The organism is Halomonas shengliensis (assembly GCF_900104135.1).
In the GTDB taxonomy this organism is placed as follows: Bacteria; Pseudomonadota; Gammaproteobacteria; order Pseudomonadales; family Halomonadaceae; genus Halomonas; species Halomonas shengliensis.
The window spans coordinates 54200-165666 of record NZ_FNIV01000008.1 but is presented as its reverse complement, the minus strand read 5'-3'; the positions used below and the strand labels follow the sequence as shown (position 1 = coordinate 165666).

The window sequence follows — 111467 nt, the reverse complement described above, 5'->3', positions numbered from 1 at the left end:
CGCAGTGTTGCCGGGCTAGGTATAATGCCGATTTCCTCAGATCTCAACGTGCCTGAGAAGGCCTGACGTACCTACGCGACCGAGCTGGTCGCACGCTTGGGAAGCTTCTGCTCTACCATTGAGCTACACCCGCGAGTCGATTCGATAGTAAAACCAGCCCCTTAGCGATGCAAGCCCGGGGACACCCTTTTGCCTGGCGGAAAAGAAAAATTTGCCGACGCCGCGAACTTTCTCGTCTCACGCTGTCTGATCCTGTACCGCCAGTCGCGATAGCAGTCGCTAACACTGTTGCCCGCTGGCAGTTTCGATCGCATCTTGGCCGTCTCCTTCGAGGCGGCCTTCTTTTTGGGTGACTGTCGCGTCGGGGCCGGACGCGCCGACGCCCCGCGGCGGCGGGGCGTCGTGACGGCCTGCTGTGGCGAGACGATGGGCTATGACGAGAGAGCCTGGTGTGACAGCCTGCTCAGCGATGCCGCATGCGCAGGATGGCGTTGAGCACGTCGCGGCGGGTGACGATGCCCACCAGGCGGTTCTGCTCAACCACCGGGTAGACCTTGGGCTTGTTGCCGAGCATCTCCTGGGCCAGGTCGGTGATGCTCTTGGTGGGGGACACCGAGAGCACCTCATGGCGCATCAGGTCGCTGACCAGCGGTGGCTCGTCGTTGAGGTAGGCGCTCTCCAGCACCTTGCCCATCACGTCCTGCTCGGAGATGAAGCCGATCAGGTGGTCGTGGTCGTCGACCACCGGCACCCCGGGCAGGCGGTGCAGCGAGAGGCCTTCGGCCAGGGTCGACACCGAGGTCTTGCCGGTGACCCGATAGCAGTCGCGGGACATGATCTCGCGCACGATGGTGGGGGCCTTGTTGGGCATGGCGGATCTCCTTGTGCCGGTTTGCCCTCAGCATAGTCGACCCGGCGGCGCTGTCCGCTACTGGTGGTGGCGGCGCTTCAACGCTTGTCACCTCGACGGCGGGGAACCCGCGACGGTCCACCCGTTTCCAACTCAGGATCACCCATCTATTCACTGCGGGAGACGGACCATGGATGCACGCGAGTATCTCGCCCGACAGGGGCTTGACGGGGAGCGCGACCGCGAGCGGCCCAACACCCTGGAGGAGAAGGCCTGGTCCCGGGCCCGGGAGGCGGGTGACCATCGCCCACGGGCCGGCACGCCCTTCGACTGGGAGGAGTGGGAGCGCTACCACGATGACCTGGCCGAGGGGGCCGAGGCGATCACCCAGAAGATCGACCGCGAGGCCCACCGTCGCGCCCTGGACCATGAGGCGCGCGCCGCCGGCGATGACGCCGTGGGGGTCTTCACGCCGCCCGCGCAGCCCACCGGCGGCGACCGGGCCGCCGCCGCTCCCGCCCAGCCGCCCCGCGAGGCACCGCCGGCCCTGCGCCACGCGCTGCTGGCCCTGGCGGTGCTGTTGCCGCCGCTGGCCCTGGCGTTGGCCGGGGAGCCGCCGAGGCGGGTGGCGCTGGGCCTGGCGCTGACCCTGCTGGGCTGGATTCCCGGGGCGATCTACGCCTGGCGGCGGGTCCAGGGGCACCTCGCGCACGGTGCGCTTGGCAGCGGCGGGGACGGGCGGTAGGATTGGTCAACCTGATTTGATAACTGAGGTTTACCAATGGGCTTGCTGGTCGGCGTCACCGTTCTCTGGGCCTTCTCCTTCTCGCTGATCGGCGTCTACCTGGCGGGCCAGGTGGACAGCTACTTCGCGGTGCTGATGCGGGTGGCGCTGGCCGCCCTGGTGTTTCTGCCCTTCCTGCGCCCGGCACGCCTGCGGGGCCGCCAGCGGCTGGTACTGATGGGGCTCGGGGCCGTGCAGCTGGGGGTGATGTATCTCTTCTTCTATCAGTCCTTCCTGCTGCTCTCGGTACCCGAGGTGCTGCTCTTCACCATCTTCACGCCGCTCTACATCACCCTGCTGGATGACGTCCTGTTCGGTCGCTTCACCCCCTTCTACCTGGTCACGGCGGCGCTGGCGGTGCTGGGGGCCTGGGTGATCCGCTACGACGGCGTGGACAGCGGCTTCTGGCTGGGCTTCATGGTGGTGCAGGGCGCCAACCTCTGCTTCGCCCTGGGGCAGGTGGGCTATCGGCGGCTCTCCGCCGAACTGCCCGCCTCGCTGCCGCGCTACAGCGTCTTCGCCTGGTTCTACCTCGGCGCCCTGGCGGTGGCGCTGCCGGCCTTCGCGCTGCTCGGCGACGCGGCGGCGCTGCCCACCAGCGAGATGCAGTGGGGCGTGCTGCTGTGGCTGGGGCTGGTCGCCTCGGGGCTCGGCTACTTCCTGTGGAATCTCGGGGCGGTGCGGGTCGACGCCGGGGCGCTGGCGATCATGAACAACGCCCTGATCCCGGCCGGCCTGGTGGTCAACCTGGTGATCTGGAATCGCGACGCCGACCTCGGCCGCCTGGCGCTGGGGGGCGCCATCATCCTCGCCGCCCTGCTGCTCAACGAGTGGTGGGTGCGACGCCGGCGCCTCGCCACCATGGCCTGAGGCCGTTTGCCCGGGGCCTTCGCACTCGCCATAATGTCCCGCTGCGATGCGAGAGGCCCCGGCATGCCATCCCCACAGACACCCCCCGAGGGGCGCGCGGCGTCCTTCCGCAACATCGGCCTGATCGGCCGCCTGGGCAGCGCCAAGGTGGTCGAGACCTTGAAGCGGCTGCTGCGCTTCCTCGAGACGCGCGGCCTGCACGTGATCATCGAGGACCGCACCGCCACGGTGCTGCTCGACCATGGCCACCCCGAGGCGAGCCGCCGCATGCTCGGCGAGCTGTGCGACCTGGTGATCGTGGTGGGAGGCGACGGCAGCCTGCTGGGGGCCGCACGGACCCTGTGCCACAGCGGCACCTTGGTGCTGGGGGTCAACCGCGGTCGGCTGGGGTTCCTCACCGATATCTCTCCCGATGAGCTGGAGGCGCGGGTCGGCGAGGTGCTCGACGGCCACTACGAGGTGGAGGAGCGCTTCCTGCTGGACGCCGAGCTCTACCGTGACGACACCCCCATGGGCGGCGGCGATGCCCTGAACGAGGTGGTGCTGCACCCCGGCAAGGCGGTGCGCATGATCGAGTTCGAGCTGTTCCTCGATGGCCAGTTCGTCTATAGCCAGCGCAGCGATGGCCTGATCGTCGCCACCCCCACCGGCTCCACCGCCTACTCGCTCTCCGGGGGCGGCCCCATCATGCACCCGCGGCTGGATGTGCTGACTCTGGTGCCGATGTTCCCGCACACCCTGTCGAGCCGCCCCATCGTGGTGGATGCCGCCAGCGAGATCCGCATCCATATCGGCGAGACCAACCAGACCTACCCGCACATCAGCTGCGACGGCCAGACCCGGGCGGTGGCCAAGCCCGACGACGTCCTGGTGATCCGCCGCAAGCCCCAGACGGTGCACCTGGTACACCCGGTGGGCCACAACTTCTACGAGGTCCTGCGCAGCAAGCTGGGCTGGAGCCACCGCCTGGGAGACTGATGTGAACCACCGGGCGAGGCTCGAAGGCTACGACCTGATCGGCGACGTGCACGGCTGCGGCGCCACCCTGGCGGCGCTACTGGAGAAGCTGGGCTACCACCAGCGCGGCGGCGTCTACCGCCACCCGCGGCGCCGGGTGATCTTCCTCGGCGACCTGGTGGATCGCGGGCCGCGCATCCGCCTGGCGGTGCAGATCGCCCGGCGGATGGTCGAGGAGGGCGAGGCGCATATCGTCATGGGTAACCATGAGTACAACGCCCTGACCTACTGCCACCGTGCCCCCGCCGGCCTGGGGCGCGACTGGCTGCGGGCGCATACCCCGCGCAACAACCGCCTGATCCGCGAGACCCTCGACCAATACCGCGACCACCCCCAGGAGTGGGACGAGGCGCTGGCATGGTTCATGGAGATCCCGCTCTGCCTGGAGCGTGACGGCCTGCGGGTGGTGCACGCCTGCTGGGACCAGCCGCTGATCGACGAGCTCCGCAAGCGTCGCCCCGATGGCTGCCTGGACGAGGCCTTCCTGGTGGAGTCCACGGCGCCCGGCACCTCGGCGTTCCGCATCCTCGACCGCCTGACCCGTGGCACCCAGATCCCCCTGCCGCTGGGGGTGGAGATCCACTCCGGCGACGGCTTCACCCGGCGCAGCTTCCGCGCCCACTTCTGGGCGCGTCACCCCGAGACCTGGGGCGATGTGGTGTTCCAGCCCGACAACCTGCCGGGCGACCTGGAGCAGCGCCCGCTGACCGAGAAGCAGCGGGCGCGCCTCAGCCACTATGGTGCCGAGGAGCCCCCGCTGTTCATCGGCCACTACTGGTGCGAGGGGGTCCCGGCGCTGCCCGCCCCCAACATCGCCTGCCTGGACTACAGCGCGGTGAAGTTCGGGCGCCTGGTGGCCTATCGCTGGAGCGGCGAGCGTCGCCTGGATGCCGACCGCTTCGTGTGGCTGCGGGTGCCGCGCGAGGAGCGGGTGAGGCCTCAGCCCTGGGAGATCGATCTCGATTGATACAAACCGTTACAAAATTATCGGGCCGGGGGCTGAACTCCCGGTGCCGTCCGCCATCTGAGTAGGTGTTCCCTTGAATGATCCCTTGCTCTTGTCCGGCGGCCCCCTCCGCCGGATTTTTTCTGTGTGTCCGTCATCGCGCCTGACGCGGCGGCGACGCGAGGTGATGCCATGTACCGCGTGATGCTGCTGCCCGCCGATGCCGACACCCGCGAGCTGCGCCGTGCCCTGTGGGCGGCGCGCATCGGCCATCGCATCACCGAGGAGGCCGAGGGGCAGATGCTCTGGCTGGCGGACCCCAACCAGCAGGAGGCGCTGCGGGAGGTGGTGGGGCGCTGGCAGCGCGGCGAGCCGCTGCCCGACGCCCCTGCGTCGCGCTCCACCCGCCATGGCGGCGACCTGGCGCCGGTGCTGCGCCAGGCGCCCCTCACCGCCGCCACCCTGGGGCTGTGCCTGGCGGTGTTCGCCGCCATGGCGATCCTTGGCGACCTGGTGATCGCGCTGCTGGCGATCGTGCCGCTGGGCATCAGCCCCGAGGGTGGGCTGGCGGTGGGCACCCTGGCCGAGGCGCTGGCGGCGGGCCAGGTGTGGCGGCTGCTGTCGCCGGCCTTCCTGCACTTCGGCTGGATGCACCTGATCTTCAACATGCTGTGGCTGTGGTACTTCGGTCGCCAGGTGGAGGCATTGCAGGGCAGCGGGCGGATGCTGCTGCTGGTCGTCGCCGCCGGTATCGGTGGCAACCTGGCCCAGTACGCCGCCGGCACCGCACTGTTCGGCGGCATGTCCGGTGTCGACTTCGCCCTGCTGGGCTACGTCTGGCTGATGTCACGGCGCCTGCCCGGCAGCGGCTTCTTCGTGCCCCAGATGCTGGTGGTATTCATGCTCGGCTGGATGGTCTTCACCATGACCGACATGGCCGGCGCGGTGGGCTTCGGCAACGTGGCCAACGAGGCCCACCTGGGCGGGCTGGTCGTGGGCCTGGCCCTAGGCTGGTACTATTCCGCGCGCGCCCGCCGGCGGCGCTGACGCCTCGACCCCGTGGAGAGATTGACGATGAGTGATATGACCTTCGAGCGCATGATCCAGCAGATGACCCCGGCCATCTACCAGAGCCTCAAGCAGGCGGTCTCCCTGCGCAAGTGGCCCGACGGGCGGATGCTGACCCGCGAGCAGACCGAGCTCTGCCTCGAGGCGGTGATGCGCTATGAGGTGGAGAACCAGGTGCCCGAGAGCGAGCGGGTCGGCTACCTGGAGCGGCGCACCTGTGGTGGCGCCAGCAGCGGGGCGAACGTCGACCCCGCCCTGGCGGGCCTGGCCAGGGATGCCGGCCGTGACTGAGTCCATCGCCGCCGCCGCCGAGGTAACGGGCTGCCTGACCAAGATGGCGATTGCCCCGGGACAGGGCGGTGAGCCCGCCCGCTATACCCTGCGCGCCGGCGCGTCGCGCCTCGACCTCAACGAACGACTCGGCAAGCCGCTCTCCCTTGCCTGGGGCGGGGCCATCGCCTGTGCCCACTGTGGCCGGGCGACCCGGAAGAGCTTCGCCCAGGGCTACTGCTACCCCTGCTTCAAGACGCTGGCCCAGTGCGACACCTGCATCATGAAGCCGGAGACCTGCCACTTCTTCGCGGGCACCTGCCGCGAACCCGAGTGGGCCGAGCGCCACTGCTTCCAGCCGCATGTCGTCTACCTGGCCAATGCCTCGGGCCTCAAGGTAGGGATCACCCGGGCGACCCAGGTACCGACCCGCTGGCTCGACCAGGGCGCGGTGCAGGCGTTGCCGATCTTCGCCGTGGACACCCGCCAGCAGTCGGGCTTCGTGGAGACGCTCTTCAAGGAGGCGGTCTCGGATCGCACCAACTGGCGCGCCATGCTCAAGGGCGAGGCCGCCGAGCTCGACCTGCCCGCCGAGCGTGATCGCCTGCTGGCGCGTCTGGAGGGAGGGATCGCCCGCCTGCAGGAGCGCTTCGGCGCTGACGCCATCCGTCCCCTCGACGAGGCCCCGGTGCGCCTGTCCTATCCGGTGCTCGAGTACCCCACCAAGGTGGTCTCCCATAACCTCGACAAGACCCCCGAGGTCGGCGGCACCCTGCTGGGCCTCAAGGGCCAGTACCTGATCCTCGACACGGGGGTGGTCAACCTGCGCAAGTACACCGGCTACGAGGTCAGGGTCGTCGCCTGAGGCCTCGGCTATGCTGTCGGCTGAGTCCCTGGGGTCCGTGGACAGCAACCGTGCACAGGGCCCCCGGACAGGATCCATCGACAGGAGACGCCCGATGAGCGAGACCATGCGCGCCATGCGCCTGCACGCCCCCGGCCAGCAGCTGCGACTGGAGATCCTGCCGCGCCCCGAGCCAGCCCGCGGCGAGGTGCAGCTCAGGGTCTTGGCCTGCGGGGTGTGCCGCACCGACCTGCACGTGGTGGACGGCGAGCTGCCCGACCCGCGCCTGCCGCTGGTGCCCGGCCACGAGGTGGTCGGCGAGGTCACCGCCCTGGGCGAGGGGGTGAGCGGCCTGGCGCTCGGCCAGCGCGTGGGCGTGCCCTGGCTGGGCTGGACCTGCGGCGAGTGCGCCCCCTGCCGCCGCGGCGAGGAGAACCTCTGCGAGCGCGCCGCCTTCACCGGCTACACCCGCGACGGCGGCTATGCCGAGTATTGCGTGGCCGATGCCCGTTACTGCTTCCCCGTCCACGGCGGCGACCCCCAGGCCAGCGCGCCGCTGCTCTGCGCCGGGCTGATCGGCTACCGCACCTGGCGCCTGGCGGGCGGAGAGGCGCCCAGGCGTATCGGCCTCTACGGCTTCGGCGCCGCCGCCCATATCCTGATCCAGCTGGCGCTGTCCCGCGGCCAGCGGGTCTTCGCCTTCACCCGCCCGGGAGACCAGGCCGCCCAGGCCTTCGCCCGCCGGCTGGGCGCCGAGTGGGCCGGCGGCAGCGACCAGGCGCCCCCGGAGCCCCTGGACGCCGCCCTGCTGTTCGCCCCGGTGGGCGACCTGGTGCCCGCCGCCCTCTCCCGGGTGCGCCCCGGCGGAGTGGTGGTCTCCGGGGGCATCCACATGTCCGACATCCCGAGCTTCCCCTATCGCCTGCTGTGGGAGGAGCGCTCGGTCAAGTCGGTGGCCAACCTCACCCGCCAGGATGGCGAGGAGTTCCTGGCCCTGGCTCCCGAGGTGCCGATCCGCACCGAGACTCGCGCCTACCCCCTTCAGGAAGCCAACCGGGCCCTCGACGACCTGCGCGAGGGGCGCCTCTCCGGGGCGGCGGTGCTGATTCCCTGAGCGCTTCCCCGTTCCCTGACCCTGAGCGCGACCAGGCCCCTCGCAAGGGGCCTGGTCGCGTCGGTGGGTGGGTGGCGTGTCAGCCGGAGTCGGCGACGGTGGGGTAGGGGTTGTCCGGCATCAGGGTGCGGGGCAGCGCCGGGCGCCGGGTGTCCTCCTTGGGGCCATAGTACTCGGCCAGGTAGTCCAGGATGGTCGCCTCGGTCTCCTCCTGGAACTCCCAGAGCCCCTGGGTCTCCTGCATCCAGCGGATCAGGTACTCCCAGTGGTTGCGGGTCCCGCTGTTCTGGGTCACCAGGCTGGCCGAGTGGCAGGCGGTGCAGTTGCTGCGCACCGTCTCCCACCCCTCGGCCATCACCAGGCCGGTCTCCGGGTCGCTCTCCGGCGCCTCCTGCGCCATCCCCGCCAGCGGCAGGGTCATCAGGGCCAGCCCCAGGGAGGCCGTGGCGAGCGTCTGTAACGGCGTCATGGGAACCTCCTAGGCCACCTGGACCGCGATGCGGTGACAGGCGTTGTTGAGGTAGCCCTTGGGGTTCCAGCCCGGGACGACCATGGGCTGGGAGCGCCCCTCCTCGTCGGTGGCCTTGGCCCATACCTCGTAGTAGCCGGGCTCGGGGAACTCCACGGCGGTGGTCCAGCGCTGCCAGGCCAGGCGGTTGGGGGCTTCCTTCAACTCGGCCTTCTGCCAGGTGGCGCCGAAGTCGATGGAGACATGCACCTCCTTCACCGACAGGTCGCCGGCCCAGGCGTGGCCGCGCACCGTCATCGTCTCGCCCAGGGCGTGGTCGATCCCGGACTTCGGGAAGGTAACCAGCGACTTCACCGGCATCGACTGGATGGTGACGAAGTCCTCCTCGGGCACCACGCTGCCCGGGGCGACCGGGTGCTTGGGCACGCTGTAGGAGGGGGCGCCCATCTTGGTGCCGTCGTGCTTCTGGTTGCGGATCACGATGCGCTTGAGCCACTTGCCGGAGACCGAGCCCGGCCAGCCGCTGCATACCACCCGCAGGGGGTAGCCGTTGAGGTAGGGGATGTCCTCGCCGTTCATCGCCCAGGCGATCAGCGACTCGTCCTCCAGCGCCTTCTCCATGGGCACGCCGCGCGAGATCGCCTCCTTGTTGGGGTCGCCGCTGGCGTGACGGTCGGCGCCGTAGTAGCCGATATAGACGGCGTCCTCCTTGATCCCGCAGGCCTCCAGCACGTCGCGCAGGCGCACCCCGGTGAAGGTGGGGCAGGCCACCGCGCCGGTGGTCCACTGGTTGCCGCTGGCCGAGGGCACGTACTCGCTGCGCCCGTTGCCGCCGCACTCCACCTGCAGCTGAAGGGTGTGGTGCTCGAAGCGCTCCTTGAGGTCGGCGATGGTGAAGGTCTGGGGATTCGCGCAGGACTCGCCGGCGATCTCCAGCTCCCAGGTGTCGGCGTCGATGCTCTCCACCTCGGGCGGTATGCCGTTGTTGCGCACGAACATGTGCTTCGCCGGGGTGATGTCATCGTCCAGCAGGTGAGCGGGGGTCTCGGCGTTGATGGGCCGATCGTTGAGGACGGTCAGCCCCTCCTTGCCCTCGAGGGTGAAGGGCTCCTCGCTCTGGGCGAGGGCCGCCGGGATCAGGCCACCGGGCATCCGGTCGGCGAAGGGGATGGAGCCACCCACCGCGGCGGCCATGGCCAGCAGGCTGGAGCGCTTGAGGAAGCCGCGGCGGGTCACCGGGTCGACCTCGCGGTCCCACAGCAGGCGATCCGCTGCCTCGGGATCCTCGGCGTAGAGCTCGTGGATGCCGCGGGTCCGGGTGTCGGGAGGGAGTTTCGTCATGGCACTGCTCCTGGCGGGCAGGCACCGGCTTCCCTGGCACCGAGCCGTTGTTGTGATTGTGTGGCCGGAGTCGTCCGTCACTCGCGTCTTACGTTATTCCAGCGTAGCAGGGTGTCGGCGATTTGCCGCATGCGCGACGCGGCGCTGGGGGCGTGCCGCGAACGGCAGGGCGAGGGCGTGGCGGGGTGCCCGCTCAGCCGGAGCGGGGCAGGATGCGACGGTAGCGGTCGAGGCGTTCGTCGAGCCAGGTGCCGCCGAGACGTGGCGGCGGCTGGGTGCCGGGGACGCGCAGGGTGAGCAGGAACCAGCCGCTGGCGCCGGAGGTCTCGGGCAGGGCGGCGGCGAGGCCGGCCGGCAGGCGCTGCGGGCGCCGCCAGGCGAGCTCGAGGGCATCGCGCTCCAGCAGGTACTGGAAGCGGGCGGCGTCGCGCAGCACGGCGATGGCGCCTTCCGCAACGCCTCGGGAGAGGCTCTCCAGGGTGCGGTAGGCCGGCGCCCCGGCGGCGCGGCAGGCGTGGCTGCCGGCCACGTGGCAGCGCTCGCGGGCTTCCGGATCCTCGGGCCAGCGGCCGCCGGCCAGTCGCCCGGCGGTGGCCGGGTAGGCGAGGGCGATGGCCAGCGCCGGGGTGCCGTCGGCGAGGCGTGCCGCCTCGTCGACCACCGCGCCGTGGCGCAGCTGGTCGCGCAGCCAGCGGTAGTCGCTGGCCTGCTGCACTCGGCCACGGGCCTCGTCGGCGGTGTCGCGGGCGCCCTGGAGGGAGCGCAGCAGGGAGAGAGTTCTAAGTATCACGCTATGGCCTCGCGGTGGACGCCGCTATCTTCCGGGCTGGGCGGTGGTCTGGCAAGAGTCTCGTTCCCAAGTGAGAGGCGCCGGGGACAGGCCGAAGGGGAGGTCCTATGCCATGGATGGCATTGGTAGCGCCCAGGGATGGGTTCACAGCGCCTCCCCGACGGTCCGGCGCTCCGGGGCCTGTCGCCGGATTAGCCTCGAGTGACGTGACTGGATTCGCCGGGCCCAACGAGCACCGCCCGGCACATGGCCGGGCGGTGAGGTCGGGTGAGGTCGCCGGGATCAGGCGGTGGCGGGCTGACCCACCAGCTCCTTGAGGGACTCCTCGACGATGGCCAGTCCCTCTTCCAGCACCTCGTCCTCGATGGTGACGGGCATCAGGAAGCGGATGGTGTTGCCGTAGAGGCCGCAGGAGAGCAGGATCAGTCCCTTCTCGCGGGCGCGCTTGCACAGCGCCGCCGCCAGGTCGGCATCCGGGGTGTGCTTGGCCTTGTCGGAGACGATGTCCACCGCGGCCATGGCACCCATGTGGCGGCCGTTGTCGACACAGTCGAACTGCTGCTGCCATTTCTCGAAGCGCTTGCCGAGCTTCTCGCCCAGCGCCTGGCTCTTCTCGAGGATGGCTTCCTCCTTGAAGACGTCCAGCACCGCCAGCACCGCGGCGCAGGAGACCGGGCTGCCGGTGTAGGTGCCGCCCAGGGAGTTGGGGCCGGAGGCGTCCATGTGCACGTCGGTGCCCACCACGGCGGAGATCGGCATGCCGTCGGCCATGCTCTTGGCCATGGTGATGATGTCGGGCTCGACGCCGCTGTGCTCGATGGCGAACATCTTGCCGGTGCGGCCGAAGCCGGACTGCACCTCGTCGATGATCATCAGCATGCCGTGCTCGTCGCAGATCTCGCGGATCGCCTTGAGGAAGCTGGCCGGCGCCGGGTAGAAGCCGCCCTCGCCGAGCACCGGCTCGAGCACAATGGCCGCGGTGTCGCGTGGGTTGGCGTCGGTCTTGAGCGCCATCTTCAGGCCGCGGATCGCCTCATCCTCGCTGACCCCGTGGTAGGGCACCGGGTAGGGAGCACGGAAGACGTTGCCGGGCATGGAGCCGAAGTCGGCGGCATAGGGGGCGACCTTGCCGTTCATGGCCATGGTCATGAAGGTGCGGCCGTGGTAGCCGCCGTCGAAGCAGATCACGTTGTTCTTGCCGGTGGCGGCGCGGGCGATCTTGACCGCGTTCTCCAGCGCCTCGGCACCGGAGTTGGCCAGCATCACCTTGGCGTGGCCACGCACCGGGGTGACCTGGCTGAGCTGCTCGGCCACCTTCACGTAGCCCTCGTAGGGCATCACGGTCTGGCAGGTGTGCATCACGCGGTCGAGCTGCGCCTTGACCGCCTCGACCACCTTGGGATGGCGGTGGCCGATGTTGAGCACGCCGATGCCGCCGGCGAAGTCGATGATGCGGTTGCCGTCGGCGTCCCAGATCAGGGCGTTCTCGGCACGGTCGGCGAACTGGGTCGCCGGGCTGGCGGCGCCGTTGGCGACATAGCGCTTCTTGAGGTCGTTGAGTTCAGCGTTGGTCATGTTGCCTCCTGGGTGGTTGGGTGGCGGTCGCTCACAGGCCGCCGACACACACGTATTTTAGTTCAGTGAATTCATCCAGGCCGTGGTGGGAACCCTCGCGCCCGAGGCCTGACTCCTTGACGCCGCCGAAGGGGGCCAGTTCGGTGGAGAGGATCCCTTCGTTCACCGCCACCATGCCATACTCCAGCCCCTCCATCACATGCCAGATGCGGCGGTAGTCGCGGGCATAGAAGTAGGCGGCGAGACCGAACTCGGTGGCGTTGGCCATGGCGATGGCCTGCTCCTCGGTCTCGAAGCGGAACACCGGTGCCAGCGGGCCGAAGGTCTCCTCGCGGGCGACCCGCATCTCCTCGCTGACATCGGCGATCACCGTGGGTTCGAAGAAGGTGCCACCCAGGGCGTGGGCCTTGCCGCCGGTGACCAGGCGGCCGCCCTTGGCCAGAGCGTCGGCGATGTGCGCCTCGACCTTCTCCACCGCGGCGGCATTGATCAGCGGGCCCTGGACCACCCCCTCCTCGAGGCCGCTGCCCACCCGCAGCTCGGCGACCCGGGCGGCCAGCTTCTCGACGAAGGCATCGTAGATGCCGGCCTGCACCAGCAGGCGGTTGGTGCACACGCAGGTCTGCCCGGAGTTGCGGTACTTGGAGGCGATCGCGCCCTCCACGGCGGCATCCAGGTCGGCATCGTCGAAGACGATGAAGGGGGCGTTGCCGCCCAGCTCCATGGAGGCCTTCTTGACGGTGCCGGCGCACTGGGCCAGCAGCCGCTTGCCCACCGGGGTGGAGCCGGTGAAGGAGATCTTGCGCACCCGCGGGTCGCTGGTCAGCACCTCGCCGACCTCGGCCGGGCGGCTGGCGGTGACCACGTTGATCACACCGGCGGGGAAGCCGGCCAGCTCGGCCAGGCGCGCTACCGCCAGGGCGGTCAGCGGCGTGGCTTCGGCGGGCTTGATCACCACCGGGCAGCCGGCGGCCAGCGCCGGGGCGCACTTGCGGGTGATCATCGCCAGCGGGAAGTTCCAGGGGGTGATGGCCGCCACCACCCCGATCGGCTCGCGGAACACCAGGATGCGCTTGTCGACCCCGTGGCTGGGCAGGGTCTCGCCGGCCATGCGCTTGGCCTCCTCGGCGTAGAACTCCACGAAGGAGGCGCCGTAGGCCACCTCGCCGCGGGCCTCGGCGAGCGGCTTGCCCTGTTCGAGGGTCATCAGCCGGGCGAGATCTTCCTGGTGGGCCATGAGGGTGTCGTACCAGGCGCGCAGCAGGGTGGCGCGCTCCTTGGCGGTGCGTTTCTTCCATGCCGGCCAGGCGGCCTCGGCGGCGGCCACGGCATCGCGGGTGGCCGCGGCGTCGAGGTCGGGCACCTCGGCCAGCACCTCGCCGCTGGCGGGGTCGGTGACGGCGAAGCGCGTCTCGCCGTCGCGCCATTCGCCGGCGATGAAGGCCTTGGGGATCAGGATATCGGGCAGCTCGGCCATGGGGTCCTCCGGGGATTTTATTGGCATATTTGACGCAGTGTGCATTATTTAAAACGACTCGCCAAGCCTCTCCGATGCCCGTCAAGGCGAGCCAGGAAAGGTGGCCCTGCCCATCGGCGCGAGCGCCGCTTTCGGCTACACTATGGCGCCGAAAAACCGCCGCCTGCCGCGGCTTCCTGCGACGCGAACGCGAGGTGCGCCTTGATCGATCCCCTCAACGCCTGGTGGGCCCAGCAGCTGGTACTCTGCGACTGGGCCTTCGACCCCGACCCGCTCGGCGTGGAGCCGCAGGAGGCCCGCGACCGCCTCGTGGCCCTGGCGGTACCCGATCGTGGGGAGCTGGGCTGGCGGCTGCTGGAGGCTCTGGGCGAGGGTGGCGCGGGGGCCGACCCGGCCCGCCTGCTGGGGGCGCTGGAGCTGACCGCCCTGGCCGGCGCCGCCGGCTGGCTGACCCTGGAACAGGCGCGCGCCTGGGGGCACTGGCTGGCCGGCGAGATCGCCGCCCACCACCGCGACCTGGACGCCTGGCTGGAGTCGCTGCGCCATGCCCGCAGCGCCGAGGGCTGGGTCCATGGCGACGACGGCTTCCTGGAGGCCTGCCAGGCGCTCTCGGTGCTGGAGCACGAGGGCGATGGCGTCACCTGGGAGCGCCTGGGGGAGTGGCTGGCGGTGCATGACCGCCCCGAGCCGCCGTGGCCCGAGGCTGGCGGCGCCCGGGCCTGGCGGTTGCGGGCCGGCTTCGCTCCGGTGCTGGCGCTGCCTGCGGGTGAGCAGGACTGGGCAGGCCTTCGCGAGTGGCTCGATGAGTCCTGGCAGGTGCGCGACCGCGACGACCTGCTGCGGACCCTGCTGTGGCTTGCCGCCCAGGGCGATCGCCAGGGCTGGGACCTCGATGCTACCCGCCTGCTGGGCCTGGACCACGACGCCGCCGTCGCCTGGTGCGAGGGGCTGGAGGGGGACGAGCGCCGCTATGGCCGCACCCTGCTGGCCTTCCTGGCGCAGGGCGAGCCGCTGGAGTGGGCGGCCTGGGACTGGTTGCGCCTGGTCGACCTGGCCTGGGCCGGCGCCTGCCTGGGCTGGCTCGCGGCCGAGGAGGCCGAGGCCTTCGCCCTGCACGCCGCCGACCTGGTGCAGCACCGCTACAGCGACTGGTCGGCGCTGGCCCGGGCCTACCAGCGGGGCCGCAGCCTCTTCGAGGGGCGCAACCGGCTGGCGGCCTTCGAGGCCGACTGGCGCCTGCTGCTGCAGTCCCCGGTGAGCCCCTGGCGCACGCCGCTGCAGGGGCTGGTGGAGGAGACCGAGCTGGCGCCGGCCCGCGAGGCCATCCGCGCCTGGCGCGCCGACCCGCGCCACTGGGTGCTGGCGCTGGCCAGCGTCCGGGAACCGGAACTCGCCGCGCGCCAGGGGCCGGCGGTAACGGTGGAGCCGGCGCGCCGCGAGGACGCCCGGCGCTACCTCGAGGAGACCCTGGAGCTGCACGCCGACGAGGGCGTGGAAGCGCTGGTGCGCTACTGGCTGCCGGCCCAGGCCCACCACCTCAACCAGCTCGCCGCCGACGCCGCCCACGGCGCGCTGCCCCCCGTCGAGACCCCCTTCGGCGCCCCCGAGCCGGCGGCGCTGGCGGTGCGTGACGGCCTGCGACAGGCCAGCCGTCACGCGGCCACCATCCACATGGCCGAGAAGTACGCCTTCTACCTGCAGATGGCGCTGGACAGCGAGGCCTTCGATCCCGGGAAACTCGCTGCGCTGGCGGAGGCGCTGCGCGGCTCGCTGTGCCGCTTCTATCCCGATGCCCGCCGCCTGCTGGAGGCGTGGTCGCGCTGGGATGCGCTGCTGCCGGAGGAGGGGCAGCCGCCGCTGACCCGCGAGATCGCCTGGCACCTGGAGGACCCGGGCAGCCTGTTCCACTGGCTCGACTGGCGCCAGGACGAGTGGCGAGAGCCCGGGCCACGGCCGCGCCTCTCCCAGTTCACCGCGCTGGCGCTGGTGGGGCCGCTCAACAGCCCGCCCTGGAGCCTGCCGCACCGCGAGAGCGAGCGCGAGGCGGTGGCGATCCGCGAGTGGATCGACGGCCACTACGGCCTGCACTCCGCCGAGGAGCTGGCCGAGTTCCTGGAGTACCTGCTGGAGGCGGGCGACCGCCAGGAGTACCAGATCAACTACGCCCCCTACACGCTGAACACCGCGCGCCTCGCCTCGGAGATCGCCACCCTGGAGAGCGGCGAGTGCAGCGACGAGGAGCGCACCCACCTGCTGCGCCTGCAGCGGGTGCGCGACAACGAGGATGGCTGCAACGACAACGACCTCACCGCCTGGGACCTGGCCCAGGCGGTGGACCTGGCCATCGCCGCCCGCCAGCTGGGGTGGCTGGAGAGCGCCGCCTTCGCGCGGGTGCTGGAGCGTGCCCACGCCCTCGCCGCTCGCCACTACTCGGGCTGGGAGGCCTATGCCCGCGGGCTCTACGCCGGCTTCTCCTTCTTCATGGGGGAGACCCCGGAGCGCGAGAGCTTCCTGGCCGGCCTGCGCCAGGCGCTGGTGGCCTGGCTCTCCGCCGCCCCGCCCCTGGCGGGGCCCTGGGCGAGCCTGGAGTTCCCGGGCGCGCGCCCGCGCCACTGGGCGCCGCTGCATATCGATACCCTGCCGGGGGATGCCCGGCTGCTGCACTGACGCCGGCCTTCTAGGGCTATCGAAGTTAGCCATGCCGCAATAGCGAAAGGCGCCGGGGCCAGGCCGAAGAGGGGGTCCTATGCCAGGGGTGAGGAGCATGGCTCCGAACGGGCTGGCCATGGATGGCCAGCACCGGCCCTGCAAGCGGAGCAGGACGCGAGAGCGAAGCAGGGCATCGGTAGCGCCCAGGGATGGGTTCACAGCGCCCCATCGACGGTCCGGCGCTCCGGGGCCTGTCGCCGGTAGAGCCTTGAGCGTTACTTCCATCTGCGATAGTACTGGCCGATCCTCCCGCGGGCTCGTCAGGCCCGCGGGGCTGGTTTATAGTCGTCGCAGCGAAGATGTGGCTCCACCTGTCGGGAGCCTGGGATCACAGCGAGCCGCCGACAGGCCGTTCTGGCAGTGTTACCGGTGCCCCCGGCGCCACTGCCACAGCGATGCTCCCCGCCCCGGAAAAGCGATGCCGGCGGGCGCGGCTCAGGGAAGAGGTCGCTTGAATGGTGGTCACCGACGCGAGTCGTGCCCTGCTGGTTGTCGTGTCGCTTCTGGTGCTGGCCGGCTGTGCTTCCACGCCTCGGGAGCAGGCCTCCCGGGATGCCGATGCCCCCTACTTCGCCCGGCAGCTCCCCGGCCTGCCCGGCGGCTGGGATCCCATGATGTCCCCGGTGGACAACCCCATCCTCGAGGCACGCCGCCTCGACAATCCCCCGCCGGCGCTGGTCAGGCAGGCCCTGCTGGCCCAGCACGAGCGCTGGGCCGGCACTCCCTACCGCCTGGGAGGAAGCGGCTTCGGCGGGGTCGACTGCTCGGCGCTGGTGCAGAACGTCTTCGCCGAGACCTTCCGCGTCACGCTGCCGCGCACCACCGGCGAGCAGGTGCGCCAGGGACGGGTCGTGGAGCGGGACGAGCTCGCTCCCGGCGACCTGGTGTTCTTTCGCCCGCCCGGGATCTACGACCATGTCGGCATCTACCTCGGCGAGGGGCGCTTCCTGCACGCCTCCTCGTCGCGCGGGGTGATGATCTCCGAGCTCGACAACCACTACTGGCGCCGCCACTTCTGGCAGGCCAGGCGCACCCTGGAGCCGACCCGCCTGGCCCAGCGGCTGCTTGCCAGCGGCGATGCCTGACCTCGCCACCCGTCCCGACCGGCCACCTCGAGGGCTGCGATGATCCGCATGCGCACCACCGCCTGGTGGCGAGCCACCCTGGCGCTGAGCCTGGGCTCGTTGCTGGTGTTCCTCAACCTCTACGCCCCCCAGCCGCTGCTGCCGGACCTGCGTGAAACCTATGGCGTCTCCACCCTGGTGGTGGGCCTGGTGATGTCGGTGGCGACCCTGGCGCTGGCGGCCTCGCTGCTGGTGTTCGGGCCGCTCTCCGATGCCATCGGGCGCGGCGGCATCATGCGCCTGACCCTGCTCGCCGCCGGTGTGCTCTCGCTGGCCCTGGCCCTGGCGCCCAACTTCGAGATCCTGCTGGTGCTGCGCACGCTGCAGGGCTTCGTGCTGGGCGGCCTGCCGGCGGTGGCCATCGCCTGGATGGGCGACGAGTTCGAGCCCGATGCCATGTTGGCCGCCGTGGGCCTGTATATCGGCGCCAACACCCTGGGGGGGATCAGCGGGCGCGTGGTGGGGGGCGGCATGGCCGAGATCGGTGGCAGCGCGGCGAGCTTCCTGGCGGTGGGGGCCATCACCCTGGTGGGAGTGGCGGTGTTCTGGCGGTTGTTGCCGCCGTCGCGGGGCTTCACCCCACGGCGCTTCGAGCTCGCCGGGGCCCTGGGCGACCTGGCGGCGCATCTGCGCACCCCGGCGCTGCTGGCCGCCTACCTGCTCGGCGGGCTCAACTTCCTGATCTTCATCAACCAGTACAGCTACCTTACCTTCCGCCTGGCCGAGCCCCCCTTCGAGCTGGGTGCCACCCTGCTGGGGCTGATCTTCCTCACCTACCTGGGCGGCACCCTGGGCTCGTCGCTCTCCGGACGCCTGGTGCGCCACCTTTCCCAACCGGCCTGCATGGTCATGGGGATCCTGATCCTGATGGCCGGCACCCTGGTGACCCTGTCCGACCGCCTGCCGGTGATCCTGGCCGGGCTCACCATCAACGCCTTCGGCTTCTTCGTCGCCCACTCCATGGCCTCGAGCTGGGTGGGGCGCAACGCCCGCCGGGCCCGGGGCAGCGCCTCGGCGCTCTACCTGGTGTTCTACTATACCGGGGCGAGCCTCGGGGTGTTCTGGCTGGAGCCCTTCTGGGGACTGGGCGGCTGGCCCGGCGTCGCCCTCGGTTCCTGGCTGGTGCTGGGGGTGACCCTGGGCATCGCCGTCTGGCTGTGGCGGCGACGCCCGGACCGGCAGGGCGCCTGATCAGCCCAGGCCGCCGGCCTCGTCGCCCCAGACCTCCTCCAGGCGCTCCTCGCGGCCGCAGGCGGACTTGTAAAAGCGGTAGCGAAGCGGGTTTTCCTGATAGTAGTCCTGATGGTACGCCTCGGCGGGGTAGAAGGCCTCGAAGTCGGTGATCTGGGTGGCGATCTCGCGTTCGAAGCGCTCCTCGAGCTCGGCGCGGCTGGCCTCGGCCAGCTCGCGCTCCTCCGCGTTCATGGGGAAGATGGCACTGCGGTAGGAGTCGCCCACGTCGCAGAACTGGCGATCCTCCGCGAAGGGGTCGATATTGCGCCAGAACACATGCAGCAGTTGCCGGTAATCGACCACCGTCGGGTCGTACTCCACGGCCACCACCTCGGCGTGGCCGGTATCGCCGCCGGTCACCTGCTCGTAGGTGGGGGCCTCGGTGTCGCCGCCGCTGTAGCCGGAGGTGGTGGCGATGACGCCCTCGACCGGGTCGAAGGCCTCCTCGACGCACCAGAAGCAGCCCCCGGCGAAGACGGCGGTGGCGGTGTGGTCATCCGCCGGGGCGGCCAGCGGGACCAGGGCGAGCAGCGCGGCCAGGGGGAGGCGGCGCGGCGAGATCACCTGTGACATGAGCGTTCCTTGTGATGGGGGCTGTCAGATAATTTGAGAGTGTCACCATCCTATGGTTCCGTACAACCTCTGTATGATAATCACCTGCCGGTAAGGTGGTGCCGTCGGTGACGCCAGAGGGACACCGCCACCGTCCATCACCCAGGAGCCCGATGTGACCCGATCCCGCCTCTTGCTGCTCGGCCTGGTCGCCGCGCTGATCGCCCTCTACTACCTCAGCGGCGCCGACGAGGCGCTGAGCCTGGCCAACCTCCAGGCCGAGCAGGCGCGTTTCCAGGCCTGGTTCGGCGAGCGCCCGCTGGCGGTAGGCGGGGGCTTCTTCCTGGCCTATGTGGCGATGGCTGGGCTCTCCCTTCCCGGGGCGACCCTGATGACGGTGCTCAGCGGAGCGCTGTTCGGTTTCGGCTGGGGCCTGGCGATCGTCTCCTTCGCCAGCGCCCAGGGGGCGACCCTGGCGGCGCTGATCGCCCGCACACTGCTGCGTGGGACCCTGGAGCGGCGCTTCGCCGCCCAGCTCGAGCGCATCAACGCCGGCATCCGCCGCGAGGGCGCCTTCTACCTCTTCACCCTGCGCCTGATCCCGCTGTTTCCCTTCTTCGTCATCAACCTGGTGATGGGGCTGACCCGCATGCGGCTGACGACCTTCTACTGGGTCAGCCAGCTGGGCATGCTGCCCGGCACGGCGGTGTTCGTGAACGCCGGCCGGGAGCTTGGCCATCTCGAGTCGCTCGCCGGCATCCTGTCGCCCGGCCTGATCGCCTCCTTCGCGCTGATCGGCCTCTTCCCCTGGCTGGCGCGGGGGCTGGTGGCCCTGGCCCGACGCCGGCGCCTGGCGCGTCGCTATGGGCGGCCGACACGCTTCGACCACGACATCGTGGTGATCGGTGGCGGCTCGGCGGGGCTGGTGGCCAGCTATATCGCCGCGGCGGTCAAGGCCAGGGTGGCGCTGGTGGAGCGCGAGCGCCTGGGCGGCGACTGCCTCAACACCGGCTGCGTGCCTTCCAAGGCGCTGATCCGCGCCGGCCGGGCGGCCCAGGAGGTGCGCCGGGCGGGGGGCTACGGCATCGAGGCCGGCGAGCCGCGGGTGGACTTCGCCGCGGTGATGGACCATGTGCGTCGCGCCATCGACGAGATCGCGCCCCACGACAGCCGCGAGCGCTATGAGGGGCTGGGGGTCGAGGTCCATGCCGGGGAGGCCATCCTCGAGGATCCCTGGCGGGTGCGCATCACCGGGCCAGACGGGGAGCGGCGGCTGACCACCCGGCATGTGATCATCGCCAGCGGCGCCTCGCCGGCGGTGCCGCCGCTGCCCGGCCTGGAGGCGGTCGAGGTGCTCACCTCCGACACCCTGTGGAGGCTCGAGACCCTGCCCGAGCGCCTGCTGGTGCTGGGCGGCGGCCCCATCGGCTGTGAGCTGGGGCAGGCGTTCGCGCGGCTGGGAAGCCGGGTGGCGCTGGTGGAGATGGGGGCACAGCTGCTGCCCCGGGAGGATGCCGAGATCGCCGACCAGGTGGCCCGGCGGCTGGCGACGGAGGGGGTGGCGCTGCACCTGGGCACCCGGGCGCTGCGGGTGGTGGGCGACGAGGCCGGTGGTCATGCCCTGGAGGTCGAGCACCACGACGGCGCCGGAGAGGCGCGGCGCGAGCGCCTGCCCTTCAGCCACCTGCTGGTGGCGGTGGGGCGGCGCGCCAACGTCGCGGGGATGGGCCTCGAGGCACTGGGCGTGGAGACCCGGGATGACGGTACCCTGGCGGTGAACGAGAGCCTGCAGAGCGTGCTGCCCAACGTCTGGGCCTGCGGCGACGTGGCGGGGCCCTACCAGCTGACCCACGCCGCGGCCCACCAGGCGTGGCATGCCACCGTGAATGCGTTGTTCGGGGAACTGAAGCGCTTCCGGGTCAGCTACCGGGCGCTACCGGCGGTGACCTTCACCGACCCCGAGGTGGCCCGAGTGGGGCTCAACGAGCGGGAGGCCCGCGAACGGGGTGTGGCCTATGAGGTGACGCGCTATCCGCTGGCGGAGCTGGACCGCGCCATCGCCGAGGGGACCGCGGAGGGCGTCGTCAAGGTGCTGACGGTACCCGGGCGTGACCGCATCCTCGGTGCCACCATCGTCGGCGAGGGGGCAGGGGAGATGCTCGCCGAGTTCACCCTGGCGATGACCCACGGCATCGGGCTCAACAAGCTGCTCGGCACCGTGCATCCCTATCCCACACGCAGCGAGGCGGTGAAGGCGGCGGCGGGGGCCTGGAAGAACGCCCACAAGCCGGAGCGCCTGCTGGGCTGGCTCGAGCGCTACTTTGCGTGGCGCCGGAGTGGGGCCTGGCGCCGGGGTGACGCTCGCCGGGAACGCTGATCCCGGCTTGCGTTACCCCACGACGCGAAGGGGGCAGCCTGGCGGCTGCCCCCTCGGGTGTCCTGGATCGGCAGGCGAGCGATCAGTGCTCGTGGCCGCCCTCGCCGTGGACGTGGCCGTGCTCGACCTCTTCCTCGCTGGCCTCGCGGACCGAGGCGATCTCGACGTCGAAGTTCAGGGTCTGGCCGGCCAGGGGATGGTTGCCGTCGACGGTGACGGTGTCACCCTCGACCTTGGTCACGGTGACCATCAGCGGGCCGCCCTGGGTCTGGGCCTGGAACTGCATGCCGGGCTCGATGCTCTCGACGCCCTGGAAGGCGTCACGGGGCACTTCCTGCACCAGCTGGTCCTGCTTCTCGCCATAGCCCTCGGCCGGGGTCACGGTGGCGTTGAGCTTGTCGCCGGCGGCGCGGCCCTCAAGCTCCTTCTCGAGGCCCGGAATGATGTTGCCGGCGCCGTGGAGATAGGTCAGCGGCTCGCGGCCTTCCGAGCTGTCCAGCACTTCACCTGCATCGTTGGTCAGGGTGTAGTGGAACGCGACAACGGAATTCTGCGCAATCTGCATTGATGAACCTTTCGGTGAGTGCATGTCAGGCGCATGGTAACGTGCCGACCGTCGCGCTGTCAGGGGCGATGGGGCATTTTCAGGATGGCCCGTATGATCCTGAGTGGCGTTCACCCGGGGCGGCGACCTTCGGATGGTTGCGTCGCCCGGGTGCCGGGGATAACCTACCGCCACCCGATTCTTCCCCGATTCCCCCACTCGATATCTGGAGATTCCCATGGCCCAAGTCGTGATCTGGCTGATCGCCTTCGCCGCGATCCTCGCCCTCGCCCTCAAGCGCTGGCCCTCGCTGAGCGCCAGCCTGGACTGCCTGCTGCCCCGTGCCATGAAGACCGACGGCGACAACGCCGTGGTCTGGAGCCTGGCGCTGGCGGTGCTCGGGGCCACCACCATCGTGCGTCCGGTGGACGTGCTGCTCACCGCCATCGTGCTGGGCGTGCTGGCACTGGTCGCCGTCAAGCTCGGTGGCTGGGCGATGGACAAGGTGGACCTGCACTGACGCCACCCGTCAGCCGAGAAGGACGAAAGGCCCGCGGAGCGATCCGCGGGCCTTTCTCGTATGGTGACGTGCCTGGGGCAGGCTCGGGAGGCCGAGCCGTGCCCCTCAGCCTTTATCTCAGTAAGGGGCGACGGTGACGTTGCTGCCGCTGCCGATCAGGCGCACGCGCTGACCCACCTGGAAGGCCTGGTCGGCCTTCTGCACCACCACGATGTTGATGCCGTCGTCGCGGCGGATCTCCATCTCCCAGGCATCGACACGGTTGGCGGACTCCTCGATCTTGCTGCCCGCCACGCTGCCGGCGATGACACCGGCGGCGGTGGCCAGGGTACGGCCCGAGCCGCCGCCCACCTGGTTGCCCAGCAGGCCGCCGATCACCGCGCCGCCACCGGTGCCGATGATGCCGCCGGCGCGGCTGTCGGCCTGGACCTGCACCCGCCGCAGGGCCTGGATGGTACCGAAGCGCACCGTCTGCTCGGCGCCCACCTGGTTGCTGCTGTAGACGTTGCCGCCCATGGGGGCGGTGTTGGCGCAGCCGGCCAGGGTCAGGGCGCCGACGGCGACCACGGGAAGAAGACGTTTCATGGCAATCATGGCATGACCTCCAGGGGCATTCGTGACGAGCCGCGGCTCGGGACATCCTGTCGAATTAGTGAACACTGTTCAGTAACCCGGATTCTAGCCGGCCAGGCGCGACCTGGCCAGCCTTGCTGGGTTCCTAGCGTCATTCTAGACCGGCGAAGTGTCAAGCAAAGTGCATCCTTGGCACCAGGCACAGGAAAGGGGAGGCCGTGGCCTCCCCCGATGCGTCCGGTCGGGCATCGCGGGCGATGCCGTCCCTGCTTTCGCCGAGCCTCGGGCTCAGAACTGGTTCATGGTGTTGTCCTTGCCACCGGCCTTGAGCGCCGCCTCGCCGTGGAAGAACTCCTTGTGGTCATCGCCGATGTTGGAGCCGGCCATGTCCTGGTGCTTGACCGTGGCGATGCCCTCGCGGATCTCGCGGCGCTGCACGCCCTCCACGTAGGCCAGCATGCCCTCGTCGCCGAAGTAGCCCTTGGCCAGGGTGTCGGTGGAGAGGGCCGCGGTGTGGTAGGTGGGCAGGGTGATCAGGTGATGAAAGATACCCGCATCGCGAGAGGCGTCGCGCTGGAAGTTGCGGGTCCACTCGTCGGCCAGCCTGGCCAGCTCGGTGCCATCGTACTCCGGGCTCATCAGCTGGGCACGGTCGTAGGCGGAGACGTCCTTGCCCTCCTGCTGCCAGGCATCGAACACCTGCTGGCGGAAGTTCAGCGTCCAGTTGAAGGAGGGGCTGTTGTTGTAGACCAGCTTGGCGTCCGGCACCGCCTCGCGGATGCGGTTCACCATGCCGGCGATCTGGCCGACGTGGGGCTTCTCGGTCTCGATCCAGATCAGGTCGGCGCCGTTCTGGAGGCTGGTGATGCAGTCCAGCACCACGCGGTCCTCGCCGGTGCCCGGCTTGAACTGGTAGAGGCCGGAGGCCAGGCGCTTGACCTTGACCAGCTGGCCGTTCTGCTTGATGACCACGTCGCCGTTGTTGATGTCCTCGGCCTTCTCGATCACATCGCCATCGAGGAAGCTGTTGTACTGGTCGCCCAGGTCGCCCGGCTCTTGGGTGACGGCGATCTTCTGGGTGAGGCCGGCGCCCAGCGAGTCGGTGCGAGCGACGATGACGCCGTCGTCGACACCCAGTTCCAGGAACGCATAGCGCACGGCATTGATCTTGGCCAGGAAGTCCTCGTGGGGCACGGTGACCTTGCCGTCCTGGTGGCCGCACTGCTTCTCGTCGGAGACCTGGTTCTCGATCTGGATGCAGCAGGCGCCCGCCTCGATCATCTGCTTGGCCAGCAGGTAGGTCGCCTCGGCGTTGCCGAAGCCGGCGTCGATGTCGGCGATGATCGGCACGATGTGGGTCTCATGGTTGTCGATCTGCTGCTCCAGCTCGGCCGCCTTGGCGCCGTCACCGGCGGCCCTGGCCTCCTCGAGGGCGCGGAAGAGGTGGTTGAGCTCCCAGGCGTCGGCCTGGCGCAGGAAGGTGTAGAGCTCCTCGATCAGCCCGGAGACCGCGGTCTTCTCGTGCATGGACTGGTCGGGAAGGGGGCCGAACTCGGAGCGCAGGGCGGCAACCATCCAGCCGGAGAGGTAGAGGTAGCGGCGCTGGGTGGTGCCGAAGTGCTTCTTGATGGAGATCATCTTCTGCTGGCCGATGAAGCCGTGCCAGCAGCCCAGCGACTGGGTGTACTGCGAGGCGTCGGCGTCGTAGGCCGCCATGTCCTCGCGCATGATCTTCGCGGTGTAGCGGGCGATGTCCAGTCCGGTCCTGAAGCGGTTCTGGGCACGCATGCGGGCGGCGTTCTCGGGACTGATGTCCGCCCACTTGCCACGCATGGCTTCACGAAGCTGCGACAGTGCCTTGATATCTTCCTGGTATGACATGGGGCCATCCTCTCTCGGTGTGGGACGCTTGCCGGCGCCGTTGATGCTGCACCTGCGAAGTGAAGTCAGGTTCGTCGATCCATGGCGGCCTGTCTCTGCTGCCTTGGTCGTAGCCTGGCGAATTTGAAACGAACGTATGAGATCGGTGCAGGGAGCCCGGTACGACCGCTTCCGCGTTCGCCTTGACTGGCACTATGGCCCACGCCTACGCGGGGCAACAATCGCCCCTTAGGGGAAGAGAGGGTTGTAGCTTGACTACAGGAGGGCCCCGGGATGGGCCATCCTGTAGTGGTTTTTCGTTTGAATGCGGGGGAGAGGGCTCACTCGCCGGTCAGCGAGAGGCGCATATTGCGATGCGGTATGCCGGCGTCGAGGAACTCGGGGCCATGCGCCGCGAAGCCGAGGCGCTCGTAGAAGGGCAGGGCGTGGGTCTGGGAGGCGAGCGCCACGCCGGGGTGGCCGTGGCGGCGGGCAGCCTCGATGGCGGCGCGCATCAGCGCCGCCCCGATACCGTGGCCACGGGCCTCGACGAGCACCGCGACCCGGCCGATATGGGCATCCGGCAGCAGGCGGGCGGTGCCCACCGGACGGCCCGCCAGCAAGGCGAGGAAGTGGTGGCAGTCGCCGTCGCGACCGTCCCACTCCTCCTCCCGGGAGACCCCCTGCTCCTCGATGAAGACCACCCGACGGATCTCGGTGGCTTCGGCTCCCAGCGCCTCCCAGCTCCCCTCGCGAATCTCTAGATTAGCTATTGGCATCTTTCAGCTCTCCTCATGCTCGAGGCTCGGGGCTGATCCGGTGGCAGGCCGTCGAGAAGGCGCTGTGAATACATCCCTGTACGCTACCGACGCCATCCATGGCGTAGGACCTCCTCTCTGGCCTGCCCCCGGCGCCCCTTGCACCTGGGGCTGGCTACTCGTCGAACTCATCCGTCCAGGCCAGGCTACCGGCGTCGAGCAGCGCGGCGAGCAGCACCTCGGCCCCCTCGTGGGCGAGCAGCTCGGCATCCAGCGCCGCCTCTGAAGCGATCAGCCGCGCCAGGGGCTGGGCGCACTCGGCGCCATCGCCGTCGGCGAAGAGGGTGGCGCGCCCCTCGCCCAGGGCGTGCCAGGCGAAGCGCGAGCCCGGGGGGCGCACCAGCTCCTCGCCCTGCTGTAGGGCGGCGACAAGGTCCGCCGGGTCGGTGGGCGTCTCGTTGGCCACCAGCTGGTCGGCGTACTTGGGCTGGGTCATCACCCGCCCAAACCACTGGGCGAGGCGGGCGGGGTCGTCCAGGGTGTCGAGGATCAGGCGGCGCATGCGCTCGACGGCGGCGTCATCGAGCTCGCCGGGATCGGCGGGCGGGGCCATGCCGGCGTCGGCGTAGCGCAGCGAGTCGGGCAGCTTGTCGCCGAGGAAGTCGGCGAAGGAGACGATCGCCTCGTCCGCCGAGGGCGCGCGGAAGCCCACCGAGAGGGTCAGGCAGTCGTCGGACTGGCTGACGCCGTGGTGGGCCCAGCCCGGGGGCAGGTAGAGCATGTCGCCCGGTTCCAGCACCCAGTCGTCGCCGGCCTCCACCTCGAAGCGCTCGAGGATGCGCAGGTCGATGCCGGGGATGATCGCGGCATCATCCGCGACCCGGCCGCCCAGCTGCCAGCGGCGCCGGCCGCTGCCCTGGAGCAGGAAGACGTCGTACTGGTCGACATGGGGCCCGACGCTGCCTCCCGGCGGGGCGTAGCTGACCATGACGTCGTCGAGCCGCCAGCGGGGCAGGAAGGCGAAGCGCTCGAGCAGCTCGGCCACCTCCGGCACATAGTGGTCGACGGCCTGCACCAGCAGGGTCCAGTCGCGGTCGGGCAGGGCGGCGAAGGTGGCCTCGTCGAAGGGGCCGTGGCGCACCTGCCAGGGACCATCCGCGCCGCGCTCCTCCACCAGGCGTGCCTCGATGCCCTCCTCACAGGCGAGCCCGGCGAGCTCGTCGGGGGAGAGCGGGCATTCGAAGTCGGCGAAGGCGCCGCGGATCAGCAGCGGCCGGCGCTGCCAGACATCGCCCAGGAACTCGGCCGGGGTCAGGCCGCCGAGCATGGCCAGCTGGGTGTCGGGGCTCATAGGCTCCTCGCCTGCGCTTCGGCGTTGCCGATATAGGTCGCGGGGCTCAGCGCCTTGAGTTCGGCCTTGACCTCATCGGGCAGCGCCAGGGTGTCGATAAAGGCGGCGAAGCCGGCCTGGTCGATGCGCTTGCCGCGGGTCAGCTCCTTGAGCTTCTCGTAGGGCTTCTCGATGCCGTAGCGGCGCATCACCGTCTGGATCGGCTCGGCCAGTACCTCCCAGCTGGCGTCGAGATCCTCGGCGATGCGCTCGGGGTTGGCCTCGAGCTTGCCGATGCCCTTGAGCGCGGCCTCGTAGGCGATCAGGCCGTAGGCCAGGCCCACGCCCAGGTTCCTGAGCACCGTGGAGTCGGTGAGGTCACGCTGCCAGCGCGAGATCGGCAGCTTCTGGGCCAGGTGGCCGAGCACCGCGTTGGCGAGCCCCAGGTTGCCCTCGGAGTTCTCGAAGTCGATGGGGTTGACCTTGTGGGGCATGGTGGAGGAGCCGATCTCGCCCTCCACGGTCTTCTGCTTGAAGTAGCCCAGCGAGATGTAGCCCCAGACGTCGCGGTCGAAGTCGATCAGCACGGTGTTGAAGCGGCACACGGCGTCGAACAGCTCGGCGATGTAGTCGTGGGGCTCGATCTGGGTGGTGTAGGGGTTGAAGGTCAGCCCCAGCCCCTCGACGAAGGTGCGGGCGTTGGCCTGCCAGTCGACCTCCGGGTAGGTGGCGAGGTGCGCGTTGTAGTTGCCCACCGCACCGTTGATCTTGCCGAGTATCTCCACCCCCTCGATCAGCGTGAGCTGGCGGCGCAGGCGATAGGCGACGTTGGCCATCTCCTTGCCCAGGGTGGTGGGGCTGGCGGTCTGGCCGTGGGTGCGCGAGAGCATCGGCAGCGCGGCGTGCTCATGGGCCAGGCGGGCGACCTGGTCGGCCACTTCGTGCATCACCGGCAGCAGGGCCTTGAGGCCATCGGTGAGCATCACGCCGTGGGAGAGGTTGTTGATGTCCTCGCTGGTACAGGCGAAGTGCACGAACTCGGTGATGGCATGCAGCTCCGGGACCTCGGCGATGCGCTCCTTGAGGAAGTACTCCACCGCCTTGACGTCGTGGTTGGTGGTGCGCTCGATGGTCTTGATGCGCTCGGCGTCTGCCACCGAGAAGTCGCGGATCAGCCCCTCGAGGAAGGCGGTGGCCTCGGCGGAGAGCGGCGGCACCTCGGTGACGCCGGGCAGCTCGGCCAGGCGCTCGAGCCAGCGGATCTCGACGATGACCCGGGCGCGGATCAGGCCGAACTCGCTGAAGTGCTCGCGCAGGCGTTCGGCCTTGGCGCCGTAGCGGCCGTCGACGGGGGAGAGGGCGGTAAGGGCGGACAGGGGCAGGGCGTGCATGGGCGTGTTCCGGTTCGTGAGGACGTGGGGCATCGTGGGGGAGCGGCTCAACCGAGTCGGTCCAGGGTCTTCTTCAGGGCGCCGCGCTGGGCGATCAGCTTCCAGCGCCGGCCGCCCTGCTGGTGCCACAGCAGGGCGAAGCGAATGCCGGCCAGCAGGCAGGCGCGCACCCGCTCGGGCATCATGCGACTCTGCAGCAGCGAGGGGTCGCCCTGCACCACGATGCGGGTCTTGAAGGTGGAGAGTGTCTCCTGGTAGGCCTCGCCGAGGCTGGCGATGACGTTCTCGTGGGTCTCGCCGAAGTGCTCGGCCTGGCCCTGGATGCGGGTCAGCTTCTCGCCCAGGGCGTCCATCATCGCGGTGTGGCGGCGCAGCTTGTTCATCAGCAGCAGCAGGGTGAAGCCGTAGCGCAGCACCACCGGGTTGGCCTGCTTGCGGCCGATGACGCTCTCCAGCACCTCCAGGCCGCGCCGCAGGTTGTTGGGGTGGCCGCCGTAGATCGCCTCGAAGCTCTCGGGGTTGGTATCCAGGGTGGCGCGGATCAGGGTGTCCCAGGCGCGCTGGTCGACCTGGCCGGTACGAGCCAGCTCGTCGACCAGGCTGGCGGCCTGGAAGACGCCGGCAAGGGCCAGGGCCTGGCGGGTGACGGGATCGTCGGGAACGCGGTGGATCGGCGTGGAGGCGGTCATGCGGCGACCTCCGCGGCGTTCCAGGTCTCGCGGATGACCCCGCCGCCCAGGCAGATCTCGCCGTCGTAGAGCACCAGCGACTGCCCGGGGGTGACGGCGCGCTGGGGCTCCATGAAGCGCACCTCCACGCCACCGTCCGGCCGGGTGCGGAAGGTGCAGGGGACATCGGCCTGGCGGTAGCGGGTCTTGGCGGTGAGGCGGCCCGCGGCCATCGGCGCCTCGCCGGCGACCCACTCCATGGCCTCGGTGGCCAGGCTGTCGGTGTAGAGCAGCGGGTGGTGCTTGCCCTGCACGGCGACGAGCACGTTGCGTTCGAGGTCCTTGGCAGCCACGTACCAGGGCGCCTCGGGATGGTCGGGCAGCCCGCCGATGCCGAGCCCCTGGCGCTGGCCCAGGGTGTAGTACATCAGGCCCATGTGCTCGCCGATCACCTCACCCTCGGGGGTCTCGATCACCCCGGGCTGGGCGGGCAGGTACTGCCGCAGGAAGTCGCGGAAGCGCCGCTCGCCGATGAAGCAGATGCCGGTGGAGTCCTTCTTCCTGGCGGTCACCAGGTCATGGCGCTCGGCGATGGCGCGCACCTCGGGCTTCTCAAGCTCACCCACCGGGAAGAGGGTGCGGGCGATGGCGGCCTCGGGCACGGCGTGCAGGAAGTAGCTCTGGTCCTTGTTGGCGTCGAGGCCCTTGAGCAGCCGCGGGCGGCCGCCGCGGATCCCCTGGCGAACATAGTGGCCGGTGGCGATCTTCTCGGCGCCGAGCATCTCGGCGTACTCCAGGAACACCTTGAACTTGATCTCGCGGTTGCAGAGGATGTCCGGGTTCGGTGTGCGCCCGGCCTGGTACTCGGCGAGGAAGTGCTCGAAGACGTTGTCCCAGTACTCGGCGGCGAAGTTGGCGGTGTGCAGCCGGATGCCGAGCTTCTCGCACACGGCCTCGGCGTCGGCCAGATCGGCCTTGGCGGTGCAGTACTCGGTGCCGTCGTCCTCGTCCCAGTTCTTCATGAACAGGCCCTCGACGTCGTAGCCCTGCTCGAGCAGCAGCAGGGCGGAGACGGAGGAGTCGACGCCGCCGGACATGCCGACGATCACCTTGCCTGGGGTGGCGGTCATGGGCGCCCTCGGAATCGGTGTGACATAAATGGGGCGGGATTATACATGATACGAGCACCAGGCGCCGAGCGGTCAGCCACAAGGAGCAGGGCGGTCGCAGGTGGAAACACCGATCAAGGCTTTCCCGGCGACAGGCCTGCGAGGGGGCGCTGTGAATACGTCCCTGTACGCTACCGATGCCATCCCTGGCATAGGCCCCCCTCTTCGACCTGTCCCCGGCGCCTTTCGCTATCCCCGCATGGTTGACTGCTATAGCCCTGCCGGCTCGTGATCCGGTGCTCGTGCGCGAGGCGCGGCTAGCGTTCGTGAATCACGTCCATGGGATAGAAGCGTCCGGCCAGGGCGTCGCGGATGCGGCGCAGCACCAGGGGGCTTCTCAGCCGCCCATCGCGCTCCAGTGCCTCGATCTGCTCCAGGGTCAGCCAGTGCACGGCATGGATCGCCGGGTCCAGGGCGTTGCCCATATGGGCCAGGGCCATGCCGAGGAAGGCGTGGCTATGGAAGGTCTTGCCGTCCGGGGCCTGGTAGACGTAGATGCCCAGGTAGTCGCTGATGCCGACCCGCCAGGCGGTCTCCTCCTCTACCTCGCGCAGCACGGCGTCGCGGATCCGCTCACCGGGCTCCAGGTGGCCGGCGGGCTGGTTGAACAGCGTCTGCGGGCCGCCGCGCTCCTCCTCCACCATCAGGAAGGCACCGGCGCGCTCCACCACGCAGGCCACGGTGACATAGGGGTGCCAGCGGCTCATCGCCTGCCGCCTTTTCCTCTTGCCGGATGCCGAGCGCTCTTCGCTCGGGGCTGGCGCGGGGCGTGCAGCGTCTCGCGGCGCCACTCGCCAGGGGCCAGGCCGTCGAGCCGCCAGGGGCCGATGGCCACCCGCACCAGGCGCAGGGTGGGGTGGCCCACCCGAGCGGTCATGCGCCGCACCTGGCGGTTGCGCCCCTCGGTGATGGTCAGCTCCAGCCAGGTGGTGACCGGGTGGCGCCGGGGATCCACCGGCGGGTCGCGCTCGGGCAGGTCACTCTGGGCCAGGCGGCGCACCTTCGCCGGCCGGGTCATGCCGTCCTTGAGGGCGACGCCGTCGCGCAACGCCTGCAGGGCGGCCTCATCGGGGTCGCCCTCCACCTGCACCCGGTAGGTCTTGGGCTGCTTGTGGCGCGGGTGGCTGATGCGGTGGATCAGCTCGCCGTCGTCGCTGAGCAGCAGCAGACCCTCGGAGTCGTGGTCCAGACGGCCGGCGGGGTAGATGCCGGGCACGTCGATCACGTCGGCCAGGGTGGCGCGGCGTTCGCCGTCCTCGCTCCGCGGGTCGGTGAACTGGGAGAGCATGCGGTAGGGCTTGTGCAGCAGGTAGAGGTTCATCGCGGGCATCCCTTCATGTCGAGCACTATGCCATGCCCGGTGCCATAACGCAGCGGCTCCCGTCTGCCTGGCGGCGGACGGGAGCCGGTAAGGCCGCCCGGAGGCGGCGGTCGCCGAGGCGACGGATCAGGCGTTGGCGACCAGTGCCAGGGCCTCGTTGAGGGTCTTGCTGGGACGCATCACCGAGCGGGCGAGCGTCGGGTCGGCATGGTAGTAGCCCTTGAGGTCCACCGGCTGGCCCTGCACGCCGTTGAGCTCCTCCATGATGGTCGCCTCCTTGGCAACGAGGGTCTCGGCCAGGCGGGCGAAGCGCTCCTTGAGGCCGGCGTCCTTGTCCTGGGCGGCCAGCGCCTCGGCCCAGTAGAGGGCCAGGTAGAAGTGGCTGCCGCGGTTGTCGATCTCGCCCACCTTGCGCGACGGCGACTTGTTCTCCTCGAGGAAGCGGCCGGTGGCCTTGTCCAGTGCGTCGGCCATCAGCGCGGCGCGCTCGTTGTCGAAGGCCTTGGCGAGGTGCTCCAGGGAGGCACCCAGGGCCAGGAACTCGCCCAGGCTGTCCCAGCGCAGGTGGTTCTCCTCGAGCAGCTGCTGGACGTGCTTGGGCGCGGAGCCGCCGGCGCCGGTCTCGAACAGGCCGCCACCCTCCATCAGGGGCACGATGGAGAGCATCTTGGCGCTGGTGCCCAGCTCCAGGATCGGGAAGAGGTCGGTGAGGTAGTCACGCAGGATGTTGCCGGTCACCGAGATGGTGTCGAGGCCGCGCACCACGCGCTCCAGGGTGTAGCGCATGGCGCGCACCTGGGACATGATCTGGATGTCGAGCCCCTCGGTGTCGTGCTCCGCGAGGTAGGTGCGGACCTTCTTGATCAGCTCGTTCTCGTGGGGACGATAGGGGTCGAGCCAGAACACCGCCGGCATGCCGGAGTCGCGGCAGCGGTTCACGGCGAGCTTGACCCAGTCGCGGATCGGCGCGTCCTTGACCTGGCACATGCGCCAGATGTCGCCCTCCTCGACGTTCTGGGTGAGCAGCACCTCGCCGGTGTCCAGGTCGGTGATGTTGGCCACCCCGGCCTCCGGCACCTCGAAGGTCTTGTCGTGGGAGCCGTACTCCTCGGCCTTCTGGGCCATCAGGCCGACGTTGGGCACGGTGCCCATGGTGGCCGGGTCGAAGGCGCCGTGCCACTTGCAGAAGTTGATCATCTCCTGGTAGATGCGGGCGAAGGTGGACTCCGGCATCACCGCCTTGACGTCCTTCATGCGACCATCGGCGCCGTACATCTTGCCGCCGGCGCGGATCATGGCGGGCATCGAGGCGTCGACGATCACGTCGCTGGGCGAGTGGAAGTTGGTGATGCCGCGTGCCGAGTCGACCATCGCCAGCTCCGGGCGCTCGTCGTGGCAGGCGTGCAGGTCGCGGACGATCTCGTCACGCTGGGCCTCGGGCAGGGTGTCCAGCTTCTCGTAGAGGTTGGCCATGCCGTTGTTGACGTCGACGCCCAGCTCGTCGAACAGCGCGCCGTGCTTCTCGAAGGCCTCCTTGTAGAACATCCGCACGCAGTGGCCGAAAACGATGGGGTGCGAGACCTTCATCATGGTGGCCTTGACGTGCAGCGAGAACATCACGCCGGTCTTGCGGGCATCCTCGATCTCGCGCTCGTAGAACGCGAGCAGCGCCTTCTTGCTCATGAACATGCTGTCGATGACCTCGCCATCCTGCAGCTCGACGCGGGGCTTGAGCACCCGGGTCTCACCACTGGCGGTGATCAGCTCCATCTTCACGTTGCGGGCGCGATCCAGGGTCATCGACTTCTCGCCGTGATAGAAGTCGCCGCCGTGCATGTGCGAGACATGGGTGCGTGAGGCCTGGCTCCACTCGCCCATGTGGTGCGGGTACTTGCGGGCGTACTCCTTGACCGCCTTGGGGGCGCGACGGTCGGAGTTACCCTCGCGCAGCACCGGGTTGACGGCGCTGCCCTTGGTCCGGTCGTAGCGCGCCTTGATGTCACGCTCCTCGTCGTTTGCCGGCTCGTCCGGGTAGTCCGGCAGCGGGTAGCCCTGGCCCTGCAGCTCCTTGATCGCCGCACGCAGCTGCGGCATGGAGGCGCTGATGTTGGGCAGCTTGATGATGTTGGCCTCCGGCGTCTTGGCCAGGTCGCCCAGCTCGGCCAGGTGGTCCTCGACGCGTCTGTCGTCGCCCAGGTAGTCGGGGAACTGGCAGAGGATCCGCGCCGCCAGGGAGATGTCGCGAGTCTCCACCTCGATGCCGGCGGCATCGGTGAAGGCGTCGATGATCGGCAGCAGCGAGTGGGTCGCCAGCGCAGGCGCTTCGTCGGTGAACGTGTAGATAATCTTCGGCGTTTTGGACATGGTAGCGTTGATCTCTCTGGTCACAGCGGAGGCGTGGGGACCGCGTCACGTCGCTGGCTCCCCGGCTGGCGGGTGATCCTAGCAGGATTGTCGACAAATGTCCCGGCCTCCTTACTCCCCTCGGGAGGGCGGTGCTATACTCCCGGCTCCATTGAACAGACCAGCACGGGAGTTCGCCATGGGGTATCAGAAGATCGTCGTTCCCGAGAGTGGCCAGAAGATCACCGCCAACGCCGACAACACCCTGAACGTGCCGAACCAGCCGATCATCCCGTATATCGAGGGTGATGGCATCGGTGTCGACGTCACCCCGGCGATGATGATCGCCATCGACGCCGCCGTGGAGAAGGCCTACAACGGCGAGCGCAGGATCCACTGGATGGAGGTCTACGCCGGCGAGAAGGCCACCCAGGTCTACGACGCCGACACCTGGCTGCCGGAGGAGACCCTGGAGGCCGTCAAGGAGTACATCGTCTCCATCAAGGGACCGCTGACCACCCCGGTGGGTGGTGGCATCCGCTCGCTGAACGTCGCCCTGCGCCAGAAGCTCGACCTCTACGTCTGCCAGCGTCCGGTGCGCTGGTTCGAGGGGGTGCCGAGCCCGGTGAAGAAGCCTGCCGACGTCGACATGGTGATCTTCCGCGAGAACTCCGAGGACATCTACGCCGGCATCGAGTGGAAGGCCGGCACGCCGGAGGCCGACAAGGTCATCAGGTTCCTGCGCGAGGAGATGGGGGTTACCAACATCCGCTTCCCGGAGAACTGCGGCATCGGCGTCAAGCCTGTCTCCGTGGAGGGCACCAAGCGCCTGGTGCGCCAGGCCCTGCAGTACACCATCGACAACGACCGCGAGTCGCTGACCCTGGTGCACAAGGGCAACATCATGAAGTTCACCGAGGGCGCCTTCAAGGACTGGGGCTATGAGCTTGCCCGCGAGGAGTTCGGCGCCGAGCCACTCGACGGCGGCCCCTGGATGACCATGAAGAACCCGAAGAGCGGCAAGCAGATCGTCATCAAGGACGTGATCGCCGACGCCATGCTGCAGCAGATCCTGCTGCGCCCGGCCGAGTACGACGTGATCGCCACCCTGAACCTCAACGGCGACTACCTCTCCGATGCCCTGGCGGCCGAGGTGGGCGGCATCGGCATCGCGCCGGGCGCCAATATCTCCGACACCACCGCCATGTTCGAGGCGACCCACGGCACGGCGCCCAAGTACGCCGGCCAGGACAAGGTCAACCCCGGCTCGCTGATCCTCTCCGCCGAGATGATGCTGCGCCATATGGGCTGGGTCGAGGCGGCCGACCTGGTGCTCAAGGGCATGGAGAAGGCGATCTCCAGGGGCGAGGTCACCTATGACTTCGAGCGCCTGATGGACAATGCCACCCTGCTCAAGTGCTCCGAGTTCGGCCAGGCCGTCGCCGATAACATGTAACGACGTGCCCCCGATCGCCGGCCCCCGTCCGCCGAACCGGCGGGCGGGGGTCGTTGCGTTGAGGCGGGCGCTGAACCCTGCCGGCCCGAAGGCGTCCAATCCTGCTGGATGGACCCGGGATGCCGGCACAGTCGAGACCCCTATTTCCTATGTTCGAGCATGAGTTCGCAGGCGCGGTACGCGGCGGGATGACCCGCCCGCCCGGCACCGAGGAGGACGACGGCCTGGCGGTGCAGACCGCCGAGCCGGAGCTGGCGACGCCACCGATGTACAAGGTGGTGTTGCACAACGATGACTTCACCCCCATGGAGTTCGTGGTGGAGGTGCTGCAGACCTTCTTCCACATGGACAGCGAGACCGCGGTGCAGGTGATGCTGACGGTGCACACGCAGGGCAAGGCCATCTGCGGCATCTTCACCCGTGACATCGCGGAAACCAAAAGCCATCAGGTCAATCAATACGCTAGAGAGTGTCAGCACCCGCTGCTCTCCGACATCGAGGCGGCGGACTGACTCCCCGGACATGGTCGCGACGGGCCGCGCCGGGCTGCCGTTGGCTGGCGAGCTTGCAACGGCGGCGTTTGTGCCCGATGTTGATGATGCCGGACCCGAAAAGATCCGACGCAACGCCCTGGGCGGCAAGAAGGGGACTGCCATGCTGAGCAAAGAACTTGAACTGACCCTGAACACGGCCTTCACCGTGGCGCGCTCCAAGCGTCACGAGTTCATGACCGTGGAGCACCTGCTGCTGGCGCTGCTCGACAACGCCTCCGCGGCGGACGTGCTGCGCGCCTGCGGGGCCAACCTCGACAAGCTGCGGTCCGACCTGCAGGACTTCATCAACTCCACCACGCCGCTGATCCCCGAGGATCAGGCCGACCGCGAGACCCAGCCGACCCTGGGCTTCCAGCGCGTGCTGCAGCGCGCGGTCTTCCACGTGCAGTCCTCCGGCAAGAGCGAGGTGACCGGCGCCAACGTGCTGGTGGCGATCTTCTCCGAGCAGGAGAGCCAGGCGGTCTACTTCCTCAAGCAGCAGAACGTGGCGCGGGTGGACGCCGTCAACTACATCGCCCATGGCATCTCCAAGGTCGCCGGGCATGACCAGGCGCCGTCCTCCGCGGCGAGCGACTCCGAGGAGGCCGAGGAGGGCGGCGAGACGGCCTCCAACCCGCTGACCGGCTACGCCACCAACCTCAACGAGCAGGCCCGCATGGGCAAGATCGACCCGCTGATCGGTCGTGAGCACGAGCTCGAGCGGGTGGTGCAGATCCTGGCCCGGCGGCGCAAGAACAACCCGCTGCTGGTGGGCGAGGCCGGCGTCGGCAAGACCGCCATCGCCGAGGGCCTGGCCAAGCGCATCGTCGAGGAGGACGTGCCCGAGGTGATCGGCGACGCCGTGGTCTACTCCCTGGACATGGGCGCGCTGCTGGCCGGCACCAAGTACCGTGGCGACTTCGAGAAGCGCCTCAAGGCGCTGCTTGCCGAGCTGCGCAAGCAGCAGAACGCCATCCTCTTCATCGACGAGATCCACACCGTGATCGGTGCCGGGGCTGCCTCCGGCGGGGTGATGGACGCCTCCAACCTGCTCAAGCCGCTGCTCTCCTCGGGCGAGCTGCGCTGCATCGGCTCCACCACCTTCCAGGAGTATCGCGGCATCTTCGAGAAGGATCGTGCCCTGGCACGCCGCTTCCAGAAGGTCGACGTGCCGGCACCCTCGGTGGATGACACCATCCGCATCCTCAAGGGGTTGCGTTCGCGCTTCGAGGAGCATCACCAGCTCAAGTACACCGACGGCGCCCTGGAGAGCGCGGCGCGGCTGGCGGATCGCTACATCAACGACCGTCACCTCCCCGACAAGGCGATCGACGTGATCGACGAGGCCGGCGCCCACCAGCGCCTGCTGCCGCCGGAGGTGCGCGTCGACACCATCGACACCGACCAGGTCGAGGCGGTGGTAGCCTCCATCGCGCGCATCCCGCCGAAGAGCGTCTCCAGCTCCGACCGCAAGCTTCTGGAGAACCTCGATCGCGACCTCAAGATGCTGGTGTTCGGCCAGGACGAGGCGATCGACAGCCTCTCGGCGGCGATCAAGCTCTCCCGGGCCGGGCTCAAGTCGCCGGACAAGCCGGTGGGCAGCTTCCTGTTCGCCGGCCCCACCGGGGTGGGCAAGACCGAGGTGGCCCGCCAGCTCTCCCATATCATGGGCATCGAGCTGGTGCGCTTCGACATGTCCGAGTACATGGAGCGCCATACGGTCTCGCGGCTGATCGGCGCCCCCCCGGGTTATGTGGGCTATGACCAGGGTGGCCTGCTCACCGAGGCGATCACCAAGCACCCGCACTGCGTGCTGCTGCTGGACGAGATCGAGAAGGCGCACCCCGAGGTCTTCAACCTGCTGCTGCAGGTGATGGACCACGGCCGGCTCACCGATAACAACGGCCGCGAGGCGGACTTCCGCCACGTGATCTTGATCATGACCTCCAACGCCGGGGTCGAGCAGGCCACGCGGCGCTCCATCGGCTTCCAGACCCAGGACCACTCCACGGACGCCATGGAGGTGATCCGCAAGACCTTCTCGCCGGAGTTCCGCAACCGCCTGGACGGCATCATCCAGTTCCATGCGCTGCCCGGTTCGGTGGTGCGCAGCGTGGTGGACAAGTTCCTGGTGGAGCTGCAGGCTCAGCTCGACGAGAAGCGCGTGCAGCTCGATGTCGACGAGGCGGCGCGGGCCTGGCTGGCGGAGAAGGGCTACGATCCGGACATGGGGGCTCGCCCCATGGCACGCCTGATCCAGGAGAAGCTCAAGAAGCCGCTGGCGGAGATGATCCTGTTCGGCGAGCTCTCCGAGCATGGCGGCGTGGTCCACGTCAGCGTGGAGGCGGGCGAGCTGCACCTCGCCACCGAGTCGGAGATGGCCGACGCGCCCTGACGGCGGCGGGCCCGTGCCCGCCATTCACCCACGACACAGCGCCCTGTCGAGAGACGGGGCGTTGTCGTGTCGGGGCAGGCGTCGCGGAGGGGAGGGCTCGACCGCGGGGATCAGCGGGAGCGGTAGACGATGCGGCCCTTGGTCAGGTCGTAGGGAGTCAGCTCGACCTTGACCTTGTCGCCGGTGAGGATGCGGATGTAGTTCTTGCGCATCTTGCCGGAGATATGCGCGGTGACCACGTGGCCGTTCTCGAGCTCGACGCGGAAGGTGGTGTTGGGAAGGGTGTCGACGACGACGCCTTCCATCTCGATATGGTCTTCACGTGCCATATAGGCGTTTCCTCGCTGTGGGTGAGACGTACAAGAATAGCGCGATATTGTGCCGCATGCCGACCGGCAAGGCAAAGAAAGGGCCAGGGCTATCGCAGATGGAAGTACCGCTCAAGGCTTTCCCGGCGACAGGCCCCGGAGCGCCGGACCGTCGATGGGGCGCTGTGAATACCTCCCTGTACGCTACCGATGCCCTGCGGCGCTCTCGTTTCCTGCTCCGCTTGCAGGGCCGGTGCTGGCCATCCCTGGCCAGCCCGTTCAGAGCCATGCTCCTCACCCCTGGCATAGGACCCCCTCTACGACCTGTCCCCGGCGCCTTTCGCTATCGCCTTTTGGGTAGATGGTATAGGCCTGCGGCGAGGGCCAGGCGATTGCCTCAGGTGGGAATCAGTCGCCGCCAGTGGCGCCCCTCCAGCCGTTCCAGCGGCTGGAAGGCCTGCTTGTAGGCCATCTTGCGGCATTCGCGGATCCAGTAGCCCAGGTAGACGTGGGGCAGGCCGCGTCGCCGGGCCAACTCCACCAGGGTGAGCACCGCGAAGGTGCCCAGCGAGCGGCGCTCCCAGGCGGGGTCCGGGTCGAAGAAGGTGTAGATCGCCGAGAGGCCGTGCTCGAGCTGGTCGAAGGCCGAGACCGCCACCAGCTGTCCTGCCTGGCGCAGCTCCAGTAGCCGCGCATAGGGCTGGTCGAGGGTCAGGAAGGTGCGGTACTGCTCGTGGCTCGGCGGGTACATGTCGCCGTCGGCATGGCGGGTGCGGATGTAGCGCGCATAGAGGGCGTAGTGCTCGGGGTCGAAGATCGCCGGGCGCAGGTGCCGGGTCAGGTCGGCGTTACGCCTGGCCAGGCGCCGCTGGGTGCGGCTGGGGGTGAACTCCGCCACCGGGATGCGCACCGAGATGCAGGCGCTGCAGCCCTCGCAGTGGGGCCGATAGAGGTGGCGCCCGCTGCGCCGGAAGCCGAGCAGCGCCAGGGCATCGTAGACGCCCTGGCCGGGTGACTCCTGAGGATCGAGGAAGAGCGTGGTGGCCTCGCGCCCGGGGAGGTAGCTGCAGGCGTGGGGCACGGTGAGGAAGAAGCGCAGGTCCCGGGTCGGCTGGCGGGGGGTGTTGCTGCTCACGGTGGCTCTCTCCCTGGCTCAGGGCGTTCGGTCATTGGGGCTGGCGGATCCTCGAGGGATGCGAAGGACCAGCAGGCCGGCAGGAAGCGATCCGTCGACGTGGCGTTCTCGTCGGGGCGGCCCAGCCACTCTTCAAGATAGCCGATGAAGGCCTCCCGGGCGATGTCCCGGGCGCCCAGGCTGGCCAGGTGAGCGGTATGCATCTGGCAGTCGATCAGCCGGCCACCGCCGCTCGCCATGGCTCGGGCCAGCCGCACCAGCGCCACCTTGGAGGCGTCCGGCTCCCGCGAGAACATCGACTCGCCGAAGAACACCGGCCCCAGGGCCACGCCGTAGAGCCCGCCCACCAGGCGCTCGCCGCGCCACACCTCCACCGAGTGGGCGGCGCCCAGGGCGTGCAGGTGGCCGTAGGCCTGGCGCATCGCCTCGGTGATCCAGGTGCCGGGCTGGCCATCGCGTGGCCCGGCGCAGGCTGCCACCACGGCATCGAAGGCGCGATCGGCGGTGACGCGAAAGCCGGCGTTGCGCAGTCGCTTGGCCAGGCTGCGGCGCACCCGCAGCTCCTCCGGGCGCAGCACCATGCGCGGGTCGGGGCTCCACCACAGGATCGGCTGGTCGTCGCCGTACCAGGGGAAGATGCCACGGCGGTAGGCGGCCAGCAGCCACTCGGGGGTGAGGGCGCCACCGGCGGCGAGCAGGCCATCGGGGTCGCCAAGGGCCTCCTCCACGGGCGGGAAGTGCACGGGGAAGGGGGGCAGCCAGGGCAGCATGGCAGGGCATCCTTGCGACGATGGCTCCAGTGTGCCGGCGGCGAGGGCGGCGCTCAAGCGCTGGCCACTGTGATGCGGCGGCCGCGCTCGGTATGATTGGCGCCACGCATTCGCAAGGCGCCAGGCGTGGCGCAAGGGGGATGACCAGTTGAGTGTCGATAAGCAGACCGCGTCGCGTCGTTCGCGCGCGACCAGCGCCACGGAATCGGCGAAACGCTTCGGAGTGAAGCTGCAGGGAGCGGCGCGCGAGGGGGTGGCGATCGTGCTGCTGGCGGCCTGCGTCTTCCTGCTGCTGGCGCTGTTCAGCTACACCGGCAGCGATCCCGGCTGGTCGCGCAGCGGCCCCGAGACTCAGGTGGCCAACTGGATGGGCCCGGTGGGGGCCTGGCTCGCCGACGTGCTCTACTCGCTGTTCGGCGTCAGCGCCCTGTGGTGGCCCGGCATGCTGGGCTTCGCCGCCTGGCGGCTGCTGCGTTCCCGGCAGGTGAGCCTGACCTGGGACGCCACCCTGCTGGCGGTCCGCGGCGGCGGCCTGATCCTGCTGCTGCTGGGCACCACCACCCTGGGGGCGCTGCACTTCTACCGGCCCGAGGGCCCCTTGCCCTACTCCACCGGCGGCATCCTCGGCGAGGGCCTGGTGGGGGCCCTGCTGCCCATGGTGGGCGTGGGCGGCACCGGGCTGCTGGCCTCGGCGGCCCTGCTGTGCGGCGTGCCGCTGTTCACCGGCATCTCCTGGCTGAGCGTGATGGACGAGCTGGGGCGCGGCGCGATCCGGCTGTGGGGCGGGGTCGCCCGGCGCTTCGCCTTCACCCGCGAGTCGCCGCCGTCACCCGAGGAGGCCTCGGCCAGCGACGGCCGCGACGAGGCCCCGTCGCGGCCCGCCTGGTGGCGGCGCCTGGTGCCGGGACGGCCCGCCGCCTCCCGCGAGCCCGAGGCGGTCGGCGAGGGCCGCCGCGAGCCGGGCTTCGGCGACGATGGCGACACCGCCATCCCCTGGGAGGTGCCCGAGCGCACCCCCTCGGCCAAGCAGCCGGGTGCGGCCTACGCCGAGCATGCCGCGGCCGCGCGGCGTGAGCCCGGCCCCGCCGAGGCCGCTTCCGCCACCCCCCGTGCCGCGGGTGAGCCCTCCCGCGGTACCGCCGGGGCGACGGGCGCCTCGCCGGATGCCCCCGCGACGCCAGGCGCGGTGACCCCGCGGCGCGCGCCCGAGAGCGTGCCGGAGCCGGTGCTGCCCGATGACGACGACCCCGTGCCACCCCGCGATGCCCCCGTGCTGAGCGCGCGTGACGACGAGACGGCCGATACTCACCGCCTGACGGAGCGGGCCGCGCCCTCGCGTCCGGCGCCGAGCCCGGCGCCATCCCCCTCCCGGGAGGCGACGCGCCGCGAGCCGGCCCTGACCGAGAACCAGTGGGTCGACGGCGACGGCACCGATGACGACGAACCGCGCCTGAGCTGGGACGAGCCGGCGGTGGCCGAGGAGGCGGAGGAGGCGGAAGCGCCCGAACCGGTCCGGCCGCCGACGTCTCGCGAGACGGCATCGGCGGGCCTGCCCCCCGCGGCGCTTCAGCCGCCGGAACCCGAGCAGGCCCCGGGTGACGAGGAGGATGACGCCACCCCGCGCCTGGCCGGTGCCGACCAGGCGCGAGAGGCCGCCGAGGAGGAGGGCATGCGGCTGTGGACCGTGGAGCACCTCCAGAACCAGCGCCCGGTGCTGGATGAGCTGCCCGAGCCCGACGGTACCCTGCCCAGCCTGCGCCTGCTGACGCCGCCCTCGCCCCAGAAGCAGAACTTCTCCGGCGAGCAGCTGGCCGAGATGGCGGAGCTGCTGGAGGTGCGCCTGCGCGAGTATGGCGTCAAGGCGGAGGTCGTGGAGACATGGCCGGGGCCGGTGATCACCCGCTTCGAGATCAAGCCCGCCGCCGGCGTGAAGGTCTCCAAGATCAGCAACCTGGCCAAGGACCTGGCGCGCTCGTTGATGGTCAAGAGCGTGCGGGTGGTGGAGGTGATCCCGGGACGGCCTACGGTGGGCATCGAGATCCCCAACCCCCACCGGGCGATGATCCGCCTACGCGAGGTGATCGACTCCGACCGCTACCAGCAGGCCGATTCCGCCCTGACCCTGGCGCTGGGCCAGGACATCGGCGGCGGCCCGGTGGTGGCCAACCTCGGCAAGATGCCCCACCTGCTGGTGGCGGGTACCACCGGCTCGGGCAAGTCGGTGGGGGTCAACGCCATGCTGATCTCCATGCTGCTCAAGGCGACCCCCGAGGAGCTCAGGCTGATCATGGTCGACCCCAAGATGCTGGAGCTCTCGGTTTACGACGGCATCCCGCACCTGCTGGCGCCGGTGGTCACCGACATGAAGGAGGCCGCCAACGCCCTGCGCTGGTGCGTGGCCGAGATGGAGCGCCGCTACAAGCTGATGGCGGCCATGGGGGTGCGCAACATCGCCGGCTTCAACGCCAAGCTCGACGAGGCCGAGCAGGCTGGCGCCCAGGTGGCCGACCCGCTGTGGGAGCCGCAGCCCTGGGAGATGCACCAGACCCCGCCGGTGCTGGAGAAGCTGCCCTACATCGTGGTGGTGATCGACGAGTTCGCCGACATGTTCATGATCGTCGGCAAGAAGGTGGAGGAGCTGATCGCCCGCCTGGCCCAGAAGGCGCGGGCCGCCGGCATCCACCTGATACTCGCCACCCAGCGCCCCTCGGTGGACGTGGTCACCGGCCTGATCAAGGCCAACGTGCCCACCCGCATGGCCTTCCAGGTCTCCTCGCGGGTCGACTCGCGCACCATCCTCGACCAGGGCGGCGCCGAGAACCTGCTGGGCCACGGCGACATGCTCTACCTGCCGGCGGGCTCCGGCATGCCCACCCGGGTGCATGGCGCCTTCGTCGATGACGACGAGGTGCACCGCGTGGTGGAGGACTGGAAGCGCCGCGGCGAGCCGGAGTACATCGAGGAGATCCTCTCCGGCGGCGTCTCCGCCGAGGCGCTGACCGGCCTGGAGGGCGAGGGCGGCGGCGATGACGACGCCGAGCAGGACGCCCTCTACGACGAGGCGGTGGCCTATGTCACCGAGTCGCGCCGCGCCTCCATCTCGGCGGTGCAGCGCCGCTTCAAGATCGGCTACAACCGTGCCGCGCGCCTGGTGGAGGCGATGGAGATGGCCGGCGTGGTCTCCACCATGGGCACCAACGGCGCCCGCGAGGTGCTCGCGCCGCCGCCGGTGGGCGAGTGATCGACGCTGTCGCCTTGCGGCGACGGCTGGCCCGCGACCTTGCAACCACCGTGAACCCGCCGGCCGCTCCGCAACCCGCCGGCGGCGCCGCGGTCCGAGGGTCAGGACGACCGACCCCTTCAGGGAGACAGAGATGACAGTGAAGACGACCCTTGCCGCCCTCGCCCTGGGCCTCGCCATGCCGCTCTCGGCGCTGGCCAGCGAAGGCGCCGAGCGCCTGACCCGGCTGCTGGAGCCGCTCGAGACCTACCAGGCCGACTTCGAGCAGCAGATCCTCGATGCCGGCGGCGACCGCCTGCAGGAGGCGCGGGGCACCATGTGGCTGTCGCGGCCCGGCAAGTTCCGCTGGGAGGTGGACGCCCCCTATCGGCAGCTGGTGGTCTCCGACGGCGAGGAGGTCACCCTCTACGACCCGGACCTGGAGCAGGCCACCGTGCAGGCGCTGGACCAGCGGGTGACCCACACCCCGGCGCTGCTGCTCTCCGGCAGCGCCGACGAGCTGGTGGCGAGCTTCGAGGTCCGCCGCAGCCAGCAGGGCAGCGCCGAGCGCTTTACCCTGCAGCCGAAGGACGCCGATACGCTCTTCGAGACGCTGACCATGACCTTCCGCGGCGAGCAACTACGGGGCCTGGAGATGCTGGACAGCACCGGCCAGCGCACCGCCATCGCCTTCAGCGAGGTCGAGATGAACGCCGCGATCGACGACGCGCGCTTCACCCTCGAGGTGCCGGAGGGCACCGATGTGATCCGCGACACGTACTGAGGCCTGCGGCCAGCTGCAAGGCACAAGGAGCAAGCTTCAAGGGAACCCCTTGGCTTGCTCCTTTTGTTTGGGATGAGGCTGGCTTGCCTCTTGCCCTTTGGCGCTATGCGCCGCCCTCGTCCGCCTCGGCGTCGAGCTGCGCCCGCCAGGCCATCAGCTGGGCGTAGCGCTTCTCCTGGCCGAGCTCGGTGGGGCGGTAGAAGCGCTCGCGGGGCACTGCCTCCGGCCAGCAGTCGTGGGCGCTGCCGGCGGGGTAGCCGTGGGGCTCGTGGTGGGCGTAGCGGTAGCCCTCGCCATGGCCCAGGCTCTCCATCAGCCTGGTCGGGGCGTTGCGCAGGTAGGTGGGCACCTCCAGGCGGGGCTGGGCGGCCACGCACGCCTTGGCGCGCTTCCAGGCCTGGTCGATGGCGTTGCTCTTGGGCGCCACCGCCAGGTGGATGGCGGCATGGGCGATGGCACGCTGCCCCTCGTAGTCCCCCAGGCGGAGGTAGGCGTCCCAGGCCGCCATCGCCAGCGGCAGGGCCCGCGGGTCGGCGTTGCCTACGTCCTCCGAGGCGATGGCGGTCAGCCGCCGGATGACGTCCAGCGGGTCCCCGCCGCCCTGCAGGAAGCGGGCGATGTAGAGCAGGGCGGCGTCGGGGCGCGAGGAGCGTACCGACTTGTGGATCGCGGAGAGCAGATCGTAGTAGTGGTCGCCCTGCTTGTCGAAGGCGCTGGCCTGGTGGCCCAGCACCGCCTCCAGCGCCGGGCGCGGCAGCCGCTCGCCACCCTCGGCGTCGGGCTCGGCGAAGTCGCAGGCGCTCTCCAAGAGCCCCAGGGCGCGGCGCGCGTCGCCGGCGGCGGCCCGGGCCAGGATCGCCAGGACCTCGTCCTCCACTCGTATCCCGCGCCGGCCGAGCCCGTGCTCCACATCCTGCAGGGCGCGCTCCAGCACCGCCACCAGCTCCGCCTCGGAGAGCGCGGTGAGTACGTGCACCCTGGCCCGGGAGAGCAGCGCCGAGTTGACCTCGAAGGAGGGGTTCTCGGTGGTGGCGCCGATCAGCGTCAGCAGGCCCGACTCCACGTGGGGGAGCAGGGCATCCTGCTGGCTCTTGTTGAGGCGATGGATCTCGTCGAGGAACAGCAGGGTCGAGCGGCCCTGGGCCTGCAGGGCGCGGGCACGCTCCACGGCGGCGCGGATCTCCTTGACGCCGGCCATCACCGCCGAGAGGTGTTCGAGGTGGGCACCCGACTCGGCGGCCAGGATCTCGGCCAGGGTGGTCTTGCCGGTGCCCGGCGGCCCCCACAGGATCATGGAGCGTACCGCGCCCCCCTCGACCATGCGGCGCAGCGGCTTGCCGGGCCCCACCAGGGCCTGCTGGCCGACGTAGTCGTGGAGGCGTCGCGGGCGCATGCGCCAGGCCAGGGGCGCATCCTCGTCGCGGTCGCGGGAGAAGAGGTCCATGGAGCGACTCCTTGCGTTGATCCGGAAGCGGCAGGCGGGCGGCCGGGGTGCTAGAGTGGGGGAGCGGCGCATGGCCGAGCCGGCCGTGCGCTGAACCCTGTCCATGATGGCGCATCCAATGGAGAGTGCCTTCTCCCATGTACCATACAGGAGGGCCCGACATGCCCATGCTGACCCAGCTGCGTCAGGATCATGCCAATATGGCGCGCATGTTGCACGTCCTGCAGCTCAAGCAGAAGACCCTGGCGACCGGCGAGCGACCCAACTTCCAGCTGATGCGTGAGGTGGTCGACTACATCCTCGACTACATGGACGGCTTCACCCACCCGCTGGAGCGGCTGTTCAGCGAACAGCTCGAGAAGGTGGAAGGGGGGCGCGAGGTCACCGAGCAACTGGCCGAGGATTACCGCAAGCTCAAGTCCCGCCTCGCCCGGCTCTCCAACGACCTCGACATGATCCTGATGGACGCCGTGGTGCCCATGGATCGCTTCTCCGACGACCTCAAGGCCTACCTCGACGCCCATCTTGGCTACCTGCGCGACGAGCGCGAGAAGCTCTTCCCGATGATCCGCGAGCATTTCGACGACAAGGCCCTGGAGCGCCTGGCCGAGGCGCTGCCGGACGATGCCGCCGCCAGGCTCGAACGGCTCCAGCAGGCCTATCCCGAGCTCTATGCCGAGCTGAAGGAGGCGCCGGTCCCGGTCTGATGCCCGGGCTGCCAGCCTCCCCGCGGCTGGGGTAGAATGCGCCCCATGCCGAGTCCCACGCCACCCCGTCCTTCCCCGTCATCCGCCGCCCGCCAGCCGTGGCGCGGCGCTGCCGTCGCGACGCGCCGTTGCCACGGCGGCGTGGAGGTGGCGCGATGACCCTGGGGCCGGTGCTGGTGTTCGACTCCGGGGTGGGCGGTCTCTCGGTGGTGGCCGCGCTGCGCGGGCGCCTGCCCGGCGCCGCCCTCGCCTATGTCTGCGACAACGCCATGCTGCCCTACGGCCTGCGCGAGGATGCCTGGCTGGTGCGGCGCATCCTGGCGGTGTGCGAGGCGGCGGTGGCCGCCAGCGGCTGCGTGGCGCTGGTGGTGGCCTGCAACACCGCCAGCACCCTGGCCCTGGATGCCCTGCGCGAGCGGCTGCGCATCCCGGTGGTGGGCACGGTGCCTGCCATCAAGCCGGCCGCGGCGCATAGCCGTAGCCGTCATATCGGCCTGCTGGCCACCAGCGCCACGGTGTCGCGCCCCTATACCCAGCACCTGATCGAGACCTACGCCGCCGACTGCGTGGTACGGCGGGTGGCCGCCGATGCGCTGGTGCGCGAGGCCGAGCGCCGCCTCGCCGGGGAGCCGTCCGATCCCGGCGTGATCGAGGCCGCCCTGGCGCCGCTCTGGGAGGATCCCGAGCTGGACACCGTGGTGCTCGGCTGCACCCATTTCCCGCTGCTGCGTGACGCCCTGGCCGCGGCGGCGCCGCGGGCGGTGGCCTGGGTCGACTCCAGCGACGCCATCGCCCGGCGCACCGCCCAGGTGGCCGCCGGGGTCACCCTCGCCGCGGGGCCCGGACCGAGCCTTGCCACCGCCCCGGACCCGGCGCTGGCCGCCGCCCTGGCACGCTTCGGCTTCGCCGCTCCGCGTCCGCTCGTCATCGATTGAGCCCGGCGTCATCCCCGACTTTCCCTCTCGATTCATCCATACCCGATTCCCCAGGAGGCTCCTTGGCCATTCCCGTCGTCGACCCCGCCCGCTATGACCAGCAGCTCGAGGCCAAGGCCGAGCGCATCCGCCGCGACTTCGCCCGCTTCGACGTGCCAGAGCTCGAGGTCTATCCCTCGCCTCCCAGCCACTACCGCCAGCGCTGCGAGTTCCGCGTCTGGCACGAGGGTGACGACCTCTTCTATGCGATGTTCGAGGTGGACCCCGAGGACCCCGGGCGCAAGGAGGTGGTCCGCCTGGATGACTACCCCGTCGCCAGTCGGCGGATCAATGCGCTGATGCCGGCGCTGCTCGATGCCATCCGCGACGTGCCGGTGCTGCGCCGCCGACTCTTCCAGGTGGAGTTCCTCACCACCCTCTCCGACGAGGCGCTGATTACCCTGATCTACCACCGCCCGCTGGACGACGCCTGGGAGGCGGCGGCGCGCGAGCTTCAGGCGACGCTGGGGGCGATGATCATCGGCCGCGCCCGCAAGCAGCGGCGGGTGCTAGAGCGCGACCACGTCTGGGAGCGCCTCGAGGTGGAGGGGCGTGAGCTCGTCTACCAGCAGGTGGAGAACAGCTTCACCCAGCCCAACGCCGAGATCTGTCGTTCGATGCTGGCCTGGGCCCGGGACGTGACCCGGGGCAGCCAGGCGGGTGACCTGGTGGAGCTCTACTGCGGCAACGGCAACTTCACCGTGGCCCTGGCGGAGAACTTCCGCCGCGTGCTGGCCACCGAGATCTCGCGCACCTCGGTGGCAAGCGCCCGGGAGAACCTGGCCGCCAACGGCATCGACAACGCCACCGTGGGGCGCATGTCCGCCGAGGAGTTCGCCGCCGCCCTCAAGGGGGAGAAGGGGGGGCGCCGGGTCGCCGAGTGGCGCCTCGACGACTACGACTTCACCACCGTGCTGGTGGACCCGCCGCGGGCCGGTCTCGATGACGCCAGCTGCCGCCAGCTCAGCGACTACTCGCGCATCGTCTATATTTCATGCAACCCGGAGACATTGGCGAGCAACCTGGAGCGCCTGACCGAGACCCACCGGGTCGCGCGCCTGGCCCTGTTCGACCAGTTTCCCTGGACCCACCACTGCGAGTGCGGGGTGCTGCTGGAGCGGCGCGACTAGCCGCCCGACCTCGGCGGCGATGCGCACCCGGCATGCTCCATGAGCAAGAGGTCAAGGGGCTGGGGCGGGCTTCGGGAGTCGCGTAAGCTGGCGGCAGGGCGGCGCACTGCGCCGCCGTGTCGAACCCTTCCGGTCGCAGGAGCGACCGTCGGACACCGAGGTGATGGATGCAGCACGTTGCGAATGACGAGGCCAGACAGGACCTGCTCAAGCAGCTTCACGAGCGGCTCGGCACCAGGCTGGACGCCGCCAAGGCCGAGGCCGTGGGCACCTTCGCGGACTACTTCTACGCCGCGGTGCCGCTGGATGACCTGGAGAACCGGCGGCTCGACGACGTCTACGGCGCCACCCTCTCGGTGTGGCACTTCCTGCAGCAGTTCGACCCCGCCGAGCCCAAGGTGCGGGTCTTCAACCCCGATTTCGAGGAGCATGGCTGGCAGTCGGCGCATACCTTCGTGGCGGTGCTCCACGAGGACATGCCCTTCCTGGTCGACTCGGTGCGCATCGAGCTCAACCGACGTGGCCTCACCGTCCATGCCATCCACAACGCGGTGCTGGCCACGGAGCGCGGGCGTGACCATCGCCTGGCGCGGGTGGCCTCGCCCAAGGCGGCCGACGCCCCGGCACAGCGGGAGTCGCTAATCGTCATCGAGATCGACCGCCACTCCGACGCCGAGGTGCTGCAGGAGATGCAGCAGAGCCTCGAGGAGGTGCTGGTCGACGTGCGCACCGCGGTGGCCGACTTCGATCCCATGCGCGCCAAGGTGGAGGAGGCCCTGGCCGAGCTGCGGGCCGGCTGCCCGCCCCAGAGCGACCCCGACGACCATGCCGAGGCGATCACCTTCCTGGAGTGGATGCTCCACGACAACTTCACCTTCCTGGGCTACGACGCCTACGCGGTGACGACCCACAAGGACGGCAAGGAGAGCCTCGACAAGGTCAAGGACAGCGAGCTCGGGGTCTTCCGCCTCGACCAGCCGCGCTATCGCGAGCGCATCCGTACCGAGCAGGGGCTCGAGGATGGCCACTACGTGCTGGTGCCGGAGCTCCTGACCTTCTCCAAGAGTGCCCACCATGCCCGGGTGCACCGGCCGACCTATCCCGACTACATCTCCATCGACCGCTACGATGCCAAGGGCAACCTGGTCGGGGAGCACCGCTTCCTGGGGCTCTTCACCGCCACCGTCTACAACGAGTCGCCGCGCAATGTGCCGATCCTGCGCCGCAAGCTCAAGACGGTGATGGACATCGCCGGCTTCAACCCCAAGGGGCACAACGGCAAGCACCTGCTGCATATCCTCGAGGTCTATCCGCGTGACGATCTCTTCCAGATCGACACCCATGAGCTCGCCGAGACGGCGCTGGGCATCCTCAGCATCCGCGAGCGCCGCCGCGTGCGCCTCTTCGTGCGCGAGGACCGCCCCGGCCGCTTCTACTCCTGCCTGGCCTTCGTGCCCCGCGACGTCTTCTCCACCGAGCTGCGGCTGCGCATTCAGGACATGCTCTGCGAGGAGCTCGACGCCACCTTCGGCGACTTCAATACCTACCTCTCCGAGTCGGTGCTGGCGCGCATCCAGTTCATCCTGCGCTTCAAGGGCGAGCAGCCCGCCGAGTACGACCTGCGCCGCCTCGAGGCCAAGCTCGCCAAGCTGGCGCGCAACTGGCGCGACGACCTCCATAGCGCCTGTATCGACGGCTTCGGTGAGGAGCAGGCCAACCACCTGATGGCTCGCTTCCGCGACGCCTTCCCCGCCAGCTACCGCGACGACTTCAGCGCCCGCACCGCGGTCTACGACCTGCACCACATCGGTGAGCTGGATGACGGCGCGCCGCTGTCGCTGTCGCTCTACCGGCTGGTGGAGGAGGAGGGCAGCGGGGTCAACCTCAAGCTGTTCCACCGCGATGCACCGATCCCGCTCTCCGACGTGCTGCCGATGATGGAGAACCTGGGGCTGCGCGTGATCGGCGAGCGTCCCTACGAGATCGGCGCCCGCGACGCCAGCTACTGGATCCATGACTTCGACCTGGAGCACCACACCAGCACCGAGGTCAACCTGCAGGAGATGCGCGAGCCCTTCATCGAGGCCTTCCAGCGCATCTGGGCCGGGGAGGCGGACAACGACGCCTTCAACCGGCTGATCATCGGCGCCAACCTCGACTGGCGCGAGGTGGCGATGCTGCGCGCCTACGCCCGCTACCTCAAGCAGATCCGCTTCGGCGTCTCCCAGGACTACATGGCCAACACCCTGGCCAGCTACCCGGAGATCACTCGCGAGCTGGTCACCCTGTTCGAGCTGCGCTTCGACCCCGCCGACCGCCCCGGCGAGGGCGAGGAGGCGGCCTGTGTGGAGCGTATCCAGCGCCTGCTGGATGACGTCGCCAGCCTCAACGACGACCAGCTCCTGCGCCGCTACATGGAGCTGATCCGTGCCACCCTGCGCACCAACTACTACCAGCGGCGCGCCGACGGCGGGGTCAAGGACTACATCGCCGTCAAGCTGGAACCCTCCAAGGTCACCGGCATGCCCAAGCCGCGTCCGGCCTTCGAGATCTTCGTCTGCTCGCCGCGGGTCGAGGGGGTCCACCTGCGCGGCGGCAAGGTCGCCCGCGGCGGCCTGCGCTGGTCCGATCGCCACGAGGACTTCCGCACCGAGGTGCTGGGCCTGGTCAAGGCGCAGCAGGTCAAGAACTCGGTGATCGTGCCGGTGGGCGCCAAGGGCGGCTTCGTCTGCAAGCGCCTGCCCGAGGGCGATCGCGAGGCCTTCCAGCGCGAGGGGATCGAGTGCTACAAGACCTTCATCCGCGCCCTGCTCGACGTCACCGACAACCTCAAGGGGGGTGAGGTGGTGCCGCCGCGCGAGGTGGTACGCCACGACGAGGATGACGCCTACCTGGTGGTGGCCGCCGACAAGGGCACCGCCACCTTCTCCGACATCGCCAACGAGATCTCCGCCGAGTACGGCCACTGGCTGGGCGACGCCTTCGCCTCCGGCGGGGCCAACGGCTACGACCACAAGAAGATGGGCATCACCGCCAAGGGCGCCTGGGAGTCGGTCAAGCGTCATTTCCGCAACCTGGGGGTGAACACCCAGCAGGACGAGTTCACCGTGGTGGGCATCGGCGACATGGGCGGTGACGTCTTCGGCAACGGCATGCTGCTCTCCGAGCGCATCCGCCTGGTGGGTGCCTTCAACCACCTGCATATCTTCGTCGACCCCGAACCCGACGCCGCCGCGACCTTCGCCGAGCGCCAGCGCCTCTTCGATACCCCGCGCACCACCTGGGAAGACTTCGATGCCGCGCTGATCTCCAAGGGTGGCGGGGTGTTCAGGCGCAGCGCCAAGTCGATTCCGATCTCGGCCCAGATGAAGCAGCGCTTCGGCATCAAGGCGGACAGGCTCTCACCCAACGAGCTGATCCAGGCCATGCTGCGCGCCGAGGTGGACCTGATCTGGAACGGCGGCATCGGCACCTACGTCAAGGGCAGCGAGGAGACCGATGCCCAGGTGGGCGACAAGGCCAACGACGCCCTGCGCATCGACGGCCGCGAGCTCAACTGCCGCGTGGTGGGCGAGGGCGGCAACCTCGGCCTCACCCAGCGCGGGCGCATGGAGGCCGCCGCCCGTGGCGTGCGGGTCAACACCGACTTCATCGACAACGCCGGCGGCGTCAACTGCTCCGACCATGAGGTCAACATCAAGATCCTGATCGACGAGGTGGTGGCCCGCGGCGACATGACCGAGAAGCAGCGCAACCGGCTGCTCGCCGACATGACCGGTGAGGTGAGCGAGCTGGTGCTGCGCGACAACTACCGCCAGACCCAGGCGCTGGACCTGGCCGAGCTCCAGTCCCGCGAGGGGGTCGGCCCCTTCCGGCGCTTCATCAGCGAGCTGGAGGCCGCCGGACAGCTCGACCGCGGACTGGAGTTCCTGCCCGACGACGAGGTGCTCCAGGAGCGGGCCGCCAACCAGCAGGGCATGCTGCTGCCCGAGCTTTCGGTGCTGATCTCCTATGCCAAGAGCGTGCTCAAGGGCGACCTGATCGCCTCCGACGTGCCCGACGACCCGGTCATCGTGCGCCACGTCGAGCGCATCTTCCCGGGGGTGCTGGTGGAGCGCTATCGCGACGAGATGTACGAGCACCGCCTCAAGCGCGAGATCGTCGCCACCCAGGTGGCCAGCGATCTGGTCGATCACATGGGCATCGTCTTCGTGCGCCGGTTGATCGACTCCACCGGCGCCGGCCGGGCCGAGATCGCCAGGGCCTACGTCATCGCCCGGGAGGTGTTCCGCCTGGGCGAGAGCTGGGAGCAGATCGAGGCGCTCGACAACCGGGTGCCGAGCGCCGTGCAGTACGCCATGATGCTCGACCTGATGCGCCTAATCCGCCGCGCCACGCGCTGGTTCCTGCGCGGTCGCGCCGGCGGCGATACCGCCCAGTGCATCGACTACTTCGCGCCGCGCCTGGCGACGCTGCAGGAGAGCATCGGCGAGCGCTTGAGTGGCGAGGAGCGCGAGGCCTGGGAGGCCCGTCGCGACGAGCTGGTCGAGGCCGGGGTGCCCGAGGCGCTGGCCGCCAGCGTGGCGGCCACCGGCAGCCTCTACGCCGGGCTAGGCATCATCCAGGCGGCGCGCCAGACCGAGGTGGCCCCTGAGCGGGTGGCCGAGGTCTTCTACGAGGTGGGCCACCGCCTCGAGCTGCCGTGGATGATCCGCCAGATCACCGAGCTCAAGGTGCGCGACAGCTGGCAGGCCCAGGCGCGGGAGACCTTCCGCGACGACATCGACCGCCAGCAGCTGGCGCTGACCGTCAGCGTACTGCAGATGGCGGAGGGGCCCGAGGCGCCTGCCGAGCGGGTCGCCGCCTGGCTCGAGCGTCACGACGCCATGCACGCGCGCTGGTGCCGCTTGCTCGAGCAGGTGGGCAGCGGTGGCCAGGGGGGCTTCCCGCTGTTCGCCGTGGCGGTCCGCGAGCTGGTAGACCTCGCCGAGAGCAGCCGCGACCTGTGAGCTGCGACCCTCTCCCGGAAACGACGAACCCCGCCATAAGGCGGGGTTCGTCGTTGCGGGGAAGGGCAATCAGAGCAGGAAGAGGGTCGCCAGCCCCAGGAAGGCCATGAAGCCCACCACGTCGGTGACGGTGGTGAGGATCACCGACCCCGACAGCGCTGGGTCGATGCCCAGGCGCTTGAGCACCAGCGGCACGGCGATGCCGGCCAGCCCCGCCGCCAGCATGTTGATCACCAGTGCGGCGGCGATGATCGCGCCGATCGCCACGCTCTTGAACCACAGCAGCGCCAGCACCGCCACCACCAGCGCCCAGAGCACGCCGTTGAGGATGGCGATGCCGACCTCCTTGCGCAGCAGCCAGCTGCTGTTGGTGCTGCTGATCTGGCCCAGCGCCAGGCCGCGGATCGCCAGGGTCAGGGTCTGGCTGCCGGCGATGCCCCCCATGCTGGCGACGATGGGCATCAGCACCGCCAGGGCGACGATCTGGTCCAGGGCGTCTTCGAAGCGGCCGATCACCCAGGCGGCGAGGAAGGCGGTGAGCAGGTTGATGCCAAGCCACACGGCGCGCCGTCGGGCGCTGGGCAGCACCGGGGCGAACAGGTCCTCCTCCTCGTCGAGGCCGGCCATGTTCATCAGCGCCTGCTCGGAGTCCTCGCGGATCACGTCGACGATGTCGTCGATCATGATGCGCCCCAGCAGCAGGCCCGACTCGTCCACCACGGGCGCGGAGACCAGGTCGTGGGTCTGGAAGAGGGTGGCGACGTCGCGGGACTTCATGTCCACGCGGATGCTGTCCACCTCGTGGTCCATCAGGTCGGCCACCGCCATCTCCGGGGGGTGGCTGATCAGTCGCGCCATCGGCAGGGTGCCCTGGAAGAGGCCGTCACGATCCACCACCATCAGCAGGTGGGTGTTGTCGGGGATCGACTCCTTCCAGCGCAGGAAGCGGCACACCGTCTCCAGGCTGACGTCGCTGCGCACCGCGATGGTGTCGGTGCGCATCAGGCGCCCGGCGCTGTCCTCCTCGAAGGAGAGGGTCTCCTCGAGGCGTTCGCGCTGCAGGGCGTCCATGGAGCGCAGCATGTCCTCGGCGACCTGCTGGGGCAGGTCCTCGAAGATCTCCGCCAGGTCGGCGGTGTCCATGCCGGTGGCGGCGGCCACGATCTCCTCGTGGTCCATGTCGTCGAGCAGGGTGCTGCGCACCTCGTCGTGGACGTGCAGCAGTACCTCGCCGTCGACCTCGCCCGGCACGCGTTGCCACAGCCGGATGCGCGCCATCGGCGGCAGCGACTCCAGCAGCAGCGCGATCTCGGCGGGTTCCAGGTCGGCCAGCACCGCATCCACGGCGTCGAGCCGGTCGTCGCCCAGCGCGCGGTGGATGCGCGAGAGGCGGTCCTCGAGGGTTTCGGTGGTATCGGCCATGCGGTTCTCCCTGGCGGTGTGACGGTGCCGCGGCACCCTCCGTCGTCTCTTCCCCTAGTAGATCACAAAACCCCCCGGAGCTGTCCTGCGCCGGCGTCGTTTCGCGGCCGCCGCGCTGCTATACTCACGCCCGCCCTCGCTCGGCACCCTCGCCCCCTCCCGCCCATCGCCAGGAGATGCCATGTATTCCCTCGCCCGCTCGCTGCTCTTCCGCCTGGATCCCGAGACCGCCCACGACGTGTCGCTCAGGGGGCTCGACCTGGCCGGGCGGCTGGGACTGGCGGCGCGACTCGGCGGTGGTCGTGTCGCGGATCCGGTGGAGCTGATGGGGCTGAGCTTCCCCAACCGGGTGGGGCTGGCCGCGGGGCTCGACAAGAACGCCGACCACCTGGATGCCCTGGGCGCCCTGGGCTTCGGCTTCGTCGAGGTGGGCACCGTGACCCCCCGGCCCCAGCCCGGCAACCCCCGCCCGCGGCTGTTCCGTCTGCCCGAGGCCGGCGCCATCATCAACCGCATGGGCTTCAACAACGCCGGGGTCGACCACCTGGTGGCCCGGGTGCGTGCCAGCCGCTACGATGGCGTGATCGGCATCAACATCGGCAAGAACCTGACCACGCCGGTTGAGCGCGCGGTGGACGACTACCTGGCGTGCCTGGAGAAGGTGCATGCCCACGCCCACTACGTCACCGTCAACATCTCCTCGCCCAACACCCCGGGGCTGCGCAACCTGCAGTTCGGTGAGCACCTCGACGGCCTGCTCTCGGCGCTGCGTGAGGCGGGCACGCGCCTGGACCGCGAAAGCGGCCGGCGGGTGCCGCTGGCGGTGAAGATCGCCCCCGACATGGACGCCGAGGAGGTGGGGCTGGTGGCCAGGTGCCTGGCCGACAACGCCATCGATGGGGTGATCGCCACCAACACCACCGTGTCCCGGGAGGGGGTGGCGGGCCTGGCCCACGCCGAGGAGGCGGGGGGGCTCTCCGGGCGGCCGGTGTTCGAGGCCTCCAACGCCGTCATCCGCGAGCTGCGCCGCCAGCTGCCCGAGATGCCGATCATCGGCGTGGGCGGCATCGACAGCGGCGAGGCGGCGCTGGCCAAGCGCCAGGCCGGGGCGGACCTGGTGCAGCTCTACTCGGGCTTCATCTACCGCGGGCCCGAGCTGGTGGGGGAGTGCGCCCGGGCCCTGCGCGACGGGGCCTGACGCGGATCGCTCGGTGGCGATGCCCGGACGCAAAAAGCCCGCGACGCTGCGCGGGCTCGGGGGAAGCGTGAACCGCTTGCGGGATCACACCACCATGGGGTTCTTGTGGATGCCGGAGACACCGGTCATGCCGGCCCAATGATCCCCACGACCTTCACGCCAACCGCTCATCCAGTATTCGCGAAGATTGACGTCCTGACTCGGACAGTCATCGCGGGAGCGACCTGAGACACCTGCCTTGTAGCCATGGATATAGGCACGCTGGAAGCGATCACGTTTCTGTCGTTTCATTGGACTACCTCTTGAAAAGGTATCTGACTGGCCAGGCCTGCGACATCAGGCCGAGCCGTAACGTACCACGGGCCGGGTGAGGGGCCCGCTGACAGGAACGCATGCGTGTTTCCAGTAGCTACTGACCTATTGATAGCCCATCCTGATCCGGGTTGTCGACCATCGATTTGTAACAGCGCGTTCAAGCGCCTGTCATGGCGCACATTCATCCTATTGCCGCCGCGGTACCCGACATGACTTCGACCCAAGCCCCTTCCCCCCTCGACCTCCTGGTGACCTGCCCACGCGGCCTCGAGGAGCTGCTGGCCGAGGAGCTGGAGGCCCTCGGCGCCACCCCCGGCAAGCGCACCGTGGGGGCGGTGAGCGCCGCCGGCGATGTCGCCACCGCCTACCGCCTCTGCCTCTGGTCACGCCTGGCCAACCGGGTGATCCTCTGTCTCGCCCGGGAGGAGGGCGTCGCCACCCCCGAGGCGTTGCGCCTCGCCGCAGCGGCGCTGCCCTGGGAGCAGCACCTGGCCGAGGGCCGCACCCTGGCGGTGGACTTCCATGGTCGCAGCGACGAGATCCGCCATACCCGCTTCGGCGCCCAGACGGTCAAGGACGGCGTGGTAGAGCGGCTGCAGGCCCGCGGGCAGGCGCGCCCTTCGGTGGACATCAAGGCCCCCGACCTGCGCCTCTACGCCCACCTGCACCGCGGACGCCTCGTCCTGGGCATCGACCTCGCCGGGGAGAGCCTGCACCGTCGCGGCTACCGGCGCGACGTCGGCCACGCCCCGCTCAAGGAGAACCTCGCCGCGGCGCTGCTGGTGCGCTCGGGCTGGCCGGCGCTGGCGCGCCAGGGGGCACCGCTGGTGGATCCGCTGTGCGGCGCCGGCACCCTGCTGATCGAGGCCGCCATGATGGCCGCCGACATCGCCCCGGGCCTTGCACGGGAGCGCTTCGGCTTCCACGGCTGGGCCGGTCATGACGAGGCCGCCTGGCGCGAGCTCAGGCGCGAGGCCGAGGCGCGGGCCGGCATCGGCCGCCGGCGCTGCCGCTCGCGCCTGTTCGGCTTCGACCAGAGCCCGGCGGCCCTCGCCGCGGCCAAGGCCAACGCCATGCGCGCCGGCATCCCGGCGCTGATCACGCTGCGGGGGGCGGGCCTGGCCGAGCTCGAGCGCCCCGCGGGGCTCGAGGAGGCGCCGGCGGGGCTGGTGATCACCAACCCGCCCTACGGCGAGCGCCTGGGCGAGCTGCCGGAGCTGGTCACGCTCTACGCGCGACTGGGCGAACGGGTACGCGCCGCCTTCCCCGGCTGGGCCCTGGCGGTGTTCACCGCCAACCCGGACCTGGGGCATCGCATCGGCCTGCGTGCCCATAAGCAGTATGCGCTGCGCAACGGCCCCCTTGAGGCGAAGCTGTTGCTGATGGCGGTGCCCGAGGGCGGTGATGACGCCGAGGTTGCTCCCGTCCCGACGCGCTCCGAGGGAGCGCAGATGTTCGCCAACCGCCTGGAGAAGAACCGCAAGCGGCTGAGGAAGTGGCTCAAGAAGAGCGGCGAGCCCTGCTACCGGCTCTACGATGCCGACATGCCGGAGTACGCGGTGGCGGTGGACGTCTATGGCGACCGGGTGCACGTCCAGGAGTATGCGGCGCCGAAGTCCGTGGACGCCGCCCAGGCCCAGAAGCGGCTTCACGAGGCGCTGGCGGTGATCCCCGAGGTGCTCGAGGTGGATTCCGCCCGGGTGGTGGTCAAGCGTCGCCAGCGCCAGAGCGGGCGCGACCAGTACCAGAAGCAGGCCGCCACCGGCGAGCGCTTCGAGGTCCGCGAAGGGCCGGCCAGGCTGTGGGTCAACCTGCGCGACTACCTGGATACCGGGCTGTTTCTCGACCACCGGCCGGTGCGCAGGATGCTGGGCGAGATGGCCGCGGGCAGGCGTTTCCTCAACCTCTTCTGCTACACCGGGGCGGCCACCGTGCAGGCGGCCCTGGGCGGGGCCAGCGAGAGCGTCAGCGTCGACCTCTCCAATACCTACCTGCAGTGGGCCCGGGACAACTTCGCCCTGAACCGCCTCGACCCCGGCCGGCACCGGGTGGTACGCGACGACTGCCTGCGCTGGCTGCAGGGCGCGCGCGCCGAGTTCGACCTGATCTTCATGGACCCGCCGACCTTCTCCAACTCCAAGAAGATGGCGGACACCCTCGATATCCAGCGCGACCACGGCCGCCTGGTGCGCCTGGCCATGGCCCGCCTTGCCCCGGGCGGCACCCTGGTGTTCTCCAACAACCAGCGCCGCTTCACCCTGGACGGCGACCTGGCGGAGCACTACGCGGTGGAGGAGATCTCGGCGCGGACCTTCGACCCGGACTTCTCTCGGAATCCCGACCTGCACCATGTCTTCCTGATCCGCCATCGGGAATCCCGGAGAGGGGGCGGCGCATGATCCGGCTTACCCTCTACACCACCCTGGGCTGCCACCTCTGCACCCAGCTGGAGGCGTTGCTGGCACGGCTCTGTCACGAGCCGCCGATCCTCGAGCGGGTCGAGATCAGCGAGGATGAGCGGCTGATGGCGCGCTACGGGGTGCGCATCCCGGTGCTTGTCGATGGCGAGGGTGACGAACTCGATCGCGGCTTCGAGCCCGAACGGCTGGCTGCCTGGCTGAAGCCCCGGGGCTGGCTGGATGAAGCGGCCTGGTCGTCACTCGCGCGCGAGCTTTCCGGCGAGGACGAGCCGCGCGAGGTGCGGCCGGCGACGATGCGCGGCGGCAGGCGCTATCTGGGATAGTCCGGCGTCGCCGGGCACAAGGAATCAAGGTGCAAGGCGCCAGGGGTAGCCCGAGGCGTTATGCCTCTGGGCCGCTGGCCCGCTTAGGGCCCCAGCAGCGAGAGCTGGCTGACCGCCTCGCGCCCCTCCGGGGTGTGATCCTCTTCCTCCAGCACCTTGCGAAAGCCCCGTGAGGCCTGGATGGTGGCCTCGTCCGCCAGCCACATCAGCGCCTGGTCGCGATCGTCGGCCAGCTGGTGGCGCAGGCCGCCGAACTGGGTGCCGATCTGGCCCCAGGCACGACTGAAGATCCAGTCGCCGAACATGTCCTGGTGGATGTGCACCAGCACATAGTCATGGTCGGTTTCCCAGCGAATGATCATCGAAGCTCCCGCGCTGCTGCGTGCCGGCCTGGGCGGCGAAGTGGTAAGGTGGTGGCCTATTGTAATGGCTTGCCGGAGGCGGACAACGTGCCATGAAGATCCTCGTCGACGCCAACGTGCCTGCTGCCGACGCCTGCCTCGCCCCGCTGGGCGAGGTGGTGCGCCGCCCGGGGCGCCAGATCGCCCCCGCCGACCTGCGTGACGTCGATGCCCTGGTGGTGCGCTCCATCACCCGGGTTGATGCCGCGCTGCTGGCCGAGGCGCGGCGGCTACGCTTCGTGGGCACCTGCACCATCGGCACCGACCATGTGGACAGCGCGCTGCTGGCCGAGCGAGGCATCGCCTTCGCCAGTGCCCCGGGCTGCAACGCCGAGGCGGTGGTCGACTACGTGCTGGTGAGCCTCTCGACCCTCGCCGAGCGCCAGGGCTGGCGGCTGGCGGAGCGCCGGGTGGGCGTGGTAGGCGCCGGCAACGTGGGCGGGCGCCTGCTCGCGCGCCTCTCGGCCATGGGCATCGACTCGCTGGCCTGTGACTCGCCGCGGGTCGAGGCCGGCGACGTCCCGCCCGAGCAGGCCGCCCGCTTCGTCTCCCTCGATGCCCTGATCGAGGCCTGCGACGTGCTCTGCCTGCACACCCCGCTGGTAGGGGAGGGCCCCCATGCCACCCGCCACCTGCTGGATGCCCAGCGCATCGCCTCCCTGGCGCCGGGGACGGTGCTGCTCAACGCCGGGCGGGGCGACTGCGTGGCGGGCGATGCGCTGCGTGCGCGCCTGGCGGGGCAGGCCGATATCGCCGCGGTGCTCGACGTCTGGGAGCAGGAGCCTGCCATCGACGCCGCCCTGCGCGACCTCGCCGAGATCGCCACCCCCCATGTCGCCGGCTACAGCCTGGACGGCAAGCTGCGTGGCACCCATCAGGTCACCCGCGCACTCTGCCAGGCCCTCGGCCTGCCGTGCCGGGTGACCCTCGACGACCTGTTGCCGGCGCCGCCTCTCGCCGGCCTGGTGCTGGGGCCGGGGCTCGGCCCCGAGGAGGCCCTGCGCCTGGCCATGCGCGCCGTCTACGACCCGCGTCGCGATCATGACGCCCTGCGCCGCGAGCATCGCGCCCGGGGCATGGCCGCCGGCTTCGACGCCTGCCGCGCCGACTACCCGCTGCGTCGGGAGTTCGCCACCCTCGAGGTGGCGCTGCCGGCGGGGGAGCGGGAGACGGCGCGGTGGCTCGCGGGGTCGGGGGTCCGGGTCACCACCGCCTAGCCTGACGGGAGGAGTGGAAACGCAAGCGGGCCCGCCGATCGGCGGGCCCGCTGCGTGTCGGTGACGCGTCAGTGTCACTCGCGGTAGGCGGCTTCCTTCAGCGCCCGGATGCGATCGTCCAGCGGGGGGTGGCTGGCGAACAGCTTCTCCATCAGCGAGCGGGTCTGGCCCTTGGTGATGGCCATGGCGCGCAGGGTGTCCGGCATCTGGTCGGGCAGCTCGGTCTCGGCCTTGAGCCGCGCCAGGGCGTTGATCATGGCCCCGGAGCCGGCGAGCTTGGCGCCGGAGGCGTCGGCGCGGTATTCGCGGAAGCGCGAGAACCAGGCGACGATGGCCGAGGCGACGATGCCGAAGACGATCTCGGCGACGATCACCACCGCGAAGTAGCCCATGAAGCCGAGCCCGGCGCCGTCGTCGCTGCGCGCGCGCAGGAACTGGTCCACCAGGTGCGCCACCACCCGGGCGAAGAACATCACGAAGGTGTTCACCACCCCCTGGATCAGCGCCAGGGTGACCATGTCGCCGTTGGCGACGTGGCCGATCTCGTGGGCCAGTACCGCGCGCACCTCCTCGGGGCGCATGCGGTTGAGCAGCCCGGCGGAGACCGCCACCAGGGCGTCGTCCTTGTTCCAGCCGGTGGCGAAGGCGTTGGACTGCTGGGCGGGGAAGATGCCCACCTCCGGGGTCTTGATGCCGGCGTCCCGGGCCAGCTCGGCCACGGTGTCCACCAGCCACTTCTCGGTGGCATTCGACGGGGTCTCGATCACCACGGTGCCGGTGCCGCGCTTGGCCATCCACTTGGAGAGGAACAGCGAGACCATCGAGCCGGCCATGCCGAAGATGAAGCAGAAGATCAGCAGGCTCTGGAAGTTGATCCCCTGGTCGCTGAGATAACTCTCCACGCCCAGCAGGCGCAGGGTGATGCTCGCCACCAGCAGTACCGCCAGGTTGGTGGCCAGGAAGAGCAGGATTCGCATCATGTCGGTGGGTCTCCATCGATCATCGGAAGGGGCGCCGCCCTCAGGGGCGGCATGCACAAGCTGTTGCTTAGATACGGCCGGGCGGCGAGGGTTTCAAGCGCCGCTACTGGCGGTAGCGGGACAGGAAGCGGGCGAAACGGTCCAGGGCGTCGCCGAGCTGATCGGCCCAGGGCAGGGTGACGATGCGCACATGGTCGGGCTCCGGCCAGTTGAAGGCGGTGCCCTGGACCAGCAGGATCTTCTCCTGCAGCAGCAGGTCGAGCACCATGCGCTGGTCGTCCTGGATGTTGAACACCTTGGGGTCCAGGCGCGGGAAGGCGTAGAGCGCCCCCTTCGGCTTGACGCAGCTGACGCCGGGGATGGCGTTGAGCTTCTCGAAGGTGATGTCGCGCTGGGCCAGCAGGCGCCCGCCCGGCAGGATCAGGTCGTTGATCGACTGGTAGCCGCCGAGCGCCGTCTGGATGGCGTGCTGGGCCGGCACGTTGGCGCACAGGCGCATCGAGGCGAGCATGGTCAGCCCCTGGATGAAGTCGGCGGCGCGCTGCTTGGCGATACTGCCGGAGAGGGTCAGCCAGCCGGAGCGGAAGCCGGCGCAGCGGTAGCTCTTGGAGAGGCCGTTCAAGGTCACCACCAGCTGGTCGTCGCCGGCCAGGGCGCCGGTGGCCACGTGCTCGACCTCGTCGTAGAGGATCTTGTCGTAGATCTCGTCGGAGAACACCACCAGGTCATGCTGGCGGGCGATCTCCAGCAGCTCGCGCAGCACCGCCGGCGGGTAGACGGCGCCGGTGGGGTTGTTGGGGTTGATGATCACGATGGCCCGGGTATGGGCGGTGACCTTGGCGCGGATGTCGTCCAGGTCCGGCGCCCAGTCGGCCTGCTCGTCGCAGCGGTAGTGGACGGCATGGCCGCCGGCGAGGTTGGCGGCGGCGGTCCACAGCGGGTAGTCCGGCGCCGGGATCAGCACCTCGTCGCCGTCGTTGAGCAGCGCCTGGAGGGCCATCATGATCAGCTCGGAGACGCCGTTGCCGATGTAGATGTCCTCGATGCCGACGCCGGGGATCTCCTTGCGCTGGCACTCCTGCATGATCGCCTTGCGCGCCGAGTAGAGCCCCTTGGAGTCGCAGTAGCCCTGGGCGGTGGGCAGGTTGCGCATCACGTCCTGGAGGATCTCCTCGGGGGCCTCGAAGCCGAACGGCGCGGGGTTGCCGATGTTCAGCTTGAGGGTGCGCTGGCCCTCCTCCTCGAGGCGCTTGGCATGGTCGAGGACCGGGCCGCGGATGTCATAGCAGACGTTGTGCAGTTTGTGCGATTTCCGGATCGGGGGGGTGTCCATGTCGGTCGGTGTCCAGTGTCCAGGGTGGTTCACCAAGGCTTTCATGCGATCGGGGCTGATCCGGCGACAGGTCTGCGAGGAGGCGCTGTGAACCCTTCCCTGGGCGCTACCGATGCCATCCCTGGCATAGGACCTCCTCTTCGTCCTGTCCCCGGCGCCCCACAACCCAGGTGAGCAGTGTTGGGAAGATTATGCGGTGTGGCCGGCGTCGGCGTCACCCTCGCCGGAGGGCGGCGCCTCCACGGGCTCGGGCGGGATATCGGCCGGGGTCTCCAGGGTCAGGCGGCCGAGCTTGCCATCGCGCAGCTCGTGCAACAGCACCTCGGCGCCGCGGTGCAGGTCCACCTCGCCGCCGGGGCGCAGGCCGCCGCGCCGGCTGGCGATCTCGGCCAGGATCGCATGGCCGTCGAAGCCGGCTACGGCCAGCAGATCGACCCGGGCCGGGCCGTCGGCCTCGACCCGCTCGGCCTCGGGGTTGGGGGTGTAGGCCGGCAGCGCCTTGAGCCGGTAGCGGGCGGTGAGCGCCGCCGGATAGCGGCGCGCCAGCTCGGCGGCGGCCACCACCGCCACGTCGACGTAGTCGATGGCGGTGTCGCGGATGGCGCCGCTGGCGGCCAGGCGATAGGCGCTGGCCTGGTCCTCGATCTTGGGCCACAGCACCCCGGGGGTATCGATCAGCGCCACGCGGTTGCCGATGCGCACCTTCTGCTGGCGCTTGGTCACCGCCGGCTCGTTGCCGGTCCTGGCGATCGCCTTGCCGGCCAGGCCGTTGATCAGGGTCGACTTGCCGACGTTGGGGATGCCCATCACCATCACCCGCACGTCGCGGTCGGCGCGGACCTGACCGGCCAGCTCGTGGCATAGCTTGGGGATGCGCTTGAGCTCCCTGGCCTGGGTGGTGGTCACGGCCAGCGCGCGCATGTCGGGTTGGGCGTCGAAGTGGGCGACCCACTCCCGGGTGCGCTCGGGGTCGGCGAGGTCGGCGCGGGAGAGGATCTTGAGCACCGGCTTGTGGCGGGTCAGCTCGGCGAGCATGGGGTTGGCGCTGGAGTAGGGGAGGCGGGCATCGAGGACCTCGATCACCACGTCGATCTCCGGCAGCGCCTCGGTGATCTGGCGCCGCGCCTTGTGCATGTGTCCCGGGTACCAGCCGAGCATGGGCGGCCTCTCTTGGTCTGCCTTGGAAAACGGCCGCCCATCTTAGCAGATGCACGGCCTCAGCAGAGTGGCCGGGCAGGCGATTGCCATGGCAATCAAGGACAGCTCTCATCGCTCGGGGCTGATCTGGGGGCAAGCCTCTGAGGAGGCGCTGTGAACCCCTCCCTGGGCGCTACCGACGCCATCCCTGGCGTAGGACCTCCTCGTCGGCTTGCCCCCAGCGCCCGTCATTCTGGGTAACTGCGATAGCCCTGAGGATATCTCGAGGATTACTCCCCGGCGTGGAAGTCCAGCGCCACCGAGTTGATGCAGTAGCGCTGGCCGGTGGTCTCCGGCGGGCCGTCGGGGAAGACGTGGCCCAGGTGGGCCCGGCAGCGGGCACAGGTCACCTCGGTGCGGCGCATGCCGTGGGAGGTGTCCGGATGCTCCTCGATGCAGGTCGGCGTCATGGGGCGGTCGAAGCTGGGCCAGCCGCAGCCGGCCTCGAACTTGTGCTCGTTCTCGAACAGCGGGGCGTTGCAGCAGACGCAGTGGTAGATGCCGTGCTCCTCGCTGACCCGCCAGTCGCCGCTGAAGGGGGGCTCGGTGCCCTGCTCGCGGGTGACGCGGTACTGCTCGGGCGTCAGCTGCTCACGCCATTCGGCATCGCTCTTCTCGATCTTCCAGGGCATGACGGCTCTCCTCGTCGTCGGGGGATGAGGTCATTGTGGCACGCCAGAGGCTCGGCGGGGGAGACCCCGGTGCTCGGCGGTCACGCCGCCTCGACGCAGGCGCCCCCGGCGGAGTGCCGGGGGCGCATGGGGCAGGGCGATGGTGAGAGGCAAGCTCACACGTTGAAGCGGAAGTGGATGACGTCGCCGTCCTGGACCACGTACTCCTTGCCCTCCAGGCGCCACTTGCCGGCGTCCTTGGCGCCCTGCTCGCCGCCTAGGGTGACGAAGTCATCGAAGGCGATCACCTCGGCGCGGATGAAGCCCTTCTGGAAGTCGGTGTGGATCACCCCGGCGGCCTCGGGGGCGGTGGCGCCCACCTTCACCGTCCAGGCGCGCACCTCCTTCACCCCGGCGGTGAAGTAGGTCTGCAGGCCGAGCAGGGCGTAGCCGGCGCGGATCACGCGGTCGAGCCCCGGCTCCTCCATGCCCATCTCGTCGAGGAACATGGCGCGCTCCTCGTCATCGAGCTCGGCGATCTCGGCCTCGATCTGGTTGCACACCGGCACCACCACGGCGTCCTCCTCGGCGGCGATCTCCCTGACCACCTCGAGGTAGGGGTTGTCGTCGAAGCCGTCCTCGTTGACGTTGGCGATGTACATGGTGGGCTTGAGCGTCAGGAAGCCGAAGCTCTTGAGCTGCCTCTTCTCGTCGTCATCGAGGCCGAAGCTCCTCAGCGGCTGACCCTCGGCGAGGTGGGGCTGGATGCGGTCGAGGATCGCCTTGGTGGCGATGGCCTCCTTGTCGCCCCCCTTGACCACGCGCACCAGGCGCTGGATCGCGCGCTCGACGGTGTCGAGGTCGGCCAGGGCCAGCTCCAGGTTGATGGTCTCGATGTCGGCGCGCGGATCGACCTGGTTGGCCACGTGGATGACGTTGTCGTTGTCGAAGCAGCGCACCACGTGGGCGATGGCCTGGGTCTCGCGGATATTGGCCAGGAACTGGTTGCCGAGCCCCTCGCCCTTGGAGGCGCCCGCCACCAGGCCGGCGATGTCGACGAACTCCATGGTGGTGGGAACCACCTTCTCCGGCTTGACGATCTCGGCCAGCTTGTCGAGGCGCGGGTCGGGCATCGGCACGATGCCGACATTGGGCTCGATGGTGCAGAAGGGGAAGTTCTCGGCGTCGATGCCGGACTTGGTCAGGGCATTGAAGAGGGTCGACTTGCCGACGTTGGGCAGGCCGACGATACCGCAGTTGAAACCCATGGGAGCGTCCTGGAAAGCGTGTTCGCGAGTGGAAAGTGGCGGTCATTCTACCCGACAAGCGGGCAAGCTATAAGCGGCAGGCTTTTCCGCCTCAGGCGGAGAAGCCGTGCAGCCGGTTCATGGCCTTGGCCCACTGGCCGTCGAGGGCGTCGGGCAGGGTGGCCAGGCACTCGTCGATGGCGGCCTCGATGGCGGCGTGCTCGGCCTTGCCGGGGCGCCCCAGCACGTAGTTCGTCACCTGACGCGAGTCACCTGGATGGCCGATGCCGATGCGCAGGCGATGGAAGCCGCGCTCGTTGCCCAGGGCGCTGACGATGTCGCGCAGGCCGTTATGGCCGCCGTGGCCGCCGCCGCTCTTGTAGCGGGCGGTGCCGGGGGCGATATCCAGCTCGTCGTGGGCGACCAGCAGCTCGTCCGCGGCGATCTTGTAGAACTGGCACAGCGCGGCCACGGCGCCGCCGCTGCGGTTCATGAAGGTGGTGGGGTTGAGCAGGTGCAGGTCATGGCCCTCGAACTGCACCCGCGCATGGAGCCCCAGGAACTTGCGGTCGGCGCGCAGCGCGGCGCCGGCGCGGCGGGCCACCGCCTCCACCAGCCAGGCGCCGGCGTTGTGGCGGGTGGCCTCGTAGTCGGCGCCGGGGTTGCCCAGCCCGATGATCGCTCTGACCTGAGCCATGCGTCTTGCCTCCAAAAAAAATCAAGCGCCGGGGCGCTTGATCGACAGGGGGAGGGCCGCGCCAGGCGCGGCCCCAGAGCGGGTGAGGATCACTCCTCGCCCTGCTCGCCCTCTTCCTCGCCCTCGGCGGCCTCGCCTTCGTCTTCCTCGGCGCGCACCTTGGGCTTGGTGATGCTCAGCACCGCCTGGTCATGGTCCTCGCCGTGGGTCAGCTCGACCAGAGTCACGCCGGCCGGCAGGGTCAGGTCGGAGAGGTGCAGGGTGCTGCCCAGCTCGACGGCGGTGATGTCCACCTCGAGGTAGTCGGGCAGGTCCTTGGGCAGGCAGCTGATCTGGACCTCGTTGGCCAGCACGTGCAGCTCGCCGCCCTCGTCCTTGATGCCCTTGCACTTCTCCTCGCCCACCACGTGCAGCGGCACGTTGAGGGTGATCTCGTGGGTGGCATCCACGCGCAGGAAGTCGGCGTGGGTGACCAGCGGCTTGTAGGGGTGACGCTGCAGGTCACGCACCACCACCTGCTCGCTCTTGCCGTCGATCACCAGGTTGATGACCGAGGAGAAGAAGGACTCCTGCTCGATCGCCTTGTAGAAGGCGGACTTCTCGACGGCGACCGGCTGCGGCTCGCGCTCACCGCCGTAGACGATGGCGGGAACCTGCTCGTTCGCACGACGCAGGCGGCGGCTCGCACCTTTCCCCAGGTCGTTGCGAACGCTGGCGTTAAGGGTAAAGTCAGACATGGAATTGCCTCTCGTTTGAAGTAGGGAAACGCCAGGGTCCGCGACCAGAGCCCTGACGCTTCCGGGTGCCCCGAAGGGCGCTTTCCGGCGCCTGTTGCCGAGGTTGCCCTCAGTGGAACATGGCGCTGACGGATTCCTCGTTGCTCACCCGACGGATCGCCTCGGCGATCAGCCCGGCCACGCTGAGCTGGCGGATCTTGCCGCTGCGGCGTGCGGTGTCGGAGAGCGGGATGGTGTCGGTGACCACCACCTCGTCCAGCACCGAGCCGGTGATGTTGTCCACCGCCGGGCCGGAGAGGATGGGGTGGGTGGCGTAGGCCACCACGCGATGGGCGCCGTGGTCCTTAAGCGCCTCGCCGGCCTTGCACAGGGTGCCGGCGGTATCGATCATGTCGTCGACCACCACGCAGTTGCGGCCCTCGATCTCGCCGATGATGTGCATCACCTGGGCCTGGTTGGCCGAGGGGCGGCGCTTGTCGATGATGGCGAGGTCGGCGTTGAGCTGCTTGGCGATGGCCCGGGCGCGGACCACGCCGCCCACGTCGGGGGAGACCACCACCAGGTTCTCGTAGTTCTGGCGCTCGATGTCGTCGAGCAGGATCGGCGAGCCGTAGACGTTGTCCACCGGCACGTCGAAGAAGCCCTGGATCTGGTCGGCGTGCAGGTCCATGGTCATCACCCGGTCGACGCCGGCCTTGACCATCATGTCGGCGACAATCTTGGCCGAGATCGGCACCCGGGCGGAGCGCACGCGACGGTCCTGACGGGCGTAGCCGAAGTAGGGCACCACCGCGGTGATCCGTGACGCAGAGGCCCGGCGCAGGGCGTCTATCATCAGGATCAGCTCCATCAGGTTGTCGTTGGTCGGCGCACAGGTGGACTGCAGCACGAAGACGTCCTTGCCGCGCACGTTCTCGTTGATCTCGACCGCGATCTCGCCGTCGCTGAACTGGCCGACCGTGGCGTTGCCCTGGTGGGTGTCCAGACTCTCGGCGATCTTACGGGCGAGTTCGGGATTGGCGTTCCCGGCGAAAACCATCAAATTTGACACGCGCAGCCACCTATGCAGTGTTGGGTCATCTGGGGCCGGATCGGGGAGGATCAGCGATCCAGAACGTCATGAAGAGGAGAGCGGTTCAGGCCACGCGCCTTGAAGGCCTTCCAGCGCCCGCCGATCTCGGCGAGCAGCCGATCGGCCTGCTCCTCCGTCGCCAGACGGGCGAAGACGCAGGCACCGGTGCCGGTGAGCATGGTCGGCGCGCGCTCGGAGAGCCAGTCCAGCGCCGCGGCCACCGGCGGGTAGAGCGCCCGTACCGTGGCCTCGCAGTCGTTGCGCCAGCTGGACGCCCCCCCCTGCAGTGCGCGCGCCATGGTAATCGGGGGGGTGTGACGTGTCAATTCGGGGGCCCGGAACACCGCCGGGGTGGCGACCTCGATGCCGGGGTGCACCACCACGAACCAGGGGGTGTCGAGGGTCACCGGGGTGAGCCGTTCGCCGATCCCCTCGGCCCAGGCGGCGTGGCCATGCACGAAGACCGGCACGTCGGCCCCCAGGGCGAGGCCCAGCGCGGCCAGTCGCTCCAGCGTCAGCCCCAGCCTCCAGAGGGCATCGAGGCCGAGCAGGGTGGTGGCGGCATCGGAGCTGCCACCGCCCAGGCCGCCGCCCATGGGCAGGCGCTTCTCCAGGTGGATGTCGGCGCCCAGTGGGCAGCCACTCTCGGCCTGGAGGCGGCGCGCGGCGCGCACGATCAGGTTCTCCTCGGGCGCCACCCCGGCGATCCCCGGGGTCAGGCGGATCTTGCCGTCGTCGCGGGGTGCCAGGTGCAAGGTGTCGCCGTGGTCGAGGAACTGGAACAGCGTCTGCAGCTCGTGGTAGCCGTCGGCGCGCCGCCCGGTGATATGCAGCATGCGGTTGAGCTTGGCCGGCGCCGGCAGGGTCAGGCGCGAGGCGGGCAGGGCGTCACTCATCGTCGCCGGGACGCCACTCGTTGACGACCAGGGTGACGCGCAGCTCGCCGTAGGTCATCACCAGCCGACGCGGCAGCCACAGCCCCTCGCCGCGGGTCCAGTCGCGGTAGGCGATCTCCCAGCCATCCTGCTCGAGGCGCGCGGGGAAGCCCAGTGCGTCCCTCTCCAGGCGGTGGGCGCTTGTCTCGCCGGGCAGGCCGCGCACCCAGCGGGAGAGGGCGCCCAGCGGCAGCGACCAGCCCAGCTGTGCCTCCATCAGCGCCTCGGGGGTCTCGGCCTCGAAGCGTCCCTCGGCGTTGGTCAGCGAGAAGCGCCCCTCGCGCCCCTCCAGGGTGGTGCGCCCGCCGCCGAAGGGACCGCTGATCAGCAGGCGGTAGTAGTGGGGGTACTGGCTCCAGTCGAGGGTGGCGCTGGTGGAGTCCTCCGGGGTGCGCAGCCCGACCTTGCCGGCCAGCTGCCAGGTCTCCAAGGCCTCGACGCGCTCGACCTGGGCCTGCCATTGGCCGGCGGCGCGCTGCCCTTCAGGCAGCGGCGCCTGGCGGGCACAGCCGGCGGCCAGGGTGAGCAGCAGCAGGGCGGCGATCAGGCGTAGCGGGAATGGGTATCGCATGGGGGTTCCTTGAATGACGGGCAGGCGTGATCAGTCGGCGGCAGGCGCGGGGGCAAGGCCCGGCTCTCGCTCGAGCAGCTCCTCGATCAGCGGGCGCTCGTCGAAACGCTCCACGGCCTCGCCGACCAGCTCGCGGGCCGCCTCCCGGCGTCCCAGCGCCCACAGCACCTCGGCGAGGTGGGCGGCGATCTCCTGGTCGGGCATCGCCGCGTAGGCACGCTCGAGCCAGGGCAGGGCGGCCTCGGGGTCGCCCTGGCGATAGCGCACCCAGCCCAGGCTGTCGAGGATGGCGGGGTTGTCGGGGTCGAGCGCGTGGGCCCGCTCGATCAGCTCGCGGGCCTCGTCCAGGCGCGCGGCGGGGCCCTGGTCGGCCAGGGTGTAGCCCAGGGCGTTGAGGGCCATGGCGTTGTCGGGGTTGCGCTCGATGATGCGCCCCAGGTCGCGCTCCATTCCCTCGAGGTCGCCGGCCTCGAAGGCACGCATGCCTCGCAGGTAGAGCAGCGCCTCGTCGTTGGGGGTGCGCGCGAGCTCGCGGTCGAGCAGGGCGTCGGCGGCCGCCTGCTCTCCCTCGCCGTCGAGCAGCTCCACCTCCAGGCCGACCAGGTCGTCGAAGTGGTCGTCGTGGCGCAGGCGCTCGGCGCGCAGGAAGTCGCGGGCGTCGTCGAGGCGGTCCTCCTCGATCAGCGCCTCGGCGGCGCGCAGTCGGCTGAGCAGGAAGGCTTCGTCGTCACGCACCTGGCGGTAATAAAGAAGGGCGTTGTCGGCCTCGCCCTCGGCGCGGGCGATGTCACCCAGCAGCAGGAAGGCGCCGGCCGGGGCATCGGGCTCCTCCACCAGCGGCAGCAGCAGGCGGCGCGCCGGCTCGGGGTAGCCCTCGTCGAGGTAGAGCCGCGCCAGGCCGATGGCCAGGCTGGCGTCGCCGGTGTGCTCCTCCAGCAGGGTATCGGTGCGCGCCTCGGCGGCCGCCACGTTGCCCAGGCGCAGTTCGCTCTGGGCCAGCAGTAGGATGAAGCGGGCGTCGCCGGGGGAGACCTCCAGGCCGCGGGCGGCGGCGGCGCGGGCGGCGCGCGGATCGCCGGCCTCCTGGGCGAGGCGAGCACGGGTCAGCCACAGCGCGGGAAGTTCGGGGGCGCGGTCACCCAGGCGGTCGAGGCGGCGCTCGGCGGCCTCGGTGTCGCCGACGGCGACCTCGAGCAGGGCGGTGGCGAGTTCGGCATCGTGGCGACGGGCATCGCTCGGGGCCCCGCGCAGGTGATCGCGCAGCAGGGCCAGCAGCGGGGCGGGGTCGGCCTCGGCCGCCAGCGCCGACTCCACCAGCGAGGTGATCTCGCTGTCGCCCCCCTCGCGCACCAGCGCCAGGCGCTGGCGCAGGGCCTCGGGCCAGTCGCCGCGCTGCACGGCGAGCCCGGCCAGCAGCCGCGCCGGGGCGGGGCTGTCCGGGGAGAGCGCCTGCCACTCCCGGGCGGCGCGATCGAGCAGCTCGCGTTCGTCGCCGAAGCTGGCGGCCAGGGCCGCCCGCTCGGCCAGGCTGGGATCGCCGTAGCGCTCGCTGGCCACCAGGTAGCCCTCGGCGGCGCGACGGTAGTCGCCGCGCTGGCCGGCGAGCTCCGCGCTGAGCAGCCCCGCCAGCCCCTCGGCGTCGAGACCGCGGGTGATCGGCGGGGCCCCCTCCAGCGGGTCCGCCATCGCCGGCGTCCCCGCCGCGTCATGGGAGAGCGCCTGGCAACCGGCCAGCAGCAGGGCCAGCGACGGGGCCGCCAGGCGCAGTAACGGGGAGCAGAAGGGGGCGCGGGCCATGGGGGTCTCGGCTTGCGGGGGCGTGGCCCCAGCATAACGGCTCGGCCGGCGCGGGCAAAGGCACCGCGGGGGAGAGCCCTTGCCGGCAGGGCTGTGATAGAATCCTGTCGCTCGGCCTGGAGGCCGGATCGCCGCACATACCACGTTCAAGATGCCCGACGCATGACGCTGCTTGCCCTTGGAATCAACCATCGCACCGCCACCGTAGAGGTGCGTGAACAGGTGGCCTTCGACCCCGCCGAGCTCGACGCCGCGCTGGGCGAGTTGCGTGGCCTTCCCGAGGTCAGGGAGGCGGCCGTGCTATCCACCTGCAACCGCACCGAGCTCTACTGCGTCACCGACCCCGAGGGCGAGGCGGTGGTGCTGGACTGGCTGGGCCGCTTCCACGGCCTGCCGGTGGAGGACCTCTCGCGGTGTGCCTACCACTACCTGGACCACGAGGCCGCGCGCCACCTGATGCGGGTGGCGGTGGGGCTCGACTCCATGGTGCTGGGCGAGCCGCAGATCCTGGGCCAGCTCAAGGATGCCTACCAGGCCAGCCGCGAGGCCCGTGGCCTGGGCAAGGAGCTCGAGTGCCTCTTCCAGCACACCTTCGCGGTGGCCAAGCAGGTGCGCACCGAGACCGGCATCGGCCGCAACCCGGTATCGGTGGCCTATGCCGCGGTGAGCCTGGCCAGCCGCATCTTCGAGGACTTCGGCCGCGCCCGGGCGCTGCTGATCGGCGCCGGCGAGACCATCGAGCTGGTCGCCCGCCACCTGGTGGAGGCAGGGGTCCGCCAGCTGACCGTAGCCAACCGCACCCGCGAGCGGGGCGAACAGCTGGCCGCGCCCCTGGGGGGCCAGGCGATCACCCTGGACGCCATTCCCGACGCCCTGGCGGAGGCCGACATCGTCATCTCCTCCACCGCCGCCCCGCTGCCGATCCTCGGCAAGGGCATGGTGGAGCGGGCCCTGAAGAAGCGCCGCTACCGGCCGATCTTCATGGTCGACATCGCCGTGCCCCGGGACATCGAGCCCGAGGTGGGGCAACTGTCCGACATCTTCCTCTACACGGTCGACGACCTGCAGGAGGTGATTGCGGAGAACCGCCGTCACCGCCAGGTGGCCGCCGACCAGGCCGAGTCGCTGATCGAGCACGGCGTGGGCGCCTGGCTCCATGACCGGCGCATCCGCAGCGGCGGCGAGCTGATCCACGACTACCGTTCCCGCGCCGAGACCCTGCGTGACCACTCCCTGGAGCAGGCCCTGGCGCGGCTTGGCCGCGGCGAGGAGCCCGAGGCGGTGGTGCGGCGCCTGGCCCACCAGCTGACCAACCGGCTGCTGCACGGCCCCACCGTGGCCCTGCGCGAGGCGGCGTCCGCCGAGCGTCACGACCTGCTCCAGGCGGCGACCGACCTGCTGCTCGACGCGACCCCCGACAAGACCCGATAGGACCATCCATGAAAGCTTCCCTGCGTGCGCGTCTCGACGCCTTCGGCGAGCGCTTCGAGGAGCTCGCCGCCCTGCTGGCGGAGCCCGAGGTGATCGGCGACCAGTCCCGCTTCCGCGACTACTCCCGCGAATACGCCGAGCTCGAGGCGCTGGTAGAGGCGTGGCGCGACTACCGCGCCGTGGAGGGCGACCTCGAGGCCGCCGAACAGCTCGCCTCCGACAGCGACCCCGAGATGCGCGAGCTGGCCGAGCTGGAGCTCGCCGAGGGGCGCGAGAAGCGCGACGCCCTGGAGGAGCGCCTCAAGCGCCTGCTGGTGCCCAAGGACCCCGACGACGGCCGCAGCGTCTTCCTCGAGGTGCGCGCCGGCACCGGCGGCGACGAGGCGGCGCTGTTCGCCGGCGACCTCTTCCGCATGTACTCCCGCTACGCCGAGAAGCATGGCTGGAAGGTGGAGGTGATCAGCGCCAGCCACGGCGAGCAGGGCGGCTACAAGGAGGTCATCGCGCGCATCAAGGGCGAGGGGGCCTATGCCCGGCTCAAGTTCGAGTCCGGCGCCCACCGCGTGCAGCGCGTGCCGGCCACCGAGTCCCAGGGGCGCATCCATACCTCCGCCTGCACCGTGGCGGTGATGCCCGAGGTGGAGGCGGTGGGCGACATCGACCTCGACCCGAACGACCTGCGCGTGGACACCTTCCGCTCCAGCGGCGCCGGCGGCCAGCATGTCAACACCACCGACTCCGCCATCCGCATCACCCACCTGCCCAGCGGCGTGGTGGTGGAGTGCCAGGAGGAGCGCAGCCAGCACAAGAACCGCGCCAAGGCGATGTCGCTGCTCGCCGCCCGGCTCAAGCAGCACGCCGTGGACAGCCAGCGCCAGCAGCAGGCCGACACCCGGCGCTCGCTGGTAGGCTCCGGCGATCGCAGCGAGCGCATCCGCACCTACAACTTCCCCCAGGGGCGGGTCACCGACCACCGCATCAACCTCACCCTCTACAAGCTCGGCGAGGTGATCGGCGGCGAGCAGCTCGACGAGGTGATCGAGCCGCTGATCCATGAGTACCAGGCCGAACAGCTCGCCGCCCTCCAGCAGGAGGCCTGAGGTGGCGGCGACGCCCGTGACCCTCGATGCTCTGCTGGTCGAGGCCGCGACACGCCTGGTCGCCGCCGGCTCACCGTCGGCGCGCCTCGACGCCGATGTGCTGCTCTGCCACGTGCTGGGGGTCGAGCGCACCTGGCTCTATACCTGGGGTGACCGCGCGGCCGAGGCGGCGGCGGCCCGCCGCTTCCGCGAGCTGGTGGCCCGCCGCGAAGCCGGGGAGCCGGTGGCCTACCTCACCGGCGAGCGCGAGTTCTGGGGGCTGTCCCTGGCCACCGACCCCAGCACCCTGATCCCGCGGCCCGACACCGAGACCCTGGTGGAGGCGGCGCTGGCCCTGGCGCCGGCGCCCCGAGGCCGGCTTCTCGACCTGGGCAGCGGCAGCGGCGCCATCGCCCTGGCCTTCGCCAGCGAGCGCCCCGGCTGGCGGGTGCTGGGGCTGGAGCTGCGTCCCGAGGCGGTGGCCCTGGCGCGACACAATGCCGCACGCCACGCCCTGACCAACGCCGAGTTCCGCGAGAGCGACTGGTTCTCGGCCCTGGCCGCGGGGACGACCGCCGAGCGCTTCGACCTGATCGTCTCCAACCCTCCCTATATCGCCGCGGATGACCCGCACCTGGCCGAAGGCGACGTGCGCTTCGAGCCGCGCTCGGCGCTGGTGGCCGGCGAGGCGGGCCTGGCCGACCTGCGTCACCTGGTGGCGGCCGCCCGGGAGCACCTGCTGCCCGGCGGCTGGCTGCTGCTGGAGCATGGCTTTCGCCAGGCCGCGGCGGTGCGCGAGGCCCTTCGCGCGGCGGGCTACGCCGAGGTGGCCAGCCGCCGCGACCTCGCCGGCCACGAGCGCGCCAGCCTGGGGCGCCAGCCGGCCTGAGTCAGGCCACATAGCAATCGCAGATGCAGAAACCAAGGGGCGCTGGGGACAAGCCGTAGAGGAGGTCCTACGCCAGGGATGGCGTCGGTAGCGCCCAGGGAGGGGTTCACAGCGCCTCCTCGAAGGCTTGTCGCCAGATGAGCCCCGAGCGACAAGTCTTCTGCGATAGCCCTGGGTCAGACCAAGCGTTGATAGCCGTCGATGGAAGGCTGTGGTACACCTTCGGCAGAGGATTTTTCCGTTTGCCGCCGTGATACCGGGCGATTTCCAGTGGATTTCGCTGTCGCGGCGGCGCTCATGACTCTGCCGACCGGTGCCTGCCATTACAATGAAAGCCAAGACACGCTCCCTCGACCGTATCGACCTCAAGATCCTGCGCTGCCTGCAGGAGAACGCCCGCATCTCCTACGTCGACCTCGCCTCCCAGGTGGGACTCTCCACCACCCCCTGCCTGGAGCGGGTCAAGCGCCTGGAGCGCGCCGGGGTGATCCGCGGCTACAAGGCCGTGCTCGACCCCCGCGCGCTCAAGGCCAACCTGCTGGTGTTCGTGGAGATCAGCCTGGAGACCCAGTCTCCGGCGGTGTTCGACGAGTTCCGCCGCGCCGTGGCGCGGCTGCCCCAGATCCAGGAGTGCCACCTGGTCTCCGGCCAGTTCGACTACATCCTCAAGTGCCGCATCCCCGAGATGGCCGCCTACCGCCAGCTGCTCGGCGACGTGGTGCTGACCCTGCCCGGGGTCAAGGAGTCCAAGAGCTATGTGGTGATGGAGGAGGTCAAGGAGGAGTTCTCCCTGCACGTGCCCGACATCGAGGAGTTCGACAGCAAGTGAATCCCCCCATGCACGACCTCGACCTGCTGCGCTACAGCCGCCAGATCATGCTGGAGGCCATCGACATCGAGGGCCAGGAGCGCCTGCTGGCCGGCCACGTCCTGGTGGTCGGTGCCGGCGGGCTCGGCTCACCGGTGGCCCTATATCTCGCCGCCGCCGGGGTGGGACGCCTGACCCTGGCCGATGCCGACGAGGTCGAGCTCTCCAACCTGCAGCGCCAGATCGCCCATGGCGAGGCGGACCTGGGGCGCAACAAGGCCGAGTCGGCCCGCGAGGCGGCCCAGGCGCTCAACCCGGGGTGTCGCATCGAGGCCCGCACCACCCACCTGGAGGGGCAGGCCATGGCGGCGGCGGTGGCCGCGGCGGACGTGGTGCTCGACTGCACCGACCGCTTCTCCAGCCGCTACGCCATCAACGCCGCCTGCCGCGCGGCCGGGGTGCCGCTGGTCTCCGGGGCGGCGATCCGCTTCTCCGGCCAGCTGGCGGTGTTCGATCCGCGTGATCCCGAGGGACCCTGCTACGCCTGCCTCTACCCCCCGGACGGCCAGGGCGACGCCGCGCTCTCCTGTGCCGAGAGCGGTGTGGTGGCGCCGCTGGTGGGACTGATCGGCAGCTTCCAGGCGCTGGAGGCGATCAAGCTGCTGGCCGGCGCCGGTACTCCGCACCGGGGGCTGGCTACCTTCGATGGCCTCAGCGGCGAGTGGCGCCGCTTCACGGTGCCCCGCGACCCGCACTGCCCCGTCTGTGGCGAGGCGTAATGCCCGTGTTTTCTTGACGATAGGGCGTTGGCCGGGGTGTCTGCCGTGTCCCGGTATATCCCCGGCAGGCGGCGCGAGATGGTGCCAGCGTCGGGCCGGCTGGCTACGGAGGCTCGGCGAGCGTTGTTATTGAATACTTGACATCGATGCGGCGTCTGGTGTCAAACTGAGGTCACCACGACGGCCGTCACGCCAACAACAACCATCCGCCAGGGCGCCCAGCGCCCAGCCTCGGGGAGCCCGCATGACCGACCACCTCGACCCACCGACCTCCTGGTATCGCGCCTCCATCGCCGTGGACCCGGGCGACTGCTCCCCCCTCGAGGGCGAGGTGCGCGCCGACGTCTGCGTGGTGGGGGGCGGGATCACCGGCTGCTCGGCGGCGCTGGAGCTGGCCGAGCGCGGCTACTCGGTGGTGCTGCTGGAGGCCGGCGAGATCGGCCACGGCGCCTCGGGGCGCAGCGGCGGCCAGATCCTGCCGGGGCTGGGCACCGACATGGCCACCGTGGAGACGGCCCTGGGGCGCGAGGCGGCGCGCGACATCTGGGCGCTGAGCCGCGAGGCCGTGCGCCTGACCGCCGAGCGCGTCGAGCGCCACGCCATCCCCTGCGACCTGCAGTGGGGCTACCTGCACGCCGCGGTCAAGCCGCGCCACGTGCGCGAGCTGGCCGAGCACCGCGAGCGCATGGCCCGGGACTACGACTACCACGACCTGGAGATGCTCGAGGGCGACGCCCTGCGCGAGCGGGTGGTCACCGACGCCTACCCGGCGGCGCTCCATGAGGCCGGGGCCGGCCACCTGCACCCGCTCAATTACACCCTGGGGCTGGCCCGCGCCGCCGGCGAGGCCGGGGTGGCCCTCCACGCCCACAGCCCCGTGGTGGCGATCGAGCACGGCGAGCCGGCCCGGGTGCGCACCGCCCGCGGCACCGTCACCGCCGACTACGTGGTGCTGGGCACCAACGCCTACCAGTCGGGCCTGGTGCCGGCGCTCTCCGGGCGGGTGATGAAGGCGGCCAACTACATGATCGCCACCGCTCCCTTGAGCGAGGCGCAGGCGGCGCAGGTGCTGCCCCACAACGACGCCCTGTCGGATGCCAACTTCGTGCTCGACTACTACCGCCTCTCCGGCGATCGCCGCCTCATCTACGGCGGCGAGGTGAGCTACGACGGTCGCGAGCCGAAGGGCATCCAGGCGCGCATGGATGCCAAGATCGCCCGGCTCTTCCCGGTGCTCGCGGGCATTCCCATCGAGTATCGCTGGGGCGGCGACGTGGCCATCACCCTGAACCGGGCCCCCGACTTCGGCCGCCTGGGCTCCAATGTCTACTACGCCCAGGGCTACTCCGGCCACGGCATGGCCCTGGCGGGGCTGGCGGGGCGGCTGATGGCCGAGGCGATCGCCGGCCAGGCCGAACGCTTCGACGCCTTCGCCGCCATGCCCCACCGCCGTTTCCCCGGCGGCGCCCTGCTGCGCACCCCGCTGCTGGTGCTGGCGACCACCTTCTACAAGCTGCGCGACCGGTTGTGACCGGCCGGCGGATCGATAACAAGACCACCGAGGGCAAGCCCATGACCGATACCCTGACCCTGGACAGCGCCGAGGCCTCGCGAGCCGCGGACGGCGCGACCGCCGAGCCGGCCCGCGAGGCGTCCTCCATCGAGATGCAGGGGCTGCACAAGCGCTTCGGTCGCGACACCGTGGCCCTGGCCGGCGTCGACCTGACCATCGAGGCCGGCGAGTTCTTCACCCTGCTGGGCCCCTCCGGCTGCGGCAAGACCACCCTGCTGCGCATCCTCGCCGGCCTCGAGGAGGCCGACGACGGCCGGCTGTCCATCGGCGGGCGCGACGTTACCGAGGTGCCGCCCCACAAGCGCAGCGTCAACACCGTCTTCCAGTCCTACGCGCTCTTCCCCCACCTCTCGGTGCGCGAGAACCTCGCCTTCGGCCTCAAGATGCTGGGCATCGCCCCCCGGGAGCGCGAGGCGCGGGTGGCCAGGATCGCCGAGTTCATCCAGCTGGGCGACCTGGTCGACCGGCGCGTCGACCAGCTCTCCGGCGGCCAGCGCCAGCGCATCGCCCTGGCCCGGGCGCTGGTCAATGAGCCCGACGTGCTGCTGCTCGACGAGCCGCTCTCGGCGCTGGACGCCGGCCTGCGCAGCCAGCTGCAGGTGGAGCTGCTGCGGGTGCAGAAGCGTCTGGGCATGACCTTCGTCTTCGTCACCCACGACCAGGACGAGGCGATGGTGATGTCGGATCGCATCGCCGTGCTCAACGGTGGGGTGATCCAGCAGGTGGGGCCGCCCCGGGAGGTCTACGAGCATCCGGCCAACGCCTTCGTGGCGCGCTTCATGGGCCATGCCAACCTCTACCCGGTCAGCGCCCGGGACGGCGACCGCCTGACCACCCCCCTCGGGGTGCTCAGCGCCGAGGGGGCGGGGCAGGGCGAGCTGCTGCTGATCCGCCCCGAGACCCTCGATCTGCTGCCCGGCGACCAGCCCGGCGAGAACCGCCTGCCGGCCACCGTCGGCGAGCGGCTCTACCGTGGCAGCCACGCCGAGTATCGGCTGGAGGTGGGCGAGAGCACCCTGCAGGCCACGGTCAATAACCGCGGCCGGCGTCTTCCCGAGGTCGGCGACCGGGTCACCGTGACGGTGGCGCCGGAAGACCTGGTCACCCTGAGCGAATGAGGAGCCTCCCATGTCCTACGCCGGCGTGACCCCATCGGCCCGCAGCCGGGCCATGGTGCGCGAGAGTCGCCACCTGCTGTTCACCGTGGCACCGGGGGCGACCTGGATCGTCATCTTCCTGGTGCTGCCCAGCGCCTACCTGATGGGCGTGGCCTTCATGACCAACGGCCCCTACGGCCTGCCGGAGATGCCGCTGTCACTTGCGTCGTTCGAGCGCCTGGCGGGCTTCGGCTTCCTGGGGTGGAGCCCGGGCAATCTCTATACCCTGCTGCGCTCGCTGTGGCAGACCCTGGTCTCCACCGGCCTGGTGGTGCTGGTGGCCTATCCCATCGCCTACTACATCAGCACCTGTCGCGAGAAGTGGCGGCCGATCATGCTGCTGCTGGTGGTGGTGCCCAGCTGGACCAACCAGGTGATCCGCACCTTCGGCTGGATGAACCTGCTGGCGCCGGGGACCCCGCTCTCCGGCCTGGCCGAGGGGCTGGGGCTGATTCCGCCCAACATGGGGCTCTACCCCTCCAACTTCGCGGTCACCCTGGGGCTGGTCTACAACTTCCTGCCCTTCATGGTGCTGCCGCTCTACGCCGCCTTCGAGAAGCTCGACACCGCCCAGGTGGAGGCCGCCCAGGACCTCTACGCCTCGCCGGTGCGCGCCTTCTGGCACGCGGTCTTCCCCCAGACCCTGCCGGGGCTCTTGGCCGGCATCGTGCTGGTGGCGATCCCCGCCTTCGGCATGTACGTGATCCCGGAGCTGCTCGGCGGCGGCAAGGGCATGATGCTCGGTAACCTGGTGGCCAACCAGTTCTCCGGCGGGGCCAACTGGCCGCTGGGGGCGGCCGGCGCGATCCTGATGCTGATCGCCACCTTCGTGGGGCTGTTCGCCATGCGTCGCATCGGCAAGCGCCTGGGTGGCGGCGAGGAGGTGGTGATATGAGAAAGCGTACGCTCAAGCGTGGCCTGACCGGCTTCTGGTGGTTCACTCTGGCCTTCCTCTACCTGCCGCTCGCCGTGGTGGTGCTGTTCTCCTTCAACGCCTCCAACAGCGCGGCCAGCTTCACCGGCTTCTCGTGGCGCTGGTACCACCAGCTGATGGGCAACGAGCAGATCCTCTCGGCCTTCGCCAACAGCATGGTGCTGGCCATCGTCTCCTCTGTGATCGCCCTCGGCATCGGCTGCCTGATCGGCTACGGCATGTACCGCCATCGCCACCGCAAGCTGGGCTGGCTGATCGTGCTGATCTACCTGCCCATCGTGCTGCCGGACATCGTCTTCGGCATCTCGGAGATGGCCTTCTTCGTGCAGGTCCATCGCCTGACCGGGCTCTTCCAGCCGGGGCTCGGCACCATGATCATCGCCCACGTCACCTTCCAGATCCCCTTCGTGGCGCTGATCGTCTACTCGCGCTTCGTGGGGCTCGACCCGACGCTGTTCGAGGCGGCCAAGGACCTCTACGCCACCCCCGCCAAGCGGGTGATCCACTTCATGCTGCCGACCATCAAGCCGGCGCTGATCTCGGCCTTCTTCCTCTCCTTCACCCTCTCGGTGGATGACTTCGTCATCAGCTTCTTCACCGCCGGGCCCGAGAGCGCGACGCTGCCGATCTACATCTGGGGCGCGATCAAGAAGGGGGTGTCGCCGGAGATCAACGCCATCGCTACCCTGATGATCGGCGCGGTGGCCATCGCCGCCATCATCAGCCTGATGTTCAGCCGTCGCCGGCAGGCTTGAGCCGGCATTCCATCCCAACGGGGAAACCAGGAGAGTCATCATGACAATCAACAAGACCGCCCTCGCCCTGTCCGTCGGCGCTGCGCTGCTGGCCGGCAGTGTCCAGGCCCAGGAGAACAAGCTCTACCTGTTCAACTGGACCGAGTACATGGACCCCGCGATCATCGAGGCCTTCGAGGAGGCCCACGACGTCGAGGTGGTGCAGAACTACTTCAACTCCCTGCCGGAGATGCTCTCCAAGCTGCAGGCCGGCGGCGTCTCCCAGTACGACATCATCGTGCCCTCCAACTACTACGTGCCGCGGCTGATCGAGACCGGCCTGGTGCAGAAGCTCGACAAGTCGAAGATTCCCAACTTCGCCAACGTCATGGAGCAGTTCCAGGATCCGGCCTTCGACCCGGGCGCCGAGTACACCGCGCCCTACCAGTGGGGCACCACCGGGGTGGTCTACAACACCGAGACCTTCCCCGACGCGCCCAAGAGCTGGTCGCTGCTGTTCGACCCCGAGGTCAACCCGGACCACCCCTTCGCGCTGATGGGGGACGGCCAGGTGAGCCTGGGCGGTGCCTGCGCCTACCTCGGCCACGGCTACGACTGCACCGACCCCGAGGGCTGGAAGGAGGCCGCGCGCCTGCTGATCGACACCAAGGGGCGTGACAACTTCAGCGGCTTCACCGACGGCACCCCGGCGCTGCAGCAGCTGGCCCGCGGCGTGACCCACGTCGGGCTCTCCTACAACGGCGACTACCTCTTCTTCAAGGACGAGGATCCCGAGTCCTTCGCCACGCTGGACTTCATGATCCCCGACGAGGGCGCCGAGATGTGGGTCGACTCCATGATGGTCACCTCCGAGGCGCCCAACCCCGACATGGCCCACAAGTTCATCGACTTCATCCTCGATGCCGAGGTCGGCGCCCAGCTCTCCAACTACAACTACTACGCCAGCCCCAATGCCGCCGCCGAGCCCTACCTCGACGAGGTGCTGACCCAGCCGCCGGTGCAGCCCAGCGAGGCGGACATGGAGCGCCTGCGCTTCACGCCGAGCCTCGAGGGCGAGTCGCTGCAGATCTTCCAGCAGCTGTGGTCGGAGGTGCAGTCACGCTGAGCGGACGGCCCCCGGCGACGGGGGCCGCCTTCCCATGAGCAAGGACATTCCCATGAGTAACCGACAGGAGCAGCCGCTCCTCAACGACTGGTTCCAGAATCACGGCATCACCGAGGTGGAGTGCCTGGTCAGCGACCTGACCGGCATCCTCAAGGGCAAGATCATGCCCGCCGGCAAGTACCTCAACGGCGGGCGGCCGCGCCTGCCCGACTCGATCTTCATCCAGACCGTCACCGGGGGCTACCCCGACGACGAGGACATCCGCTTCTGGAACCCCGCCGAGCGTGACATGGAGCTGGTGCCCGACCCCGGGGCCATCTACCTGGTGCCCTGGGCCGACGACCCCACCGCCCAGATCATCCACGACTGCTACTACCTGACCGGCGAGCCGGTGGAGCTGGCGCCGCGCCACGTGCTCAAGCGGGTGCTGGCGCTCTACGCCGATCGCGGCTGGACCCCGGTGATCGCCCCGGAGGTGGAGTTCTACCTGGTCAAGACCAACACCGACTCCGACTACCCCCTGGAGCCGCCGATCGGGCGCACCGGGCGCCAGGAGAGCAGTCGCCAGTCCTTCTCCATCGACGCGGTCAACGAGTTCGACCCGCTGTTCGAGGAGATGTACGACTACTGCGAGGCCATGAACCTCGACCTGGACACCCTGATCCACGAGGAGGGGGCGGGCCAGATGGAGGTCAACTTCCAGCACGGTGACCCGCTGGCACTGGCCGACCAGGTGGTGATGTTCAAGCGCACCCTGCGCGAGACGGCGCTGCGCCACGGCATGTACGCCACCTTCATGGCCAAGCCCATGGCCAACGAGCCGGGCAGCTCCATGCATATCCACCAGAGCTTGCTGGACAAGGAGGGCCACAACGTCTTCGCCGGCGATGATGGCCAGCCCAGCCGCCTCTTCCACCACTTCATCGGCGGGCTGCAGAAGTACCTGCCCGCGGCGATGCCGCTGCTGGCCCCCAACGTCAACTCCTACCGCCGCCTGATGCGTACCGATAGCAGCGGCTCGGCGCCCATCAACGTGGAGTGGGGCATGGACAACCGCACCGTGGGGCTGCGGGTGCCGGTCTCCGGCGCCGCGGCGACCCGGGTGGAGAACCGCCTGGCAGGTGCCGACGCCAACCCCTACCTGGTGATGGCGGCCTCCCTGGCCTGCGGCTACCTGGGCATGCTCAGCCAGCTCGAGCCGCGCCCGCCGATGACCGGCTCCGCCTGGTCCGGTGGCCACAAGCTGCCCGACGATATCGGCCCGGCCCTGGACCTGCTGCACGGCTGCCAGGCCCTGGCCGATATCCTCGGCGAGCGCTTCACCCACAGCTACCTGGCGGTGAAGCGCGCCGAACACCGCGCCTACTTCCAGGTGATCAGCTCCTGGGAGCGGGAGCATCTGCTGCTTCGGGTCTAGGCTGATAGCGGGGCCCTCGCCCCACGAGGGCTCCATCCAACAGGAACGAGACAAGGAGAGTGACGATGCCGATGACACCGAGTCGCTGGGCGCCGCTGGCCGGACTGGGCCTGCTCACGCTAAGCGTGGCCGCGGCCGCCGACGACGGCAAGCTGCGGCTGTTCAACTGGTCCGACTACATGGACCCGGCGATCATCGCCGACTTCGAGGAGGAGAGCGGCCTGGAGGTGGTGCAGAACTACTACAACTCCAACGCCGAGCTGTTCTCCAAGCTCACCGCCGGCGGCGACGCCCAGTACGACCTGATCGTGCCCTCGGACTACTTCGTGCCGCGCCTGATCGACGCCGGCCTGGTGCAGCCGCTGGCCGAGGCGGGCGAGGCACTCGCGGGGCATGACAACATCCTCGCCGAGTTCCGGGCGCCGAGCTACGACCCGGAGGGTGACTACACCGTACCCTACCTGTGGGGCGCTACCGGCATCGTCTACAACACCGAGACCTGGCCCGAGCCGGCACCCAGCTGGGGGCTGCTCTATGACCCCGAGGTCAACGGCGACTACCCCTTCGCGCTGCTCAAGGGCGATGCCCAGTTCACCTTCGGCACCGCCTGCGCCTTCCAGGGCGCCGGCTTCGACTGCGTGGGGCAGGCGCCCTGGGTGGAGGCAGCGCGACTGGTGATCGAGACCCGCGGGCGCGACAACTTCGTCGGCTTCGTGGATGCCACGGCGGCCATCGAGCAGGTGGCCAGCGGCGTGATCCATGCCGGCATCGCCTATAACGGCGATCTGGCCGGCAAGCGCGCCGAGGATCCCGAGACCTACGGCAAGCTGGGCTTCTTCATCCCCGAGGAGGGCTCCCAGCGCTGGGTCGACGTCATGGCGATCCCCGCCCGGGCGCCCAATCCCGAGGCGGCCCTTGCCTTCATCGAGTACCTGCTGCGCCCCGAGGTGGCCGCCCGCCTGGCCAACTACAACTTCTACACCACGCCCAACGAGGCCGCCCTCGAGCGGGTCGACGACGCCCTGCGCGAGCCGCCGGTGATGCCCGATGCCTCCGCCCGCGAGCGGCTGCACTTCACCCCCTCGGTGAGCGGTGAGCAGCTGGAGCTGCTCCAGGAGCTGTGGAACGAGGCGCGTAGCCGCTGAACCGCCCTCGCGTGCCATCACGCCGCCGGAGGCTCGCCTCCGGCGGCGTTCTGTTGGTGAGTATTACATGTCATGCCGTTTGCCATATTCCGCCAAGCCTCGGTAGTATGGCGATAAGGTGTTGAATAAAATTTCCAAGGGGGTCTCATGTCCGTCTCGTTCGAGCCCGATCACGCCGCGTCCTGGTACGCCGCCACCGCCAACCCCGCTGCCGAGCGCCCCGCCCTCGAGGGCGAGGTCGAATGCGACGTCTGCGTGGTGGGCGCCGGCTTCACCGGCATCTCCGCCGCCCTGCACCTGGCGGAGCGTGGCCTCTCGGTGGTGGTGCTGGAGGCGGTCCGGGTCGGCTACGGCGCCTCCGGGCGCAATGGCGGCCAGATCGTCAACAGCTACAGCCGCGACATGGATGTGATCGAGGCCAAGTACGGTGCCGAGACTGCCCGTGCCCTGGGCGACATGGCCTTCGAGGGCAACCGCATCATCCGCGAGCGCGTCGAGCGCTACGCCATCGACTGCGATCTCAGGGACGGCAACCTCTTCGCCGCCTGCAATCAAAAGCAGCTCGAGGGGCTGCGTGAGCACCAGGCGCTGTGGGAGCGCTATGGCTACCGCGAACTGGAGCTGCTGGAGGGGGCGGCGCTCAAGCGCGAGGTGAATTCCGACCGCTACACCGGCGCCCTGGTGGATCACGGCGGCGGCCACCTGCACCCGCTCAACCTGGTGCTGGGTCAGGCCGCCGCCCTGGAGTCGCTGGGTGGGCGCATCTTCGAATACTCACCGGTGACCGGCCTTGCGCATGGCGAACCCGTGGTGGTGACCACCGCCAACGGCCAGGTGCGCGCCGAACGGGTGGTGATGGCCGGCAACGCCTACCTCAAGGGCGTGCTGCCGGAGATCGAGGGCCGGTCGATGCCCTGCGGCACCCAGATCATCACCACCGAGCCGCTGGGCGAGGAGCGCGCCCGTGCGCTGCTCCCCAATGGCCTGGCGGTGGAGGACTGCAACTACCTGCTCGACTACTACCGGCTGACCCGCGACAACCGCCTGCTCTACGGCGGCGGGGTCAACTACGGCGGCAGCGACCCGGCGGATATCACGGCGGTGATCCGGCCCAAGATGCTCAAGACCTTTCCCCAGCTTGCCGACGTGGCGATCGACTACGCCTGGAGCGGCACCTTCCTGATGACCTTGAACCGCCTGCCCCAGTTCGGGGTGGTCAACGGCAATGTCTACTACGCCCAGGGCTACTCCGGCCACGGGGTCACCTGTACCCACCTGGCCGGCAAGCTGATCGCCGAGGTGATGCACGGCCAGGGGGAGCGCTTCGATGCCTTCGCCGGGCTGCCCCAGCTGCCGTTCCCGGGGGGGCGCCTGTTGCGGGTGCCGCTCTCGGCGATCGGCGCCTGGTACTACCAGACCCGCGACAGGTTAGGGATATAGGGGCCGGCCCCCTCACTGTTGCCGAAACAGCGACCGGCGCGGGAGGCGGGGCGGGGAATCAGGTGAACTTGCGGAACAGGCTCGTCATGTCGAACAGCTCGTCCAGTCGCTCGTAGCGGTCGCGGGCTTCCGGCCAGCGCCGTTCCTGGACCGCGGCGATCATGGTCTCCAGCAGCATCATGGTCGCCACGCTGGAGTCCCATCCCGAGGGAATCTCCCCCCAGCAGTTGAAGGTGACGTCGGCCAGGGAGGAGACGGGTGAGCCCCACTGGTCGGTGAACAGCACGATGCGCACGTCGCGCCTGCGGACCATCTCCGCGAGCCGCAGCAGGTTGGTCTCGTAACGTCGGATATCGAAGATCAGCAGGGTCTCACCCGGCGCCATGTCCAGGACGTAATGGGGCCAGGTGCCGGAGGACGAGGTCATGTGGGTCACCCGGGGTCGCACCGCCTGGAAGTGCGTGAAGGCATAGTCGGCCAGCGCCTGGGTGATGCGCCCGCCGACGATGTAGAGTCGCCGGTCGGCGTCGGCCAGCTGAGCGGTGGCCCGATCGAACCGCTCCTTGTCGACATGCGCGAAGGTCTGCTGGATGTTGCCGGTGACCGCCTCGGCGAAGCGATTGAGCAGGTGCGTCTCGGGTGCGGCGGATGACCAGTTGGCGCGCCGCTGGGTGGGGCCGACCCCCGTCGCCTCCAGCTCGCGAAGCAGGGCCTTGTGAAACTCCGGGTAGCCACCGAACCCCAGCTTCTTGACCATCCGCGCCACCGTGGGAGTGGAGACTCCCGCGTTGCCCGCCACGATGGTGATCGACGCCAGGCCGGCCGCCGGGTAGTTGTCGAGCAGGGCGTTGGCAAACTTGCGCTCCGCCTGCGTGAGTGACGGAAAGTGCTGGCGAATCAGTTCCCGCACGGAGGCGGATGGGTCGTTGGTCGTCATGCTGCGTGCCTCATAACGCGTCCTTTGCGGTCGTGGCGGGTCACCCGGTGACGCCGGCGGCAGGGGGTGGCGACGCCCACTGAACAAATTTTGACGGGCTGTCTTTCCTGCGTCTATATCTTTACAGGACCATGGAGGAGTCCTGATGTCCAGCACCGTCGAGCAGCCATCCCCTAGCGTCGAGATCCACCATCGGCAGGGCAGCGGCCCCGCCGTTCTCCTGTGTGAGCACGCCTCATCGCATATCCCTGCGCACTACCATGACCTTGGCCTGAAGCCCGAGCATCGTCGCAGCCATGCCGTATGGGACATCGGGGCGCGGGCCGTGGCCGTGAAACTGTCGGCGATGCTGGATGCGCCCCTGGTGGCCAGCCGGGTCTCGCGGCTGGTCTACGACTGCAACCGTCCCCCCGAGGCACAAAGCGCCATGCCCGCGCGTGTGGAGGTCATCGACGTGCCAGGCAATCACCGGCTGACCGCCGCCCAGCGCGCGGCGCGGGTCGAGGCCGTCTACCGCCCGTTCTGCGACGCCGTGACCCGGCTGCTTGCCGAGCGGGCGGCACATCGCACCCCGACGGTGCTGATCACCCTGCATAGCTTCACGCCGAGCTTTCATGGTCGGGTCCGGGCGGTCGAGATCGGCATCCTGCATGATGTCGACCGACGGCTGGCCGATGCGATGCTGGCCCAGGCCCCGCGCCTTCCCCATCGCCGGATCGAGCGCAACGCGCCCTACGGGCCCGAGGACGGGGTGACCCACTCGCTGAAGCGGCACGGCATCGCCAACGGGCTGGCGAACGTGATGATCGAGATCCGCAATGATCTGCTCGCCACGCCGGAAGGGGAGGAGGCGCTGGCCCGGGAGCTGGTGCAGCTGATCCGGCCCGCCCTGGCCAGCCTGGGGATGACGCCAGCGGCCGGGGAGGGGCAGCAAGATGCCTAGGGCGATCCTGATCTATATCGGTGCCATCGAGGCCATGAACCGCGTCATCGGTCGCATGGCGATGTACCTGATCTTCGTGCTGATGGCGGTGCTGCTGTGGTCGTCGGCGTCCAAGGTGTTCATGACCCCCTCGCTGTGGACCCTGGAAACCGCGCAATTCGTCATGGTGGCCTACTTCGTGCTGGGCGGGCCCTACTCGATCCAGATGGGGGCGAACGTGCGCATGGACCTCTTCTATGGCGACTGGAGTCCCAAGACCAAGGCGTGGGTCGATGCCATCACCGTCTTCTTCCTGCTCTTCTATCTCGGCGTGCTGCTCTATGGCGGCCTGGTGTCGACGGCCTATTCCCTCGGCTACTTCGGTAGCGAACCCTTCGACTTCTTCCTGTCCCTCATCGCGACCTTCTTCACCGAGGGCCCGTCGGCGGCGGGCGAGGCGCTGGGCTTCCTGGAGCGCAGCCCCACGGCCTGGCGGCCCTGGCTGTGGCCGATCAAGACGCTCCTCTGTCTCGGCGTGTTCCTGATGATCCTCCAGTCCCTCGCCGAGTTCTTCAAGGATATCGGCCGCCTGCGCGGGGTGCTCGACTGATGCCGTACGAGATGATCGTCATCGTCATGTTCAGCGCCATGATGCTGATGCTGTTCACCGGCCAGCGGGTGTTCGCCGCCATCGGTTTCGTCGGTGCCCTGGCCGGCGTGCTGCTGTGGGGCACGGGGGGTGTCGATATCCCGTTCTCATCGGCGATGAAGCTGATGAAATGGTATCCGCTGCTGACCCTGCCGATGTTCATCTTCATGGGCTATGTGCTCTCGGAGAGCCGCATCGCCGATGACCTCTACCGCATGTTCCATGTCTGGATGGGGCCGGTCAGGGGCGGCCTCGCCATCGGGACCATCGGGCTCATGGTGCTCATCTCGGCCATGAACGGCCTGTCGGTGGCCGGGATGGCGATCGGTGCCACCATCGCCCTGCCCGAACTGCTGCGGCGGGGCTACGACAAGATCATGGTGACCGGCGTCATCCAGGCGGGTTCCAGCCTGGGGATTCTGGTGCCGCCCTCGGTGGTGCTGGTGCTCTACGCGATGATCGCGCGCCAGCCCGTGGGCCAGCTGTGGCTCGCCGGGGTGTTGCCGGGGCTGATGATGGCGACGCTGTTCATCCTCTATATCTATGTCCGCTGCCGCCTGCAGCCCTCCCTTGGGCCGGTGCTGCCCGTCGAGGAGCGCGATGTGTCGCTTGCCGAGAAGCTCCGCCTGCTGAGGGCGGGCCTGCTGCCGCTGGTCATCTTCGCGGTGATGATGGTGCCCTTCGTCAAGGGCTGGACCTCACTGGTCGAGAGTTCCGCCGTGGGGGCGGTGACCGCACTGCTGGCGGCGACGCTCAAGGGGCGAATGACCCGCAAGGTGTTCGAGGTGTCGGTGCGCCAGACCCTGGCCATCACCTGCATGTTCATGTGGATCATCCTGGCCGCGCTCGCCTTCGGCGCCATCTTCGACGGGCTGGGCGCGGTCAGGGCCATCGAGGACCTGTTCACCGAGCGCCTGGGGCTGTCGCCCTGGATGATCCTGATCCTGATGCAGCTCAGCTTCATCGTGATGGGGACCTTCCTCGACGATACCGCCATGCTGGTGATCGTGGCGCCGCTCTATGTCCCGCTGGTCGATGCGCTCGGCTTCGACCTGATCTGGTACGGGGTGCTCTACACGATCACCACCCAGATCGCCTACATGACCCCGCCGTTCGGTTACAACCTGTTCCTGATGCGGGCCATGGCGCCGCCCGAGATCGGGCTTGGCGATATCTATCGGTCGATCCTCCCCTTCGTCTTGGTAATGACGCTCGCCCTCGGCCTGGTGATGGTCTTTCCGCAGATTGCACTCTGGCTCCCGGGCTACATCTATGGGAATTGACCGTGGCAGGAATCAACAACAAGAGCCTCACCAGGGGCCGGCAAGGTGTCACATCCGATAGTCAACACCAGGAGAACGAGAAAATGACAACAAGACGCAAGTTTCTGATCAATGCCGCGGCGGGTGCCGCCATCGCGCCCCTCGCCTCTCGGGTCATGGCCCAATCGTCGTCCGAGCCCACCATCAAGTGGCGCATGCAGACCTATGCCGGTGCCGCCCTGGCGGAGCATGTCGCCAAGCCGGCCATCGACCTCTTCAACCGGATCGCCGGGGACCGCATGCAGATCGAGCTCTACTATGCCGATCAGCTGGTGCCGACGGGCGAGCTGTTCCGGGCGATGCAGCGCGGCACCATCGATGCCGTGCAGTCGGACGACGACTCCATGGCATCCCCCACCGAGGTCACCGTCTTCGGTGGCTACTTCCCCTTCGGTTCGCGCTACAGCCTCGATGTGCCGGTGCTGTTCCACCAGTACGGCCTCAAGGAGATCTGGGAGGAGGAGTATGCCAAGGTCGGCGTCAAGCATGTCAGCGCCGGTGCCTGGGATCCCTGCCATTTCGCCACCAAGGAGCCGATCCGCAGCCTCAAGGACCTCGAGGGCAAGCGTATCTTCACCTTCCCCACCGCGGGGCGCTTCCTGTCGCAGTTCGGCGTGGTGCCGGTGACCCTGCCCTGGGAGGACATCGAGGTGGCCGTCCAGACCGGCGAGCTGGATGGCATCGCCTGGTCCGGCATCACCGAGGACTACACGGTGGGCTGGGCCGACGTCACCAACTACTTCCTGACCAACAACATCTCGGGTGCCTGGATCGGTCACTTCTTCGTCAACATGGAGCGCTGGAACGAGCTTCCGGAAGACCTGAGGCTGCTCTTCGAGGTGTGCTGCGAACAGTCCCACTACTACCGCCAGCACTGGTACTGGGGGGGCGAGGCCAGGCTGCGCGTCCATGGCGACAAGCTGGAGCTCACCTCGATCCCCGATGCCGAGTGGGATCAGGTGGAAACCGCCGCCCAGGCGTTCTGGGAGGAGATCGCGGCGGAGTCGGAGACCAAGGCCAGGGTGGTCGAGATCTTCAAGCAGTACAACGCCGATATGCGCAAGGCCGGCAGGCCTTATCGTTATACCGATGCCTGATCAGGTCACATGCCCCGGCGGCGCCGGGGCATGTCCCTGGGGCAGGCCCCCTTCCGGTGAGAGTGGGCCTGGATATGTTGATGCAATGAGGAGCGTCGGTAATGACCAATGCGCTGGCTTTGGATGCCCTTGAGGACCTGAAGGCCAAGGTGAGAAGCGGTGAGGTGGATACGGTGCTCGTCTGCATCGTCGACATGCAGGGGCGCCTGATGGGCAAGCGACTCCATGCGCGTCACTTCGTGGAGGAGGGGTGGGGCGAGACCCATTGCTGCAATTACTTGCTGGCCACCGATCTCGAGATGGAAACACCGGACGGCTATGCCAGCACCTCCTGGAGTGCCGGCTACGGCGACTACATCATGAAGCCGGACCTGACCACGCTGCGCCCCGTGCCATGGCTGGAAGGCACGGCCATGGTGCTGTGCGATGTGCTGGATCATCACACTCACGACCCGGTGCCCCATGCCCCGCGTACCATCCTCAAGCGCCAGCTCGCACGGCTGGAGGCGCTGGGCTTCGATGCAGTCATGGCCACCGAGCTTGAGTTCTTCCTGTTCGAGAAGAACCTCGACGAGATCCGCAGGAACGCCTTCCGCGATATCGCACCGATCAGCGGATATAACGAGGACTACCATATCTTCCAGACCACCAAGGAAGAGCATGTGTTGCGCCCCCTTCGCAACCATCTCTACGCGGCGGGCATACCGGTGGAAGGTACCAAGGGCGAGGCCGGTTCCGGCCAGGGTGAGCTCAATATCCGCTATGCGAAGGCGCTCGATACCGCGGACTATCACACCATCGCCAAGCATGCGACCAAGGAGATCGCCTGGCAGCAGGGCAGGGCGGTGACCTTCATGCCCAAGTGGCATCACGGCCATTCGGGCAGTTCCACCCATATCCATCAGTCGCTATGGCAGGGTGAGACCCCGGCCTTCTTCGACGAGAGTGATGCCCATGGCATGTCGGCACTGATGAAGCATTACCTGGCCGGCCTGCTGACGTATGCGGCGGATTACACCTACTTCCTGGCCCCCTATATCAACAGTTACAAGCGTTTCCAGAAGGGCTCCTTCGCCCCGACCAGAACCGTCTGGTCGGTCGACAACCGCACCGCCGGGTTTCGTCTCTGCGCCGACAACACGCGGGCGGTGCGCATCGAGTGTCGCATCGGCGGCTCCGACCTGAATCCCTACCTGGCCATGGCGGGCCAGCTCGCCGCCGGCATCAAGGGCATCGAGGAGGCGCTCGAGCTGCCGCCGCCCGCCAAGGGGGACACCTATAAGGGGGAGACGGGCCTGATCCCGCAGAATCTGCGCGATGCCATGCACGCCCTGAAAGATTCCGCCATGCTGCGCGAGGCCATGGGGGATGCGGTGGTGGATCACTACAGCCGCGCCGCCGAGGTGGAGCTCGAGGACTTCGACCGGGTGGTGACCGATTACGAGGTGGCACGCGGTTTCGAGCGCTCGTGACGCCGCGCCATGCCGACCGGACCCCTGCTCATGGGAGCCGGGGAGACGCACTTTCCACACACGGGAGAAGACGATGGGCCACATCCTGAGATGCATCTCGCCGATCGACGGCTCGGTCTACGCCGAGCGAGAGGCCCTGTCGCTGGATGCCGCGCGGCAGGCCGCGGCGCGGGCGCGCTCCGCCCAGGCGAGCTGGGCGGCACGCCCTCTCCAGGAGAGGATCGCACTGGTGCGGGCGGGTATCGCCGCGGTGGGGGAGATGAACGACGAGGTGGTGCCGGAGCTGGCGCACATGATGGGTCGACCGGTTCGCTATGGCGGCGAGTTCGCTGGCTTCGAGGAGCGCGGCGCCCACATGGCGGCCATCGCCGAGGAGGCGCTGGCCGATATCGCGGTGGGGGAGGACGCCACGGTCAAGCGCTTCATCAAGCGAGTCCCGCACGGGGTGGTGCTGGTGGTGGCACCCTGGAATTACCCCTACATGACCGCGATCAACACGCTGGCCCCGGCCCTGATCGCGGGGAACACGGTGTTGCTCAAGCATGCCACCCAGACGCTGCTGGTGGGCGAGCGGCTGGCGCGCGCCTTCCACTCAGCCGGGGTGCCCAAGGAGGTGTTCCAGAACGTCTACCTGGACCACGCGACGACCTCGGCCCTGATCGCCGAGCGGGCCTTCGACTTCGTCAACTTCACCGGCTCGGTAGGCGGCGGTCGTGCCATGGAGCAGGCCGCGGCCGGTACCTTCACCGGGCTGGGCCTGGAGCTGGGCGGCAAGGATCCGGGCTATGTCATGGAGGATGCCGACCTCGATGCCGCGGTCGCCACCCTGATCGACGCCGCGATGTTCAACTCGGGGCAGTGCTGCTGCGGAATCGAGCGCATCTATGTGCACGAGCGCCTGTTCGAGGCCTTCGTTGACAAGGCGGTGGCGATCGTCGAGGGCTACAGGCTGGGCAACCCCCTGGCCGCCGATACCGATATCGGTCCGATGGCGAATATCCGCTTCGCCCGGGAGGTGCGTGCCCAGATCGATGAGGCCCTGGCGGCCGGTGCCAAGGCGCATATCGCCCGGAAACCCGAGGATGATGGGGCCGCCTACCTGACGCCACAGCTCCTCACCCGGGTAACCCATGAGATGCGGGTGATGCGTGATGAGAGCTTCGGGCCGGTGGTCGGCATCATGCCGGTGGCGGACGATGAGGAGGCGATCCGGCTGATGAACGACAGCCGGTTCGGCCTGACCGCCAGCCTGTGGACCGCCGATATCGAGCGGGCCCAGCGTGTGGGAGACCGTGTCGAGACCGGCACCGTGTTCATGAACCGTGCCGACTATTTGGATCCTGGGCTGTGCTGGACCGGCTGCAAGGACACTGGACGCGGCGGCGGCCTGTCGGTGATCGGCTACCACAACCTGACCCGGCCGAAGTCCTACTATTTAAAGAAAACAACAACATGACCAAGAGGGTGACGACATGATGCTGACCGGAAACTGGACCTACCCCACCGCCATCCGGTTCGGGGCAGGCCGCCTGGAGGAGTTGCCCGCGGCCTGTGCCGAGGCGGGCATGAGCCGACCGCTGCTGGTCACCGACCGTGGCCTGGCGGACCTGCCGATCACCCGGACAGCGCTGGATATTCTCGAGGCGGCGGGGCTTGGCCGACACCTGTTTGCCGAGGTGGATCCCAATCCGAACGAGCAGAACCTGGCGGCAGGGGTCGAGGCGTTCCGGGCCGGCGACCATGACGGGGTGATCGCGTTCGGCGGTGGCTCGGGGCTGGACCTGGGCAAGATGGTGGCCTTCATGTCCGGCCAGACGCGTCCGGTGTGGGATTTCGAGGATATCGGTGACTGGTGGCAGCGCGCGGATGCCGAGGCGATCGCGCCCATCGTGGCGGTGCCCACCACCGCCGGGACCGGTTCGGAGGTCGGCAGGGCCAGCGTGATCACCAACTCCCGTACCCATGAGAAGAAGATCATCTTCCATCCCAGGGTGCTGCCCCGAGTGGTGCTGTGCGATCCCGAACTGACGGTCGGCATGCCCAGGCCGATCACCGCGGGTACCGGGCTGGATGCCTTCGCCCACTGCGTCGAGGCGTTCTCCAGCCCGCACTATCACCCGATGAGTCAGGGCATCGCCCTGGAGGGCATGCGCCTGGTCAAGGAGTACCTGCCGCGCGCCTATGCCGACGGCACGGACCTGGAGGCACGGGCGCACATGATGAGTGCGGCCCTCATGGGGTCCACGGCCTTCCAGAAGGGGCTCGGCGCCATCCACGCCATGAGCCACCCCATCGGCGCCGTCTTCAACACCCACCACGGCACCACCAATGCGATCTGCATGCCGGCGGTGCTCGAGTTCAACGCCGAGGTGATTCGCGAGCGGTTCGACATGGCGGCCGGTTATCTGGGCATCGCGGGCGGCTTCGATGGCTTCCGGGCCTTCGCCCAGGAGCTCAATGATCGGCTGGGCATCCCGCGCACCCTCTCCGAGGTCGGGGTCACCCCGGATCGTCTCGACGACCTGGCCGCGATGGCGATCCAGGACCCCAGCTGTGGTGGCAACCCGGTGCCCCTGACCGTCGAAAACCTCAGGGCGCTGTTCCAGCGCTGCCTGTAGGCGTCGCCCGGCCCCTGGCCGCGTCCTCGCCGGGGGCGCGCTTCGTCTCCCGGGCAGCGGCGGGTGAGGCGAGCCCAGCATCACGCCCCGGCTGTCTCCTTATGGAGACGGCCGGGGAGAGTCTGTGGAAGCCGCCTTCTCCCGCCCCGCGATCCTGTGCCTTCTCGTATACTGACCCCCGTCGGTGGCACTGGAGCGTGCTGCCGCTCTCATCGTTAGACCGCGATAGGGTCACTCACGCCTGGAGCCCGATGGTGTTTCAGCGAGTGGTGTTCCACTCACGTCAGGAGGTGACAGATGAACAAGTCGATCGTGGTGGGCACGACCCTGTCCGTGCTGGGCCTGGGCGGGCTGGCCTTCGGTGCCTGGCAGGTGCAGCAGCCGAGCGGTCCCCGCTACGCCGAGGTCGTGAGCGTGCAGCCCGTGACCCGCAGCGTGGAACGGCCCCGTGAGGTGTGCAAGGACGTGGAGCGGGTGGTGACCGAGCAGGTGCCGGTGGAGGTGCCGGTGCAGGCCCCCTCCGGGCCGGCGGCGAGCCGCGACCCGCACCGCATCGTCGGCAGCGCGGCGGGGGCCCTGGTGGGCGGCCTGCTGGGCAATCAGGTGGGGGGCGGCAGCGGGAAGAAGATCGCCACCGTGGCCGGGGCCATCGGCGGTGCCCTGGCCGGGCGCGAGGTGCAGGAGCGGGTCGAGGCGCGCCAGCACGCCCAGGCGGCCGGCCAGGTGCGCTACGAGACGCGTTACGAGACCCGCGAGCGGGTGATCACCGAGGAGCAGTGCCGCACGGTCATGGAGACGCACGAGGAGACCCACGGCTATGACGTCACCTACCGCCTCGATGGTGAGGAGCTCATCCACCGCCTGGAGGAACCGCCCCAGGCCGAGCGCCTGCCGGTCGTCGACGGCGAGGTGCAGTGGCGGGCCGGGTCCGGGGAGGCGTCGGACGAGGCCATCACCGAGGCATAAGGCGCGCCGCGCCTAGACGTGGCGCAGGTACCAGTCGGTCTCCAGGCGGCTGACATGCTGCATGGCGAGATCGCGTTCGGCACGCCGATTGGCCAGGAAGACCGTGAGGAAGTCGTCGCCGAGGGCTTCGCAGAGCGGCTCGCTCGCCTCGAGCAGCTCCAGTGACTGGCGCCAGCTGTTGGTCAGGCTGGGCGCGACCTGGTCGTAGGCGTTGCCGGTGATCGCGGGGGGCGGCGCGAGCTCGCCGGAGAGGCCATGCTCGATGCCGGCCAGCAGGGCGGCCAGCAGCAGGTAGGGGTTTGCGTCGGCCCCGGCCACCCGGTGCTCCAGGCGCCGCGCCGCGTTGGGGCCGGAGGGGATGCGGATCGCCACCGAGCGGTTGTCGAAGCCCCAGGTGGGGGCCATGGGCACGTAGAGCCCTGGCTGGAAGCGGCGGAAGGAGTTGAGGTTCGGCGCGAACAGCGCCATGCTCGCCGGCATCAGCGCCAGCAGGCCGGCGATCGCCTGCTTCAGCGTCATGCTGCCCAGCACGTCGCCCTCGGCGTCGGCGAAGACGTTCTCCCCGGACGCGTCCAGCAGGCTGATATGCACATGGGTGCCGTTGCCCGCCTCCAGGCCGTAGGGCTTGGCCATGAAGGTGGCCTCGAAGCCATGGTTCTGGGCCACCCCCTTGATCAGGCGCTTGAGCAGCACCGCCGCGTCGCAGGCGGCCAGCACGTCCGGGCCATGCTTGAGGGTGATCTCGAACTGGCCCGGCGCACACTCCTTGAGCATGGTGTCCAGCGGCAGCCCCTGGACCTCGGCCGCACCCTGCACCTCGCCGAGGAAGTCGGCATACTCGTCGAGCTCGCCGACCGAGTAGAGCTGGCTCTGGCTGGCACGCTCGCCGGTCACCGGCGAGCAGGGCGGCTGGATCGAGCCGCCGGCATCGCGCTCACGATCCACCAGGTAGAATTCCATCTCCACGGCGACCACCGGGGTCAGGCCACGCTCGGCCAGGCGCGCCAGCTGGCGCGCCAGCACCCGGCGCGGCTCGGCGAAGAAGCCCGTTCCATCGGGCTCCTCCATGGCCATCAGCAGCTGGGCCTGACGCCCCTGGCGGCGCCAGGGGGTAGGCATCAGGGTGCCGGGAAGTGGCCGACAGACCCGGTCGGCGTCACCGCTGGCCAGCCCCAGCCCGGTCTCCTCGATGGTGTTGCCGAGGATGTCCAGGGCATACACCGAGGCGGGCAGGTTGATGCCCTGGGTGTAGGCCTTCTCGAGGTTCTCGCGTGCCACCCGCTTGCCGCGCAGCACGCCGTTCAGGTCGCTGATCAGCAGGTCGACGTTCTCGATCTCGGGATGGCGGGCGAGGAAGTCTCGCGCCTCGGCGGCGGGGTGTGGCGACATGGCGTGACGTCCCTTGTTCTGCTTGGCATGGCGCTATCTTTGAGGGTGGTTCGGGGTGTTGTCAAATTCTTTACGCCTGGCCGGCATGCTGTCCGCCGCCCCGGCGCCCCGAAAGCGCCGAATTCTTCCAAGTAAAGTGACGCCATATGACGTCCGCCGGGGTGTCGCTTGGCATCGGCGGTGTGACGCGCTATGTTGAGCAAAGCATAACATCTGGCTTCATAACCGAGAGGAGGGCGCCATGTCGTCCCGACCCCTGGTGGGCGTGATCGCCTGCCGTCGCGAGGTGGAGGGCCATCCGGCCCACATGGTCACCGACAAGTACCTGGCCGCGCTGCGCGAGTACGGCCTGGCGCCGGTGATCCTGCCGGTCTGGGAAGATGCCGTGGCCGGCGACCTGCCGGCCCACCTCGATGGCCTGCTGCTCACCGGCAGCTACACCAACATGGCGCCGGGACGCTACGGCGCCGAGCGGGCCCCGGAGAATACCCGCGACGACCGGGATCGGGATGCCGCCGCCCTGGCCTGGATTCCCGCCGCCCTCGACCTCGGCCTGCCGCTGTTCGGCATCTGTCGCGGCTTCCAGGAGCTCAACGTGGCCTTCGGCGGCACCCTGCACCAGGCGGTGCAGACGGTACCGGGGCTGATCGACCACCGCGAGCCCGAGGGCGAGCGGGCGGAGAAGTACGCCCCGAGCCACGACCTTGCCATCGTGCCCGGTGGGCGGCTGGCCGCGCTCCATCCCGAGCCCACCTCGCGGGTGAACTCGCTTCACCAGCAGGGCATCGCCAGCCTGGGGCCGGGCCTGGTCGCCGAGGCCCACGCCCCGGACGGGCTCATCGAGGCGATCTCGGTGCGCGATGCCCCGGGCTTCGCCCTGGCGGTGCAGTGGCATCCCGAGTGGCAGCCCCGCGAGCACCCTCTCTACGACGCCCTGTTCCGCGCCTTCGCCGCGGCCTGCGGGGCGCGCCACGCCCACCGTGTCCAGTCGCCGGGAGCCCTCGACCATGCAGACGCCTGACTATCAGCGCCTCGACCGCGCCCACCACCTGCACCCCTTCACCGACTTCAAGGCCCTGGGCGAGGAGGGCAGCCGCATCATCGAGCGCGGCGAGGGGGTCTACATCATCGACTCCGAGGGCAACCGCATCCTCGACGGCATGGCCGGCCTGTGGTGCGTCAACCTCGGCTACGGCCGTGAGGAGCTGGTGGAGGCGGCCGCCGCCCAGATGCGTCAGCTCCCCTACTACAACAACTTCTTCAAGACCACCCATCCGCCGGCGGTGAAACTCGCCGAGACCCTCTGCCGCCTGGCGCCTGGTCACCTCAACCGCGTCTTCTTCACCGGCTCGGGCTCCGAGGCCAACGACACCGTGCTGCGCATGGTGCGCCGCTACTGGGCCCTGAAGGGGCAACCCGAGAAGCAGTGGGTGATCGGCCGCGAGAACGCCTACCACGGCTCCACCGTGGCCGGGCTGAGCCTCGGCGGCATGGCCCCCATGCACGCGCAGGGCGGCCCCCTGGTGCCGAAGATCGCCCATGTGCGCCAGCCCTGGTGGTTTGGAGAAGGGCGGTCCGAGGGCCAGGACCCCGAGGCCTTCGGGCGTGACTGCGCCGCGGCCCTGGAGGCGAAGATCCTCGAGCTCGGCGAGGAGAACGTGGCCGCCTTCATCGCCGAGCCGGTGCAGGGCGCCGGCGGCGCCATCATCCCGCCGGCCAGCTACTGGCCGGCGGTGAAGGCGGTGCTCGCGAAGTACGACATCCTGCTGGTGGCCGACGAGGTGATCTGCGGCTTCGGCCGCCTGGGCGAGTGGTTCGGCAGCGTGCACTACGGGCTCGAGCCCGACCTGATGCCCATCGCCAAGGGGCTCTCCTCTGGCTACCTGCCCATCGGTGGCGTGCTGGTGGGGGACCGGGTCGCCGACACCCTGATCGAGGAGGGCGGGGAGTTCTTCCACGGCTTCACCTACTCCGGTCACCCCACCTGCGCCGCGGTGGCGCTGAAGAACCTCGAGCTGATGGAGGCGGAGGGCGTGGTCGAGCGGGTACGCGACGACCTCGGCCCCTACCTGGCACAGCGCTGGCAGGCACTCGGCGCGCATCCGCTGGTGGGCGAGGCGCGCTCGCTGGGGCTGATCGGCGCCCTGGAGCTGATCGACCCCGCCACCGGCGAGCGCTTCGACGAGTCGCTGGCGGTGGGCAACCTGTGTCGCGACCTCTGTTTCGCCTCGGGGCTGGTGATGCGCTCGGTGGGCGACACCATGATCATCTCGCCGCCGCTGGTGATTACCCACGCCGAGATCGACGAGCTCGTCGACAAGGCGCGCGCCGCCCTGGATGCTACCCTGGCCCGACTGGCCGACACCCTCACCGAACCGCAGCAGGAGACCCCCGCATGAGTCGCCCCGAGATGCCCCGCACCCGGGCCGAGTGGCAGCAACGTGCCGCCGACCTGACCGCCGGAGAAGGCCTTGAGACCCGCGCCTTCATCAACGATGTCTTCGTCGACGCCGCCAGCGGCGAGACCTTCGAGAGCACCAACCCGGCCACCGGCGAGGTGCTGGCGAGGGTGGCGAGCTGCGACGGTGCCGACGCCGACGTGGCGGTGAGCCACGCCCGCGCCGCCTTCGATGGCGGCGACTGGTCGCGCCTGGCCCCTGGCAAGCGCAAGAAGGTGCTGCTGCGCCTGGCCGACCTGATGGAGGCCCACAAGGCCGAGCTCGCCCTGCTCGACACCCTGGACATGGGCAAGCCGATTTCAAGCTCGCTGGGCGACATGAGCGGCGCCATCGCCTGCTTCCGCTACCAGGCGGAGTGCATCGACAAGCTCTACGGCGAGGTCGCCCCCACCGGCGAGGAGACCCTGGCGCTGGTGCTGCGCGAGCCGCTGGGCGTGGTGGCCTCCATCGTGCCCTGGAACTTCCCGCTGATGATGACCGCCTGGAAGGTGGCTCCGGCGCTCGCCGCCGGCAACAGCGTGATCCTCAAGCCCTCGGAGAAGTCGCCGCTCTCGGCGCTACGCCTCGCGGCGCTGGCCAAGGAGGCGGGCCTGCCGCGGGGTGTCTTCCAGGTGCTGCCGGGCTTCGGCCACACCGTGGGCAAGGCCTTGGCGCTCTCCATGGGCGTGGACTGCCTGGCCTTCACCGGCTCCACCGGGGTGGGCAAGCAGCTGATGCAGTATGCCGGCGAGTCCAACCTCAAGCGCCTCTACCTGGAGTGCGGCGGCAAGAGCCCGAACCTGGTCTTCGCCGACTGCAAGGATCTCGATCGCGTGGCCCGCCACGCCGCCGAGGCGATCTTCCACAACCAGGGCGAGGTGTGCATCGCCGGCTCCCGCCTGCTGGTCGAGAACGCGATCCGCGAGGCCTTCATCGACAAGGTGGTGGCCGCCGCCGAGAGCATGCAGCCCGGCGACCCGCTGGACCCGGAGAGCTTCATGGGCGCCATGGTCGACGAAACCCAGCACCGCCGGGTGCTGGAGTTCATCCGTCGCGGCCAGGATGAGGGCGCCCGGCTGCGCGCCGGAGGCGAGGCCACCGTGGTGGATGGCAAGGGGCTCTTCATCCCGCCCACGGTGTTCGACGGCGTGACCCCCGAGATGGCCATCGGCCGCGAGGAGATCTTCGGCCCGGTGCTGGCGGTGTTCGGCTTCGATACCGAGGAGGAGGCGGTGCGCCTGGCCAACGACAGCGTCTACGGCCTGGCGGCGGGCCTGTGGAGCCAGGATATCGACCGCATCATGCGGGTGACCCGGCGGCTGGCCTCGGGCCAGGTGTTCGTCAACAACTGGGCCGGCGGCGACCAGACCATGCCCTTCGGCGGGGTCAAGCAGTCCGGCAATGGCCGCGACAAGTCCCACCACAGCCTCGAGGAGTACTCCGACCTCAAGAGCGTGTGGATGTCGCTGGCCACCTGAGCCGCGCGATCCCCCCAACGCGACGAGGCCGGCGCCATGGCGCCGGCCTTGTTGTATTGTGGTGAATCATTCGTACAGGTCTTGTATCGCTTTATCCCGTCGGAAGGGGTAGGCTGTGGGCACACCCCTCAGAGGAGATGCCCCCATGTTCGGACTCTTCAAGACGGACCCGACCAAGAAGCTGCAGAAGGCCTACGAGCATAAGCTCGAGCAGGCCATGCAGGCCGCCCGCAACGGCGACATGCGCGCCAACGCCTCCCTCACCGAGGAGGCGGAGGCGCTGCGCGCGGAGATCGACAGGCTCAAGAAGGGCTGAGCCCGGGCCTCAGAAGGCCCGGGCGGGGGTCGCGCAGCTCACCAGGCGGCAGGGTTCGCCGCCCGGGTTGCGGAAGCGGTGGGGGACGTTGGTCTCGAAGTAGTAGGCCTCGCCGGGGCCCAGCAGGCGGGTCTCGGCGCCGATGGTGATCTCGATCTCGCCCTCCAGCACCACGCCGGCCTCCTCGCCCTGGTGGGCGATCATCTCGCGGCCGGTGTCGGCCCCGGGCGGGTAGGTCTCCACCATGAAGGAGAGCGCCCGGTCACGGCGGTCGGCCCCCACCAGCTTGTAGATGACGTCCCCCGAGCCCACGTCGGCCAGGTCCTCGGCCGAATAGAAGACTCGGCGGCCGTTCTCCAGGTCCATGGTGAAGAAGTCGCCGACGCTCATGGGGATGGCGTCGAGGATCTTCTTTAGCGAGCTGACCGAGGGGCTCACCTTGCCCTGCTCGATCAGCGACAGGCTGGAGTGGGTCACCCCGCAGCGCTTGGCCAGCTCGCGCTGGGAGATGCCGCGCAGGGTGCGCAGCGTGCGCAGGCGTTCGCCGACGTCATCGGCCATGGCGCGTCTCCTTGGCTCTATCCCTCGCCCCGTGCCTCAGCACAGGGCGTCCAGCTTCTCCTTGAGAAGCGCGTTGACCTGCTGCGGGTTGGCGGTGCCGCGGGAGGCCTTCATCACCTGACCGACGAAGTAGCCGATCATCTTGCCGCGCTTGTCGGGCTCGGCGTCGCGGTACTGGGCCACCTGGGCGGGGCTGTCCGCAATCACCTGGTCGATCATCGCCTCGATGGCGGCGGTGTCGGTGACCTGCTTGAGCCCCTTGGCCTCGATCACCGCGTCGGCGCTCTCGCCCTGGCCGTTCCACAGCGCCTGGAAGACCTGCTTGGCGGCCTTGCCGTTGATGGTGTCGTCCATCACCCGGGTGATCAGCTCGCCGAGCTGGCGTGCGCTGACCGGGCTGTCGCCGATGGCCAGCCCCTCGCGGTTGAGCGCCCCCGAGAGCTCGCCCTGCACCCAGTTGGCGGCCTGCTTGGCGTCGCCGCAGGCGTCCTTGACCGCCTCGAAGTACTCGGCCATCTCGCGGCTCGCCGAGAGCACCCCGGCGTCATAGGCGGAGAGGCCGAGCCCGTCCTGGAAGCGGGCGCGCTTGTCGGCGGGCAGCTCCGGCAGGGTCTCGCGCAGGTGGTCGACGTAGGCGCCGTCGAGCACCACCGGCAACAGGTCGGGGCAGGGGAAGTAACGGTAGTCGTTGGCCTCCTCCTTGGTGCGCATGCTGCGGGTCTCGTCGCGCTCGGGATCATAGAGGCGGGTCTCCTGGACCACCTCGCCGCCATCCTCGATCAGCTCGATCTGGCGCTCCACCTCGAACTCGATGGCGCGCTCCACGAAGCGGAAGGAGTTGACGTTCTTGATCTCGGCGCGGGTGCCGAAGGTCTCCTGGCCCCTGGGGCGCACCGAGACGTTGACGTCGCAGCGCATCGAGCCCTCGGCCATGTTGCCGTCCGAGATCCCCAGGTAGGTCACGATGGAGTGGATCGCCTTGAGGTAGGCGGCCGCCTCCTTGGCCGAGCGCATGTCCGGCTCGGAGACGATCTCCAGCAGCGGGGTGCCAGCACGGTTGAGGTCGATGCCGGTCATGGCGTGGCCCATGCCGTCAGAAAAGGATTCGTGCAGCGACTTGCCGGCGTCCTCCTCGAGGTGGGCATGGTGCACGCGGATGGTCCGGGTGCTGCCGTCCTCCAGGGTGATCTCCACCTCGCCGGGGCCGACGATGGGGTGGTACATCTGGCTGGTCTGGTAGCCCTTGGGGAGGTCCGGGTAGAAGTAGTTCTTGCGGTCGAACACCGAGACCTCGGGGATCTCGGCGTGGATCGCCAGGCCGAACTGCACGGCCATGGCCACCGCCTGCTCGTTGAGCACCGGCAGCACGCCGGGCAGGCCCAGGTCCACGGCGCAGGCCTGGGTGTTGGGCTCGGCGCCGAAGGCGGTGGAGGCGCCGGAGAAGATCTTGGAGCGGGTGGCGAGCTGGACGTGCACCTCCAGCCCGATCACGGTTTCCCATTGCATCAGGCGGTCTCCTCGGCAAGCTCGGGGCGGCGCAGGTGCCAGTCGGTGGCCTGCTGGAACTGGTGGGCGACGTTGAGCAGGCGCGGCTCGGCGAAGTGGGTGCCGAGTATCTGCAGGCCTACCGGGCGGCCGCCGGCGAAGCCCGCCGGCACGCTGATGCCGGGGATGCCGGCCAGGTTCACGGCGATGGTGTAGATGTCCTGCAGGTACATGGCCACCGGGTCCTTGTTGGCGCCCAGGTCGAAGGCCGGGGTAGGGGAGGCCGGGCCCATCAGCACGTCCACCTCCTCGAAGGCGTCGAGGAAGTCCTGGCGGATCAGCCGGCGCACCTGCTGCGCCTTCTTGTAGTAGGCGTCGAAGAAGCCCTCGGAGAGGGTGTGGGTGCCGATCAGGATGCGCCGCTTGACCTCCTCGCCGAAGCCTTCGGCGCGGGAGCGCTTGTAGAGGTCGATCAGGTCCGAGGGATTCTTGCAGCGGTGGCCGAAGCGCACGCCGTCATAGCGCGACAGGTTCGACGAGGCCTCCGCCGGGGCGATCACGTAGTAGGCCGGGATGGCGTAGTGGGTGTGGGGCAGGCTCACCTCGCGTACCGTGGCGCCCAGCGACTCGTAGACCTTGACCGCCTCGCGCACCGCGGCCTCCACCTCGGGGGCGAGGCCGTCGCCGAAGTACTCCCTGGGCAGGCCGATCTTGAGGCCGGCGAGGGGGGCGGCGAGCTCCTCGGTGTAGTCCGGCACGCCGCGGGCCACGCTGGTGGAGTCCCGGTGGTCGTGGCCGGCGATGGCGTTCATCAGCAGGGCGCAGTCGGCGGCCGAGCGTGCCATGGGGCCGGCCTGGTCGAGACTCGAGGCGTAGGCGATGATCCCCCAGCGCGAGACCCGGCCGTAGGTCGGCTTGAGGCCGGTGATGCCGCAGAAGGCCGCCGGCTGGCGGATCGAGCCGCCGGTGTCGGTGCCCATGGCCGCCGGGGCCAGGCCCGCGGCCACGGCGGCGGCGCTGCCGCCGGAGGAGCCGCCCGGCACGGCACGGCTGTCCCAGGGGTTCTTCACCGCGCCGAAGGCGCTGTTCTCGTTGGAGGAGCCCATGGCGAACTCGTCCAGGTTGAGCTTGCCGAGGCTCACCGTGCCGGCGGCCTTGAGTCGCTCCACCACGGTGGCGTCGTAGGGGGAGACGAAGTCGGCCAGCATCCTCGAGCCGGCGGTGGTCAGCACCCCCTCGGTGCAGAAGAGGTCCTTGATCGCCACCGGGACGCCGGTCAAGGCGCCTGCCTCGCCGCGGGCACGGGCGGCGTCGGCCGCGTCGGCGGCGGCCAGGGCCTGCTCTGCGGTGACGGTGATAAAGCTGTTGAGGGTGCCGTCGAGGCGCTCGATGCGCGCGAGCAGGTGCTCGGTCAGCTCGCGGCTGGTGAACTCACCGGCGGCGAGGCCGGCGGCGAGCTCGGTCAGTGTCTTGTCATGCATGGGCCGGAGGCTCCGTGGGCATTGCCGGGACAGGAAGAGGGGCGAGGGTTACTCGACCACCCGCGGGACCAGGTAGAGGCCCTGCTCCACCGCGGGGGCGCTGCGCTGGAAGCGGTCGCGCTGGTCGCTCTCGGTGACCTCGTCGGCGCGCAGCCGCTGGGTGGTGTCCAGCGGGTGGGCCAGGGGGGCGACGCCCTCGGTGTCCAGCGCCTGAAGGCGGTCGACCATCTCGAGGATGCGGCCGAGGTCCGCCTGGTAGTGAGCGGCCTCGTCGTCGGTGAGGCCGAGCCGGGCGAGGTGCGCGGCCCGGAGCACGTCAGCGTGTTCTAGCGCCATGAGTCGGGTGTCCTCGATGGAGAAAATCAGGCCCGAGACGGTACCACAATCGCCGCCTTTCGGGCAGTGGCAGTGGCGCCGTCGCGGCCGGCCGTCGAGGCCTCCCGCCGCGGCTTGCCTCGCCTGGCGAGGATGCCCCGTGCCGCGGGCGTTTCGCTTGCTGCGGGTGGGGTGCGGTGATACCGTTTGCCTCCGCACAGGGTTCCCGGACTGCACTAGGTAACGACTTCCATGTTCAAACGCTTGAGGGGGCTGTTCTCCAGCGATCTGTCGATCGATCTGGGCACGGCCAATACGCTGATCTACGTCCGCGGCCGCGGTATCGTGCTCGACGAGCCATCGGTCGTGGCCATCCGCCAGTCCGGCAATATGCGCAGCGTGGCGGCCGTGGGCTCCGACGCCAAGCGCATGCTGGGCCGCACCCCCGGCAACATCACCGCCATCCGTCCGATGAAGGATGGGGTGATCGCCGACTTCACCGTCACCGAGCAGATGCTCCAGCACTTCATCCGCAAGGTCCACCAGAGCACCTTCCTGACGCCAAGCCCCCGGGTGCTGGTGTGCGTGCCCTGCATGTCGACCCAGGTGGAGCGACGCGCCATCAAGGAGTCCGCCGAGGGCGCCGGCGCCCGCGAGGTGTTCCTGATTGAGGAGCCCATGGCCGCGGCCATCGGCGCCGGGCTGCCGGTGGAGGAGGCCCAGGGCTCGATGGTCGTCGACATCGGCGGCGGCACCAGCGAGATCGCCATCATCTCGCTCAACGGTATCGTCTACTCCGAGTCGATCCGCGTCGGCGGCGACCGCTTCGACGAGGCGATCATCGGCTACGTGCGCCGCCACTACGGCAGCCTGATCGGCGAGGCCACCGCCGAGCGCATCAAGGAGGAGATCGGCTGCGCCTATCCCGGTGGCGAGCTGCGCGAGATCGACGTGCGCGGCCGCAACCTGGCCGAGGGTATCCCGCGCAGCTTCACCCTCAACTCCCACGAGATCCTCGACGCCCTGCAGGAGACCCTGGCCTCCATCGTCGCGGCGGTGAAGAACGCCCTGGAGCAGTCGCCCCCCGAGCTCGCCTCCGACATCGCCGAGCGCGGCCTGGTGCTCACCGGCGGCGGCGCGCTGCTGCGCGACCTGGACAAGCTGATCGCCGAGGAGACCGGCCTGCCGGTGATCGTCGCCGAGGATCCGCTGACCTGCGTGGCCCGCGGCGGCGGCAAGGCCCTGGAGATGATCGACCAGCACACCTTCGAGCTGCTCTCCAGCGACTGACCCGGGAGGACGCGTCATCAAGCCGCTGTTCTCGCATGGACCGCTGCCCGTCTACCGCCTGCTGGTGTGCGGTGCGCTGGCGGTGGGCTTGATGGTCGCCGACCTGCGCCTGACCCGGATGGAGGAGGTGCGTGCCCAGCTCTCCACGCTGGTGGCGCCCATCCAGTGGGTGGTCAGCCTGCCCAGCGACGTGCTCAGCTGGAGCACCCTGGCGCTCTCCGACCAGCGGGCGCTGGTGGAGGAGAACCAGCGCCTGCGCGAGCAGATCCTCACGCTCTCCCATCGCGTGCAGCGCATGGCCGACCTTACCGCCGAGAACGTGCGCCTGCGCGAGTTGCTCGCCGCCGCCCGCCAGCAGGAGGTGCCCTTCATCACCGCCGAGCTGCTCTCCCTGGACCCCGACCCCTTCGCCCACCAGATGGTGGTGGACCGCGGCCGGCGCGACGGCGTGCGCGTGGGCCAGCCGGTGATGGACGCCGCCGGCCTGGTGGGCCAGGTCACCTCGGTGTCGGCCTACTCCAGCCGGGTGCTGATGGTGGCCGATGCCAGCCATGCGCTGCCGGTGCGTGTCAACCGCAACGGCCTGCGCTTCATCCTCCAGGGCGGCGGGCACTACGACCGCCTTAACGTGCTGCACGTCCCCGACACCGCCGACATCCGCCAGGGCGACCTGCTGGTCACCTCGGGCCTGGCCGGGCGCTTCCCGCCGGGCTACCCGGTGGCGCGGGTCGGCGAGGTGGTGCATGACCCCGGCGAGCCCTTCGCCCGGGTCACCGCCGAGCCGGTGGCGCAGCTGCAGCGCTCCCGCCACTTCCTGCTGCTCTTCCCGCCCGAGCGTCGCCCCCTCGAGGCCTGGGAGGGCGAGCTCAGCGCCGTCGCCATCGAGGCCGCGCGGGCGGTGGCGGGCGCCGACGACGAGGAGGCGCGCTGATGGCTCCCCCCTCCGCCGCCAACCTGGCGCTGCCCTGGATCTGGCTCTCGCTGCTCCTGGCGCTCTGCCTGCAGGTGATGCCCCTGGCCGAGGGCTGGCAGCTCTGGCGCCCCGACTGGCTGGGATTGATGCTGGTCTACTGGTGCATGAAGACCCCCTATCGGGTGGGGGTCTTCCACGGCTTCGTGCTGGGGCTCCTACTCGACCTGATCGAGGGCGCCGTACTCGGCCACAACGCCCTGCTGCTGTCGCTGCTGGCCTTCCTCTGCGCGCTGGTCTACCCCCGCTTCCGCGCCTACTCGCTGGTGCAGCAGGCGCTGATGGTGCTGGTGCTGCTGGGCAGCGTGCAGCTCGCCGACCAGTGGCTGCGCACCCTGGTGGGCAGCTTCTCCATCCACCTCGCCTTCCTGACGCCGTCGCTGATCGGCGCGCTGCTCTGGCCCTGGTTCGCCACCCTGTTCAACCTGCTGGGGCGGCGCCTGGCCCGCGACTGACGGAGCCCTCCCATGCCCACTGCCTCTCCCATGCCCACTGCCTCGCCCGTGCTCTGCCTCGCCTCCGCCTCGCCCAGGCGTCGCGAGCTGCTCGCCTCCATCGGCGTCCCGGTGACGGTGCGCCCGGTCGACATCGACGAGACCCCGCGCCACGGCGAGGCCGCCGAGGCCTACGTGACCCGCCTGGCCCGGGAGAAGGCCCGGGCGGGGGCCGGGCATGGCGAGCTGCCGACCCTGGGCTCCGACACCGCGGTGGTGCGCGACGGCGAGATCCTCGGCAAGCCCGAGGATGCCGCGCATGCCGCCGCCATGCTGCGTTCGCTCTCCGGCCGTGAGCACCGGGTGCTCACCGCGGTGGCGGTGAGCGGCCCCGCCGGGCTGCTCGATGCCTGCGTGACCACCCGGGTGGCGATGCGCGAGATCTCCGATGCCGAGATCGCCGCCTACTGGGCGAGCGGCGAGCCCGCCGACAAGGCCGGCGGCTACGCCATCCAGGGGCTGGCCGCGGTGTTCGTCGAGCGCATCGCCGGCAGCCACTCGGCGGTGGTGGGGCTGCCGCTCTTCGAGACCGCCGCGCTGCTGCGCCGCCAGGGCGTGCCGCTGTGGGAGGGCGCCCTCGCCTGAGGGCCTCTTCTCGGGTGACGCGCCGGCCAGGCCGCCGGCGAGCCGGCGGCTCGCGTGGCGCGTCTCAACGCCTGGGGCGCGGGGCTCTATGTCATAATGGCCGCAAAGCAATCTGGACAAGGATTTCCGCATGAGCGGCGAAGTACTGATCAACCTGACGCCGATGGAGACCCGTGTCGCCGTGGTGGAGAATGGCGTGCTGCAGGAGGCCTTCATCGAGCGCAGCCGGCGGCGCGGCATCGTCGGCAACATCTACAAGGGGCGCGTGGTGCGGGTGCTGCCCGGCATGCAGGCGGCCTTCGTGGACATTGGCCTCGACCGGGCCGCCTTCATCCACGCCCACGAGGTGATGCCCCCCGGCACCCCGGCCGAGGAGCAGCTCTCCATCGGCCACCTGCTCCACGAGGGCCAGGCGCTGGTGGTGCAGGTCACCAAGGACCCCATCGGCTCCAAGGGAGCGCGGCTCACCACCCACCTCTCGGTGCCATCGCGCTACCTGGTCTACATGCCCGATGCCCCCCACCACGGCGTCTCCCAGCGCATCGAGGACGAGCGCGAGCGCGAGCGGCTGCGGGCCCTGATCGAGGAGGCCCAGACCCAGCAGACCCTGGAGGTGACCGGCGGCTTCATCGTGCGCACCGCCGCCGAGGGGGTGGGGGTCGAGGAGCTCGCCGCCGACATGCACTTCCTGCTGCGGCTGTGGCGCAAGGTGAGCGAGCGCAAGGTTACCGCGCCGGCGCCCAGCGTCATCTACGACGACCTGCCGCTGTTCATGCGCATCCTGCGCGACGTGATGCGCCACGAGATCGAGAAGGTGCGCATCGACTCCCGGGAGAACTACGTCAAGCTGATCGAGTTCGCCGAGGAGTTCATGCCCGACGCCGTGGAGCGCATCGAGCACTACGCCGGCGAGCGGCCGATCTTTGACCTCTACAGCGTCGAGGACGAGATCCACAAGGCGCTGGGGCGCAAGGTGCAGCTCAAGTCCGGCGGCTACCTGGTGATCGACCCCACCGAGGCGATGACCACCATCGACGTCAACACCGGCGGCTACGTGGGGCACCGCAATCTCGAGGAGACCATCTTCAAGACCAACCTCGAGGCCGCCACCGCCATCGCCCGCCAGCTGCGCCTGCGCAACCTCGGCGGCATCATCATCATCGACTTCATCGACATGGAGGACACCGAGCACCAGCGCCAGGTGCTGCGCATGCTCGAGAAGTCGCTGGAGCGCGACCACGCCAAGACCAAGTGTACCGGGGTCACCGAGCTGGGCCTGGTGCAGCTGACCCGCAAGCGTACCCGGGAGAGCCTCGAGCAGACCCTCTGCGAGGCGTGCCCCACCTGCGCGGGGCGTGGCACCCTCAAGACCCCCGAGACCGTCTGCTACGAGATCTTCCGCGAGATCCTGCGCGAGGAGCGCGCCTACAGCGCCGAGACCTACATGGTGCTGGCCGCCCAGGCGGTGGTGGACCGCCTGCTCGACGAGGAGTCGGCGGCGGTGGCCGACCTGGAGGAGTTCATCGGCAAGCCGATCCGCTTCCAGGTCGAGACCCACTACTCCCAGGAGCAGTACGACATCGTGCTGATGTGAGCCCATGGCCGCGCTTCGCCCGCTGATCCGCTGGACCCTGACCCTGCTGGCCCTGCTGCTGGCGGCGCTGGCGCTGCTGACGCTGGCGGCGCGCCTGGCGCTGGGCATGGTGGATGGGCTGACGCCGCGGCTCGAGGCGCTGCTCTCGGCGCGCTTCGGCGCCGAGGTCAGCCTCGCCGGGCTGGAGGGGGGGCTCTCGCGCCTCGACCCCCACCTCGCCGTGGAGGGGCTCGACCTGCGCACCCGCGCCGGGGACCGGCCGTTGCTCGAGGTCGAGGCCGGCCACCTGCGCCTGGACACCTGGCGAAGCCTGCGCGAGGGGTTGCCGGTGGTGGAGGACGCCCGCCTCGA

Annotated in this window: 99 protein-coding genes (1 of these 99 cut by a window edge); 57 read left to right on the top strand and 42 right to left on the bottom strand. The window is 69.6% G+C overall.

Going from position 1 to position 111467, the window contains the following annotated elements; translation table 11 throughout:
* Positions 1-463: 463 nt before the first annotated feature.
* Positions 464-871, bottom strand: a complete 408-nt coding sequence (locus tag BLP95_RS12690; RefSeq protein ID WP_023005815.1) for a CBS domain-containing protein — start codon at positions 869-871, stop codon at positions 464-466.
* A gap of 169 nt (positions 872-1040) precedes the next feature.
* Here BLP95_RS12690 and BLP95_RS12685 point away from each other — a divergent pair, with 169 nt between their 5' ends.
* The 8 genes from BLP95_RS12685 (at position 1041) to BLP95_RS12650 (ending at position 7763) form a co-directional block, all read left to right on the top strand.
* On the top strand, positions 1041-1595 hold the full coding sequence (locus BLP95_RS12685) for a YqaE/Pmp3 family membrane protein (protein ID WP_089679928.1): 555 nt from the start codon (positions 1041-1043) through the stop codon (positions 1593-1595).
* Positions 1596-1631: 36 nt separating this feature from the next.
* Positions 1632-2504, top strand: coding sequence for a DMT family transporter (locus BLP95_RS12680; protein ID WP_089679926.1), 873 nt, complete (start codon positions 1632-1634; stop codon positions 2502-2504).
* 63 nt (positions 2505-2567) lie between these two features.
* On the top strand, positions 2568-3482 hold the full coding sequence (locus tag BLP95_RS12675; protein ID WP_089679924.1) for an NAD(+) kinase: 915 nt from the start codon (positions 2568-2570) through the stop codon (positions 3480-3482).
* A 1-nt stretch (position 3483) separates the two neighbouring features.
* The gene (locus BLP95_RS12670) at positions 3484-4488 is read left to right on the top strand and encodes a metallophosphoesterase (RefSeq protein ID WP_089679922.1); all 1005 of its coding nucleotides are present in this window, start codon (positions 3484-3486) and stop codon (positions 4486-4488) included.
* A gap of 171 nt (positions 4489-4659) precedes the next feature.
* Entirely contained in the window at positions 4660-5514 is an 855-nt protein-coding gene (locus BLP95_RS12665; protein ID WP_089679920.1) for a rhomboid family intramembrane serine protease, read from the top strand.
* A 27-nt stretch (positions 5515-5541) separates the two neighbouring features.
* Complete coding sequence (locus BLP95_RS12660; protein ID WP_031218084.1) at positions 5542-5826, top strand: YeaC family protein; 285 nt, start codon at positions 5542-5544, stop codon at positions 5824-5826.
* Entirely contained in the window at positions 5810-6670 is an 861-nt protein-coding gene (locus BLP95_RS12655; protein ID WP_245678746.1) for a DUF2797 domain-containing protein, read from the top strand. The genes BLP95_RS12660 and BLP95_RS12655 overlap by 17 nt, the downstream gene beginning before the upstream one ends.
* A gap of 94 nt (positions 6671-6764) precedes the next feature.
* Positions 6765-7763 (top strand): zinc-dependent alcohol dehydrogenase family protein, encoded by a 999-nt coding sequence (locus BLP95_RS12650; RefSeq protein ID WP_245678745.1) that lies wholly within the window; start codon positions 6765-6767, stop codon positions 7761-7763.
* Between the two features lie 79 nt (positions 7764-7842).
* Here BLP95_RS12650 and BLP95_RS12645 read toward each other — a convergent pair whose 3' ends face one another.
* The 5 genes from BLP95_RS12645 to BLP95_RS12625 form a co-directional block, all read right to left on the bottom strand.
* Entirely contained in the window at positions 7843-8232 is a 390-nt protein-coding gene (locus BLP95_RS12645) for a hypothetical protein (RefSeq protein ID WP_023005824.1), read from the bottom strand.
* Positions 8233-8241: 9 nt separating this feature from the next.
* Positions 8242-9573 carry a sulfite oxidase gene (locus BLP95_RS12640; RefSeq protein WP_089679918.1) on the bottom strand — a complete coding sequence of 444 codons (1332 nt, stop codon included), beginning with the start codon at positions 9571-9573 and terminating at the stop codon, positions 8242-8244.
* Positions 9574-9766: 193 nt separating this feature from the next.
* A complete protein-coding gene (locus BLP95_RS12635) occupies positions 9767-10363 on the bottom strand; it encodes a hypothetical protein (RefSeq protein WP_143004423.1) in 597 nt (198 codons plus the stop codon).
* 282 nt (positions 10364-10645) lie between these two features.
* Complete coding sequence (gabT, locus tag BLP95_RS12630; protein ID WP_089679914.1) at positions 10646-11938, bottom strand: 4-aminobutyrate--2-oxoglutarate transaminase; 1293 nt, start codon at positions 11936-11938, stop codon at positions 10646-10648.
* Positions 11939-11969: 31 nt separating this feature from the next.
* Entirely contained in the window at positions 11970-13415 is a 1446-nt protein-coding gene (locus BLP95_RS12625) for an NAD-dependent succinate-semialdehyde dehydrogenase (protein ID WP_089679912.1), read from the bottom strand.
* Between the two features lie 201 nt (positions 13416-13616).
* Between BLP95_RS12625 and BLP95_RS12620 the strand changes: the two genes are divergently transcribed.
* From BLP95_RS12620 to BLP95_RS12610, 3 genes are all read left to right on the top strand, one after another.
* A complete protein-coding gene (locus BLP95_RS12620) occupies positions 13617-16082 on the top strand; it encodes a DUF1266 domain-containing protein (protein ID WP_089679910.1) in 2466 nt (821 codons plus the stop codon).
* 497 nt (positions 16083-16579) lie between these two features.
* Positions 16580-17209: a C40 family peptidase gene (locus BLP95_RS12615; RefSeq protein ID WP_176760288.1), complete on the top strand. Its 630-nt coding sequence runs from the start codon at positions 16580-16582 to the stop codon at positions 17207-17209.
* Between the two features lie 39 nt (positions 17210-17248).
* On the top strand, positions 17249-18439 hold the full coding sequence (locus BLP95_RS12610; protein ID WP_089679908.1) for an MFS transporter: 1191 nt from the start codon (positions 17249-17251) through the stop codon (positions 18437-18439).
* Here BLP95_RS12610 and msrA read toward each other — a convergent pair whose 3' ends face one another.
* Entirely contained in the window at positions 18440-19054 is a 615-nt protein-coding gene (gene msrA / locus BLP95_RS12605) for a peptide-methionine (S)-S-oxide reductase MsrA (protein WP_089679905.1), read from the bottom strand.
* 154 nt (positions 19055-19208) lie between these two features.
* Between msrA and BLP95_RS12600 the strand changes: the two genes are divergently transcribed.
* Positions 19209-21410 carry an FAD-dependent oxidoreductase gene (locus BLP95_RS12600; RefSeq protein ID WP_089679903.1) on the top strand — a complete coding sequence of 734 codons (2202 nt, stop codon included), beginning with the start codon at positions 19209-19211 and terminating at the stop codon, positions 21408-21410.
* 82 nt (positions 21411-21492) lie between these two features.
* Here the strand turns inward: BLP95_RS12600 and BLP95_RS12595 are convergent, their stop codons facing one another.
* A complete protein-coding gene (locus BLP95_RS12595; protein WP_023005832.1) occupies positions 21493-21975 on the bottom strand; it encodes an FKBP-type peptidyl-prolyl cis-trans isomerase in 483 nt (160 codons plus the stop codon).
* Positions 21976-22192: 217 nt separating this feature from the next.
* Between BLP95_RS12595 and BLP95_RS12590 the strand changes: the two genes are divergently transcribed.
* Positions 22193-22474 (top strand): hypothetical protein, encoded by a 282-nt coding sequence (locus tag BLP95_RS12590; protein WP_089679902.1) that lies wholly within the window; start codon positions 22193-22195, stop codon positions 22472-22474.
* Positions 22475-22591: 117 nt separating this feature from the next.
* On the opposite strand, the gene BLP95_RS12585 is transcribed toward BLP95_RS12590, so the two are convergent.
* The 10 genes from BLP95_RS12585 to BLP95_RS12540 all read right to left on the bottom strand — a co-directional run bounded on the left by BLP95_RS12585 (position 22592) and on the right by BLP95_RS12540 (position 33908).
* Positions 22592-23059, bottom strand: coding sequence for an outer membrane lipoprotein (locus tag BLP95_RS12585; protein ID WP_089679944.1), 468 nt, complete (start codon positions 23057-23059; stop codon positions 22592-22594).
* Positions 23060-23335: 276 nt separating this feature from the next.
* Complete coding sequence (locus BLP95_RS12580; RefSeq protein ID WP_089679899.1) at positions 23336-24928, bottom strand: isocitrate lyase; 1593 nt, start codon at positions 24926-24928, stop codon at positions 23336-23338.
* 320 nt (positions 24929-25248) lie between these two features.
* Positions 25249-25686: a GNAT family N-acetyltransferase gene (locus BLP95_RS12575; protein WP_089679897.1), complete on the bottom strand. Its 438-nt coding sequence runs from the start codon at positions 25684-25686 to the stop codon at positions 25249-25251.
* Between the two features lie 154 nt (positions 25687-25840).
* A complete protein-coding gene (locus BLP95_RS12570; protein ID WP_089679895.1) occupies positions 25841-27016 on the bottom strand; it encodes a cupin domain-containing protein in 1176 nt (391 codons plus the stop codon).
* Positions 27013-28377, bottom strand: a complete 1365-nt coding sequence (gene purB, locus BLP95_RS12565; RefSeq protein ID WP_089679942.1) for an adenylosuccinate lyase — start codon at positions 28375-28377, stop codon at positions 27013-27015. The genes BLP95_RS12570 and purB overlap by 4 nt, the downstream gene beginning before the upstream one ends.
* Before the next feature lie 56 nt (positions 28378-28433).
* Positions 28434-29075, bottom strand: coding sequence for a high frequency lysogenization protein HflD (hflD, locus tag BLP95_RS12560; protein WP_089679893.1), 642 nt, complete (start codon positions 29073-29075; stop codon positions 28434-28436).
* The gene (mnmA, locus tag BLP95_RS12555; RefSeq protein WP_089679891.1) at positions 29072-30184 is read right to left on the bottom strand and encodes a tRNA 2-thiouridine(34) synthase MnmA; all 1113 of its coding nucleotides are present in this window, start codon (positions 30182-30184) and stop codon (positions 29072-29074) included. Before mnmA ends, hflD begins: the two co-directional genes overlap by 4 nt.
* A 296-nt stretch (positions 30185-30480) precedes the next feature.
* On the bottom strand, positions 30481-30930 hold the full coding sequence (locus BLP95_RS12550; RefSeq protein ID WP_089679890.1) for an NUDIX hydrolase: 450 nt from the start codon (positions 30928-30930) through the stop codon (positions 30481-30483).
* Entirely contained in the window at positions 30927-31544 is a 618-nt protein-coding gene (locus BLP95_RS12545) for a pseudouridine synthase (protein ID WP_089679888.1), read from the bottom strand. Before BLP95_RS12545 ends, BLP95_RS12550 begins: the two co-directional genes overlap by 4 nt.
* Positions 31545-31670: 126 nt before the next feature.
* Positions 31671-33908 (bottom strand): NADP-dependent isocitrate dehydrogenase, encoded by a 2238-nt coding sequence (locus BLP95_RS12540; RefSeq protein ID WP_089679886.1) that lies wholly within the window; start codon positions 33906-33908, stop codon positions 31671-31673.
* A 178-nt stretch (positions 33909-34086) separates the two neighbouring features.
* On the opposite strand from BLP95_RS12540, the gene icd reads away from it, so the two are divergent.
* The 3 genes from icd (at position 34087) to clpA (ending at position 38271) form a co-directional block, all read left to right on the top strand.
* Complete coding sequence (icd, locus tag BLP95_RS12535; protein WP_023005844.1) at positions 34087-35343, top strand: NADP-dependent isocitrate dehydrogenase; 1257 nt, start codon at positions 34087-34089, stop codon at positions 35341-35343.
* A gap of 188 nt (positions 35344-35531) precedes the next feature.
* Positions 35532-35855, top strand: coding sequence for an ATP-dependent Clp protease adapter ClpS (clpS, locus tag BLP95_RS12530; protein ID WP_089679940.1), 324 nt, complete (start codon positions 35532-35534; stop codon positions 35853-35855).
* Between the two features lie 142 nt (positions 35856-35997).
* The gene (gene clpA / locus BLP95_RS12525; protein ID WP_089679884.1) at positions 35998-38271 is read left to right on the top strand and encodes an ATP-dependent Clp protease ATP-binding subunit ClpA; all 2274 of its coding nucleotides are present in this window, start codon (positions 35998-36000) and stop codon (positions 38269-38271) included.
* 110 nt (positions 38272-38381) lie between these two features.
* On the opposite strand, the gene infA is transcribed toward clpA, so the two are convergent.
* The 3 genes from infA to aat all read right to left on the bottom strand — a co-directional run bounded on the left by infA (position 38382) and on the right by aat (position 40484).
* On the bottom strand, positions 38382-38600 hold the full coding sequence (infA, locus tag BLP95_RS12520; protein ID WP_010627817.1) for a translation initiation factor IF-1: 219 nt from the start codon (positions 38598-38600) through the stop codon (positions 38382-38384).
* Between the two features lie 376 nt (positions 38601-38976).
* Positions 38977-39714 (bottom strand): arginyltransferase, encoded by a 738-nt coding sequence (locus tag BLP95_RS12515; protein ID WP_089679882.1) that lies wholly within the window; start codon positions 39712-39714, stop codon positions 38977-38979.
* Entirely contained in the window at positions 39711-40484 is a 774-nt protein-coding gene (gene aat / locus BLP95_RS12510) for a leucyl/phenylalanyl-tRNA--protein transferase (protein WP_089679880.1), read from the bottom strand. Before aat ends, BLP95_RS12515 begins: the two co-directional genes overlap by 4 nt.
* Before the next feature lie 148 nt (positions 40485-40632).
* On the opposite strand from aat, the gene BLP95_RS12505 reads away from it, so the two are divergent.
* Together BLP95_RS12505 and lolA are read left to right on the top strand one after the other, a co-directional pair.
* Positions 40633-43725, top strand: a complete 3093-nt coding sequence (locus tag BLP95_RS12505) for a DNA translocase FtsK (protein ID WP_089679878.1) — start codon at positions 40633-40635, stop codon at positions 43723-43725.
* Positions 43726-43858: 133 nt separating this feature from the next.
* On the top strand, positions 43859-44488 hold the full coding sequence (lolA, locus tag BLP95_RS12500) for an outer membrane lipoprotein periplasmic chaperone LolA (protein ID WP_089679876.1): 630 nt from the start codon (positions 43859-43861) through the stop codon (positions 44486-44488).
* Between the two features lie 103 nt (positions 44489-44591).
* Here the strand turns inward: lolA and BLP95_RS12495 are convergent, their stop codons facing one another.
* Positions 44592-45932, bottom strand: coding sequence for a replication-associated recombination protein A (locus BLP95_RS12495; protein WP_089679874.1), 1341 nt, complete (start codon positions 45930-45932; stop codon positions 44592-44594).
* 167 nt (positions 45933-46099) lie between these two features.
* On the opposite strand from BLP95_RS12495, the gene BLP95_RS12490 reads away from it, so the two are divergent.
* From BLP95_RS12490 to BLP95_RS12475, 4 genes are all read left to right on the top strand, one after another.
* Entirely contained in the window at positions 46100-46639 is a 540-nt protein-coding gene (locus tag BLP95_RS12490) for a hemerythrin domain-containing protein (protein ID WP_089679938.1), read from the top strand.
* A 155-nt stretch (positions 46640-46794) separates the two neighbouring features.
* Positions 46795-47574, top strand: a complete 780-nt coding sequence (murI, locus tag BLP95_RS12485) for a glutamate racemase (protein WP_089679872.1) — start codon at positions 46795-46797, stop codon at positions 47572-47574.
* A 62-nt stretch (positions 47575-47636) separates the two neighbouring features.
* A complete protein-coding gene (trmA, locus tag BLP95_RS12480) occupies positions 47637-48743 on the top strand; it encodes a tRNA (uridine(54)-C5)-methyltransferase TrmA (RefSeq protein ID WP_089679870.1) in 1107 nt (368 codons plus the stop codon).
* Between the two features lie 167 nt (positions 48744-48910).
* Positions 48911-53752 carry an NAD-glutamate dehydrogenase gene (locus BLP95_RS12475; protein ID WP_089679868.1) on the top strand — a complete coding sequence of 1614 codons (4842 nt, stop codon included), beginning with the start codon at positions 48911-48913 and terminating at the stop codon, positions 53750-53752.
* Between the two features lie 69 nt (positions 53753-53821).
* On the opposite strand, the gene mgtE is transcribed toward BLP95_RS12475, so the two are convergent.
* Complete coding sequence (mgtE, locus tag BLP95_RS12470; protein ID WP_089679866.1) at positions 53822-55174, bottom strand: magnesium transporter; 1353 nt, start codon at positions 55172-55174, stop codon at positions 53822-53824.
* 181 nt (positions 55175-55355) lie between these two features.
* On the opposite strand from mgtE, the gene BLP95_RS12465 reads away from it, so the two are divergent.
* Positions 55356-56372: a quinone-dependent dihydroorotate dehydrogenase gene (locus tag BLP95_RS12465; RefSeq protein WP_089679864.1), complete on the top strand. Its 1017-nt coding sequence runs from the start codon at positions 55356-55358 to the stop codon at positions 56370-56372.
* Positions 56373-56456: 84 nt separating this feature from the next.
* Here the strand turns inward: BLP95_RS12465 and rmf are convergent, their stop codons facing one another.
* Positions 56457-56663, bottom strand: a complete 207-nt coding sequence (gene rmf, locus BLP95_RS12460; protein WP_081712014.1) for a ribosome modulation factor — start codon at positions 56661-56663, stop codon at positions 56457-56459.
* A gap of 233 nt (positions 56664-56896) precedes the next feature.
* Here rmf and rlmKL point away from each other — a divergent pair, with 233 nt between their 5' ends.
* Positions 56897-59086 carry a bifunctional 23S rRNA (guanine(2069)-N(7))-methyltransferase RlmK/23S rRNA (guanine(2445)-N(2))-methyltransferase RlmL gene (rlmKL, locus tag BLP95_RS12455; protein WP_089679862.1) on the top strand — a complete coding sequence of 730 codons (2190 nt, stop codon included), beginning with the start codon at positions 56897-56899 and terminating at the stop codon, positions 59084-59086.
* The gene (locus tag BLP95_RS12450) at positions 59083-59430 is read left to right on the top strand and encodes a glutaredoxin family protein (RefSeq protein ID WP_089679859.1); all 348 of its coding nucleotides are present in this window, start codon (positions 59083-59085) and stop codon (positions 59428-59430) included. The genes rlmKL and BLP95_RS12450 overlap by 4 nt, the downstream gene beginning before the upstream one ends.
* A gap of 83 nt (positions 59431-59513) precedes the next feature.
* On the opposite strand, the gene BLP95_RS12445 is transcribed toward BLP95_RS12450, so the two are convergent.
* On the bottom strand, positions 59514-59792 hold the full coding sequence (locus BLP95_RS12445; protein WP_089679856.1) for a hypothetical protein: 279 nt from the start codon (positions 59790-59792) through the stop codon (positions 59514-59516).
* A 92-nt stretch (positions 59793-59884) separates the two neighbouring features.
* Here BLP95_RS12445 and pdxB point away from each other — a divergent pair, with 92 nt between their 5' ends.
* Positions 59885-61048, top strand: a complete 1164-nt coding sequence (gene pdxB / locus BLP95_RS12440) for a 4-phosphoerythronate dehydrogenase PdxB (protein ID WP_089679855.1) — start codon at positions 59885-59887, stop codon at positions 61046-61048.
* A gap of 74 nt (positions 61049-61122) precedes the next feature.
* On the opposite strand, the gene htpX is transcribed toward pdxB, so the two are convergent.
* The 11 genes from htpX to BLP95_RS12385 form a co-directional block, all read right to left on the bottom strand.
* Positions 61123-62028: a protease HtpX gene (htpX, locus tag BLP95_RS12435; protein ID WP_089679853.1), complete on the bottom strand. Its 906-nt coding sequence runs from the start codon at positions 62026-62028 to the stop codon at positions 61123-61125.
* A gap of 103 nt (positions 62029-62131) precedes the next feature.
* On the bottom strand, positions 62132-63361 hold the full coding sequence (locus BLP95_RS12430; protein WP_089679851.1) for a pyridoxal phosphate-dependent aminotransferase: 1230 nt from the start codon (positions 63359-63361) through the stop codon (positions 62132-62134).
* 189 nt (positions 63362-63550) lie between these two features.
* Complete coding sequence (ylqF, locus tag BLP95_RS12425; protein WP_089679850.1) at positions 63551-64519, bottom strand: ribosome biogenesis GTPase YlqF; 969 nt, start codon at positions 64517-64519, stop codon at positions 63551-63553.
* A gap of 269 nt (positions 64520-64788) precedes the next feature.
* Complete coding sequence (gene msrB / locus BLP95_RS12420) at positions 64789-65190, bottom strand: peptide-methionine (R)-S-oxide reductase MsrB (protein WP_089679848.1); 402 nt, start codon at positions 65188-65190, stop codon at positions 64789-64791.
* A gap of 155 nt (positions 65191-65345) precedes the next feature.
* A complete protein-coding gene (ychF, locus tag BLP95_RS12415) occupies positions 65346-66437 on the bottom strand; it encodes a redox-regulated ATPase YchF (RefSeq protein ID WP_089679846.1) in 1092 nt (363 codons plus the stop codon).
* 91 nt (positions 66438-66528) lie between these two features.
* A complete protein-coding gene (gene pth / locus BLP95_RS12410; RefSeq protein ID WP_089679844.1) occupies positions 66529-67113 on the bottom strand; it encodes an aminoacyl-tRNA hydrolase in 585 nt (194 codons plus the stop codon).
* Between the two features lie 89 nt (positions 67114-67202).
* On the bottom strand, positions 67203-67850 hold the full coding sequence (locus BLP95_RS12405; RefSeq protein WP_089679842.1) for a 50S ribosomal protein L25/general stress protein Ctc: 648 nt from the start codon (positions 67848-67850) through the stop codon (positions 67203-67205).
* 109 nt (positions 67851-67959) lie between these two features.
* Entirely contained in the window at positions 67960-68901 is a 942-nt protein-coding gene (locus BLP95_RS12400; RefSeq protein ID WP_176760286.1) for a ribose-phosphate pyrophosphokinase, read from the bottom strand.
* A 50-nt stretch (positions 68902-68951) separates the two neighbouring features.
* Complete coding sequence (gene ispE, locus BLP95_RS12395) at positions 68952-69818, bottom strand: 4-(cytidine 5'-diphospho)-2-C-methyl-D-erythritol kinase (protein WP_089679838.1); 867 nt, start codon at positions 69816-69818, stop codon at positions 68952-68954.
* Positions 69811-70428, bottom strand: coding sequence for a lipoprotein insertase outer membrane protein LolB (gene lolB, locus BLP95_RS12390; RefSeq protein WP_089679836.1), 618 nt, complete (start codon positions 70426-70428; stop codon positions 69811-69813). Before lolB ends, ispE begins: the two co-directional genes overlap by 8 nt.
* Positions 70429-70458: 30 nt before the next feature.
* A complete protein-coding gene (locus BLP95_RS12385) occupies positions 70459-72225 on the bottom strand; it encodes a tetratricopeptide repeat protein (protein WP_089679834.1) in 1767 nt (588 codons plus the stop codon).
* Between the two features lie 162 nt (positions 72226-72387).
* Between BLP95_RS12385 and hemA the strand changes: the two genes are divergently transcribed.
* The 13 genes from hemA to BLP95_RS12320 all read left to right on the top strand — a co-directional run bounded on the left by hemA (position 72388) and on the right by BLP95_RS12320 (position 86737).
* On the top strand, positions 72388-73656 hold the full coding sequence (gene hemA / locus BLP95_RS12380; protein ID WP_089679832.1) for a glutamyl-tRNA reductase: 1269 nt from the start codon (positions 72388-72390) through the stop codon (positions 73654-73656).
* 8 nt (positions 73657-73664) lie between these two features.
* Positions 73665-74756 carry a peptide chain release factor 1 gene (prfA, locus tag BLP95_RS12375; protein WP_089679829.1) on the top strand — a complete coding sequence of 364 codons (1092 nt, stop codon included), beginning with the start codon at positions 73665-73667 and terminating at the stop codon, positions 74754-74756.
* 16 nt (positions 74757-74772) lie between these two features.
* Entirely contained in the window at positions 74773-75624 is an 852-nt protein-coding gene (gene prmC / locus BLP95_RS12370; RefSeq protein ID WP_089679936.1) for a peptide chain release factor N(5)-glutamine methyltransferase, read from the top strand.
* 328 nt (positions 75625-75952) lie between these two features.
* The gene (locus tag BLP95_RS12365) at positions 75953-76453 is read left to right on the top strand and encodes an Lrp/AsnC ligand binding domain-containing protein (protein WP_089679827.1); all 501 of its coding nucleotides are present in this window, start codon (positions 75953-75955) and stop codon (positions 76451-76453) included.
* Positions 76454-76461: 8 nt separating this feature from the next.
* Positions 76462-77211, top strand: a complete 750-nt coding sequence (locus BLP95_RS12360) for a HesA/MoeB/ThiF family protein (protein ID WP_089679826.1) — start codon at positions 76462-76464, stop codon at positions 77209-77211.
* 244 nt (positions 77212-77455) lie between these two features.
* The gene (locus BLP95_RS12355; RefSeq protein WP_089679824.1) at positions 77456-78742 is read left to right on the top strand and encodes an NAD(P)/FAD-dependent oxidoreductase; all 1287 of its coding nucleotides are present in this window, start codon (positions 77456-77458) and stop codon (positions 78740-78742) included.
* Positions 78743-78783: 41 nt separating this feature from the next.
* Positions 78784-79902: an ABC transporter ATP-binding protein gene (locus tag BLP95_RS12350; RefSeq protein ID WP_089679934.1), complete on the top strand. Its 1119-nt coding sequence runs from the start codon at positions 78784-78786 to the stop codon at positions 79900-79902.
* 10 nt (positions 79903-79912) lie between these two features.
* The gene (locus tag BLP95_RS12345; protein WP_089679822.1) at positions 79913-80836 is read left to right on the top strand and encodes an ABC transporter permease; all 924 of its coding nucleotides are present in this window, start codon (positions 79913-79915) and stop codon (positions 80834-80836) included.
* Entirely contained in the window at positions 80833-81630 is a 798-nt protein-coding gene (locus BLP95_RS12340) for an ABC transporter permease (protein ID WP_023005881.1), read from the top strand. The genes BLP95_RS12345 and BLP95_RS12340 overlap by 4 nt, the downstream gene beginning before the upstream one ends.
* Before the next feature lie 40 nt (positions 81631-81670).
* On the top strand, positions 81671-82735 hold the full coding sequence (locus BLP95_RS12335; RefSeq protein ID WP_023005882.1) for an ABC transporter substrate-binding protein: 1065 nt from the start codon (positions 81671-81673) through the stop codon (positions 82733-82735).
* Between the two features lie 52 nt (positions 82736-82787).
* Entirely contained in the window at positions 82788-84152 is a 1365-nt protein-coding gene (locus BLP95_RS12330) for a glutamine synthetase family protein (protein ID WP_023005883.1), read from the top strand.
* A 65-nt stretch (positions 84153-84217) separates the two neighbouring features.
* Complete coding sequence (locus BLP95_RS12325) at positions 84218-85297, top strand: ABC transporter substrate-binding protein (RefSeq protein ID WP_245678744.1); 1080 nt, start codon at positions 84218-84220, stop codon at positions 85295-85297.
* A 147-nt stretch (positions 85298-85444) separates the two neighbouring features.
* On the top strand, positions 85445-86737 hold the full coding sequence (locus BLP95_RS12320; RefSeq protein ID WP_089679820.1) for an NAD(P)/FAD-dependent oxidoreductase: 1293 nt from the start codon (positions 85445-85447) through the stop codon (positions 86735-86737).
* A 58-nt stretch (positions 86738-86795) separates the two neighbouring features.
* Here BLP95_RS12320 and BLP95_RS12315 read toward each other — a convergent pair whose 3' ends face one another.
* The gene (locus BLP95_RS12315; RefSeq protein WP_089679818.1) at positions 86796-87674 is read right to left on the bottom strand and encodes a MurR/RpiR family transcriptional regulator; all 879 of its coding nucleotides are present in this window, start codon (positions 87672-87674) and stop codon (positions 86796-86798) included.
* A gap of 145 nt (positions 87675-87819) precedes the next feature.
* Here BLP95_RS12315 and BLP95_RS12310 point away from each other — a divergent pair, with 145 nt between their 5' ends.
* From BLP95_RS12310 to BLP95_RS12275, 8 genes are all read left to right on the top strand, one after another.
* Entirely contained in the window at positions 87820-88617 is a 798-nt protein-coding gene (locus tag BLP95_RS12310) for an N-formylglutamate amidohydrolase (protein WP_089679816.1), read from the top strand.
* The gene (locus tag BLP95_RS12305; RefSeq protein ID WP_023005889.1) at positions 88610-89206 is read left to right on the top strand and encodes a TRAP transporter small permease subunit; all 597 of its coding nucleotides are present in this window, start codon (positions 88610-88612) and stop codon (positions 89204-89206) included. Before BLP95_RS12310 ends, BLP95_RS12305 begins: the two co-directional genes overlap by 8 nt.
* A complete protein-coding gene (locus BLP95_RS12300) occupies positions 89206-90528 on the top strand; it encodes a TRAP transporter large permease (protein ID WP_089679814.1) in 1323 nt (440 codons plus the stop codon). Before BLP95_RS12305 ends, BLP95_RS12300 begins: the two co-directional genes overlap by 1 nt.
* 83 nt (positions 90529-90611) lie before the next feature.
* Positions 90612-91664 (top strand): TRAP transporter substrate-binding protein, encoded by a 1053-nt coding sequence (locus BLP95_RS12295; RefSeq protein ID WP_089679812.1) that lies wholly within the window; start codon positions 90612-90614, stop codon positions 91662-91664.
* Between the two features lie 101 nt (positions 91665-91765).
* Positions 91766-93136 (top strand): glutamine synthetase family protein, encoded by a 1371-nt coding sequence (locus tag BLP95_RS12290; protein WP_089679811.1) that lies wholly within the window; start codon positions 91766-91768, stop codon positions 93134-93136.
* Positions 93137-93209: 73 nt separating this feature from the next.
* Positions 93210-94592, top strand: coding sequence for an aldehyde dehydrogenase family protein (locus BLP95_RS12285; RefSeq protein WP_089679809.1), 1383 nt, complete (start codon positions 93210-93212; stop codon positions 94590-94592).
* A gap of 16 nt (positions 94593-94608) precedes the next feature.
* A complete protein-coding gene (locus BLP95_RS12280; protein ID WP_089679807.1) occupies positions 94609-95754 on the top strand; it encodes an iron-containing alcohol dehydrogenase in 1146 nt (381 codons plus the stop codon).
* 297 nt (positions 95755-96051) lie between these two features.
* Positions 96052-96720: a glycine zipper 2TM domain-containing protein gene (locus BLP95_RS12275; RefSeq protein WP_089679805.1), complete on the top strand. Its 669-nt coding sequence runs from the start codon at positions 96052-96054 to the stop codon at positions 96718-96720.
* Positions 96721-96732: 12 nt separating this feature from the next.
* Here the strand turns inward: BLP95_RS12275 and BLP95_RS12270 are convergent, their stop codons facing one another.
* A complete protein-coding gene (locus BLP95_RS12270) occupies positions 96733-98109 on the bottom strand; it encodes a glutamine synthetase family protein (RefSeq protein ID WP_089679804.1) in 1377 nt (458 codons plus the stop codon).
* A 241-nt stretch (positions 98110-98350) separates the two neighbouring features.
* Between BLP95_RS12270 and BLP95_RS12265 the strand changes: the two genes are divergently transcribed.
* From BLP95_RS12265 to BLP95_RS16720, 4 genes are all read left to right on the top strand, one after another.
* Positions 98351-99130 carry a gamma-glutamyl-gamma-aminobutyrate hydrolase family protein gene (locus tag BLP95_RS12265; protein ID WP_089679802.1) on the top strand — a complete coding sequence of 260 codons (780 nt, stop codon included), beginning with the start codon at positions 98351-98353 and terminating at the stop codon, positions 99128-99130.
* Entirely contained in the window at positions 99117-100508 is a 1392-nt protein-coding gene (locus tag BLP95_RS12260; RefSeq protein WP_089679800.1) for an aspartate aminotransferase family protein, read from the top strand. Before BLP95_RS12265 ends, BLP95_RS12260 begins: the two co-directional genes overlap by 14 nt.
* On the top strand, positions 100505-102025 hold the full coding sequence (locus tag BLP95_RS12255) for an aldehyde dehydrogenase (RefSeq protein ID WP_089679798.1): 1521 nt from the start codon (positions 100505-100507) through the stop codon (positions 102023-102025). The genes BLP95_RS12260 and BLP95_RS12255 overlap by 4 nt, the downstream gene beginning before the upstream one ends.
* A 145-nt stretch (positions 102026-102170) precedes the next feature.
* On the top strand, positions 102171-102341 hold the full coding sequence (locus tag BLP95_RS16720; RefSeq protein WP_143004422.1) for a DUF6435 family protein: 171 nt from the start codon (positions 102171-102173) through the stop codon (positions 102339-102341).
* Positions 102342-102350: 9 nt separating this feature from the next.
* On the opposite strand, the gene BLP95_RS12250 is transcribed toward BLP95_RS16720, so the two are convergent.
* From BLP95_RS12250 to gatC, 4 genes are read right to left on the bottom strand one after another with little or no spacing between them, the layout of a single operon-like run.
* Positions 102351-102902, bottom strand: a complete 552-nt coding sequence (locus BLP95_RS12250; protein WP_089679795.1) for a cupin domain-containing protein — start codon at positions 102900-102902, stop codon at positions 102351-102353.
* Positions 102903-102938: 36 nt separating this feature from the next.
* The gene (gene gatB, locus BLP95_RS12245) at positions 102939-104408 is read right to left on the bottom strand and encodes an Asp-tRNA(Asn)/Glu-tRNA(Gln) amidotransferase subunit GatB (RefSeq protein ID WP_089679793.1); all 1470 of its coding nucleotides are present in this window, start codon (positions 104406-104408) and stop codon (positions 102939-102941) included.
* Entirely contained in the window at positions 104408-105868 is a 1461-nt protein-coding gene (gene gatA, locus BLP95_RS12240; protein ID WP_089679791.1) for an Asp-tRNA(Asn)/Glu-tRNA(Gln) amidotransferase subunit GatA, read from the bottom strand. Before gatA ends, gatB begins: the two co-directional genes overlap by 1 nt.
* A gap of 48 nt (positions 105869-105916) precedes the next feature.
* The gene (gene gatC, locus BLP95_RS12235; protein WP_023005903.1) at positions 105917-106204 is read right to left on the bottom strand and encodes an Asp-tRNA(Asn)/Glu-tRNA(Gln) amidotransferase subunit GatC; all 288 of its coding nucleotides are present in this window, start codon (positions 106202-106204) and stop codon (positions 105917-105919) included.
* A gap of 231 nt (positions 106205-106435) precedes the next feature.
* Between gatC and BLP95_RS12230 the strand changes: the two genes are divergently transcribed.
* From BLP95_RS12230 to BLP95_RS12205, 6 genes are all read left to right on the top strand, one after another.
* Positions 106436-107473 carry a rod shape-determining protein gene (locus BLP95_RS12230; RefSeq protein WP_023005904.1) on the top strand — a complete coding sequence of 346 codons (1038 nt, stop codon included), beginning with the start codon at positions 106436-106438 and terminating at the stop codon, positions 107471-107473.
* A 58-nt stretch (positions 107474-107531) separates the two neighbouring features.
* Complete coding sequence (gene mreC, locus BLP95_RS12225) at positions 107532-108404, top strand: rod shape-determining protein MreC (protein WP_245678747.1); 873 nt, start codon at positions 107532-107534, stop codon at positions 108402-108404.
* Positions 108404-108898 carry a rod shape-determining protein MreD gene (gene mreD, locus BLP95_RS12220; RefSeq protein WP_089679787.1) on the top strand — a complete coding sequence of 165 codons (495 nt, stop codon included), beginning with the start codon at positions 108404-108406 and terminating at the stop codon, positions 108896-108898. The genes mreC and mreD overlap by 1 nt, the downstream gene beginning before the upstream one ends.
* A gap of 12 nt (positions 108899-108910) precedes the next feature.
* Positions 108911-109522 (top strand): Maf family protein, encoded by a 612-nt coding sequence (locus tag BLP95_RS12215; protein WP_245678743.1) that lies wholly within the window; start codon positions 108911-108913, stop codon positions 109520-109522.
* A 130-nt stretch (positions 109523-109652) separates the two neighbouring features.
* Positions 109653-111116, top strand: coding sequence for a ribonuclease G (gene rng / locus BLP95_RS12210; RefSeq protein ID WP_089679783.1), 1464 nt, complete (start codon positions 109653-109655; stop codon positions 111114-111116).
* A gap of 4 nt (positions 111117-111120) precedes the next feature.
* Positions 111121-111467, top strand: partial view of a YhdP family protein gene (locus tag BLP95_RS12205; RefSeq protein ID WP_089679781.1) — the 5' portion only. It continues 3478 nt past the right edge of the window; the window shows 347 of its 3825 coding nt (coding positions 1-347); it begins with the start codon at positions 111121-111123; its stop codon lies off the right edge, out of view.

Excerpts from the sequence above, each read along its gene's own strand:
- BLP95_RS12690 (WP_023005815.1), bottom strand. The coding sequence starts at position 871 with ATGCCCAACAAGGCCCCCACCATCGTGCGCGAGATCATGTCCCGCGAC.
- BLP95_RS12685 (WP_089679928.1), top strand. The coding sequence starts at position 1,041 with ATGGATGCACGCGAGTATCTCGCCCGACAGGGGCTTGACGGGGAGCGC.
- BLP95_RS12680 (WP_089679926.1), top strand. The coding sequence starts at position 1,632 with ATGGGCTTGCTGGTCGGCGTCACCGTTCTCTGGGCCTTCTCCTTCTCG.
- BLP95_RS12675 (WP_089679924.1), top strand. The coding sequence starts at position 2,568 with ATGCCATCCCCACAGACACCCCCCGAGGGGCGCGCGGCGTCCTTCCGC.
- BLP95_RS12665 (WP_089679920.1), top strand. The coding sequence starts at position 4,660 with ATGTACCGCGTGATGCTGCTGCCCGCCGATGCCGACACCCGCGAGCTG.
- BLP95_RS12660 (WP_031218084.1), top strand. The coding sequence starts at position 5,542 with ATGAGTGATATGACCTTCGAGCGCATGATCCAGCAGATGACCCCGGCC.
- BLP95_RS12655 (WP_245678746.1), top strand. The coding sequence starts at position 5,810 with ATGCCGGCCGTGACTGAGTCCATCGCCGCCGCCGCCGAGGTAACGGGC.
- BLP95_RS12650 (WP_245678745.1), top strand. The coding sequence starts at position 6,765 with ATGAGCGAGACCATGCGCGCCATGCGCCTGCACGCCCCCGGCCAGCAG.
- BLP95_RS12645 (WP_023005824.1), bottom strand. The coding sequence starts at position 8,232 with ATGACGCCGTTACAGACGCTCGCCACGGCCTCCCTGGGGCTGGCCCTG.
- BLP95_RS12640 (WP_089679918.1), bottom strand. The coding sequence starts at position 9,573 with ATGACGAAACTCCCTCCCGACACCCGGACCCGCGGCATCCACGAGCTC.
- gabT (WP_089679914.1), bottom strand. The coding sequence starts at position 11,938 with ATGACCAACGCTGAACTCAACGACCTCAAGAAGCGCTATGTCGCCAAC.
- BLP95_RS12625 (WP_089679912.1), bottom strand. The coding sequence starts at position 13,415 with ATGGCCGAGCTGCCCGATATCCTGATCCCCAAGGCCTTCATCGCCGGC.
- BLP95_RS12615 (WP_176760288.1), top strand. The coding sequence starts at position 16,580 with ATGGTGGTCACCGACGCGAGTCGTGCCCTGCTGGTTGTCGTGTCGCTT.
- BLP95_RS12610 (WP_089679908.1), top strand. The coding sequence starts at position 17,249 with ATGATCCGCATGCGCACCACCGCCTGGTGGCGAGCCACCCTGGCGCTG.
- msrA (WP_089679905.1), bottom strand. The coding sequence starts at position 19,054 with ATGTCACAGGTGATCTCGCCGCGCCGCCTCCCCCTGGCCGCGCTGCTC.
- BLP95_RS12595 (WP_023005832.1), bottom strand. The coding sequence starts at position 21,975 with ATGCAGATTGCGCAGAATTCCGTTGTCGCGTTCCACTACACCCTGACC.
- BLP95_RS12590 (WP_089679902.1), top strand. The coding sequence starts at position 22,193 with ATGGCCCAAGTCGTGATCTGGCTGATCGCCTTCGCCGCGATCCTCGCC.
- BLP95_RS12585 (WP_089679944.1), bottom strand. The coding sequence starts at position 23,059 with ATGAAACGTCTTCTTCCCGTGGTCGCCGTCGGCGCCCTGACCCTGGCC.
- BLP95_RS12580 (WP_089679899.1), bottom strand. The coding sequence starts at position 24,928 with ATGTCATACCAGGAAGATATCAAGGCACTGTCGCAGCTTCGTGAAGCC.
- BLP95_RS12575 (WP_089679897.1), bottom strand. The coding sequence starts at position 25,686 with ATGCCAATAGCTAATCTAGAGATTCGCGAGGGGAGCTGGGAGGCGCTG.
- BLP95_RS12570 (WP_089679895.1), bottom strand. The coding sequence starts at position 27,016 with ATGAGCCCCGACACCCAGCTGGCCATGCTCGGCGGCCTGACCCCGGCC.
- hflD (WP_089679893.1), bottom strand. The coding sequence starts at position 29,075 with ATGACCGCCTCCACGCCGATCCACCGCGTTCCCGACGATCCCGTCACC.
- mnmA (WP_089679891.1), bottom strand. The coding sequence starts at position 30,184 with ATGACCGCCACCCCAGGCAAGGTGATCGTCGGCATGTCCGGCGGCGTC.
- BLP95_RS12550 (WP_089679890.1), bottom strand. The coding sequence starts at position 30,930 with ATGAGCCGCTGGCACCCCTATGTCACCGTGGCCTGCGTGGTGGAGCGC.
- BLP95_RS12545 (WP_089679888.1), bottom strand. The coding sequence starts at position 31,544 with ATGAACCTCTACCTGCTGCACAAGCCCTACCGCATGCTCTCCCAGTTC.
- BLP95_RS12540 (WP_089679886.1), bottom strand. The coding sequence starts at position 33,908 with ATGTCCAAAACGCCGAAGATTATCTACACGTTCACCGACGAAGCGCCT.
- icd (WP_023005844.1), top strand. The coding sequence starts at position 34,087 with ATGGGGTATCAGAAGATCGTCGTTCCCGAGAGTGGCCAGAAGATCACC.
- clpS (WP_089679940.1), top strand. The coding sequence starts at position 35,532 with ATGACCCGCCCGCCCGGCACCGAGGAGGACGACGGCCTGGCGGTGCAG.
- clpA (WP_089679884.1), top strand. The coding sequence starts at position 35,998 with ATGCTGAGCAAAGAACTTGAACTGACCCTGAACACGGCCTTCACCGTG.
- infA (WP_010627817.1), bottom strand. The coding sequence starts at position 38,600 with ATGGCACGTGAAGACCATATCGAGATGGAAGGCGTCGTCGTCGACACC.
- aat (WP_089679880.1), bottom strand. The coding sequence starts at position 40,484 with ATGCTGCCCTGGCTGCCCCCCTTCCCCGTGCACTTCCCGCCCGTGGAG.
- lolA (WP_089679876.1), top strand. The coding sequence starts at position 43,859 with ATGACAGTGAAGACGACCCTTGCCGCCCTCGCCCTGGGCCTCGCCATG.
- BLP95_RS12495 (WP_089679874.1), bottom strand. The coding sequence starts at position 45,932 with ATGGACCTCTTCTCCCGCGACCGCGACGAGGATGCGCCCCTGGCCTGG.
- BLP95_RS12490 (WP_089679938.1), top strand. The coding sequence starts at position 46,100 with ATGCTGACCCAGCTGCGTCAGGATCATGCCAATATGGCGCGCATGTTG.
- murI (WP_089679872.1), top strand. The coding sequence starts at position 46,795 with ATGACCCTGGGGCCGGTGCTGGTGTTCGACTCCGGGGTGGGCGGTCTC.
- BLP95_RS12475 (WP_089679868.1), top strand. The coding sequence starts at position 48,911 with ATGCAGCACGTTGCGAATGACGAGGCCAGACAGGACCTGCTCAAGCAG.
- mgtE (WP_089679866.1), bottom strand. The coding sequence starts at position 55,174 with ATGGCCGATACCACCGAAACCCTCGAGGACCGCCTCTCGCGCATCCAC.
- BLP95_RS12465 (WP_089679864.1), top strand. The coding sequence starts at position 55,356 with ATGTATTCCCTCGCCCGCTCGCTGCTCTTCCGCCTGGATCCCGAGACC.
- rmf (WP_081712014.1), bottom strand. The coding sequence starts at position 56,663 with ATGAAACGACAGAAACGTGATCGCTTCCAGCGTGCCTATATCCATGGC.
- rlmKL (WP_089679862.1), top strand. The coding sequence starts at position 56,897 with ATGACTTCGACCCAAGCCCCTTCCCCCCTCGACCTCCTGGTGACCTGC.
- BLP95_RS12450 (WP_089679859.1), top strand. The coding sequence starts at position 59,083 with ATGATCCGGCTTACCCTCTACACCACCCTGGGCTGCCACCTCTGCACC.
- BLP95_RS12445 (WP_089679856.1), bottom strand. The coding sequence starts at position 59,792 with ATGATCATTCGCTGGGAAACCGACCATGACTATGTGCTGGTGCACATC.
- pdxB (WP_089679855.1), top strand. The coding sequence starts at position 59,885 with ATGAAGATCCTCGTCGACGCCAACGTGCCTGCTGCCGACGCCTGCCTC.
- htpX (WP_089679853.1), bottom strand. The coding sequence starts at position 62,028 with ATGATGCGAATCCTGCTCTTCCTGGCCACCAACCTGGCGGTACTGCTG.
- BLP95_RS12430 (WP_089679851.1), bottom strand. The coding sequence starts at position 63,361 with ATGGACACCCCCCCGATCCGGAAATCGCACAAACTGCACAACGTCTGC.
- ylqF (WP_089679850.1), bottom strand. The coding sequence starts at position 64,519 with ATGCTCGGCTGGTACCCGGGACACATGCACAAGGCGCGGCGCCAGATC.
- msrB (WP_089679848.1), bottom strand. The coding sequence starts at position 65,190 with ATGCCCTGGAAGATCGAGAAGAGCGATGCCGAATGGCGTGAGCAGCTG.
- ychF (WP_089679846.1), bottom strand. The coding sequence starts at position 66,437 with ATGGGTTTCAACTGCGGTATCGTCGGCCTGCCCAACGTCGGCAAGTCG.
- pth (WP_089679844.1), bottom strand. The coding sequence starts at position 67,113 with ATGGCTCAGGTCAGAGCGATCATCGGGCTGGGCAACCCCGGCGCCGAC.
- BLP95_RS12405 (WP_089679842.1), bottom strand. The coding sequence starts at position 67,850 with ATGTCTGACTTTACCCTTAACGCCAGCGTTCGCAACGACCTGGGGAAA.
- ispE (WP_089679838.1), bottom strand. The coding sequence starts at position 69,818 with ATGAGTGACGCCCTGCCCGCCTCGCGCCTGACCCTGCCGGCGCCGGCC.
- lolB (WP_089679836.1), bottom strand. The coding sequence starts at position 70,428 with ATGCGATACCCATTCCCGCTACGCCTGATCGCCGCCCTGCTGCTGCTC.
- BLP95_RS12385 (WP_089679834.1), bottom strand. The coding sequence starts at position 72,225 with ATGGCCCGCGCCCCCTTCTGCTCCCCGTTACTGCGCCTGGCGGCCCCG.
- hemA (WP_089679832.1), top strand. The coding sequence starts at position 72,388 with ATGACGCTGCTTGCCCTTGGAATCAACCATCGCACCGCCACCGTAGAG.
- prfA (WP_089679829.1), top strand. The coding sequence starts at position 73,665 with ATGAAAGCTTCCCTGCGTGCGCGTCTCGACGCCTTCGGCGAGCGCTTC.
- BLP95_RS12365 (WP_089679827.1), top strand. The coding sequence starts at position 75,953 with ATGAAAGCCAAGACACGCTCCCTCGACCGTATCGACCTCAAGATCCTG.
- BLP95_RS12360 (WP_089679826.1), top strand. The coding sequence starts at position 76,462 with ATGCACGACCTCGACCTGCTGCGCTACAGCCGCCAGATCATGCTGGAG.
- BLP95_RS12355 (WP_089679824.1), top strand. The coding sequence starts at position 77,456 with ATGACCGACCACCTCGACCCACCGACCTCCTGGTATCGCGCCTCCATC.
- BLP95_RS12350 (WP_089679934.1), top strand. The coding sequence starts at position 78,784 with ATGACCGATACCCTGACCCTGGACAGCGCCGAGGCCTCGCGAGCCGCG.
- BLP95_RS12345 (WP_089679822.1), top strand. The coding sequence starts at position 79,913 with ATGTCCTACGCCGGCGTGACCCCATCGGCCCGCAGCCGGGCCATGGTG.
- BLP95_RS12340 (WP_023005881.1), top strand. The coding sequence starts at position 80,833 with ATGAGAAAGCGTACGCTCAAGCGTGGCCTGACCGGCTTCTGGTGGTTC.
- BLP95_RS12335 (WP_023005882.1), top strand. The coding sequence starts at position 81,671 with ATGACAATCAACAAGACCGCCCTCGCCCTGTCCGTCGGCGCTGCGCTG.
- BLP95_RS12330 (WP_023005883.1), top strand. The coding sequence starts at position 82,788 with ATGAGTAACCGACAGGAGCAGCCGCTCCTCAACGACTGGTTCCAGAAT.
- BLP95_RS12325 (WP_245678744.1), top strand. The coding sequence starts at position 84,218 with ATGCCGATGACACCGAGTCGCTGGGCGCCGCTGGCCGGACTGGGCCTG.
- BLP95_RS12320 (WP_089679820.1), top strand. The coding sequence starts at position 85,445 with ATGTCCGTCTCGTTCGAGCCCGATCACGCCGCGTCCTGGTACGCCGCC.
- BLP95_RS12315 (WP_089679818.1), bottom strand. The coding sequence starts at position 87,674 with ATGACGACCAACGACCCATCCGCCTCCGTGCGGGAACTGATTCGCCAG.
- BLP95_RS12310 (WP_089679816.1), top strand. The coding sequence starts at position 87,820 with ATGTCCAGCACCGTCGAGCAGCCATCCCCTAGCGTCGAGATCCACCAT.
- BLP95_RS12305 (WP_023005889.1), top strand. The coding sequence starts at position 88,610 with ATGCCTAGGGCGATCCTGATCTATATCGGTGCCATCGAGGCCATGAAC.
- BLP95_RS12300 (WP_089679814.1), top strand. The coding sequence starts at position 89,206 with ATGCCGTACGAGATGATCGTCATCGTCATGTTCAGCGCCATGATGCTG.
- BLP95_RS12295 (WP_089679812.1), top strand. The coding sequence starts at position 90,612 with ATGACAACAAGACGCAAGTTTCTGATCAATGCCGCGGCGGGTGCCGCC.
- BLP95_RS12290 (WP_089679811.1), top strand. The coding sequence starts at position 91,766 with ATGACCAATGCGCTGGCTTTGGATGCCCTTGAGGACCTGAAGGCCAAG.
- BLP95_RS12285 (WP_089679809.1), top strand. The coding sequence starts at position 93,210 with ATGGGCCACATCCTGAGATGCATCTCGCCGATCGACGGCTCGGTCTAC.
- BLP95_RS12280 (WP_089679807.1), top strand. The coding sequence starts at position 94,609 with ATGATGCTGACCGGAAACTGGACCTACCCCACCGCCATCCGGTTCGGG.
- BLP95_RS12275 (WP_089679805.1), top strand. The coding sequence starts at position 96,052 with ATGAACAAGTCGATCGTGGTGGGCACGACCCTGTCCGTGCTGGGCCTG.
- BLP95_RS12270 (WP_089679804.1), bottom strand. The coding sequence starts at position 98,109 with ATGTCGCCACACCCCGCCGCCGAGGCGCGAGACTTCCTCGCCCGCCAT.
- BLP95_RS12265 (WP_089679802.1), top strand. The coding sequence starts at position 98,351 with ATGTCGTCCCGACCCCTGGTGGGCGTGATCGCCTGCCGTCGCGAGGTG.
- BLP95_RS12260 (WP_089679800.1), top strand. The coding sequence starts at position 99,117 with ATGCAGACGCCTGACTATCAGCGCCTCGACCGCGCCCACCACCTGCAC.
- BLP95_RS12255 (WP_089679798.1), top strand. The coding sequence starts at position 100,505 with ATGAGTCGCCCCGAGATGCCCCGCACCCGGGCCGAGTGGCAGCAACGT.
- BLP95_RS16720 (WP_143004422.1), top strand. The coding sequence starts at position 102,171 with ATGTTCGGACTCTTCAAGACGGACCCGACCAAGAAGCTGCAGAAGGCC.
- BLP95_RS12250 (WP_089679795.1), bottom strand. The coding sequence starts at position 102,902 with ATGGCCGATGACGTCGGCGAACGCCTGCGCACGCTGCGCACCCTGCGC.
- gatB (WP_089679793.1), bottom strand. The coding sequence starts at position 104,408 with ATGCAATGGGAAACCGTGATCGGGCTGGAGGTGCACGTCCAGCTCGCC.
- gatA (WP_089679791.1), bottom strand. The coding sequence starts at position 105,868 with ATGCATGACAAGACACTGACCGAGCTCGCCGCCGGCCTCGCCGCCGGT.
- gatC (WP_023005903.1), bottom strand. The coding sequence starts at position 106,204 with ATGGCGCTAGAACACGCTGACGTGCTCCGGGCCGCGCACCTCGCCCGG.
- BLP95_RS12230 (WP_023005904.1), top strand. The coding sequence starts at position 106,436 with ATGTTCAAACGCTTGAGGGGGCTGTTCTCCAGCGATCTGTCGATCGAT.
- mreD (WP_089679787.1), top strand. The coding sequence starts at position 108,404 with ATGGCTCCCCCCTCCGCCGCCAACCTGGCGCTGCCCTGGATCTGGCTC.
- BLP95_RS12215 (WP_245678743.1), top strand. The coding sequence starts at position 108,911 with ATGCCCACTGCCTCTCCCATGCCCACTGCCTCGCCCGTGCTCTGCCTC.
- rng (WP_089679783.1), top strand. The coding sequence starts at position 109,653 with ATGAGCGGCGAAGTACTGATCAACCTGACGCCGATGGAGACCCGTGTC.